This window comes from Kribbella caucasensis, assembly GCF_004361855.1.
In the GTDB taxonomy this organism is placed as follows: Bacteria; Actinomycetota; Actinomycetes; order Propionibacteriales; family Kribbellaceae; genus Kribbella; species Kribbella caucasensis.
Genome location: NZ_SNWQ01000010.1, coordinates 57,672 through 173,014 on the forward strand (window position 1 = coordinate 57,672; position 115,343 = coordinate 173,014).

Sequence of the window (115,343 nt, forward strand, 5' to 3'; positions counted from 1 at the left end):
TTGAAGGCCGCATCCTCGGCCTCTGGCACCCAGTCGGGCGCGAGCACCGCGGACGCGCCCTGGCTGAGGGCGGAGTCGATCAGCTTGGCCGCATCCGGCCCGAGGTTGTCGTAGTTCTGCGGCCCCAGGAACGTGACCGACCCTCCCTGGGCCTGGACGACCTTGGCGGCGTCGTCTACGCCGCGCTTCACCTTCGACCAGAACGGGTCGTCCGACTTGCCGCCGATGACGAAGATCGCGGTCTTGCCGTCGGCAGCGGCCGGGGCGGCGCCGGATTTGTCGCCGGAACTGGTGTCCGCTGTGTCGGCGGAGGGACTGCCGCTGTTACAGGCGGTGGTGAAGAGCAGGGCCGCGACGGCGACCGTGCCTAGAGCCCTGCGGGCCCACTTGGTGCGAAAAGCCGGCTCGAGTGACACGAGTCCGCTCCCTTCCTGGAGTGGTGTGGCGGCAGTCACCAGAGAAGCGAGTCATTTCGGCTCTGTCAATAGTTTGTTACGACATTTTAGAGCGCTTTAGATCCGATCCCTAGAGCGCTATAGACGACCTCTTGACGTGATCCTCTAGAGCGCTATAGTGAATCGGCTGGCAGTTGCTTGCGCTACGGTGAGCCGACTCGGGAGCGAGAGAGGTGAGGGGACGTGGCGGACGAGCAGCCGTGGCCGCGCCGGCGGGTCACCCTCGCGGACGTCGCCAAGCACGCGGGAGTCTCGACGGCGCTGGTCTCGATCGTCATGCGGGACGCGCCAGGCGCCAGTCCGGCTAGTCGGCAACGGATTCTCGCCGTCGCGAAGCAGCTCGGCTACCGCCCCGACGTACGGGCGCGCTCGTTGGCGAGCCTCAAGGCGAGTGTCATCGGGGTCCTCTTCGGACGGGCCGGCCGGTTTCACCTGGAGCTCATCGACGGTCTGTACGCGGCCGCCGAGGAGCGAGGCTGGGACCTGGTGCTCAGTGCCCTGACCACCAGCAGGGACGAGAAGCGTGCCCTGGCATCGCTGCACGATTTCCGTTTCGACGCCCTGATCATGCTGGGTCCACCCGTCGCCGAACCGCTGTTGGCGGGCAGCGTGCCCCTCGTGGTCATGGGATGGCACGTCGACCACCCGGACGTCGACATCGTCCGTACGTCCGATGAGCACGGCATCGCACTGGCCGTCCAGCACCTTGTCGACCTGGGTCACCGCCGGATCGCACATCTGCAAGGCGGGACCGGTCTCGTGGCGGTCGCGCGACGCGACGCCTACATTCACGCGATGCGCGACCGTGGCTTGGGGACCGAGATCCGGGTTGTGCCGTGCGACGGCGAGGACCAGCTCGACGGTCAACGCGCGGCCCGGGCCTTACTCGACGAGGGCTCCGAGCTGCCGACGGCCATCGTCGCCTTCAACGACGACATCGCCGCGGCCGCGATGAGCGTGCTCGGTCAGCAAGGCGTCGACGTACCGGGCGACGTCTCGATCATCGGCTTCGACGACAGCGTGGTGGCCCACAGTCCGGGCATCGACCTCACCAGCATCCAGCAGATCCCCCACGAGATGGCCCGCCTGGCGGTCGACCGCATCATCGCCCGCACCTCGGGCGACGCCGTACCCGACCGCGACCTCGTCCTCGAGCCCGAACTCCAAATCCGCTCAACCACAGGCCCCGCGCCGGCCTGAGCGGCTGCGATCAGCCGAGAGGGCGGGAGATGCCGAGGCCGCTACGGGCGGCGCGGCCGTATTTGGCGACCTCGCCGGCCAGGTCCAGGCGGGCGACGCCGCTCTTCTGGCGGTCCTCGTCGGTGAGCAGATCAGCCGGGATGATCCAGACGATCTCGAACTCCAGCCCGCTGGGGTCCTTGCCGTACAGCGACTTGGTGGTGCCGTGGTCCGAGGCCCCGACCAGCGCACCCGCATCGCTCAGCGTCTTCGCCAGATCCTCGAGATCGCCGAGGGTGTCCACTTCCCAGGCGAGGTGGTAGAGCCCGACGGTCGTGCGGCCGGCACCAGACGACCCGGCCTGAGCCCCGAGCTCGAACAACCCCAGGTCGTGATCGTTGGTCGACCCAGGCGCCCGCAGAAACGCCGCCCCCCGGAACGAGTCCCCGCCCTCGATGTAACCGAACCCGAGCACATCCCGGTAGAAGGCGACGCTCTCGGCCAGGTCGCGCACGTACAACACCGCATGATTCAACCGAAAGATCGCCATGACCCAACTCCCGCTCGTAGTCTTCGCCTCCCATGATAGTTGAAGACTCAACTGAATGAAAGTGGAGGGCTGTGAGGTTCGCGGTCAGAGGCGTTTGAGCAGGAGGTTGCGCCAGCGGCAGGCGGCGTCGGGGGCCCAGCGTTGGGCGCCGAGGAGGGGGTCGTTGTCGTGGACCTCGAGGGCGATGTGGCCCGACGGGCCCAGGAAGTCGGCGACTGTGTCGGCGTCGTAGTTCGGTGCCTGCAAGGTGGCCAGGTCGATCTCCGCGATCCGTACGCCGTTGATCCAGGTGGTGACCCGTGGGCGTTCACCGACACAGCGGATGCGCAGCGAGTTCCAGTCCGCCCAGCGCCAGGCGGCGAGAAACTCCTCCACCGGTGCGGCGTATTCCAGCAGCTCGGCCTTCGCCGGGGAGAACGGTTCGGCCGACGTCGCCGGGTCGTCCTCGCGGAGGCCGACCGGATTGCCGGCGGAGTCGAGCCGCGCCGTGAGAGCGAACGGAACAGCATGGAAGGAGCCGATGCCGTTGCCGAAGAAGCCACCGATCGAGCCCGAGTGGCGGTGGTCGACGAGCACCTGGAGACCGTGCCACGAGTCGGGCCGGCGCCGGAGCATGATGCCGGTGTCGCCCGGCCAGTCCGGTTTCAGCTCGAGTTGAAGTTCGAAATCGCCGAACTTCTCATCGCTGATCAGGTAGCCGCCGTAGCCGCTGCCCAGGGGCTGCTGCCTACCCACAAGGGCGCCGTCCTCGACTGTCCATGCGGCAGGATGCAGCTCGGCTTGTTCGGCGTAGTCGTCGGGGAAGTCCGGCGCCACATCGAGGACCTCGGGGCCACCAGGCCACATCGAGCCGTAGCTGCGGGGAATGACCGACCAACCGGTCAGATCCCTGCCGTTGAAGAGCGGCTCGAACCCGGCTTCCCTGAGCGTGTCTGTCACTTGGCTGTCCTTTCAGAAGACCGTGGTGCCGAGGTGGTCGGTGATCCAGCGGGCGGAGAGTTCGGTTGACGCGAGGTTGCTGTCGGCCTCGGGTACGTCGACCTCGACGATGAGCCAGCCGTGGAAGGTGTCCGGCAGGGCGCGGATGGCCGCGAGGAGATCGACGTCGCCGCGACCGGGTTCGGTCCAGACGGTGAACTTGGTGACGGTGGCGTCGAAGTAGTTCGCGTCGGCATCCCGGGCTGTCTGGGCCTGATGGAGGTGGACGTCCTTCAGGTGCGCGGCCGCGATGCGATCGGCGTACTGGGTCATCAACGTCGACGGGGTGATGCCGGCCCACGCGAGGTGTCCGGTGTCCGGCCCGAAGGACAGTACGGAGGCCGGTACGGCGTCGAGCACCGCACGGATCTCGGACTCGGTCTCGATGGTGCTGCCGACGTGGGAATGCAGGGCGGGCGTGACTCCTTCGGCGGTGATCGCCTCGGCGGCCGTACCGACGCCTTCGATCACCTGTGGCAGAAGGGCGTCCCCGCCGTACCCGATGGAAGGGTGGGCGATCCGCTCGCTGGTCAGGCCGGCGGCGAGGAAGACCTCGGTGTTGCCGAGTTCGGCCTGGATCGCGGCATGCCGTTGGGCCGCTTCGACGAGGTCCCGCCGATCGACGGACTGGAAGTCGGCGGAGAAGTAGCCCGGTGCCGGCTCGAGACCGAACTCGGCGAGCAACGAGCGATAGCCCGCGACGTCGAGCTCGGCCGGCGGATCGGCATGGATGCCCTTGAACGGTGTGGTCTCGATCTGGCTGAAGGCGGTACGCAGGACTGGCAAACTCAGGTCGAAGCTGTCGGGAGTCAGGACCCAGGGCAACGGGTTCAGACCAACGCGGAAATCTGGCATCAGGGCAGCTCCTCGGGAGATTGACGATCAGCGTCCGGCGAGCGATCCGCCGATACCACCGACGCTGAAGTACTTGTTCAGAAAGGCGAAGATCACGACCGGCGGCAGCAGCATCACGACCGCGACGGCCATCACCGAGCTCCAGTCGGTCTGGTTCTGCTGGAAGAACCCCTGCACACCGACCGGGAGGGTGAACACATTGCTGGACTTGAGGAAGACCAGCGCGACCAGATAGTCGTTCCAGGCCAGCAGGAACGCGAAGATCGCGGTGGAGAGCACACCGGGCAGCGAGTTGCGCAGGACGACCCTGACGAACGAGCCGAAGACCGAGCACCCGTCCACCCAGGCGGCCTCCTCAAGGGTCTGCGGGATGGTGTCGAAGTAGGCCGCCATCATCCAGGTCGCCACCGACAACGTGCTGCCGACGTACACGACGACGAGGCCGATCAGGTTGTCGGCGAGCCCGACCTTCGCGAACAGGATGAACAACGGGATGATGGCGGTGATCGCCGGCAGCGACTGGATCAGGAACAACAGCAGTGAGTACGCCGATACTGCCTTGCTGCGGCCACGAGACAGGACATAGCCGGCGGGTGCCGCGACGATGACAGACACAACGACCGTGGCCAACGTGACGCCGAGACTGTTGACGAGCCAGACGGCCACGTCGCTGGAGGCGAACACGTGCTTGAAGTTCGCCAGCGTGATCGGCGCCGCGTCGGCCGTCAGGGTCCCCGGCCGAATCGACAAGAGCAGCGTGGAGAGGACCGGCACCAGTACGACGGTCGTGACGATCAGCAGCACGGCGAACCGCCACCATCTACCGCGCAGAGCGACCTTCGAAAGAGGAACTGTGGCGGCGCTCATGCGATCTCCACCTTTCTGATCTGCCGGTACAGCACGGTCGAAACGGCCACCAGTGCGATGGTCATGATGAACGCGATCGCGACTCCGGGACCCGTTTGGAAGTCCTGGAACACCGTGCGGTAGGCGAGCACGATCAACGACGTGGTCGAGTCGACCGGGCCACCACCGGTGAGCAGGTAGATGGTCGGGAAGTCGTTGACACAGAAGATCGTCATCAGGATCCAGCTGATGTACGTCGATCGCGAGATCAACGGCAGCGTGATGTGGGTGAACTTCTGCCGGCTGCCCGCACCGTCGATACTCGCGGCCTCGTAAACGCCCTCGTCCACACTCGCCAGGGCCGCGGACGTCATCAGCATCATGAACGGGAAGCTGACCCACACCTTGAAGACGCAGACGGTGATCGCCGCGAGGGTGGGATCGGCCAGGAACAGTGCGTCCCCGAATCCGAGCCACCGGGTCAGCGTCGGAAGCGGGCTGTCGGGTGCCGCGACGAGCCAGTTCCAGGCAGTCGAGGAGACGACGATCGGCACCACCCATGGCGTCATCAGGAGAACCTTGAAGACCGGACCGCCAGGCACCTTGGTCCGCAGCAGCAGCGCCAGGGTCAGACCGATGACCCAGCTGCCGAACACGCCGACCAAGGTGAAGACGAGCGTGAAGACGGTCGCCTTCCAGAACCGCGGATCAGCCAGTACGTCGGTGTAGTTCTCCAGTCCGACGAGCGGACCGGTGGTGATCAGTGTCCCTCGATGGATCGACTGGATCGCGCCATACACCAAGGGGTAGGCGTTGATCAGGACCAGCAGCAGGACGGACGGCGCGATCAGCACCAACAAGGTGAACGCGCCACGGTTCGGGGATCGTCGTACGCCGGTCCGGCCGGCGCCGGCGACACCGACTCCGGCCCGGGCGAGTCGGAGGCGATTGAGACCAGTGGTTGCCATCTGTGCTCCCTTCGAGTCGTCGTCACTGGACGACGGCCTCGATGCCCTTCTGGAGCGTGGTCAGCGCCGATCTCGCGTCGGTGCCGCCACGGAGGATGGTCTGGGTGAACTGGCTGAGAGCCTGGCCGCCGTCGACCGCGGCGAGCCCGGCGAACAAGGTGCTGCCGGTCGCCGCGTAGTTCTTCGAGATCGGCTGCCATTCCTTGACGATCTTGGTGTTGTTCGGGTCGGCGCTGAACGCGGGCGAGTCGGCGATCGACTTCAGCACCGGGATCGAGGACGCGACCTTGTTGTCCCAGTACGTGTGCAGGTTGCGCAGGTAGTACTGGAGGAACTCCTCCGAGCCCTGCTGGGACGGGGTGTCCTTGTACATCATCAGGTTGTTGACGAAGTTCACCGCGCCCTTGCCACCGCGCGGTCCGGTCAGCGGGTCGGCGACCACCAGGTTCGCCGCGGTCTTCGGTGCGGCTCCCGTCAGGCCCGGGCTGTAGAACCCGATCGCCGCCTTGCCCGTGTTCCACAGCCCACTGACGTTGTCGATCGTGAAGGACACCGAACCCTTGTCGATGATGCCTTCGTTGACCAGCTCCAGGAGGAACTCGATCGCCTCGACGTTGACGTCGGTCACGCAGTCCGGCTTGCCGTCGGGGTCGAACAGCCCGCCGCCGTTGTTGATCATCATCGCGACCATGACGTGCGAGCCCATCGGGTTGCCGGCCCCGGAACCGATCGCGAAGCCGGAGATGCCGAGCTTGCGCAGCGCCACGCCGGTGGTGTGCAACTCGTCCCAGGTCGTCGGCAGCTTCAGCCCGGCCTGGTCGAGGATCGCCTTGTTGTACCAGAGAATGCGCATGTCGAGCTGCCACGGGACGGCGACGTACCCGGCGCTGGTCTTCATGCTGTCCAGGACGTTCGGCAGGAAGTCGTCGTACGTGCCGTCCTTCTTCAGGGCCTCGATCACGTTGTCCGCGTACGCGATCGCGCCCTGTTCGGCGAACTGGAACGCCTGGAAGCCCGCGCCCGAACTGACCGCCGGGCCGCTGCCGGAGGCGATCGCGGAGCTGAAGGTCTGGTAGAAGTTGTTCCACTGGATGACCTGGTAGCTTGCCTTGGGCAACTCACCGGACGGTGCGTAGGCCTCGACCAGCTTCTTTCCCGCGTCGTTGTAGGCGGGCTGACCCCACGGCATGTCCCAGAACTTGAGGGTGCCGCCACCGCCGGCCGCATTGCTCGTGCCGCTGTTGCCGGAGACGTTGCACGCGGCCAACGCAGGCGCGGCAAGCGCCGCTCCGGCCAGCCCCAGGAACCCACGGCGGGTCACCCCGCCAGACTTTGCTGTACTCATGTTCGCTGTGCTCCTCTCGTGACTAGGACGTCCGCATGCAGCTGGCGCAGGTCGGCCAGTCCATCTGCCGGTCCGCTCGCCATCAGTTCGCGCAGGCGGCGAAGGCTGGCGCGATGACCGGTCTCGTACTGCGTGGGTGCCTGTACTGCGCCGTCGGGGCCGGCCGTGGTCAGCCGGGCCGGTTCAGCCGTGTCGCCGGTTGGAATCAGCAGCTCGACGCTTCCGTCGGACGTCAGCAGCCGGACAGTCGCCGCCGCCGGGACGGCCGTAGTACAGACGACGCTGAGGTCAACCGTCATCGAGGTGTCGGTCATGCCTTCGGCGTGAAAGCCGTGGTCGGAGCGGTACTGGACACGGACCTTCGACACCGGGCTCAGCAACGCGCGGACCAGGATCAGCTGGTCCAGCAGGGCGGTCGGGAAGTCGGAGCCGGGGGCAAGGATCACTCGGCATTCAAGCCTGCTGCCGTCTGCCGCGGCGGCTTGAAAGGCTTGCGCCGCAGCACCGATCACGGGGTTCGACGCCCAGGTCGAGTCGACGATGACGGCCGTTGACGGATCAAGCTCGAGCAGCTCGGCGAAGTCGGCCGGCTTCGGTTGAACGACGAGGACCCCGGCGGCGCCGGATCGCAGTGCTCGCGTCACCTCGGCGGGCCAGTCGCAACCACCATCGACGATGACGACTCCGGTGGGATCCGGGAACGACAGCGGCAGCGTGGCGAGCGCGGCACGGGCGTGTGGGGTGGGGTTCATGCGGCCGCCTCGGTGTTGTGCGTGGATCGGACGGCTTCCGCGGCGGCATCGGCCAATGCGAGGGTGAACCGGAGGTCGTCGACCAACTCACCCGGGTCGGGCGGGGCGATCTGGCCGCGCACGATGCCCGCGAGCTCGAGCCACTCGCTCTCGTAACCGTTGAACGATTCCGGGCCGAACACGCGTGCCGACTCGGCGGTGGTCAGCGTGCTGACCGCGGATCCGGCGTGCACGTAGGACGGGGTGAACTCGGTGCGCAGCGCAACATCATTGGCGTACGCCTCGAGTACCCAGTTCGGCTGCCAGGTCGCGGACATCACCGCGTGCAGCTCGATACTCTTGCCGCCGGCAACGGCCAGGATCCGGTACCCGAACGGCGCCAGTACCGCGGCGCTGACCACCCGCAGATCGTCGTACCGGGGGAGGAGGCTCCGCACCAGCGGCAGATCGTGAACCGCCAGACCCATCACGCCTGCGTGGATCATCGCGGCCAGCACTTCCACGTCGGACCGGTCCGGCGTGGGGAATGGTTGCCTGCCGAGTACCTCGGTGGCAACGTCCTCGAAACGCGGATTCGGCGGCAACACGATCGACGACCGGATCGAGTGACTGGTCGCGGGGAGCTCGCCCCACTGCGCGACCGCGGCCCGCCACCCCGGATCGAAGACATGCATCGCGCCCACCACGATCGGTACGCCGGTCTCCGCCGAGACGGCCGCGATCGCGTCGGCTTCGGTCGACGACATCGCCAGCGGCTTCTCGCACAGCACCGCCGACTTGCCGGCGCGACAGGCCGCGATCACCTGCTCCGCATGGAAGGTGTGCGGGCTGCAGATCGCCACCACCTCGACCGCCGGATCGTCGAGGAGCGCGTCCAGCGACGACGAGTGTGTCGCGCCGACCCGTGTCGCCACCGATTCGGCGACGGCGGGATCGACATCGCTGACGTGGCGGATGGTGAACTCATGGCCGAGCCGGGCGAGCGTCGGCAGGTGGATCGCCTGCGTCACTGGTCCCGCTCCCAGGAACCCGACTCCGATAGTGGACTGCATACGTGACTCCTCACCAGGATGAAACACGACCAGTCGTTAAGATTTCGGCAAACATAAACGGGTGCTAAGGTTTCGTCAATACCGTGGCCCAGCATCGGGAGGCCAGAGATGGAGGACCGTGTGGCCGGCGAGGCGACCCCCTTGACCCGTGGCCCTTATCGCAAAGGCATCGAGCGCCGCGAGCAGATCATCCGCAGTGCCGCCGAAGTGTTCGGCGAACTCGGGTACATCGGCGGCTCACTGCGGACCATCGGCGACCGGGTCGGCGCATCACCCGCCACGCTCATCCAGTACTTCGGCAGCAAGGAAGGCCTGCTGATGGCTGTGCTGGACGAGTGGACGATCCAGACCGCGCAGTGGGCGATGCCCGGGGATCCGCCGGGACTGGAGTACTTCCGGGCGATGCCCGCCATCATGGAGTTCCACGTCGACCACCGCGGCACACTCGAGCTGTTCCTCACGATGGCCGCCGAAGCGACCAATCCGGACCACCCGGCCCGCGAATTCATCCAGCGCCGGTATGCCGAGACCGTGCGGCACTGGACGGCGAAGCTGCGCCAAGCCGTTGTCAACGGCGAGGTCGCGGCACTCACCGAGGAGCAGATCGAGGCAGAGATCCGGATCCTGATCGCCGTGCTGGACGGCATCGAACTCCAATGGTTACTGGGCGCGGAGCTCGACCTGCGTCGCCTGATCGCCACCCACATCGACCAAACGATCACCCGCTGGCAATCCACCCAATCGAACAGCCTTGAGACGGGTCAGCTGAGGATGCCGTAGTCGCGGATTTTGCGGTAGATGGTGGCTCGGGACATGCCGAGGGTGCCGGCTGCGGTGGTCTTGTCGCCGTTGTGGGTCGCGAGGGCTTCGACGATCGCGTCTCGTTCGAGGGCTTCCATCCTGGTGAGGTGCCGGCGGGTGGTCGCGTGGCATTCGGCGGGCAGGTCGTCCAGGTCCACGGTTCCGGATCGGCGGCGGCGGGCGACGTCGGTCAGGACCATCCGCAGTTGGGTGACGTTGCCGGCCCAGGGGAGTCGCATCAGCTGGTTGATCGCGGCCGTCGACAGGGTCACGTCGGTGATACCGGCTCGGCCCAGGAGGTACCGCACGAGGGCCGGGATGTCTTCGAGGTGATGGCGGAGCGGGGGGATCGCGACCGTTCGGGGGAAGAAGCGGAGGAGTTGGGTTCCGACCTCGTCCTGTTCGTCGGACTGTCCGGTGAGCACGGTCAGCGCGATCCACGGGTCCCTGGCGACTGAGCCGTCGCGCACTGTCTGCAAGAGGTCCACCAGGCCTTCGATGACCTCGCCGGAGAGGCGGTGGGCGTGGTGGATGAACAGGTCTGCTCCGGACTCAACCTCGGCGCTGGCGGTGGCGAGCAGGATCGGATCGTCGGCATCCAGGATCGCCAGCCGCCGGTTGGGCGAGCTGTAAGCGTGGACGGCGCGGAGCAGGGTCATCTTGCCGACGCCCGGCTCACCCTCGGCGACCAGCCACTCCGCTCGACCGCTCGCGGCCAGCACTTCCTGCATGGTGTGCCGCCACAATGCGCTCGCTCCAACGATGCCCGGCAAGGCCGGCACCCGTGCACCGCCGACGGTGCGCGTTCCTGGTCGATGTTCCCTGATCTGGACGATGCCGCCGGCCAGGGTGTCGCCGAGGAACGTCGGGTGGTACGCGAGCCGTGCGCTGAACCCGCTGGGTAGGTCGGCGATGAGCGTGAGCGGTTTGGTCCCGCCGCGGGCGTCCCGGGTCCGGTCGATGAGCGCGGCCTGGTCGGTGGAGTCGAAGTGCTGCTGGGCGTGCGCGTTGATCATGAACACCTCGTCGCCGAGCGCGATCACCGAACCGCCGGTGTGCCGGCAGACCGCGTAGTAGTCGCTCAGCAGCGCCTGGTCCAGGGCGTTCGCCTCCTCGATGATGCGCTCCTGGATGCGCCTGGCCGCAAGCTTGGCGAAGGAGAGCAGGACGGCGTTCGAGTTCTTCGCCTGGGTGGTGATGTCGAGTACGCCGAGCAGGCCGCCCGTGACCGGATGGGTGATCGGCGCTCCGGCGCAGGCGAAGGTGCGCAGTACGCCGGTGTAGTGCTCCTCACCGAGTACCAGGATGGGTCCACCGACCTCCAGCGCCGTGCCGATGCCGTTGGTCCCGACCTCGGACTCGGCGTACCGGAACCCGGGCGCGAGGTCGACCGAGTCGAGGCGCCGGATCAGCGACGGGTCGCCGCCACGGCGGTCCAGGACGATCCCCTTGGCGTCGGTCAGGATGATGCACACCGGCTCGTTGGTGAGCTCCGACGACAGCGAGTCGATGACCGGCCGGGCCGCCCGGCTCAGGGTGGTGTCGAAGTCGATCCCGTCGAAGTACGCCGGTGCCGGGCGGTCGGCGTCGACCAGGGACGCCTGAGAGCGCTGCCACGACACCCGGATCGAGTTCCGGACAGGCAGGTTCAGGGCCACGGTCATCTCCCATCCGCTTCGGCAGCTCTGGGACAGCGGAACACGACCAACGGTAATCCACAAGGTTGTGACGCCCGTCTCACATTGAGACAGAAGCCTCCCGGCGATCCGGCTTTCATCGCTCCAACGCAGGCATCACTGCAACGAAAGGCCCGCCGTACCGCTGGAGCTGGGCAGACGACCGGCTCCCGACCCTGGAGGCAGACATTGAGCAGGCAGAGTCTCACCAAGGCGCATGCCAAGATCACGGAGCTCTCGTGGGAGCCCACCTTCGCCACCCCGGCGACCCGGTTCGGCACCGACTACACCTTTGAGAAGGCGCCGAAGAAGGACCCGCTGAAGCAGATCATGCGGTCCTACTTCCCGATGGAGGAGGAGAAGGACAACCGCGTGTACGGCGCCATGGACGGCGCCATCCGGGGCAACATGTTCCGCCAGGTCCAGCAGCGCTGGCTGGAGTGGCAGAAGTTGTTCCTCAGCATCATCCCGTTCCCGGAGATCTCGGCGGCCCGGGCGATGCCGATGGCGATCGACGCGGTGCCGAACCCGGAGATCCACAACGGGCTCGCGGTGCAGATGATCGACGAGGTCCGGCACTCGACGATCCAGATGAACCTCAAGAAGCTGTACATGAACAACTACATCGACCCGGCCGGGTTCGACATGACCGAGAAGGCGTTCGCGAACAACTACGCGGGCACCATCGGCCGGCAGTTCGGTGAGGGGTTCATCACCGGTGACGCGATCACCGCGGCGAACATCTACCTGACCGTGGTCGCCGAGACCGCCTTCACCAACACGCTCTTCGTGGCGATGCCCGACGAGGCCGCGGCCAACGGCGACTACCTGCTGCCGACTGTCTTCCACTCGGTGCAGTCGGACGAGTCGCGGCACATCAGCAACGGGTACTCGATCCTGCTGATGGCGCTGGCCGACGAGCGCAACCGGCCGCTGCTCGAACGCGATCTGCGGTACGCGTGGTGGAACAACCACTGTGTCGTGGACGCCGCGATCGGCACGTTCATCGAGTACGGCACCAAGGACCGTCGCAAGGACCGTGAGAGCTATGCGGAGATGTGGCGCCGCTGGATCTACGACGACTACTACCGCAGCTACCTGCTGCCGCTGGAGAAGTACGGACTCACCATTCCGCACGATCTGGTCGAGGAAGCGTGGAAGCGGATCGTGGACAAGGGCTACGTGCACGAGGTGGCGCGGTTCTTCGCGACCGGGTGGCCGGTGAACTACTGGCGGATCGACGCGATGACCGACAAGGACTTCGAGTGGTTCGAGGCCAAGTACCCCGGCTGGTACTCGAAGTACGGCAAGTGGTGGGAGAACTACAACCGCCTGGCCTACCCGGGCCGGAACAAGCCGATCGCGTTCGAGGACGTCGGCTACCAGTACCCGCACCGGTGCTGGACCTGCATGGTGCCGGCCCTCATCCGCGAGGACATGGTCACCGAGAAGGTGGACGACCAGTGGCGGACGTACTGCTCGGAGACCTGCTATTGGACCGACGCCGTCGCGTTCCGCAGCGAGTACGACGGACGCCCGACCCCGAACATGGGCCGGCTGACCGGGTTCCGCGAGTGGGAGACCCTGCACCACGGCAAGGACCTGGCCGACATCGTCCAGGACCTCGGGTACGTGCGGGACGACGGCAAGACCCTGATCGGTCAGCCGCACCTGGACCTCGACGACCCGAAGAAGATGTGGACCCTCGACGACGTCCGCGGCAACACGTTCAACAGCCCGAACGTGCTGCTGAACGAGATGTCCGACGCCGATCGCGAGGCGCACGTCGCGGCGTACAAGGCGAATGGCACAAAAGTCGCCTGACCCCACCGAGCCGGCTGGTGGCGTCGCGGGGATGAGCGGCGCCACCAGCCGCCGGGATACCGATCGCAGCCTGAGGAGGGCCGTCGTGGCCGACACACACCGCATCACTTTCGAGCCGGTCGACATCGAGATGGAGGTCGGCGAGGACGAGAAGATCCTCGACGCGGCGTTCCGTCAGGGCATCCACCTGATGCACGGATGCCGCGAGGGGCAGTGCTCGGCCTGTAAGTCGTACGTGCTCGAGGGCGAGATCCAGATGGAGCGCTACTCGACCTTCGCCTGCAACGACGCGGAGGTCGCGGACGGATACGTCCTGCTCTGCAAGGCGCACGCATTCAGCGACTGCACCATCGAGTTGCTGAACTTCGACGAGGACGAGCTGCTCGGCGGCGTGCCGATCCGGACCGTGACGACCCGGATCGCGGCCATCGAGGCGGTCACCCGGGACATCGTGTCGCTGCGGCTGAAGCCCGCCGAACCGTTCGAGTTCAAGCCCGGCCAATACGCCGATCTCACCATCCCGGGGACCGACGAGCACCGGTCGTTCTCGATGGCGACGACCCAGTCGACGCCGGACGAGCTCGAGTTCCTGATCAAGAAGTATCCCGGTGGCCGGTTCTCCGGCCTGCTCGACGACGGTCTGAGTGTCGGCGACGAGCTGGCGCTGACCGGACCGTACGGGTCGTTCACGCTCAAGGACGGGCACGTGCTGCCGGTGGTCTGCATCGGCGGGGGAGCGGGGATGGCGCCCATCCTCTCGCTGCTGCGACACCTGAACGAGATCGGCAGCACCCGGCCGGTCCGTTTCTACTACGGCGCGCGAACCGCGGCGGATCTCTTCTACCTCGACGCGATCAGGCAGCTCGGCGCGAACCTCAACGGGTTCGAGTTCGTCGCGTGCCTGTCGGAGTCGATGGCCGGTGCCGACGGTATCGAGGTCGAGGCGGGCAACGTCACCGAGGTGGTGGAGCGGCGCGAGCCCGAGCTGCACCGGAGCGAGGTCTACCTGTGCGGTCCGCCGCCGATGGTGGACGCCGCGCTGACGTTGCTGGAGGCAAGCAACGTGCCGAAGGACCAGGTCTTCTACGACAAGTTCACCAGCCCCGCGGCCGGGTGACACCCACAACGAACTGGAGTTGACCGACATGGCGGAGACGAAGCACCGCAGTTTCCCGAGGATCGAGTTCACCGACTCGGAGGCGGGAGCGCTGGAGTTCCCCAGCTCGAAGAGCCGGACCTACAACTACTACCAGCCGGCCAAGCTGCGGGCGACGATGTACGAGGACGTCACCGTCGACGTCCAGCCGGACCCGGACCGGCACCTGACCCAGGGCTGGATCTACGGCTTCGGCGACGGCCCCGGCGGGTACCCGAAGGAGTGGACGGCGGCGAAGTCGTCCAACTGGCACGCGTTCCTCGACCCGAACGAGGAGTGGGACCAGACCATCTACCGGAACAACTCGGCGGTCGTCCGCCAGGTCGACCTCTGCCTGCAGAACGCCAAGCGGGCCAGGGCGTACGACGGCTGGAACTCGGCGTGGCTCAAGTTCATCGAGCGCAACCTCGGCGCCTGGATGCATGCCGAGAACGGTCTTGGCCTGCACGTCTTCACCGCCGTGCAGCGGTCCGGCCCGACCAACATGATCAACACCGCCGTGGCGGTCAACGCGGCGCACAAGATGCGGTTCGCCCAGGACCTCGCACTGTTCAACCTCGATCTGTCCGAGGCCGACGTACAGTTCGACGGCTCGGCGCACAAGGAGGTCTGGAAGGACGCTCCCGAGTGGCAGCCGACGCGCGAGGTGGTCGAGCGGTTGACCGCCGTCGGCGACTGGTGCGAGTTGCTGTTCGCAACGAACGTCGTCTTCGAGCAGCTCGTCGGATCCCTGTTCCGCAGCGAACTGGTGATGCAGATCGCGGCCCGCAACGGCGACTACATCACCCCGACCATTGTCGGTACTGGCGAGCACGACTACGACCGCGACCTCTCGTACACCCGCAACCTGTTCAGGCTGCTGACCCGGGACGAGGAGTACGGCGAGACCAACAAGGTGCTGTTCGGCGAGTGGATGGCGACCTGGGTACCGCGCTGCCTCGCCGCCGCGCAGGCACTGCAGCCGATCTGGTCGCAGCCGGCCGACAAGGCCGTCACGTTCGCGGCCAGCTTCGACGCGGCCAAGCAGAAGTTCCGTTCGCTGCTCGAGGAACTCGGGCTCGACATCCCGAAGGAGCTGGACCAGTGACGATGCAGTTCGGATCCGAGACCGCGTTCTCGAACAAGTGCGGCGTGACCCTGATGAACACGCCGATCGGCCGGGTGGTCGCGACCGTGATGGGCGCCAAGGACGGCGTCGAGCTGACCGAGTACCCGTCCATGATCCGGGTCGACGGTGTCGGCCTGCTCGACTTCGACTACGCCGAGCTGACCGACGCGCTGGGGTCGGAGTTCGACGGCTCGGTGTTCGAGGAGATCAGCTCCACCCACTACGGCCGGATGGTCCATCTGGATGAGAAGACGATCCTGTTCGCCAGCCCCGAGGACGCCGCCGAGTACATCGGCTTCGACCTGACCGTGCACTAAGCCGTACGCCGCTCCGTCCGGGGCTGGCGCCACCGGTCCCGGCACGGGGCTCATCCCGAGAACAGCTGAGCAGAAGCGAGGAAGTCATGTACGAGAAGGACGGCGAGAAGTACTTCATCGTCGACGCGCACATCGCCCTCTGGGACGGCCGCGAGTCGAACCAGAAGAACGTGCACGGCAAGCAGTTCATCGACTGCTTCTACGACTACCACAAGAACCTCAGCCCCGAAGAGGTCGTCTGGGACTACGACACCTACACGTACTACGGCGGCCGGCGGTTGATGAAGGACCTCTTCGAGGACGGGTACGTCGACCACGCGATCTTCCAGCCGGCGCTGCTCGGTGACTTCTACCGGAACGGGTTCGGCCAGACCGAGGAGGCGTTCGGACTGGCGTCCGAGCACCCGGACAAGCTGACCTACAACCACGCGTACGACCCTCGCAACGGCGAGGCCGGGCTCGAGCAGCTCCGCCGGGATGCCGAGCGGATGAACCTCAAGGGCGTGAAGCTCTACACCGCCGAGTGGCACGGCGACTCGCGCGGCTGGAAGCTCGACGACCCGTGGTCGCGGCGCTACCTGGAGGAGTGCCTGGAGCTCGGCATCACCAACATCCACGTGCACAAGGGCCCCACGATCCGCCCGCTCGACCGGGACGCCTTCGACGTCGCGGACATCGACAAGGTCGCGACCGACTACCTCGGTCTCAACTTCATCGTCGAGCACGTCGGCCTGCCCCGGCTCGAGGACTTCTGCTGGATCGCCACCCAGGAGTCCAACGTGTACGGCGGTCTCGCGGTGGCGATGCCGTTCATCCACACCCGGCCGAAGTACTTCGCCCAGATCATCGGCGAGCTGCTGTACTGGATCGGCGAGGACAAGATCTTCTTCTCCAGCGACTACGCGCTCTGGACGCCGAAGTGGCTGGTCGAGAAGTTCGTCGACTTCCAGATCCCGGCCGACCTGACGGAGTACGCCCCGATCACGACGGATCAGAAGAAGAAGATCCTCGGCCTGAACGCGGCGGCTCTCTACCACCTCGACGTACCGGCCGAACTGCGGCTGCCGACCGAAGCCGGCGACGCCGGCGTCGAGGTCGCGGCCGGCGCACGCTCATGACCACGGTCGCGACCTCTCTGGTGGACGTCGTACTGGCGGCGCTGGGCACGGTCGCGGATCCCGAGCTGGACGAGCCGATCACTTCGCTGGGTTTCGTCCGGTCGGTTCGGATCGACGACATCGGGGTGACGGTGCACCTCCGGTTGCCGACGTCGTTCTGCTCGCCGAATTTCGCTTACCTGATGGCTTCCGACGCCCAGGACGCACTGCGGCGGGTTGGCGGGCTCGGGCGGATCGTGGTCCAGCTCGACGACCATCACGACTCGGAGAAGATCAATGCCGGCCTTGCCGCGGACGCCGGCTACGTCGGCACCTTCGGCTCGGAGGCCGAGGACAGCCTGGACGAGTTGCGCCGTACCTTCCAGCGCAAGGCCCACACGGCAGCGATGGAGCGATGTGCCGCAGTACTCCTGCGAGACACCGACCTGACCGTCGACGACCTGCACCTGGTCACCCTCGCCGACCTTCCGGAGGGGCCGCACAAGGAGGCGTTGCTGCGTCGTCGAGTCGCGGTCGGACTCGGTGTTCACCCTGGTGAGCCGGTGGTGGTCGACGAGGACGGCGGACCGCTCGCCCCAGAGGCGGTCCCGTTGAGGCTGCGGTTCGCCAAAGCGGTGCGCATCTCGATCGAGGGCAACTCTCACTTCTGCCGCGGCCTGCTCGCGACCCGGTACGCCGATGCCGACGACGGCATGTCCATCCACGTCACGAACCTGAGGAGCACGTCATGAGGGCGGTCCAGGTGGTCGGGTACCACACCAAGCTGCAGCTGACCGAGATAGCTGAACCCGAGATCCACGGCCCGCTCGACGTCATCGTCAGAATCGGCGGTGCCGGAGTGTGCCGGACGGATCTCCACATCCTCGAAGGACAGTGGGCGGCCAAGACCGGTGTCGCGCTGCCGTACACGATCGGGCACGAGAACGCGGGCTGGGTACATGCGATCGGCGACGCGGTCACCAACGTCAAGGTTGGCGACAAGGTCATCCTGCATCCGCTCATCACCTGCGGCCTGTGCCGCGCCTGCCGCTTCGGCGACGACGTGCACTGCGAGAACAGCCGGTTCCCCGGGATCGACACCGACGGCGGGTACGCCGAATACCTCCGGACGACGGCCCGCAGCGTCGTACGGATCGACGACAACCTCGAACCCGCGGATGTCGCGGCGCTCGCCGACGCCGGCCTCACGGCGTACCATGCGGCTGCGAAGGCGGCCCGGGCCACCCGGCCGGGGGACGTCTGCGTGATGATCGGGGCCGGCGGTCTCGGCCACATCGGCATCCAGGTGCTGAAGGCGATCTCGGCCGCGACCCTGGTGGTGATCGATCGCAACCCGGCCGCGGTCCAGCTCGCCGTAGAGATCGGCGCGGACCACGGCATCGTTGCTGACGGCACCCAGATCGCGAAGGTGCTGGAACTGACCGGTGGCAAGGGCGCGGAGGCGGTCGTCGACTTCGTCGGCGAGGGCGGCGCCACGGCCGAGGGCGTGGCGATGCTGCGCCGGGCCGGCAACTACTACGTGGTCGGGTACGGCGAGAACATCGACGTCCCGACGATCGACATCATCTCGACCGAGATCAACTTCATCGGCAATCTCGTCGGCTCCTTCAACGACCTGCAGGAGCTGATGGTGCTCGCCGCGCAGGGCAAGGTCGCCCTGCACACCACGAAGTACCCGCTCGCTGACTTCCAGCAGGCGATCGACGACCTCGACGCGGGCAGAGTCCGCGGCCGGGCGATTCTCATCCCGTGACCCGAAAGGCAGTCTGATCATGGCCAAGGAACTGAGGTTCAACGAGGAAGCACGACGGTTGCTCGAGTCCGGGGTGAACGCCCTGGCCGACGCGATCAAGGTGACACTGGGTCCGAAGGGGCGCAACGCCGTACTGGAGAAGCTGACCGGTCCGCCGACCATCACCAACGACGGGGTCACCATCGCGCGGGAGATCCAGCTCCGCGAGCCGTTCGCCAACATGGGCGCCCAGCTGGTCAAGGAAGTCGCGATGAAGACCAACGGCGTGGTCGGCGACGGGACCACGACGGCCACGGTGCTCGCCCAGGCCATGGTTCGGGAAGGAATGCGGGCCGTCGACGCCGGTGCCAACCCGATGCGGGTCCGGCGGGGCATCGAGCAGACCGTGCCGGTCGTGGTCGAGACGCTGCGTTCGTGGTCGGCCGAGGTCGGTGGCCGGCAGGACCTGCGGCACATCGCGACCCTCGCGGCCAGCGACGACGAATCGATCGGCGAGGTGATCGCCGAGGCGGTCGAGCGGGTCGGCCGCAACGGGATCGTCACGACCGAGGAGTCCGACTCGATCGGCCTGTCGGTCGAGGTCGTGGACGGGATCGAGTTCGACCACGGCTACATCTCGATGTACATGGTCACCGACCAGGAGCGGATGGAGGCCGTCTTCGACAACCCGGTCATCCTGCTCACCAACAAGAAGATCACGCAGGTGCAGGACATCATGCCGACCGTCGAGGTGGCGAAGCGCGCGGACCGGCCGCTGGTGGTACTGGCCGAGGACGTCGACGGTCCCGCGCTGCAACTGCTTGTCGGCGGCAACATGCACAACACCATGCAGTCGGTCGTCGTCCGTGCTCCTGGTTTCGGTCATCGCCGGGTGGCCGAGCTGGAGGATCTCGCCGTGGCCCTCGGCGGTCGGGTGATCGCGAAGGACACCGGCCTGGAGCTGGCCGAGGTCGCTCTGGATCACCTCGGGTCCTGTGACCGGATCACGATCACGGAGAACGGCACGACGATCGTCGGCGGTCATGGGGATCCTCGGTTGGTCGAGGCCCGGCTGACCCAGCTGGAGACGCAGTTCGAACGAGCCAGGATCGACGCCGACCAGGACAACCTGCAGCTCCGGATGGCACGGCTGTCCGGACGGGTGGCCGTCATCCGCGTCGGCGGCGCGACGAGTGTCGAGCTCAAGGAACGGATGCTGCGGGTCGACGACTCGCTGGCCGCCACCCGCGCCGCTCTCGAGGAGGGCGTCGTGGCAGGCGGAGGCACGGCGCTCGTCCAGGCGCAGGAGGCGGTGTCTCGGGTCGAACTGACCGGTGACGACGCGGTCGGGCGTGAGGTAGTACGGCGCGCCCTGCCCGAGCCGCTGCGCTGGATCGCGATCAACGCCGGGTACGACGGCGACGAGGTGATCGACAAGGTGGCGAGCCTGCCGCTCGGACACGGCTTCAACGCCCTGACCGGCGCCTACGCGGACATGTTCGACGAAGGGGTGATGGATCCGCTCAAGGTCACTCGTGCGGCGCTGGAGAGTGCGGCGTCCATCGCGGCCCTGCTGATCACCACGGAGACCGCTGTCGTGGAGGAGATCTTCGGTCACCCCGGCGCGATCATGGCCCCCGGCTTCGGCGATCTGGCCGAGGGCATGGTCCGGCCCTCCAACATCTACTGAATCATGACACTCGACCAGCTCCCACGGGCTGCCGGCGCGCTGGTGACGTCGCTGGACAGCAGCGGCGCCGAACGTCTTCGGCTGATGGACCTCGGGCTGCTGCCCGGCACCGAGATCCGGGCCGACCTGACCAGTCCACTGGGCGATCCCACGGCGTACCTGATCTGCGGCAGCCTGATCGTGCTGCGCCGTTCTCAGGCCCGGTCCATTCACGTCGAACTGGTGAAGACGTGAGTCACGACTGTGGGAGTTGTGCGCTGAACCCCCAGCGGTTGGAGGTGGTTGCCGGCGGCTACGACTACGTGGTCGCGGTCGCCGGCAACCCGAACACCGGGAAGAGCACGGTGTTCAACGCCCTCACGGGACTGCGCCAACGGTCCGGCAACTGGCCCGGTACGACGGTGACGCGGGCCGAAGGGGGATATCGGTTTAACGGGCACGGGTACAAGGTCGTGGATCTTCCCGGCGTGTACTCGTTGCGGTCGGCCACTGGTGAGGAGGACGTCGCCCGCGACTTCCTGCAGCACGGCACGCCCGACGTGACGGTCGTGGTGGTGGACGCGACGCGGCTGGAGCGCAACCTGAACCTGGTGCTGCAGATCCTGCAGGTCACCGACAAGGTCGTCGTCGCGCTGAACCTGGTCGACGAGGCCGAGCGGCACGGGATCACCGTCGACACGCGCCACCTCGCCCGTGAGCTCGGCGTACCGGTGACGGCGACCGCGGCGCGACGGGGACGCGGGATCACGGAGCTGCAGGAGTCGATCGACCTGGTGGCTCGCGGGAAGGTCGCTTCGCGGGGACGTCGGCTGCGGCTTGACGACCTGTCTGAGGATGAGGTCGTCGTAGCGTTCTTCGCCGAGGCCGGCCGCATCGCGCGGTCCAGCATCACCGTCGATGGCCGTGCGCGGCTGACCGTCGACCGGATGCTCGATCGGGCGCTGACCCATCGGGTCTGGGGCTTCGTGGTGATGGGGCTGCTGTTCTTCGGGGTCTTCTGGTTCACCATCACGGGCGCCGCCGTACCGTCTGATTTCCTTTACCGGCTGCTGGTGCAGGATGGTCACGTTCTGGTCCGGGAGCTGCTGAGTGGCGCCCCGTGGTGGATCACCGGACTCGTTGCGGACGGCATCTATCTGGGGACGGCCTGGGTGATCGCGGTGATGCTGCCGCCGATGGCGATCTTCTTCCCGCTGTTCACCCTGCTGGAGGACTTCGGCTACCTGCCACGGGTCGCGTTCAACCTGGACCGGCTGTTCGCCTCAGCCGGTGCGCACGGCAAGCAGTCGCTGTCGATGATGATGGGCTACGGCTGCAACGCGGCCGGAGTCACCGCCACCCGGATCATCGACAGCCCGCGCGAACGCATGATCGCCATCGTCACGAACAACTTCAGCATCTGCAACGGACGCTGGCCGACGCTGATCCTGATGGGCACGGTGTTCATCGGCACGCTGGTGCCACCGGCTCTTGCGGGACTGGTCGCGGCCGGCAGCGTCGTACTGGTCGCTGTCCTGGGCATCGTCACCACACTGGTCGTTTCGTGGGGTCTGTCGAAGACGGTTTTGCGTGGTGCGACTTCGGTGTACTCGTTGGAGCTTCCGCCGTACCGGCCGCCCCAGGTCCTGCGCACCATCTACACCAGCGTCATCGACCGGACGCTCAAGGTTCTCTGGCGAGCGATCGTGATGGCAGCACCGGCGGGCGCGGTGATCTGGCTGATCGGCAATGTCAGCGTCGACGGCTCGAGTATCGCCGCGCACGTCTCCCACGGTCTGGATCCGTTGGGACTCGCTCTCGGCTTGAACGGCATCATCCTGCTGGCCTACCTCGTCGCGATCCCCGCCAACGAGATCATCATCCCCACCATCCTGATGCTGACGATGACGCTGGGCCCGATCCAGTACGGCGTATCCAGCGGCGTGATGCTGGAACTCGCCGACACCGAGACCGGATCGGTCCTCGTTCAAGCCGGGGGATGGACAGTTCTGACCGCCATCAACCTGATGCTCTTCAGCATGCTGCACAACCCTTGCAGCACGACGATCCTGACGATCTGGAAGGAGACCAGGAGCCTCAAGTGGACCACCACGGCGACCTTGCTACCGCTGGCCCTGGCCTTCGGAGTCACCTTCGCAACCGCAGGTCTGGCTCGCCTCGCGGGTTGGGCTTAGCGATGTCCGCCGTCACGCCGCGGTGGACGTGAGGGCGACGGCTACCCGGGCGGCGATGGTGGCGTTGTTTCGGGCCAGGGCGAGGTTTGCGGGGATGCTTTGGCCGTCCGTCTCCCTTTCGATTCTCCCGAGGACGTACGGGGTGACGGCGGGACCGGTGATTCCTGCGCGAGAGGTCGAGTCGAGTGCGGCGGTTAGTACGGCGTTGATTCGGGACTCTGGGATCTCGTGCTCGACGGGAATCGGGACAGTTAGCAAGACACCGGTATCCGGTCGCGCCCGGAAGCGGAGTACGTCGCAGACCACTCGCTCGTCGTCGACCCGGTGCGGAACCGGCAAACCGCTCGAGCGCGTGTAGAAGGCCGGGAACCAGTCGTGCTGCCAGCCCAGGACCGGGACGCCGGCGGTCTCGAGGTACTCGAGTGTTCGGGGCAGGTCGAGGAATGCCTTGGCGCCGGCGCAGACCGTGATGACGGGATGGTTGGCGATGGCGTCGAGGTCGGCCGAGATGTCCCCGGTGAGTTCGGATCCGCGGTGTACACCACCGATGCCGCCGGTGGCGAAGACCGAGATGCCGGCCGCATGGGCCAGCGAGACCGTCGCCGAGACCGTGGTGACGCCGACGTCCCATCCCTGTGCCTGCGCCACTGACAGATCGCGCTCGGCGACCTTCCGCGTGCCTTGCAGCACTCTTTTCTCTTCGTCCGGGGTGAGACCGACATGCGGGCGGCCGTCGAGGATCGCGGTCACGGCCGGTGTGGCGCCGTGGTCGAGAACTGCTTGCTTGCAGAGCTCGAGTGCCTCGGCGTTGGCAGGGGCAGGCAGGCCGAGGTTCGAGAAGATCGTCGACTCCAGCGCGACGACCGCACGGCCTTCGGCCAGGGCCTGCGCCACGTCGTCGGACAAGACGGCATTGTGAGTCACGAACAGCACCCTAATCGTCGGCGGTCATGGTCAGTGTCGCGCCTGGTTCGGTGAGGACTCTCCTGGCGAGGTTGTGGCCCGCCTCGACCGCCTCGATGACCTCGGCGTTGTCGAGTACGGCGGACAGGAAGCCGGCCGCGAACGCATCACCGGCGCCGGTCGTGTCACGCACGTCGTCCACCGGGGGTACGTGGACGGTTGCTGATCTGTTGGCTGCGAAGTGAACCTCGGTGGGTTCCATGCCGTTCTTGACCACAACCGTCGTACCAGCAGTCGCAAGCTCTCGCAGGGAACCAAGATCGGCTTCGGTTCCGTTCGCGAAGACGTAGGTGGGCTGCAGTGCTCTGATCAGATCACGGAAGGTCGCGGGTCCAAGAGAATCGATGAGAGCGACCGAGGACGCATCGATGGTGAGAATGGCGCCCTCGGCACGAGCGATGTCCGAAGCCTGACGGAGGACGGGCCGTGATGGACCGTCGAGGGAGTACGCCGAGAGGTGGACCGCTGCCGCGCCGGAGATCCAGGAGTCCGGTACGTCGGCCAGCTCGGCCGCGGCCCCTCGGTCTGGGTACATCGTTCGTTCCCCAGCCGCATCCACAATGAGCACGATGGTGCCAGTCCGTCCCCGTCTCTGGACCCTGGTGTCAACGCCCGCCATGGCCAGTTCCCGCACAAGCGCCTCGCCGACGGCGTCGTCTCCCACCCGCCCGATGAACCGGGTCCGCGTCCCCAGACTGCTCGCGAAAGCAGCAACGTTGGAGGCCGCGCCACCGCGTGCCCGATGGATCCGCGCCGGATTGTCCGTCCCGGCCCGCGGCGCCCCATCAGCCCAGACAACAACGTCTTCAACAAGATCGCCAATACACACAAGCATGCCCCGATCCTCTCCGATGCCGCAGTCACAGGGTCACACCTCCGGTCTGGCTGGGCGGCCAGCGGGTGGCTCGATCAGGTCAATCGAAGTGGCTCGCCGAGGTCGAACCATCAGATGGTGATTGCGAGTTTGCCGACTGTACCGGTGGTGAAGTCGGTGAGAGCTGATGCTGCTTCGGTGAGCGGGTAGGCCTTGGCGAGAGGTACCCGGAGCCGTCCTTCGATGACCTCGGCCGCCAGTCGGGACAACGTCTCGGGGGTGGGGTCCGCCATGATGTCCGTCGCCACCAGGGTCGACCGGGTGGGTTCGTAGTGCCTGGTCGACGCGAGCCGGCCCCCGGCCGGGAGCAACTCCGCGATGCTGTCGCCGTCACCCGCGAGGTGCAGTGCGGAGTCGACGCCTGACGGGGCGATCGCCTTGACCTGCGCGACGAGATGATCCGGGTCGACTGTCCAAGTGGCGCCCAGGCCGGTCACGAAGGCAGCTTCCGCGCCGGGCCGTGCGGTCGCGATCACCGTTGCACCCCGTGCTGCAGCGAGTTGGATCGCGTACGAGCCCACGCCGCCGGTCGCACCCGAGATCAGGATCGTCTCGCCGCGCTGAGGGGAAACGGCGTCCACGGCGTTGAGTGCGGCCGTGCCGGCGAGTCCGAGCGCGCCGGCCCTGGTGTGGTCGAGTTGGGTGGGCCTTCGGGCGATGCCGTGCTGTTCGCTGACCACGGCGTACTCGGAGAAGGCACCCTGACCGAGCGTTGGCCGTATGACGACACCGAACACCTGGTCGCCCTCGTTCACCCTGGTCACGCCTTCACCGACACCCGCGACCACACCGGCGAAGTCCTTGCCGAGGACAACGGGAAACTCGTACTCGTACACGCCCTGGAGAAAGCCGCCGAGCACGCCGAGATCGAACCCGTTGATCGACGAGGCCTGGACTCTGACGAGTACCTCACCCGATCCGGGCTGCGGTACCGGCAGTTCGGTGATGGCCGGCGCCGAACCGAACTCCGCGAACGACACCGCGCGCATCGTGGGCGAATCGAGCACCCGATCTGCAAGCTCCGCGACGTTCTCGACCGCATCGGTGACAAGTGGAGCGTGCTCCTGATGCACCTACTCAGCAGCGGACCCAAGCGGTACTCCGAGTTGCAGCGCTCGATCGACGGCATCTCCCAGCGGATGCTGACGCTGACGTTGCGCAGCCTCGAGCGAGATGGACTGGTCAGCCGCGCCGTCACACCGACCTCGCCGCCCCGCGTCGACTACTCGCTGACCCCGGTCGGCGAGACGTTGTCGGGCCACGTGGCACAGCTCATCCACTGGGCCGAGGATCACCGCGAGTACGTCGCGATCTCGCGCCTCACCTACGACGACCGAGCGGAATCCACTACGAGCTGATTCATCGCTTTTGGCCCGGCCAGGACGACGAGGCCGAACATGGACGCGGCGGCGCCGGCGATCATCAGGGTGGCCATGGGGACTGCGGTGTGTTCGCCGCCGAGGCCGGCGATGGGGGCGATGGTGCCGGCGGCGACCCATTGGACGAAGCCCTGGATGGCCGATCCGGTGCCTGCGTGATCCGGTACGGCGGCCGACGCGAGCGCACCGCCGTTGGGAATCATCAGGCCCTGGGCGGACATCAGGACGAAGAAGCAGACCATCGCCAGGATCAGCGGCGTGTCGAACCACAGGGCGCCGGCCAGCATCGCGACGCCGGCGGTGAGGGCGGCGAGTTGACCGGCCAGGATGAGTTTGCGGGTGGCGACTCGTCCGGCGAGCCGGGCTGCGACGAGTGCGGCGACGGTCATGCCGACGGCGTTCGCGGCGAAGTCGATCGAGTACGCGACCGGAGACAGGCCGTTCATCGATTGCAGTACGAACGCGGACGTGGCGACGTACGCAAAGAGTGCGCCCATGGCGGACCCGGCGACGACGACGTAGCCGATGTACTCGCGGTGGCCGAGGACGACCCGGCCGGCGGTGAGGAAGTTGCGCAGGCCGCCGCCGTGACGGCGTTCGGGTGGTAGTGATTCGGGTACGGCGACCAGGACGGCGACGGTCATCGCCAGTCCCAGCGCGGCGACGGCCCAGAACGAGACCCGCCAGTGAGTCAGTTGGAGGATGACGGCTCCGAGCAGCGGGCCGACGATGGGGGCGATGCCGCCGACGCCGGCGATGACGTTCAGCACCCGGACGAGTTGGGCGCCGCGGGCCAGGTCGACGATGACGGCGCGGCCGATCACCATCGCCCAGCCGCCGGCGAAGCCCTGGACGAACCTGGCCACGGTCATGACCGCGATCGTGGGGGTGAGGGCACACACGATGGAGGCGATGGTCATCGCCAGGATCGCCGTCAGTAGTGGCCGGCGCCGGCCGCGTTGGTCCGAGACCGGGCCGCCGGCCAGTTGCCCGAGAGCCATGCCGACGAAGAACGTCGTAAGGGTGAGCTGGACCTGGGTGGCGGTCGCGGTCAGCTCGGCGGCGACCTGCGGGAAGGCCGGCACGTACATGTCGGTCGCCAGAGGCGCGATCGCGGTCAGGAAGATCACGGTCGCGACCAGCCCGGCGGTGAGCCGGGCCTGGTGGCGCGAGCGGTTTGCAGGCGGCGCGACGTGCGCCGTCTCCGGGGTGTCGAGGTTGGTCACGGCCGGAGCAGCACCTTGATGGCTTGGCGGGTGTCCATGGCCTGGTAGCCGGCTGCTGCGTCGTCGAGGGGGAGTTCGAGGTCGAACACGCGGCCGGGGCGGATCTTGCGGTTCCAGATTCGGTCGATCAGGTCCGGCAGGTACTGGCGTACGGGTGCGGGGCCGCCGTGGAGGTGGACGTGGGAGAAGAACAGTTCGTCGCCGTTCAGGTTCACGTCGTGGGTGACGCCGACGTAGCCGATGTGGCCGCCGGGGCGGGTGGAGCCGACGGCCTGCATCATCGATTCCTGGGTGCCGACGGCCTCGATCACCGAGTGCGCACCCAGTCCGTTGGTGAGGCCCTTGATCTGCTCGATGCCGGCGTCGCCGCGTTCGGTGACGATGTCGGTCGCGCCGAACTCCCGCGCCAACTGCTGGCGCGATTCGTGCCGGCTCATCGCGATGATCCGCTCCGCCCCGAGCTGCTGCGCAGCCATCACTCCGAGTAGCCCGACCGCTCCGTCGCCGACGACCGCGACGGTCTTGCCCGGGCCGACCTGCGCGGCGACGGCGGCGAACCACCCGGTGCCGAGGACGTCGGAGGCGGCCAGGAAGTCCGGCACCAGGTCGTCGTCGGGGACCTCGGGTGTGGCGACCAGGGTGCCGTCGGCCAGCGGCACCCGCATCCGCTGCGACTGCGCGGCCCCCGACAAACCGAGGATCTCCCGGTTGACGCAGGAGGTCTGGTAGCCGGCCCGGCAGATCTCGCAGGTGTTGTCGGAGGCGAAGAACGACCCGACCACGAACTGGCCCGGCTTGACCGTGGTGACCGCCGTACCGACCTCTTCCACGATGCCGGCGTACTCGTGCCCCATCGCCATCGGCTCGTCGACCTTGTCCGCACCCCGGTAGGGCCACAGATCGGACCCACAGATGCAGGTCGCCGACAGCCGAATGATCGCGTCGGTCGGCTTCAGGATGGCCGGCTCCGGCCGGTCCTCGACCCGGACGTCGCCGGGGGCGTGCATGACTACACCACGCATCGGTGGATTCTCCTCGTATCGAGCTGAGTCTTCGATCGGGCCGGCGGGGAGAGTGATCCGCGCGGGCCTGGCTGACTCCAGTCAACGCCGCGGGGGAGGGCTGAGGGAGTCTCTGTCGTGACGTGTACCGATAGTGCATCCCACCCGGCCGGAACACGTCGTACCGTCGTTGCTATGGACAACCGCGCCGAGGTCCGCGAGTTCCTGATCTCGCGGCGAGCGAAGGTCACCCCGCAGCAGGCGGGGTTGCCCGACGTCGGCGATCGCCGGGTGCCGGGACTGCGTCGGGGTGAGGTTGCCGCGCTCGCGGGGGTGAGTGTCGAGTACTACGCCAAGCTCGAGCGCGGGGCGCTGGGCGGCGTGTCCGCCTCGGTGCTCGATGCGATCGCCCGGGCGCTGCAGCTCGACGATGCCGAGCGGACGCATCTGTTCCACCTGGCCCACGCCGCCGACGGCACCAGCGCCGGTATGCGCCCGCGCCGCCGGGCCGGTAAGCGCTGGACTCCGCGGCCGAGTCTGCAGTGGGTGCTGGACAAGTTCACCGCCCCGGCCATCGTCCGCAACGGCCGGATGGATCTGCTGGCCTGCAACCACCTCGGCCGGGCCATGCATGATCCCCTGTACGACGCGGCAGCCGGCGGACAGCCCAGCTTCGCCCGGTTCACCTTCCTCGACCTCGACGCCGCCCACGACTTCTACCCCGACTGGGACGGCGCCGCCGACATCTGCGTCGCGATCCTGCGCACCGAAGCCGGCCGCGACCCGCACGACAAAGAACTGCACGACCTGGTCGGCGAACTGTCCACCCGCAGCCCCGACTTCCGCCACCGCTGGAGCAGCCACAACGTTCGCACCCACGGCGCCGGCACCAAACTCTTCCACCACCGCGACGTCGGCGACCTCGAACTCGCCTACGAAAGCATGGACATGATCTCCGACCCCGGCCTGACACTCACCCTGTACGCCGCCGAGCCGGGTTCACCCACCGCCCACGCCCTCGACCTGCTGGCCTCGTGGACCGCCCAGACCACATCCGGCCAGACCCCATCCGCCCAGCCTGAGACCTAGGCCGGCACCCGCTGTCCGGTCGTCGCGAACGACGGCGGCCGTGCTCTGTCGTGGCCTGCTCCGTTGTGGAAGGCAACCATGATCTCGTTCTTCGCTCGCTTGGCTGCGGTCGCCGCGCTGATGATGGTGACCGCGCCCAGGTCGTCGATGCCACCCTGAAGGACAGCGGCACGGCGCGAGCTGCTTGCAGGCGCTGAGACGGCCGCAATTACGTGGAGCTGTTGGTGTCCGAGCTCGTGACAAACCCGTTACTGCGATCAAGACTGGCGTTACCGATCGAGGTCTGCTCGGCACTTTTCGTGACTGGCGGGTCTCCAAATTGGTAGTGCACTGCCAGGGGGCAGGGGCGAGGATTCTTTACGACCACGCGGTTTGCTGGTCTGTGTCATCAGTGCGGCAGGGGGAGATGCGGTAGGGGGAGATGAATCATGTCAGGTTTAGACACGCCTGAACGCGGGTTCCAGATCAGTCGGCGCCAGGCTCTCGCGGCGCTTGGGTTGGTGGGAGTTGCCGGTGCGGATGCGGTCACGCGCACGCCGAGCGCCTACGCCGCGGATCGCGGCGGCGTACCGACGATCAGCGGCCGTGTCGTGGCGGTCGGCATTCCCGGAGCGTCGGCAATCGCTCCGGTCGGCACATTCCTGCCAGGTAGCCCGATCCACAGCAATCCCGTGCTTGCGGCATTCACGCAGCCTGGCCGGGTGTGTGACCCGACCCGCATTGTGGTCGGGAGCAGGTCGAACTTCGGTGCCCCGAAGGCGAATCCGGACCAGGCGGCGGGTTCGTTCCTTTCCATCGATCCGGGCGGCGCCGATCTCGCCGTACCGGACCGGTTCGCGGCCTCGGGCGGGCAGGCGTCCGCGCTGGGCGGGGCCGTCCAGATGTACAGCGCGCAGAGCCCGAACTGGCGCAACGGTTTCTATACACCCGGTGCTGTGACCGCGGACCAGACGGCGGTCGCGAATCCGCTCGGCATGTCGATCAACAATGCCTTCGGCCGGTTCTGGCCGGCCAATGCTCCGTACGGGCTGAACGGCCCCGGCTCCTCGTCGATCGCCGATCCGGACGGACGTCCACTGGCAGGCGCGCCCAACCCGACTACGGGTGGTGTCTACTTCGGCGATATCACCGGCCGCACCCCGACGCAGGTCATCCCCGGCGCGATTTCCAAGGCGGCTGTCGGCACTGCTCTCATCGGCCGATCACCGGACGGCAGCGGGCGCGCGGTGTTCGCTGTGGTGGTAGCCGATGGGAGCGTCGTACAGGAGCACACGGTGAAGGCGCTCGACGGCATCGCGCCGCCCCGTACGGTCCAGCCGCTCGTCCATCGCTCCTGGGGCCATGACAGCGGACACCGCGGGCGGGTCCCGCTACCGCGGCTCGGAGTCCTGATTAGCTACGCGCCCGAGCTCATCCTGTACGTGAGTCAACCCTTCGACGATTCGATCAAGGTCATCGAGCTGACGATCGGTGGCCCGCAAGGCAACGAGGTGTTCGTGCCCAGCGGACTGCGCACCATCAGGTCATCGGCCTTGGATCAACCGCTCGACCTGGCTCCGGTGCGGATCGACACCACGCATCCGGACCATGCCAGCAACACCACGCTGCAGCCGGGCAGCGACATCTACATCTGCAACCGTGGCAACGACACGATTGTCCGGATGCGACAGGACGGCACGACCGTGGGCGTCCGCAGAGTTCGCCTGGGGCGTCACTCGCTCGGTGGCGCGCGGCTGAACGGCATCGCGACCTCGACCGACGGCTCGAGGATCTGGGTGACCTACGTGGGCGCGCTGCCCGGCGGTGACGACGCCGAGGGAGGTGTCCTCGAGCTCCCCGCCTTCTAAGCAGTCCTCAGAGATCGGGGATGGGGTCGTCGCCGGGTGGTCGTTGCCGGAGGTAGTCCTCGACGCCGAAGAGATGGGCGGCCATCCGGGTCCGCGCGCGGTCCGGGTCGTGGGCGGCGAGGGCGGCGAGGATGGACCGATGTTCGGCGTGGGTGGCCTGGTCGGCACCGTGCTGGCTGATCGAGCGCCACAGCCGGTCCCGGCTGGTCCGGCCGCCGAGGGCCTCGATCAGCGCCGCGAGGACGGGGTTGCCGGAGGCTTTGGCGACGATCTGGTGGAAGGCGATGTCGTCGTCGATGATCGCCTCGTGGTCAGGCTCGTCCTTTACGAGTTCGGCCTCGATCCGGCCCAGCATCTGGTCGGCCGCGGTCAGGTCGTCCGGGCTGATCGACCGGGCCGCGAGCGCGGCTGCCTCGGTCTCGAGCATCCGTCGTACGGCGTGCAGATGGTGCGCACCACTGCGGTCGTGCAGGTCGACGACGAACCCCATCGGTGCCAGCAGCAACGAGGAGTCGAGCGAGGTGACGTAGGTTCCGTCGCCTTGCCGGGTCTCCAGGACGCCCATCACCGACAGGGCGCGAACCCCTTCCCGCAAAGGGTTCCTGGACACCCCGAGCGCTTCGGCGAGATCCTTCTCCACCGGCAGCCGGTCGCCCGGCCGCAGCTTGCCCTCGACGATCAGGTTCCGGATGCCCTGGACGACGACGTCGGTCTGCGAGGTCATGGGATCGTTTCCGGTACGACGGGCGTCGCCCAGTACGTCCCGGTCGGGAACGTGTAGGCGTCCAGCGAATCGGTGTGCATCTTCGCACTGTAACCGGCTGCCGACGGCAGGACGTAGGCGCCGTTCCGGACTACGCAGGGGTCGACGAAGTGCTCGTGCAGATGATCGACGTACTCCGTCACCCGCCGGTCGAGCGACGCCGACACGGCGACGTAGTCGAAGATCGCCAGGTGCTGCACGAGTTCGCACAACCCGACGCCGCCGGCGTGCGGGCACACGGGTACGTCGTACCAGGCCGCCATCAGGTAGACCGCGAGAATCTCGTTGACACTGCCCAGCCGGGCCGCGTCCAGTTGGCAGTAGTCGATCGCCTTGGCCTGGAACAGCTGCTTGAACAGCACCCGGTTCATCCCGTGCTCGCCGGTCGCGACGCCGATCGGTGCGACGGCCGTCCGGATCGCCGCGTGCCCGAGGATGTCGTCCGGGCTGGTCGGCTCCTCGATCCAGAGCGGGTCGAACTCCGCCAGCGCCCGCACCCACGCGATCGCCTGCGGCACGTCCCAGACCTGGTTCGCGTCGATCATCAGCTTCCCGTCCGGGCCGAGCACCTCACGGGCGATACCGCAGCGGCGGATGTCGTCGTCCAGCGATGCGCCGACCTTGAGCTTGACATGTTGGTAGCCGGCGGCAACCGCCTCCTCGCACAGCCTGCGCAGCTTGGCGTCCGAGTACCCCAGCCAGCCGGCCGACGTCGTGTAGCACGGGTAGCCGGTGGCCGCGATCTCCTCGATTCGTTGCTTCCGGCCCTCTTCTCGTCCGGCCAGCAGCGCGACTGCCTGCTCAGGGGTGAACACGTCGGACAGGTAGCGCAGATCCGCGGCCGCGACCAGCTCTTCGGGCGACATCTCGGACAACAGCCGCCACAACGGCAGGTCGGCACGCCGGGCGGCGAGATCCCAGACGGCGTTCATGACGGCGGCGAGGGCGAGGTGGACGACGCCCTTGTCCGGTCCGAGCCAACGCAACTGGGTGTCGGACTGCAACTCCCGATAGACAGCGCCCAGGTCGGCGCAGATCTCGTCGACGTCCTGTCCGACCAGGGGGAGTCCACGCTGTTGCGCGGCGGCGACGCAGAGGTCATTGCCACGGCCGATGGTGAACGTGAAGCCGTATCCGCACAGGTCCGGGTCGTCGGTCTGTACGACGACGTATGCGGCCGAGTAGTCGCCGTCCTTGTTCATCGCATCTGAGCCGTCCAGGGTCAGCGAGGTCGGGAAGCGGACGTCGGTGACCTGCACGTTCGTGATGACTGGCATGGGACCCCCTCGAAGAGCAGGCACGATAGATGGGATGTTTCGGAACTTTCGACGAGCCACAGTATGGACCCTGCGCGTCAGCGGCGCTACGATCTCGGCAATTCATAGGATTAATCTCCTCGATGGAGGACTCCTGGTATGAGCAACCTGGTGAGCTCGGACCGGGCGGGGACGCACCGCCTGTACTACGAGCACCCCGCGCGCAGCTGGCTGGAAGCGGTGCCGCTCGGCAACGGGCGGATCGGAGCGATGTGCTTCGGTGGCGTCGGCACCGACCGGATCGGACTGAACGACGAGACCTGCTGGTCAGGCGGTCCGGAGACGGCGCGCCTGCTGTCGGAGCCGCTCGGCGCGATCGGAGCCGAGGCCGTGCAGGCAGTACGCGCGGCGCTGGCCGGCGGCGACATCCGGCGGGCCCATGAACTGGCCCGTGGATTCCATTCCGGCTACTCGCAGGCGTATCTGCCGCTCGGCGATCTGCTGCTCGACATCGCGGTCGACGGCTCCACGCCGGCTGCTGGGGACGTAGCGCGGTACCGCAGGCAGCTCGATCTCGACACCGCGATGGCACTGGCGGAGTACGAGGTCGGGGGAGTGACTGTCCGGCAGGAAGTGTTCGTGAGTGCGCCGGCCGGGGTGCTCGTCCTGCGGATGACCTCGTCGAAGCCAGGTGCACTCGACGTCACCGCGCGGCTCGCCTCGCAGTTGCGCTCCCGGCCGCACGTGGCCGACAACGGCGTAGGGCTGCTGTTGCAGGCGCCGGCCGATGTCGCGCCACCGCATCGCGATGTGCCGGAGCCGATCCGGTACTCCGAAGGCGCGGATCGCGGGATGGCGGCGGCGATCGCACTGCGCGCGCGGACCGACGGCGAGGTGCACGCCGACGAGACCGGTCTCATCGTCCGGGGAGCCGGCGAACTGACCCTGATCCTCTCGACAGCGACCGGGTACGACGGCCCGTCAACCGTGCCGACGCGGACGGCGCAGGAATGCTGGACAGCCGCTGACGAGAGGGTGTCCGCCGCACTGGGCCGTGAGTACGGCGAACTCGTCGCAGAGCATTCCGAGGATCACCAGGAACTGTTCCGTCGCGCATCGCTCGAGCTGGCCGGTCCTCCGGACATCGATGAGCTGCCGACCGACGTGCGGTTGACCCAGCACGGCGACGACCCCGCGCTGGCGGCGCTGGTGTTCAACTACGGGCGCTACCTGATGATCGCGAGCTCGCGTCCCGGCGGGCTGCCGACCAACCTGCAGGGGATCTGGAACGACATCCTGCGGCCGCCGTGGAGCTCGAACTTCACGGTCAACATCAACACCGAGATGAACTACTGGCCGGCCGAGACGACCGGGCTGCCGGAGTGCCACCAGCCGTTGCTCGACTATCTGGTTCACCTCGCCGAGGCGGGCCGGAGTACGGCGCGTGAGCGGTACGGCTGCGGTGGCTGGACGGCTCATCACAACGCCGACGCGTGGTGCTGGACGCTTCCTGTCGAGGGCGATCCGCGGTGGTCGAACTGGCCGATGGCAGGTGCCTGGCTGGTTCGCCATCTGTGGGATCACTACGCGTTCACGGGCGATCTGGAGTTCCTCGGCCGGGTGTGGCCGGTGCTGCGCGGCGCCGCGGAGTTCTGCCTCGACTGGCTGGTCGAGCTGCCGGACGGGAGTCTGGGTACGTCGCCCTCCACCTCACCGGAGAACGACTACCTGGCCGATGACGGCGAGCCCGCGTCGGTCACGGTCTCGTCGACGATGGACCTCGCGCTGATCGCGGACCTGTTCGACCGGTGTGCGCAGACCGCTGGGCTCCTCGAGTTGATCGATCCACTCGTGGAGCGGCTGGTGCTGGCCCGCAAGCGGATCCCCGAGCCGTCGATCGGTGGCCTTGGGCAACTTCAGGAGTGGGCCGCGGACCTGCCGGAGGAGGACCCGCACCACCGGCACATGTCGCATCTGGTCGGCCTTCATCCCGGCGACGCGATCACTCCGGACGGGACCCCGGCCCTGGCGGCAGCCGCGGCGCGCACGCTGGATCTGCGGGGTGATCAGGCGACGGGCTGGTCATTGGCCTGGAAGATCAACCTCCGGGCCCGGCTGCGCGACGCGGCCGCGGCGCATCGGCTGGTGCGCGCCTTTCTGAGCCCGGCAGACGACACTTCGACCGACTACGTGGGTAGTGGCGCGGGCGTCTACCCGAACCTGTTCTGCGCCCATCCGCCGTTCCAGATCGACGGCAACTTCGGTGCGACCGCGGGGATCGCGGAGATGCTGCTGCAGAGCCACACCGGCGAGATCGAACTGCTGCCCGCCAAGCCGGCGGAGTGGCCGGCCGGACGCGTGACGGGTCTCCGCGCCCGGGGCGGCGTCACGGTCGACATCGCCTGGCGCACGGATGGCACCGACGTGGTGCTCACCGCCGATCGGGACCAGGAGCGCGTCGTCCGCTACGGCGATGAGCGGATCGCGGTCCAGCTGAAAGCCGGCACAGCCCACCGTCTCAGCCTGAGCTGACCGGCCTAGGGAGGAGGAGACTCTGATGGCAGTCCTGACAACCATTCCGCCGCCGGTCGGCGAAGCACCGGCCCAACAGCGACGACGTCGGCGGCGTGAACGCACCACCATCACCCGTCTGCGCCGAAGTCTGCGCCGGCACTGGACGCTCTATCTGCTGATGGTCGTGCCGCTCATCTGGTTCGTGGTGTTCAAGTACATCCCCATGTCCAACGCCGTGCTCGCGTTCAAGAACTACAACGTGGTCAAGGGCATCTGGGGCAGTCCGTGGGTCGGCTGGCAGAACTTCGAGCTGTTCTTCCAGAACCCGGTGTTCTGGAACCTGGTGAAGAACACCTTCCTGCTGTCGGTCTATACCGTCGCGGCGAGCTTCCCGATCGCGATCATCCTGGCGCTGGCCCTGAACGAGATCCGCATGGGTCTGTTCAAGAAGACGGTCCAGCTGGTGACCTACGCGCCGTACTTCATCTCGACGGTGGTCGTGGTGTCGATGACGATCCTGATGCTGTCGCCGCGCCTGGGCATCGTCAACGAGGGGCTCGGGTTCTTCGGCGTGCCGGCGATCGACTTCCTCGGCAACCCGGACTACTTCCGGCACATCTACGTCTGGTCCGACGTCTGGCAGACCACCGGGTACTCGGCCGTCATCTACCTCGCGGCGCTGGCCGGGGTCGACCCGGCGCTGCACGAGTCGGCCAAGATCGACGGCGCCACCAGGCTGCAGCGGATCCGGCACGTCGATCTGCCCGGGATCATGCCGACCGCGGTGATCATCCTGGTACTTGCCGTCGGCAACATCATGGCGATCGGCTTCGAGAAGGCGTTCCTGCTGCAGAACCCGCTGAATCTCAGCGAGTCCGAGATCATCGCCACCTATGTGTACAAGACCGGTCTGCTGAACGCCGACTTCAGCCTGGCCACCGCCGTCGGTCTGTTCAACTCCGTCATCAACCTGGTCCTGCTGCTGGGTGTCAACATGGTCGCCAAGCGCATCACCGGAAACGGACTGTGGTCATGAGCGCCGGGAGCCAAACCGGGGCGCGGCTGAGCCAGCGGACCGAGCGGCGGGCGGCGCGGGCGCGCCGGATTCGGGAGTCGCGCACGGACCGGATGTTCATGTTCTGCGTCTACCTGCTGCTGGCAGTGTTTCTGGCGGTCGTTCTGCTGCCGCTGATCTACATCGTGGCGAGTTCGTTCAGCAGCCCGGAGGCGGTGTCGTCCGGCCGGGTGCTGTTCTGGCCGGTGGAGTTCTCGCTGCGCGGGTACGACGCGGTGTTCGAGAACCCGCAGGTCCTCAGGGGCTACGCGAACTCCTTGTTCTACACGGTCGTCGGCACGCTCGTCAGTGTCGTGATGACGATCGCGATCGCGTATCCGATGTCGCGCCGCACGCTGGTCGGGCGAAACCTGGTGATGAGCGTGATCCTGTTCACCATGCTGTTCACCGGCGGGCTGATCCCGACGTACCTGGTGGTTCAGCAGGTCGGATTGCTGGACACCCGGTGGGCACTGATCGTCCCGCAGGCCATCGGGGTCTGGCAGGTGATCATCGCCCGGACGTACTTCCGCACCGTGATCCCGGACGAGCTGGCCGAGGCCGCGCAGCTGGACGGTTGCGGCGACCTGCGGTTCCTCTGGTCGGTGGTGATTCCGCTGGCCAAGCCGATGATCGCCGTGGTCGCGCTGATGTACGCGATCATGCAATGGAACTCGTACTTCGACGCGCTGATCTACCTGAAGAACCCGGACCTGTTCCCGCTCCAGCTCGTGCTGCGCAACATCCTGATTCTCAACACCTACAGCGGCGGCGCGATCGACGCTTCCGTCGTCCTGCAGCGGCAGCAACTGGCCGATCTGCTCAAGTACTCGCTGATCGTCGTGGCCAGTGTGCCGGTCCTGCTCATCTACCCGTTCGTCGCGCGCTATTTCACCAAGGGAATCATGATCGGCGCCGTCAAGGGCTGATCCTTCGCACCATCTCTACCCCTGTGAGGGACAACATGACAACTCAGCTCAGGAGAACCAAGTCCGCGGCGGTCGCCGGGCTCTGCGTGCTGGCGCTCGGTCTGGCCGCCTGCAGCGGATCCGGTACGACCGCGGAGGAGGGCAAGCCGCTGCCCACCGTGACCGGCAACCCGGCGGTGACACTGGACGTCTTCGCGCCACAGGGCGCCGAGACCAACCTGGCCACGAACGAGTTCACCAAGAAGATGAACCAGAAGTTCAACATCACCTTCAAGTGGCAGGTCACCACGTTCGATGCCGGCCCGGCCAAGGAGAAGCGGCAGATCTCGCTGGCCAGCGGCGACTACCCGGACCTGTACATGCTGATCCCGTGGGTCGAACAGTTCACCCCGACCGAGCTGCTGAAGCTGGGCAGCCAGGGCGTCGTCGTACCGCTGAACCAGCTGATCGACCAGTACGCGCCGAACATCAAGAAGGCCCTCGACGCGGAGCCGGAGTGGAAGGCGATGGCGACCGCGCCGGACGGCAAGATCTACGGCATGCCGCAGTTTGTCGACTGCTACCACTGCACGTACCAGGGCAAGCTGTGGATGAACACCGCCTGGCTGAAGAAGCTCGGGCTCGAGCAGCCGAAGACCACCGAGGACATGGTCAAGGTGCTGCGGGCGTTCAAGACGCAGGACCCGAACGGAAACGGAAAGGCGGACGAGATCCCGCTCACCGGGAGTGTGCGGAGCCTGCTGATCCCGTACTTCATGAACGCCTTCATCTACGACCCGCAGGGCGCCAGCGGTTACAACAACTCGACCCTGGTCCTGAACGACGGCAAGGTCGACGTGCAGGCCAACAAGGACGGTTGGCGCGAAGGGCTCAAGTACCTGAACTCGCTCTACAAGGAAGGCCTGATCGACAAGGGCGCGTTCACCCAGAACCCGGACGCGCTGACTCAGCAGGGTGATGGCGGCAAGGTGCCCATGCTCGGTGCGGCCACCGTCCTCCACCTGGGCGAGGCGCTTAGCATCGGCGCGGCCGACGGTCGCGACAAGCAGTACGACGCCGTACCGCCGCTCACCGGTCCTCAGGGAGTGAACCACACCGGGTACAACTTCCCGAGCGCGCCGGGCGCGACGTTCGTGCTGACGAACAAGGCCACCCAGGAGGAGCAGATCCAGGCGATCAAGCTGCTCGACTACATCTTCACCGACGAGGGCCAGATCAACGGGCAGTTCGGCAGCGAGGGCAAGGCCTGGACGAAACCGCAGCCCGGGGACGTCGCGCTCGACAAGTCGCTGAAGCCGACGTTCAAGCAGATCCCGCAGAAGCCCGGTGCGACACCGCTGAACTCCGGGTGGGGAGCGATGGCGCAGTACAACAACACCGAAAAGTTCCGGAACTCCGAGGCGATCGCGACCGACATCTACAGCCAGGCCGGGTTCGAGCGGCGCTTGTTCGAGGCGACCAAGCTGTACGAGGGCAAGGAGGACAAGGCGCTGATCTACCCATTCTGGAAGGTCTGGATCGACCCGTCGCTCGCCACTGAGGTCGCCACCCTGCAGACGAACCTCGATAACTACGTCCAGCAGAACTCCCTGCAGTTCATCACCGGGTCCAAGAACCTCGACACCGAATGGGACGCCTACGTCAAGGGCCTGGAGGGACTCGGCCTCAAGCGCTTCCTCGAGATCCAGCAGACCGCCTACGACAAGATTCCCAAGTAAGTCCCACGGGACCGGCCGGAGCAGGCCCGGCCGGTCCATACCCCTATGACGAGGAGCATGGTGTCCGGATCTGTTGCCAAAGGCCCGTTCGATGCGACGTTCGAGTCCTTGATGGGTTTCGAATGTCCGGAGTGGTTCCGCGACGCGAAGCTCGGGATCTGGTCGCACTGGGGACCTCAGTCGGTGCCGCGATACGGCGATTGGTACGCGCGCAACATGTATCGGGAAGGCTCTGATCAGTACCGGTACCACCTGCGGACGTACGGACATCCTTCGGAGTTCGGGTACAAGGACGTCGTACGGCAATGGAAGGCGGAGCGGTTCGATCCGGACGCCTTGATGGACCGGTTCGTTGCGGCCGGTGCTCGGTACTTCGTGGCGCAGGCCGTCCATCACGACAACTTCTTCAACTACGAGTCGTCGGTGAATCGCTGGAACTCGGTGAAGATCGGGCCGGGCAAGGACATCGTGGGCCTGTGGAAGGCCGCCGCGGACGAGCGCGGACTGCCGTTCGGGATCACCGAGCATCTCGGTGCCGCGTTAGGTTGGATGGCGGTCAACAAGGGCAGCGACAAGCGCGGGCCGTTCGCCGGTGTGCCGTACGACGGAACCGATCCGGCCAATTGGGACTTGTACCTCGACAACAGCCGGTTCCTGCCGGCGGAAGACATCGAGGTTCAGGACCCGTGGTACTGCAACGAGCCTGGGTGGCACAGTTACTGGCTCGAGGCAGTGACCGAGATGATCGATCGGTACCAGCCCGACCTCCTCTACTCCGACGGGCCGCTGCCCTTCGGCGACGCCGGATACACGCCCGGTCTCCGTGCGGTGGCCCACCTGTACAACACCAGTGGGTTGATCCATGGGACGAACCGTGCTGTTTACCAGCAGAAGGATCGTCGACCCGAGGTGAGTGTGGTCGGTGTGCTGGATATCGAACGCAGTCAGACTCCTGGCATCCATCCGACGCCATGGCAGACCGACACCTCGGTCGGCGACTGGTTCTACAACGTCCGCGATGTCTACAAGACCGCGGGACACGTGATCGAGCTGCTCGTCGACATCGTGTCGAAGAACGGCAACTTGTTGCTCAACGTGCCGCAGTTGCCCGACGGCACGCTCGATCTCGAATGCTCGCAGCTGCTCGACGACCTCGGTGCCTGGATGCGAGTTTGCGGTGAAGGCATCTACGGCACGAGACCGTTCCGGGTGTTCGGCGAGGGGCCTTCGAGCGTTGTCATCCACGGGTTCACCGAAGATCGGGTGAACTGGACGAGTTCCGATTTCCGCTTCACTTGCCGGGAGAACACCGTCTACGCGTTCCAGCTGGGTTGGCCGGACGACGGACGCGCCGTGATCCGAAGCCTGGCGGGCCATGAGGTTGTGACCGGCGTTCGGCTCCTTGGTCACGGCCCTGTTCCCTTCGAGCAGGCGCACGGAATTCTGGTGGTCCGGCTGCCCGAGGCCTCTCCGGTTGACGTCGCGAACTGCCTCGCTGTCGACCTCCGCGCACGGCGGGCCCTACGACTAACTGAGGACATATGACCAACCTGCTGCGCTGGACCACGCCTGACCTCGCCCTGACCTTCGTCCTCGACGACGGTCCCGTCCGGCTGATCGCTGTCCGCGAGGCCTCCCAGCCGAGGGGTGGCGAGCCTGATCCGAGCCAGCCTTTGGTGGAGGTCGCCGCCGTGGGGCACGGTCATTCCAGCAATCGTCACGCCGGCACCGTCCTCGGGCGGCAGTTGCGGTACGCCCGGCACGACGAGACCGAGACCACGCTGCGCATCGTCCAGGAGGAGCTGACCACTGGTCTCCGCGTCACCAGCGTTTTCGAAGCGCGAGCCGGCGTACGCGCCTGGACCGAAGCCTCGATCATCGGGCCGGGCTCTCTGGAACTCACCAACCTGTCGTCCCTCGTGATCGGCCTCGCGTCGATCGACGCCGAGCTGTACTCCGCCGCCAACAGCTGGATGGCGGAGAACCGTTGGTCGAAGCGCGTACTCCGGGACGTGTTGGCCGACATCGTCCGCGACCCGCACCACCACGTCGCCAACAGCCGGCACGCGGTGACCGGTACGAACTCGTGGTCCACGGGAGAAACGCTGCCCGTCGGCGTTCTGGTCGACCGGAGTACGCCGTACGCCCTGGGCTGGCAGATCGAGCACAACGGCCCTTGGCACTACGAGTTCGGCGAGAACCGGCGCGGTGGCTACCTGCTGCTGAGCGGGCCGACCGACCACGAGCACCAGTGGAGCGTCGAGATCACCGCCGGCAAGCCGTTCACGACGGTGCCGGTGTCGCTCGTCGTCGGGACCGACGTCGACAGCGTGTTCGCGGCGCTCACGCGTCAGCGCCGCGCGATCCGGACGCGGCGCCCGATCGACGACCGGATGCCGGTCGTCTTCAACGACTTCATGAACACGTTGAGGGGTGACCCGACGACCGAGAAGCTGCTGCCGTTGATCGACGCCGCAGCCGAGGTCGGTGCGGACTACTTCTGCGTCGATGCCGGCTGGTACGCCGAAGGCGACTGGTGGAACACCGTCGGCGCCTGGGAACCGTCGACGACGCGCTTCCCGAACGGACTCGCCGAGGTGATCAACCGGATCCACCAGCACCGAATGGTGCCCGGGATCTGGCTCGAACCCGAGGTCATCGGCGTCCGCTCACCGATCGCCGACGAACTACCCGACGACGCGTTCCTCACCCGCCACGGCAAGCGAGTCGCCGAGAACGGTCGCTACCTGCTCGACCTGCGCAGCCCGGCCGCCCGCAAGCACCTCGACACCACCGTCGACCGGCTGGTCGACGAGTTCGGCATCGGCTTCTTCAAGTTCGACAACAACACCATGACCGGGCCCGGAACCGACAAGGGCGGGACGTCGCTCGGCCACGGCCTGCTCGAACACAACCGCGCACTGCTGAGCTGGCTGGACGCCATCCAGGAGCGCCATCCGGACCTGCTGATCGAGAACTGTGCCTCCGGCGCGATGCGGATGGACTACGCCATGCTGTCCCGCCTCCACCTGCAGTCGACCTCGGACCAGGAACATCCGTTGCTCTATGCACCGATCTCCGCGGCTGCGCCGGCCGCCGTACTTCCGGAGCAGGCCGGTAACTGGGCGTACCCGATCACCGGCACCACCCGCGAGGAGTTCACCTTCGCCCTCGTCAACGGCATCCCCGGCCGCCTCTACCTCTCGGGTCACCTCAACCGCATGACGCCGGCCGAGCTGGACCTCGTCCGGTCCGCCCTGACCGCCCATCGCGCCGTACTCGATGATCTGCACACGCTCGTCCCCGCCTGGCCGCTGGGTCTGCCGATGTGGACCGACGATTGGATTGCCCTCGCACTCAACGGTGTGGACGTCTCCTACCTGACCCTCTGGCACCGCGCTCCCGGCCCGTCCACCATCACCCTCCCGATCCCGCGCTCGAAGATCGCGCCACATTTCCCCACCGACCTCGGCGACTGGACCTACGCCTGGAACGACGACGCTCTGGTCATCAACGCCAACACCCCCGAACCCGCAGCCCGCGTCCTCCGCCTGGAATGACCCCATCGTCCAGAGACCACAGAAGGATGACTCAGCCCAATGAAATCCACCGGAGTGCCACCGCATCTGCCCGACTACGTGGGCTACCTGTACGCGCATTTCAAGCGTGAATCGGCCGACGGTGAGCAGATCTACTTCGCCTTGAGCGACGGCAACGACCCGCTGCACTTCGACGACCTCAACGGCGGCAAGCCGGTCCTGTACTCCACCCTGGGCGAATGCGGCGTCCGCGATCCACACATCGTCCGTTCCCCCAAGGGCGACCGGTTCTACCTGGTCGCCACCGACCTGCGCCTCTACACCAGCCTCGATTGGGACCGGCACCAGCGCCGAGGCAGCCGCTCGATCATGGTCTGGGAGTCAACGGATCTCGTGAACTGGGGACAGGGCCGACTCATCGAGGTCGCACCGCCCGAGGCCGGCAACACCTGGGCCCCGGAGGCGGTCTGGGACCCCGAACAGGAGGCCTACGTCGTCCACTGGTCCTCCACGCTCTACGACAACGCCGACCACGAGGGTGACAGCTACAACCGGATCATGTATGCGACCACCCGCGACTTCCGCGAGTTCTCCGAACCGCGCGTGTGGATCGACCGCGGATGGCAGACGATTGATGCCACGGTGATCGATCATGAGGGCGTCTATTACCGCTTCCTGAAGGATGAACGCGGCCGCAGCGGCGGCGCGCCGTTCGGCAAGTCGGTGTTCTGCGAAACCTCGACGTCACTGACGGCCGCCGCATGGGAGCCGCTGGCCGAGGGCATCGGCCTGGGCACGATCGTCCAGGGCGAGGGCCCGCTGGTGTACAAGTCGAATACTGAGGAGAAGTGGTATCTCTGGATCGACGAGTTCACGTCGGAACGCCGGTACGTCCCCTTCGAGACGACCGACCTCGCCGGCGGCGAATGGATCCCCTCGAAAGACCACCGGCTGCCGGAAGACCCCTGCCACGGCGTCGTACTGCCGGTGACCGCCGAAGAGTACGAGCGGCTCAGTGCCACTTGGACGTGAGGTCCTGGTAAGTGTGGTTTCGGCAGCAACGAACTACGCACCGAGTCGGCGCGCCGTGACCTCGGCGTCCGTGTCGGTGGCTCGTTCAGGGCGACCGTTATCAGCCGAGGACGAGGAAGCCGTGGCGGAGTGGGTCGTGGGGGTCGATGGTCCATTCCGCGGTGCCGGTGACGTAGGCGGTGCCGGTGACGCGACTGCGAACACCGGGGAGTCCGCCGACGTCGACGTGTTCGAGCGGTACGGCGGTGAAGGTCTCGCCGGTGATGCTTTCGTGGACGAGTGCATCGCCGAGTTGGAGCTGTCCGCGGGCGACGAGGGTGGCTGCCCGGGCGGAGGTGCCGGTGCCACAGGGGGAGCGGTCGGCGCCTCCGGGGCGAATGACGACCGAGCAGAGGTTCGTGGCATCCGTACGGCGCGGTGGCCCGATGAACTGCACATGGGTCACGCCCTCGACGCCCGGTAGGACGGGGTGTTTCACGGCGATCGTTTCGTTGACGACGTCGCGCAGAGTTTCGGCGAGCATGATGCGCCGGCCGACTCGTGGCTCAGCCAGATCGAGGTCGACAGATTCCGCGTCGACGACGACGTAGAAGTTCCCGCCCCAGGCGATGTCGATCTGGATCGTCCCGACGCCGGGCAGTTCGATGTCGACGTCCTGGGCGTAGAGGAACGACGGCGTCGAGGTGAAGGTGACGCTGATGACTCGCTTGTCCTGAACGGTGGCGGTGGTCTCGACCAGTCCCGCGGGTGTGTCCAGTACGACGTTCGTGGTCGGCTCGGTGACCGGTACCAGGCCGTGCTGGATCAGGACCGTGACGAGTCCGATGGTGTCGTGGCCGCACATCGGCAGGTGTCCGCTCGCCTCGATGTAGAGCACACCCACGTCGGCGCGCTCGTCGCAGGGCGGCAGGACGATGCAGCCGGACATCACCGAGTGGCCGCGTGGTTCGAACATGAGTGCCGTCCGGACCCAGTCGTGCCGGGTCTCGAGGTCGTGCATCCGGGCGAGCATCGTGTCGCCGTACAACTCGGGAACTCCCGAGAGGACGGTTCGGGTCGGGTTGCCGCCCGTGTGCGATTCGATGGTGCGGAAAGTGGTGGTCATGTGAACGAGGTCTCTCCCCAGAGGTCGGCGATCGCGTAGCCGCGCGGGAATGGGTCGTCGGGGTGCAGCACGTGCTGGTTGAAGCCGGTGATCCAGGCGCGACCCCGGATCGAGGGCACCACCGCCTCGTGGTCGCCGACGCGCACGCGCTCGTGCAGTAATCCTTCGAAGCTGGTGCCCAGGACGCCTTGGTGGATGAAGGGGGTGTGGAGATCAAGCTCGCCGCGGGCATGCAGACAAGCCATCCGGGCTGACGTACCTGTGCCGCAGGGCGAACGATCCAGTACGCCGCGCCAGGTCTCGGGCCGATCGGGATCGAGTTCCCCGGTGGGCAGGATCACGCTGTTGCGACCGGACACCCCGGGTTCGGTCGAAGGCCCGTGCAGCATGACGAGCGAGATCTGGCTCAGGTTGGCGCTCGATACCTTCCCCGCCCCACCGCCCCGGTCGTGGGGATGCTTGACCGTCACCTGTCGTCTCGCCGACGCCAGCAGCGCGGCACCCGCACGGACCAGCGCCGGTGCGTTCGCCGGCCCGAGCTCGACACCCAGCGACGACGCCGGAGCCTGGACGTAGAACTGTCCACCGAAGGCGATGTCAGCCTTCACAATCCCGTACTCGGGCACCTCGATCGGTGTGTCCAGCGACTCCACCCACGACGGCACGTTCCGCACCTGGACATCGCGGACCTTGGTGCCGTCGACGCGAGCCGTGGCCTCGACCAGACCGGCCGCGGTGTCGATCCGTACGACGGTCTCCGGCGCGCGCATCGGTAGCGCCCCGGTCTCCAGGATGGCCGTGACCGCGCACATCGTGTTGCTGCCGGACATCGGGCGGAAGCCACCCTGCTCGAAGATCACGATCGAGACGTCGGCCTCAGCCGTCACAGGCGGCATCACAACTACACCGCAGAGGGCTGGGTGCCCCCGCGGCTCGCGCAGGAGCAGGAGCCGCAGGTGGTCCAGGTGGTCGACGCACCAGGCCAACCGTTCGGACATGGTCGCTCCGCGCACCTGGAGATTCCCGCCGAGCAGGATCCGCCCCGGTTCTCCTTCCGCGTGCACGTCGACCGACGAGACCACTACCGCGCCGTCCATCAGCAGCTCCTGACCATGAATCCGACGGGATCTTTCGCCACCCCTTGACACCGGAGTACGCCACTCCTACCTTCAACGCTACTGCAGATTGTATGACGATCTGCACTTCAGTGGAAGACCCGTCACGGGGCAGCCTCAAGGAGTTACCGACCATGACCAAGACCACGAAGCTCTCCCTGGCGGTCATCGCGGCCGTCGTGCTCGCCCTCGGCGGCGGCTACGTCGGCGCGGGCTGGCGGGGCGGGAGCGCCGCCGCGTCGTCCGCCGAGGCCGGATCGTGGATGAAGGACGTCCAGTCCCGCGGCGAACTGCGGGTCGGAGTCGCGATCGCGCCGCCGATGACGGTGGAGAAGAGCGGGCAGCTGGGCGGCCCCAACCTGATCCCGCTGCAGCACCTCGCGGACTCTCTCGGCGTCAAACTGACCCCGGTGTCGGCGACCTGGAACAACATCGTCGCCGGACTGCAAGCGGGCCGGTACGACGTGGCGGCCAACCTCGACGCGACCATCGACCGGGCGAAGGCCATCCAGTTCTCCGACCCGGTGTACGAGTACCAGGGCGTGTTCGTCGTGAAGGGCTCCTCGGCGTACCGGACCTCCGCTGACGTGATCAAGTCCGGCAAGCCGGTCGCTGTCGCGCAGGGGAGTGCACCGGCCGCCGCGGTCAAGGACGCCGACGCCGAGATCCTCGAGCTGGCCGACTACACGAACGCCCTGCAGGCAGTGAAGGCCGACCGTGCGGTCGCCGTGTTCGCGGACCTGCCGACCGCCGAGTCACAGGCGCAGGCCGATCCTTCCGTGAAGCTCGTCGTCCCCGAGCCCGGCATCTACGCCGCGGGCGCTGGTTACGGCGTACCCAACGACATGGACGCCCGCTCACTGCAGTTGCTGAACGTCGCCATCAACCACACGCGGCTCAGTGGTGAGCTGGAGCGCGCGTACGCCGAGGAGAACTACCTGCCGATCGACCGGCTCGGCGCCCTCGCCAAGCAGTAGTCCGCCACTCAACGGAAGCGTGGACCTCTCATGTCCGAGCAAGACTTCGACTGGGGCGCCGTAGCCAACGCCTGGCCCCATCTGCTCAGCGGGCTTGGCGTCACCCTCCAGATCGCCGCCATCACGATCGTCCTCAGCATGATCCTCGCCGTACCGGTCGCGGTCGCGCGGATGTCCGCGATCGAGATCGTCCGGTGGGTCGCCCAGCTCTACATCGAGATCTTCCGCTGTACGCCGATGCTCGTGCAGCTGTTCTGGATCTACTACGCGCTGCCGGCCCTGACCGGGATCACCATTCCCGGGTTCGCCTCCGCCGTCATCGCCTTGACCGCGAACCTGACGGCATTCATGGCCGAGGCCTACCGCAGCGGTTTCCAGGCGGTGCCGGTCGAGCAGATCGAGGCCGGCAAGATGCTTCGGCTGAGCCGGTTCCAGCAGTTGCGCCACATCATCGTGCCGCAGGCCCTGCGCCAGCAGATCCCGGTGATCCTGTCCTTGAACATCTCCATGTTCAAGGACACCGCGCTGGTCTCGACGATCGCCGTACACGACCTGATGTTCCAGGCCAACACCGCCGCCACGGAGACGTACCGGTCGCTGGAGTTCTTCACCACCGCGGCCGCCGTCTACTTCTGCATCGCGTTCCCGGTCTCGCTGCTCACCAGCTACTTCGAGCGCCGGGGCCAGCTCGCCCGGACCGGACGGGCGCCGATCATCAAGCCGCGCAAGCCCGAGCTCACCGGAGTCAAACCATGAACCTCGCACCCAACCTCGGCACCGCCGAACCCGGTACGCCGGCTACGACGTCGCTGGTCTCGGCCGTCAACCTGGCCAAGCAGTTCCACGGTCGCAAGGTGCTCGACGGGGTGGACTTCGACGTCGCGGCCGGTGAGGTCAGCGTCATCATAGGCAAGAGCGGATCGGGCAAGTCGACCCTGCTCCGCGTCATCGCCGGCCTCGAGGACCCGGAGGAAGGCGACGTCACGATCGACGGCGTACTCGTCCGGTCCGGCGGAGCCCGTACGGCGGACTGGAATCACGGCGCGGCCAAGGTCGGCATGGTGTTCCAGAGCTACAACCTGTGGCCGCACATGAACGTGCTCGACAATCTCATCCTCGCGCCACGCAAGATCCTTGGACTGTCGGCCGGCGAAGCGGAGGCACGTGCGGAGAAGGCGCTGGCCGAGGTGGGGATGGCCGAACACATCCGGAGCCGCTCGACCCAGCTGTCGGGTGGTGAACGGCAGCGGGTCGCCATCGCCCGCGCGTTGATGATGCGTCCGCAGGTGCTGCTGTGCGACGAGATCACGTCCGCACTCGACCCGCCGGTCGCGGCCGAGGTGCTGGGGGTGCTGGCCCGGCTCAAGCAGGAGGAAGGGCTGGCCGTCGTACTGGTCACCCATGACATGGCGTTCGCGTCCAAGGCCGCCGACCGGGTCATCTTCTTCTCGAACGGCCGGATCGCCGTGGACGCCACGCCGGACGAGGCGTTCCACCACTGCGAGAACGCCGAGCTCAAGGCGTTCGTCGACGCCGTCCGGATCGACTGACTTTCCAACCACACCAACAACTCTGGAGAAATCCATGACTGACCGCGTCACGCTGCAGGGCGTCCTGGTAGCACTCGTGACTCCCTTCACACCCGACGGATCCGCGATCGACGTCGAGGCGCTCCATGCCCATGTGAATCGGCTGATCGAAGCCGGCGTCCACGGCTTGGTGCCGGGCGGTAGCACGGGCGAGTTCACTGCGCTCACCCTCGCCGAGCGCAAGCTGCTGACCGAGGCCTGCGTGAAGGCGGCCGACGGTCGCGTCCCGGTCATCGCGGGCACCGGCGCGTTGTCGAGCGCCGAGACCGTCGAGCTGAGCCGGCACGCGGCGGAGGTCGGGGCGTCCGCGTTGATGGTGGTTCCGCCGTTCTACGACGCGCCCACCCTCGACGAGGTCCGGTCCCACCTGGCCGCCGTACGCGATGCCTCGAAGCTCCCGATCGTCTACTACAACATCCCTTCGGCCAGTGGAGTGAAGCTGACGCCGGCCGAGATCGCCGGGCTGGCGGAGATCGACGGAGTGGACTACCTCAAGGACACCTCCGGCGACGCGGTGTCCTTGAGCGAACTTCTGCTGGCGCATGCGGATCAGATCACCGCCTTCAACGGCTGGGACACGCTCACCTTCTTCGGCCTGGTCAGCGGTTCCAAGGGAACGGTATGGGGTGCGACCAACGTGATTCCCGAGTTGTCCATGCAGCTCTGGGACGCGGTCGCGGTCCGCGGCGATCTCGCCGAGGGCCGGCGGCTGTGGGACAAGATCTGGCCGGTGTGCAACTTCCTCGAGTCGTACAACTACGCCGCCGCGGTCAAGACCGGCCTCGAGCTGATCGGCCAACCCGCCGGACCGGTGCGTGCGCCGTTCGCTCTGCTCGACGACAGCGCCCGTGCGGAGTTCACCAGGATCCTGGACGCCGCCGGCGTTCTCTGACGTACTGATCGGGAGGAGGGTGCAGTGAGGATCGTCGTCGTCGGTGCCGGTGTGGTCGGCCTGGCCTGTGGCTACGAGCTGCTCCAGGACGGGCACGACGTGGTGGTTCTGGACAGCGCGCGCGCCGGTCAGGCGGCGTCTCACGGGAACGCGGCCAAGGTTGCCGTTGCCGAGGCCGGCCCGGTGCCGGCCCCCGGCATGGTGATCCAAGGCCTGAAGTGGATGCTGCGCCCGGACAGTCCGCTGTACGTGAAGCCCTCGCTGTCGCTGCCTTTCCTGCGGTTCCTGCTCTCGGTGGCCCGGAACTGCACCGAGGAGCAGTTCCGGGCCGGGTTGGCGCTGAACCTTCGGCTCGCATCGCAGGCCAATGAGCTGTTCGACGAGTGGCGGGACGCTGGGCTGCACCTCGAGATGCACCAACGCGGTGTCCTGCTGGCCTACGAGCACAAGGCCCACTTCGAGAATCGGCTGCGATACCAGGACGTGTTCTCGTCATACGGCGCGGAGCCCGACGTACTGGATGTCGTCGGAGTGCACGACGTCGAGCCGGCGTTGTCCGACCGGATCCAGTACGGCCTGTTCTATCCGCAGGACCGGCAGATCGAGCCGGACTCGCTCACGTCGGCACTCGTCGAGCACATCACCAAGCTCGGCGGCTCGGTCCGCGAGGACACGGCTGTGGCCGGTTTCGATCGCGGGCCGGGCGGCGTGATCGGCGTACGCACGAACGCCGGCGAGCGGTTGGGTTGCGACGGAGTGGTCCTGGCCGCCGGGGTGTGGACGGGACCGCTGTGCTCGAAGCTCGGCGTACCGGTGCCGATCCAGCCGGGTAAGGGCTACAGCGTCGATTACCGTCCCGAGCCCTTCACACTGCGGACGTCGCTGACGTTCGAGGACGCGCATGTCGCGGTCACGCCGCTCGACGGTGTGATCCGGGTGGCCGGCACGATGGAGTTCTCCGGCTTCGACACGTCGATCAACAAGACCCGGGTGGCGGCGATCAAGCGCGCGGCGGCGGTCGGGTTCCGTGACTGGGACTCCGGCGCGCCACACAACCCTTCGTGGGCAGGGATGCGGCCGATGACGCCGGATGGTCTGCCCGTGGTCGGGCCGCTCACCGATAACTCGAACGTCTGGCTGGCGTCGGGTCACGGCATGCTCGGTCTCACCCAGGCGCCGACGACCGCCCGTGCGATCCGGCAACTCCTCCGGGGCGAGGCAGCCGACCCCGCGATCAGCCCCGCACGGTTCCGTGGCCGGGCGGGGCGGTATCGGACAAGTGCAGACAATCTGCAATCATGGCCTGGGTAGACGAAAGGCGGTCAGTTGACGTCCTCCCACCGCCTGAAGGCAGGGGATTCCAACCCTTGCGGGTTGAGGTTCGCGGTTCACAGCCGTGCCTTACTGCGCAAGAAGGCTCCCCGCGCTGCCACGGCCCGCCCGGCCGCGGTTGTTGCTGATCCTGCTACTGCCAGTTGCTTGGCTATCGCAACCGGTGACCACATTACCCGAATCAACCGACAAAACCTGAAGGGAGGGGGATGGCGTTTCCTCCCCGCCGTGAATGACGGGGTGTCCACGCCATCAAACCGATGAGCGCTCCACGAACGGATTCGGCACTCGCTCCGGTCAGCAACGTGACCCGGCGCGAGGTCGTGGTGGACGCGATCCGGCGCGCGCTGCTCTCGGGCGAACTGGTGCCCGGGCAGCGGGTCAAGGAGGCGCCGCTGGCGGAGCTGCTCGGGGTGAGCCGGCCGACCGTGCGGGAGGCGATCTACCAGCTCGTGCACGAAGGGTCGCTGGTCCAGACGCCGTACAAGGGGATCACCGTCGCCGAGCCGAGTCCACAGGATCTGCTCGACGTGGCTCAGGTGCGGGTGTCGCTGGAAACCCTGGCCGCGCTGCATCTCGCCGAACACCCGGACGGCGACGGGATGACAAAGCTCCGGGCCGCGCTCAAGACCCACTTGGACGCCATCGAGGCCGGCGATCTGGTGCAGGTCGACCTGACCCACCTCGACCTCCACCGCACGCTGTGGGAGGCGTCGGAGAACCAGATGCTGATGCGGATCTGGCCGTTGGTGGAATCCCAGATCCGGATGGCGATGAGCCTCGACCAGGTCACCCGGTCCGACCTGGCCCGGGATGCGGAGCTGCACCGTCGCCTGGTCGACGTGATCGCCGGCGGTGACAAGGCGGCGATCACGGCCGAGGTCCGTGAGCACATCGCCAACAGCGCCGACGAGATCGTCCGGCTGATCGAAGAGGGCAAGTCCGCCTGAGTTCGCGACACCCCAGTCCCGGTACGGCGTACGTCGTACCGGCTGATCGCGCACGTCCTGTGACCCGTCTACGGGAGAGACTTTCATGAACACCAGCAACTACATCGGCGGCAAGCCCGGTGTTGGCCAAGGCCCTGAACTGTCGGTCGTCGATCCGTCGACCGGGACGGTGATCTGGACCTACCGCAGCGACGGTCAGCACAGCGTCGAGGCCGCCCTCGATGCCGCGCACGACGCATTTCCGGAGTGGTCACGAGCCACGCCGGCCGAGCGCTCGGGGATCCTGCACCGGCTCGCTGCCGAGCTCGACACGATGGCCGAGGAGCTCGCGCAGGCGGAGACCGCGCAAACCGGCAAGCCGATCCGCCTCAGCCGTGAGTTCGACGTCCCCGGCTCCGTCGACAATGTCGCGTTCTTCGCCGGTGCGGCCCGTCACCTCGACGGCCACGCGGCCGCGGAGTACTCGGCCGACCACACCTCGATGATCCGGCGCCATCCGGTCGGGGTGGTCGGGTCGATAGCGCCGTGGAACTATCCGTTGCAAATGGCGGTCTGGAAGGTGTTGCCAGCCATCGCGGCCGGCAACACGATCGTCCTCAAGCCGGCCGAGAACACACCGCTGACGACGCTCATGCTCGCCGAAGCCTGCGAACGTGCCGGCGTGCCTGCCGGTGTCGTCAACATCGTCAACGGCACGGGTCCCGACACGGGGGAGTCGTTGGTCACCAGCCGCCGGATCGCGATGACCTCGTTCACCGGGTCGACCGCGGTCGGACGGCATATCGCGGGTCTCGCCGCGGCCAACGGGACCCGGCTGCATCTGGAGCTCGGCGGCAAGGCTCCGTTCGTGGTCTTCGACGACGCCGATCTGGATGCGGCGGTCCGGGGCGCCGTGGCGGCTTCACTCATCAACACCGGGCAGGACTGCACCGCCGCGACCCGGGCTTACGTGCATCGGTCCTTGTTCTCCGAATTCGTCGATGGTGTCGCCGAGCTGATGCGGCGAGTCAGGCTCGGGGCACCCTTGGACCCGGATACCGACCAAGGGCCGTTGGTCTCGTTCCGGCAGCGTGATCGCGTCGTGGCGATGGTGGGACGGGCCGTTCGTGACGGCGCTCGTGCTGTGACCGGTGGCCGTTCGCCGGGTGGTGCATTGTCCTCGGGTGCGTACTACGAGCCGACGCTGCTGGTCGGGGCCGAGCAGCGGAGTGAGATCGTGCAGGAGGAGACGTTCGGGCCGGTGCTGGCTGCGCTGCCGTTCGATTCCGACAGCGAAGCGCTGCGATTGGCCAACGACGTGCCGTTCGGCCTTGCCGCCTCTGCCTGGACGCGCGACGTGTTCCGCGCCCAGGAGGCCGCGCGATCGATCGAGGCCGGCACGGTATGGATCAACGACCACATCCCGATCATCTCGGAGATGCCGCACGGCGGGATGAAGGCGTCGGGCTACGGCAAGGACATGTCGGCGTACTCGTTCGAGGAGTACACGCAGGTCAAGCACGTGATGTCCGACCTGACCGGACGCGCGGCCAAGCCCTGGCACACGACCATCTACGGCGACCTCTGAGGAGCACCACATGAAGATCCTGTTAGTCGGTGCCGGGACCGTCGGCCGGGCGGCGCACGATGCACTCGTTGCCCGCGGCCACGAAGTTGTCGCGGCCCACCGAACCTCGGCCGAGTACCCGATCGACCTCACCGATCCCAGCTCGATCCAACGGGTGCTCGACAAGGTCGGGCCGCTCGACGCGGCAGTCTGTACTGCGGGTACGACGCCGTACGGACCATGGGACGACCTGGATCGCGATGCCTGGCTGGCCGGCATCAACAGCAAGCTGCTCGGCCAGGTCGAACTCGTCCGCCGGGCGACCGGCGTCGTACGGGCCGGCGGCTCGTTCACCCTCATCACCGGCATCCTCGCCCGTGAGCCCATCCGGACCGGGAGTGTGGCGGCCGCGGTCAACGGAGCGCTGGAAGCCTGGGTTGTCGCGAGTGCCGGTGAGCTGTGGGGGCGTTACCGGATCAACGCGGTCAGTCCGACCGTGTTGACGGAGTCCCGCGACAAGTACGCCGACGCCTTCCCCGGCTACCCGACGGTCGACGCTTCCGTGGTGGGGCAGGCGTTCGTACGGTCCGTGGAGTCGATGGAGACCGGTCAGGTCTACCGGATCTGAGCTTGCAGTTCGTCGGCCAGCAGCGCGACGTGCAGGGACACCCGGATATCGGGGTCGTCGAGGTTGACGCCGAGGAGCCGCTGGGCCTTGGCGAGGCGGTCGTAGAAGACGGGCCGGGATACGTGCAGACTCGCGGCGGCGTCGGACTTGCTCGCTGGATGGCGGACGAGGGCACGGACCGCGTCGAGGAGTCCACCCCCGTGTTCCTTGAGCGGGTCGAGTTCGCGCGCGACGAAGAGGCGCAGCCGGTCGTCGTCGCCGAGCAGGGTGAGCAAACCGCGCAAATGGACGTCCTCCAGGCGGTGCACCACTCGATCGGAGGCGTCTGCGCGGACGGACTCGGCCACCTGCTGGGCCTCCTTGAGGGTGCGGTCCACGTCGCCCGTCTTGGTGGCGGGACGGCCGGCGCCGATCGCGACTGGATGCCGCCGGGCGATCCGCGCCGCCAGGTTGTCGACCACGCGATCAGGGTTGGCGGAGGGCGCACAGGAGAGCAGCACGCGGACATCGCGATCGATCTCACAAACGAGGGCCGGCACTTTGAGGTCGTATGCCGTATGCACGACCGAGGCGAGAACGTCTTGTGGATCGGCGACCTGATTCCGCGGGCGCACCGTGATCCCGATCAGCTGACGTTTGGCCAGCGGAACACCGGAGAGTTCACATCTGCGCAGTACGTCCGGATCGGTGGGATCCGCGAGCAGGCCGAGCAGCAGTTCATGGTGGACGCGGCGTACGAGACTGTCGCGGTGCCTGTCGTGCAACCGGTGCATGGCCAATGCGGCGGCGGCGCGTTCGGTCAGGGCGACCAGACGCTGCGAAGGTCGCGTGGGTGCTTGGACCACGAGTCGTCCCCAGCCTCGGTCGCGTTTGCCGAGCCGGGTCACCAGCCAGCCGGCTCGTTCGTCCCATCCGGTCCGGCCGTCGACCTGCACGCCGCGCGAACGAGTGGTCCAATCGGCGAGGAACTCAGCGATGTCCGCCGGACCTGACCGGTAGTCGAGGACCTGGTGTTGCTCGCTCTCCAGTACGACGGCTGTCCCGGCCAGACGCTGGACGGCCTCGAGGATCTCGCGCGGGCCGGCCTCGGCGATGCTCAGCTCGGTGAAGGTCTCGTGCACCCGGTGGGTCTCGCGCAGTTCCTGCAGTTGCTCGTCCACGATGCGTTCGCCCACCGCCTGGGTGATCGCGGCGAACCGCACCTCGCGGTGCAGCGCGACCAGTGGCAGCGCCACGGCTTCACACGCCTCGACCAATGCCGAGGGCAACTGCTTCCAGCGACGGCCCAGCTCGATCACCAGACCGGCTGCCTCGCTCTCGCCGAGACTGGCGGCGAAGTCACGAAGCTCGTCGGCGGTCTCGGGTAGCGCGATACCGGTGCTCAACAGGAGGTCGCCGCCTCGTAGCAGCGGGGCGATGTCGGCGAGCTCGGCCGCGTGAACCCAGCGGACCTCACGGTCCAGTCCCGTCGCGCCGGCAAGAACCTCGGCGCCCGCTCCGCGAAGGACGGGCATCTCGAGGACCTGCGCAACCGTCAGGTACGCCATTCCGTCTACTCCAGTCGGCCGGGAGCCGACACATTGTCGGGGTTCGAGTCTAAGTCCTACATTCTGCCGGGCCTCGAGCTGGTCGGCGGTGGCCACGATGGAGGCTCACCCCCGAAGGAGTTGCTGCATGTCCACACCGATCACGCACTGGGTCGACGGCGCCGGGTACGACGGCACGTCGGAACTCTGGTCCGATGTCACCAACCCCGCCACCGGTCGCGTCTCCGGTCGGGTCGCGCTGGCGAGTGAGCGCGACGCCCGGTATGTCATCGACGCGGCCAAGAAGGCTTCCACGACCTGGGCCACCACCTCGCTGGCCCGGCGTACCCAGATCCTCTTCGCCTTCCGTGAGCTGCTCAACGCCCGCAAGGATGAACTCGCGCAACTCATCACCGCGGAGCACGGCAAGGTCCACTCCGATGCGGTCGGCGAGATCTCCCGCGGTCAAGAGGTCGTCGAGTTCGCGTGCGGTATCGCCCACCTGCTCAAGGGTGGACAGTCGGGTAACGCATCGACCGGGGTCGACGTGCACTCCAGGCGGGATCCGCTCGGTGTGGTGGGCATCATCAGCCCGTTCAACTTCCCCGCGATGGTGCCGATGTGGTTCTTCCCGATCGCGATCGCGGCCGGCAACGCCGTCGTACTCAAGCCGAGCGAGAAGGACCCGTCGGCCGCGTTGTGGATCGCTCAGCTGTGGAAGGAGGCCGGTCTCCCGGACGGCGTGTTCAACGTGCTGCAGGGCGACAAGGTCGCGGTCGACGCGTTGCTGCAGAGCCCGGACGTCGCGGCGATCAGCTTCGTCGGCTCGACGCCGATCGCGCAGTACGTCTATGAGGAGGCGAGCCGACACGGCAAGCGGGTGCAGGCGCTCGGCGGTGCCAAGAACCACATGGTCGTCCTGCCGGATGCCGACCTCGAGCTGGCGGCGGATGCCGCGGTCAGCGCCGGGTACGGGAGCGCGGGGGAGCGGTGCATGGCGATCAGCGTGCTGGTCGCGGTCGAGCCGATCGCGGATGATCTGGTCGCCCGGATCGCCGAGCGCACCCGGACGCTGCGTACTGGCGACGGTCGTCGAGGCGAGGCCGCCGCGGAGGTGGACATGGGGCCGCTGGTCACCAAGGCCCACCGCGATCGGGTTGCGGGATTCATCGCTTCCGGTGACGAGGCCGGCGCCAAGCTCATCATCGACGGGCGCGAGGTCGACGCTGATGGCGACCGGGACGGCTTCTGGCTCGGTCCGACGCTGTTCGATCACGTGACGCCGGAGATGGAGATCTACCGCGAGGAGATCTTCGGGCCGGTGCTGTCGGTTGTCCGGGTCTCGTCGTACGACGAAGCCGTTGCCCTCATCAACGACAACGGCTACGGCAACGGGACGGCGATCTTCACCAACGACGGCGGAGCCGCCCGCCGGTTCGAGAACGACGTCCAGGTGGGGATGATCGGCGTCAACGTCCCGATCCCGGTGCCGGTCGCGTACTACTCCTTCGGTGGCTGGAAGCGGTCGCTGTTCGGCGACACCCACGCGCACGGCACCGAAGGCGTCCACTTCTTCACCCGCGCGAAGGTCGTCACGTCGCGCTGGATCAACCCGGCCGCCCGCCCCGAGGGTGGTCTCGAACTGGGGTTCCCGCAGAATGTCTGACCTCACCGCCGATCGCGCCTACGAGCTCGACCGCAAGCACGTCTTCCACTCCTGGTCCGCTCAGGCGAGCCTCGACCCGATGGTGATCACCAAGGCCGAGGGCTCCTACATCTGGGACCGGTACGGGAATCGCCTGCTGGACTTCACGTCTCAGCTCGTCTTCACCAACCTCGGGCATCAGCATCCGCGCATCGTCAAGGCGATCCAGGAGCAGGCAGCCACCTTGTGCACGGTGGCGCCGGCGTACGCGAACAGCGCCCGATCCGAGGCCGCACGCCTCATCGCGTCGCACACACCGGGGGATCTGAACCGGATCTTCTTCACGAACGGCGGGGCTGATGCCAACGAGCACGCCGTACGGATGGCCCGCCTGCACACCGGTCGGCACAAGGTGCTGTCGACGTATCGCTCCTATCACGGCGGCACACAACTGGCCGTCAACCTCACCGGTGATCCCAGGCGCTGGGCGAACGACACCGGATCCACCGGCACGGTTCACTTCTTCGGGCCCTTCCTGTACCGCAGCGCGTTCTCGGCCACCACGGACGAGGAGGAACGCGAACGCGCGCTCGCGCATCTCGAGCAGGTCATCGCACTCGAAGGACCAGGGACGATCGCCGCGATCGTACTCGAGTCGATCCCCGGTACGGCGGGCATCATGATCCCGCCGCCCGGCTATCTGCAAGGCGTCCGGGAACTGTGCGACCGGCACGGCATCATGCTCATCGCCGACGAGGTGATGGCCGGCTTCGGCCGGGCCGGCAAGTGGTTCGCCATCGAGCACGCCGAGGTCGTCCCGGACCTGCTGACCTTCGCGAAGGGCGTGAACTCCGGCTACGTCCCGCTCGGCGGCGTCGCCATCTCGGAGGCGATCTACCAGACCTTTGCCGACCGCCCCTATCCCGGCGGGCTCACCTACTCAGGACATCCACTGGCCTGCGCCGCGGCCGTCGCCACCATCGAGACCATGCAAGACGACCGCATCGTCGAGCACGCAGCGGCACTGGGCACCGACGTGTTCGGACCAGCGCTACGGGAGCTCGCCGCCAAGCACGAATGGATCGGCGAGGTCCGTGGAACTGGCGTGTTCTGGGCCATCGAACTGGTCAGCAACCGCGAAACCCGCGAGCCCCTTGCGCCATACGGCGGAACCAGCCCGCAGCTCGCAGCGATCCTCGCCGCAAGCTCCCGACGCGGACTCCTGCCCTTCGCGAACTTCAACCGCATCCACCTCGTACCACCGTTGACCATCACCGCCGCCGAAGCCCACGAAGGTCTCGACATCCTCGACCAAGCCCTGACCGAGGCCGCAAGTGCGTCTCACCGGCCAAGTGCAGCGTCTCGCCTCGACGCGGCTCAGGCGGGGGTCCACACTGTGGGTGAGGTTCGGCGCGCTGGTCCAGCTGGGTCTGCCTGACCTCGCCTCGACGGGGAGGACACATGGTTTCCGGGTTCCACAGCGGTAGCCGGTCGCTGCAAGATCGCTTCGACACGCGAGCCCTGGCCGACCGTATCGACGGACTGCTCGTCAAAGACACCATCAGCGAGGGTGATCGCGCCTTCATCGAAGATCGCGACATGTTCTTCCTCGCGACGGCCGACGCCGAGGGACGGCCGACGTGCTCCTACAAGGGCGGCGAGCCGGGCTTCGTCCACGTGCTGGATCCGCACACCTTGGTCTTTCCGAACTACGACGGAAACGGCATGTACCTCTCGACCGGCAACGTCCTGGTCAACGGCGACGTGGGGATGCTGTTCATCGACTTCGAGCGCGGCCACCGGATGCGGCTGGAGGGCACCGCGAGCATCGACCTCGATGACCCATTGCGGGGTGACTACCCGGAGGCGCAGTTCGTCGTCCGGGTCCGCGCGCGAGCGGTCTACCCCAACTGTCCGCGCTACATCCACCGGTACGAGCTCGTACGGCGGTCGCGGTTCGTGCCGCGCAACGACTGCCTGACTCCGGTCCCGGAGTGGAAGCGCTCCGACTGGGCGTTCGACGCGCTGCCCGACCACGACCCAGCCCGCGATCCAGGCGAACGCGACATACTCGGCCGCTGAGCCCGGCAAACCGCCGCGTGACCGCCACGGAGCGTTGGAATTGCCGGAGGGCTCAGCGCTTGTCGGTCAGGGTGCCTCGGGCGAAGGCGACGGCCTCGGCGAGCAGGGTTTGCCAGAGCCGGCGATCGATCGTTGCGATTGCGACCCACTCCCGGAAGACCTTGCCGGCGGGGGCGAAGTGGTCGCCGGTGCCGGTCTTCACGAGTTCGGCGACTCGTTCGCTGGGCAGTTTCACGACCAGGCAGCCGGACTTGTCGTCATACGAAGCGAGGAACTGCCCGGCCAGCCGCACGCAGGGGTAGCCCATCATCGTCGACCGGCCGACCGCGGGGTCGTAGAGCAGGTCGTCGGTGAGCTCGTCGTACAGGTCGCGGGCGTCGTCCCCGCCGGAGTGGTCCGGCGGGGAGGTGCGCTTCGGGTCTTGTGCCATCAGGCCGCCGGCGGGGTGAAGACGCCGAACTGGTTGCCTGACGGGTCGCGCAGGTACGCGAACGCCGGGGCGCCCGGGCCGGGGTCGAGGTGTTTGCTGACTACCGAGCCGCCGAGCTGTTCGGCGTCGGCGCAGGTGGCCTCGAGGTCGGCGACGAGGATGTAGAACACCGCGTGGTCGGGCACCTGCCCACCGGTGCCGAAGATGCCGCCCATCGGCTCGTCGGTACCGGAAGCCTTGATGTTGCGGTAGTCCATGCCGCCGCTCGCGGCTGGGCCGTCTGCCTCGAAGGTCCAGTCGAAGAGGCTGCCGTAGAACTTCTGGGCGCCGTCCGGGTCGCTGGTGGCGACCTCGAACCAGGCCAGGGCGCCAGGAGTACGAGTGGTCATGGGTGTCTCCTTCATTGTGCGGATCACCCACCGGAGCGGCGGGCTGCACTCACCGTCCCAGGGGTTCGCGACACCCCTATGTCGGTGTTCGGGAGAAGATCTTCGGGACGCAGCGCGGACTCCGGCAGCTTCGTGTCATGGCCGTCGACCTTCAATTCGCGCGTAGCGCGGGGCGGGCGCGGCAGTGACGGCACGCGCTCGGCCCGGCTGATGCGATCCATCCGGAACACCCGGTCGTCCTGTCTCAGGTGGCACCAGGCGGTGAGGTACGAGCCGTTCGGACCGACGACGATGTGCTGTGGCTCGATCTCTCGCTCGGTCTGGATGCCGCCGACGTCGAGGTAGCCGATGCGCAGGACGTGGTTGTCGTGCACGGCTCGCCAGATCGTCTCGGCGATCTCCGTGTCGGGATCAGGGACCGGCTGGACGAGCAGCCTGACCTTGGCGGCGGCCGTGCGCGCCTCCTCGAGTGCGCGCTCCGGCATGGCGGACATGATCTTCTGCAACGCGCTGCGGGCGTCGCGGGTGAAGAGCACGTGGTTGCTCCGGCTCAGTGCGACGGCGACAGCCGCCGCTTCGCGGGGGGTGAAGTTGAGCGGCGGCAGGCTCATCGACCGGTCGAGCATGTAGCCACCGGTGCGACCTTGCTTGGTCGTGAGTGGCACACCGGCCTGCCCGAGCGCGCTCAGGTCGCGCTCGACGGTCCGGACACTGACCTCGAAGTGCCCGGCCAACTGCCGGGCCGTACGACCCCTCGGCCCAGCCGCCCGCAACTCCTCGACCAGCGCATACAGCCGGTCAATCCGGTTCATACCCGCAGGCTAAACGTGCCCGGGGACAAAACGTCGATGCGATCGCCACACTCCGCGGCTACCTACCGGGCCCGCCCGGCAGTACTGTTGCCGCACCGCTTGGCGGCCCCGGGGGGCTGGCGGGGCCATCACGCGTGGAGGCGACGATGCGGCGGTTGTGGGTTTCTGCTCTGCTCGTCGCCACGGTCGCGCCGACGGCCGGCGGCAGCGCGATGGTCCAGCAGGTGGAGTAGCCGGTGGGCGCCTGGTGGCAGTGGCTGATGGTGGCGGCAAGCCTCGCCGCGGTGGTCAGCCGGACGCGAGAGGTCGCCGGCCGGCGATCCGGTTGTGGCCCAGTACTCGGCTCCCTGGTCGTCGGGCTGCTCGTCTGGGGCCTGGCCGCGTGGCTGCTGCGCACGCCGCTGCATTGGATGGTCGAGAACGGCTTGGCCACCGCGATCCTCCTCGCCCTGATCGGGCTCGCGGTAGGCACCTATGAACCGCTGGTCGGGTACGGCGCGGCTGTCGTGTACACCTTCTGGCGGCCCGAGCCGGACCTACTGCTCTGGTGGGTGCTGCCGATCGTCGTCGGGTACACGGCACGCCGCTCGACCACCGCGTTCCGAGGCTCCGAATGGTGGAACCAGAAGGGCCTCCGCCGCGAGCTAGTCGCAATCTGGCGCGGCCCTCAGCCGCCCGGACTGGCGGACCGGGCAATGCAGTACGGCGCGCTGGTGGCGGGCGCGATCCCAGCAGTCGCGGCGGTAGCCGTGGTCAGCTGGGGCCCGTCAGCTGTCGGTGACCTGCCGCTGCTGCTCGGCGGCTTGCTGATCACTGGGCAATGCTGGCTCTGGCACTACGGTGAGCGGCGGCTGACGCGGCCATATCGGAAGGGCTCGCGGTTCAGCCAGATGCTGTTCATCCTCGGCGGGATCGGTCTGGCCGCGACGCCGCTGGGAGAGCTGGTGGTCCGGGCCTGGCGGGCGGTGGATGCACCGGTGGTGGCGGGGATCGCGGTCGCGCTGGCCGGGGTGGCGGCGGCGATGCTGCTCACCTTGGTGCTGCGTCGCTCGATGACCAGCCGGCGTAGGACGGGCTTGACCCTGCTGGTCGGGGGGAACCTCAACGCGCTGTTCATCAGCCGCGGGCTGTTCGTGTTCAGTGTCGCGGGGCTATTCCAGCCCGAGCCCGCGCTGCTGTGGGCTGCCCTGGGTCTGGTCTCGCTTGAGGCGCTGCGATCGGTCTGGGACATCTGGTTCACCGGCTGGACGAACCAGCGGCGCGGAGACATCTCCCGGCTCGTCGGGTACGACGATCACCTGGTCGACCAGGTCCTGAACTACTGGGGGTACGACGCCCTGCTGGCGCACCCGGCGCGGCCGGACCTGTCGATGGTGGATCTGCTCAGCGAAGAGGCGCTGCGGGCGGCACACGGCTCGGCGGCGCCGCTGCAGGGCATGTTCGACTCCGCTCCGGGTGGGGCCGAGCCGCTGACCGGGCAGCATGCGCTGCGTTGGATCGAGATCGCCGAGCGGGCGATCCAGCTGGCCGAATCGGAGGTGCTGCCTCGCATCCCCGAGCAGCACCGGCCGCTGCTCACCAAGCACCTCGCGTCGGTGCGGGTCCAGTGCGCACTGATCAAGGGAAACGTCTACCAGTACCTCAACTGGCCCGAGGAGGCGGTACAGGCGTGGCACGAGGCGGTACAGGGCTCCGAGGCGCTTGGCTGGCGCCAGATGGCCGCGGTGTGCGCGAGCAGCGAAGCGATCGGCTGGGCGGCCCGACTGGCCCGGCCGGACGAGGCGCTCGCGGCGCTGGCGCCGTACCTGGAGCAGGATCTTGCGCCGCCGGTGCGGCGACATGTGCTGCTGCAGGCGGGGTTCGTGACCGCCACCGTCGACCCGGACCGCGCGAAGCTGCTCCTGGACGAGGCCCAGCAGATCCGGTGGCGGCCCCGTGACCTGAAGCCGCTGTTGCGCGAGGCCGGTGATCCGGGCGTCAGTCTGCAGGTGTTCATCGCCCGCCGCCGGCTCGCCGGTGTGGTCCGGAGCATGGAGGACATGACGTTGGCGCTGTGGCCCGTGCCAGAACATGTGCCGGCCAACCGCCGGCTCCCGGCCTTCCCGAGGGAGTTGGAGTTCCCAGGTCGCCGGCGCACCATCAGCGGGCTCAACCGGCTCAGCGAGGGCAACCCCGCCGCGGCCATCCCGTTGCTACTCGACGGTGCGGAGCATGCTGCCCGGGACGGCCACCTCAGCTGGGTGGTCCAAGCGCACGCCGGGCTGGCCGACGCCTACCTGGAGGAGTCCGACCCAATCGCGGCGTACCGGCATCTACGGCTTGCGCTGACGGCCAGGGAGCAGATCCACGAGCGGGTGCTCGACTCCGACGACCGGATCGATGTGGCAGGCCGTACGTCGGACCTGTACACGCTCGGAGTGCACCTGCTGGTGATCTCTGCCGAGTACGAGCCCTCCGGTGAGGGCTGGCCGGAGCAGCCGTACGCCGAGGCGCTGATGCTGGTGGAGCGAGCCCGATCCCGGGTGTTCCTCCAGTTGCTCGGCGAGGCTCTGCCGGAGCCCCTCGACTCCTCGGAAGAAGAGCTCTTCGCGGCCGAGCGCGCGGCGTACAAGGCGTACCGGAACGCGTCGCCGGACCGGGTGCGGCAGGCCCGCGACGCATTGGAGGAGACGTGGGCCGGCCTCGCGTCCACCGACGACGGCGCCGAGTATGCGGCGTTGCGCCGCGGCGACCCGATCTCGTACCCAGAGATCCAGGAGTTGCTCCGAGCAGACCCCCCGGCCACCCTGGTCGAGTACTACGTCGGCGAGGAGGAGACGTATGTCTTCGTGGCCACCGCCGCCCACCCGCAGCCGCAGGTGTTCACTGTGGAGCTGGGGCGGGAGCAGATCAGGAACGTAGCTACGGACGCGTTCGGCGCCGGGCACGGAGCGCCGCGGTTGCTCGCCGTCGATCTTGCGGAGTGGCAGGACGTACTGCGGCCGCTGGTCGAACCTGTGTTCGGCGCGTGCGGGGACGGCGACCTGCTCTGTCTCGCGCCGCACGATGTCCTGCACTACCTGCCACTGCACGCGATCCCGGTGGACGGAGTAACCCTCGCCGACCGGCATCCGGTCTGCTACAGCCCGAGCGCGTCGGTGATGAAGTACGCCCAGGCCAAGCGGGTCGACCACCGGGAGACCCCACTGATCCTGGCCGACGCCCAGGCCGAGGCGCCGCTGCCGCACGCGCGGCACCAGGCCCGCGCCATCAGCGCCCTGTTCGACTCCGGTGACCCGCCGCTGATCGGCCCGGTGGCGGACCTCGCCACGATCCACGATCGGCTCGCTGCGTCAGACCGTCCGGACATCCTACACCTGGCCTGCCACGGCACCTTCGACCCGGAGCACCCGGAGCGGTCCGGGATCGTGCTTGCGGACGGGCCGCTGACCGTACAGGACATCCTGGGACTGCGGCTCGACCTGGACCTGGTCACACTCAGCGCGTGCGACTCCGGGGTCAGCCAGAACCGGCCCGGGGACGAGTTGATCGGACTGACCCGGGCGTTCATCTACGCCGGCACGCCGTCGGTGCTGGTCAGCCTGTGGTCCGTGGACGAGGTGTCGACCGGGCTGCTGATGACCGCTTTCTACCGCGGACTGCGCGCCGGGCTGACCAAAGCGGATGCGCTGCGCGCCGCCCAGCGGGAGGTGCGAACCGCTACGATCTCCGACGTGCTCCAGGTGTGTGCCGAGGCGCGGCTCGCCGCCGCCGGTGCGGGTGACGAGGCGACCGTCCGGCTGCTCGACCGCGACATCGCCGACCTCCACTACCAGGCCAGAGACTTCGCCACCGCGTTGAGTGGTTATCAGGCCCTGGCCGACACTGCGTCCGGCGCGGAGCAGCACGATGGCGCCGAAGAACGTGAGCTGGTTGCGGCAGTGGCCCGGGCTCGGCGGGCGATGCGGGCTGCCGGTCCGGTCGACTACGCGGCGACCCCGTTCTCCCATCCGTACCACTGGGCACCGTTCGTCCTGATGGGCGACTGGCGATGACCGCGAACCCCAACGACACAATGGCGGCGCTGGCCGACGCGTCCGTCACGGTGTTGCCGTGGCCACCTCCCGAGCCGCCGTCCGGACGGTCCGCTGGTAGCCGGTACGTCGTACTCGCCCTTGCCGGGCACGGACCGGTCGCGGTCGCCGAGGGCGCCGGGGACTTCCGGCCGGCGGTAGTGATCGGCGCGGAGGTGCGGTTGGCCGATCTGGTCGCCGCCGACGGCATGTCGCTGCTGGACCTCGACCCGTACGGGCTGGTCGTCGTCGACGCCGACACCGTGGTCGGCGTAGTGCCCGGGGAGGTGCTGGACGAGTACCTGGGGGCCGGGCAGGCGCCCGTGCCACGGCCGATGGGTCCATTGGAGAGCGCGGCCGGCGGACAGTTGCACGGCAGCCACACCACGCCGGCCGCGGTGGTGATGTGCGCTGCGCCCGGCTGCAACCATCCGAACCCGCTGGCCTTCTTCGATCGACGGCATCCACCTGCCTGCGCCAATCCGGACCAGCCCCCGCACCTGCTCGCCGTACCGGGACTCGGATGATCGCGGGGGTGGTGAAGGAGGCGGCCGGGGTGCTGGACCGGCGGTTCCTGCTCAACGCGTTCCTGCCGGCACTGACTGTCCTGGGCGGACTGGCACTGGTGATCGCCGGCCTCGAACTGGGTGTCGGCCCGGCGATCAGGCGGCTCGGGAGTCAGGATTCGCTGCTCACCTCGTTCGAGGTGGCCGGTTTCGTGGTCGTGGTTGCGGTGCTCGCGGGCCTGCTCAGCAGCCTGGAGTCGGCTCTGTTCCGGCTCGCCGAAGGGTACTGGTGGGGTCCGCTGCGGCGCACTCTCGGTGCGCTGGGCAAACGCTGGCACCGCCGCCGGCTCGCTGCTCTGGGAGAGCAGATCGCGGACGATGCCGCGTACGAGACGGTCTACCTCCGCTACCCACTGCCGACCCAGCCGGGTGAGGTGATGCCGACCCGGTTGGGCAACATCCTGAAGAACGCCGAGCTCTACCCCCGCGACCGGTACGAGATCGACGCCGTGCTGGTCTGGCCGCGGCTGTACCCGCTGCTTCCGGAGCGAATGGCGACTACGCTCAACGCCGCCCAGTCCGACGTCGCGCTGCTGCTCACCGCGGCGACCTGCGCCGCTGGGTTCGCTGTGGTTGCCGGAGGCTACGTGCTCGCCGCGGGTGGCTCGTCGGTGCTGTTCCTCGCCTGCTTCTGGGGCGGGATCGCCCTCGCCTGGCTGGCTTACCGGGCGGCGTGCTCGGCTGCGATCGGGTACGCCCAGCTGGTCAAGGCTGCGTTTGACATCGGCCGGACCGAGCTGCGGGCCAAGCTTCCCGACGGCGATCCCGGTGAGGACGAGATGGCGTACTGGCGACGAGTCTGTGCCCAGTGGTACCGCAACGTCGCCACCGCGCACGCGCCGGCGCCGGAGCCGCCTGCGCCGGAGGACCCGCCGAAGGGCCTGGCGCTTCCGCTCTCAGTGTGGCTGCTCGGGAGCGCGGCCGTGGTCGGTGCCGCAGGCGCGATCCTGCTCGCTTGAGCGGGGCCTGGTCATCGGCCCAGCGGGGTCAGTGCGACGACCTCGTACGGCGGTGTCCCAGCCGTCGAGCCATGAAATCTTGACAGAGTTAAGTAAAGGGCCCAATATCCTATCGGATCCGTGTTCCTGGAACGTGTGCCGAAGACCGCAGGCGCCAGGGGTCTCGGCTGTCAGATGATCAGAGAGGTCGCCGCTCATGACCAGATCCCTTCGAAACAAGGCGATGCGAGGCATGTTCGCGGTGCTCGCCGCCGTCGCCGTCGGCTCGGTTGGCCTGTCAGCCCCGTCGTCCGCCGTACCTGGCGGGAATGGGGCGCGTGAGCCGCATGGAGCTACGACGGCGCGCGCACCCAGCGCGGCGAGCATCAGCACTCCGGCGGGCGTCACCACGGCGGCGGGGCCGTCGCTCGGGCCGGCGGGGGAGGCGGCGCGGAAGCCGTACATGGGCTGGAGCAGTTACAGCATGCAGGTGTACTCGCCCAACGGCGGCAGCTGGATCACGGCCGACCAGATCATCGCCCAGTCGGATGCGATGCATCAGAAACTCCAGCCGTTCGGGTACGAGTACATCAACATCGACGCCGCGTGGAACGGCGGCACCGACGGGTACGGCCGGCCGGTGCCGAGCAAGACGTTGTACCCGAACGGTCTGCAGGCGGTGATCGACCACATCCACGCGAACGGCCAGAAGGTCGGGCTCTACAGCATCCCGGGAATCTCGAAGGCGATGCTGGACGCCAACCTTCCCGTGTACGGCCATCCGGGGTGCACGACAGGGGATCTGGCTGTGCAACCGTTGCAGCAGGGGGACTACTGGGGTTTCGGGTACCGCATCGACATGACGAAGCCGTGCGCCCAGGCATACATCGACTCGATCGCCGATCTCTTCGCCGAGTGGGGTGTCGACTTCCTGAAGTTCGACAGTGTGACGCCGGGCTCGGGGAAGAACGATCTCTCCCTGGACGCGCGCGACGAGGTGAAGGGATGGTCGCAAGCTCTCGCCCGGCACGGCATCTGGCTGGAACTCTCCTGGGCGCTCGACATCAACTACGCGGACTACTGGAAGCAGTGGGCGAACGGCTGGCGGGTCGACTGGGACGTCGAGTGCTACTGCCCGGGGGAGGCGCTCACGGCCTGGCCGAACATCGCGCGGCTCTTCCCCAGGGTGGCTGACTGGTGGCGCCACGGTGGACCGGGTGGGTGGAACGATCTCGACTCCCTGAACGTCGGCAACGGCACGATGGACGGGCTGACCAAGGACGAGCGGCGTACGGCGGCGACGCTGTGGGCGGTCTCCGCCGCTCCGTTCTACATCGGCAACGACATGACCAGGCTCGACGCGTACGGCGTGGAACTGCTCACGAACCGCGAGGTGATCGCGGTCAACCAGGCGGGCCGTCCCGCGCAACCGGTGTCGACCAAGACCAACCGGCAGGTCTGGTACTCGCTCAACGCGGACAGCTCGTACACCGTCGCCCTGTTCAACCTCGGGACCACCGAGGCCAACATGACGGTGAACTGGGCCGATCTCGGACTGGACGGTTCCGCGACGGTGCGCGACCTGTGGGCGAAGAAGAATCTGGGCCAGTTCACCTCCGGCTACACCGCGGCGACCGTGCCGCCGCACGGGGTCCGCCTGTTCAAGGTCACGCCGCAGAAGGGCGCTGCGATCCGGGTCAACGACGACGATTTGCGGGTCTCGTACGACGGTGTCTGGCAGCGCAACGGGAACCGCGAGGTCCCGGCGGTCTCGGAACCGCTGTCGGTCACGGTGACGGACACAAGCATCCCTGCTGAAGGGCATGCGGCGGCCACCGGCGTACGGACGGTTGAGCTGAACAACGATGACCCGGGAATCGTCTACACGGGTTCCTGGAGCCGGAGTACGGGCCGCGGGCTCGGTGACTATCAGGACGACGTGCAGTACACGGAGACCAACGGCGACGCCTTCACGCACAGCTTCGTCGGCAACGGCGTCGACTACATCACGGAGAAGGACCCCTCGCAAGGTGAGGTCGACATCTACATCGACGGTGCCTTCAAGGCGACCGTCGACACTCACGCCGACGCGCGGGCCGCGCAGCAGTTGGTGTACAGCATCTCGGACCTGCCGAACGGAACCCACACGATCCGCGGTGTGAAGAAGTCTGGACAGTTCATGCTGGTCGACAAGCTGGTCGTGCGGCAGGAGAGCCTGCTGAACCCGGGTACTGCGGCCTTCGACAAGTCTGCTCAGGCCGATGTCAGCACCGAGATCGGGCGCGATCCCGGCGAACTGGTCGATATCGCGAACGGCGGCCAGAACCTCGTCAACGGCACCGACTACACCGTCTCCGGCCGGGTGGTGACGATCAAGAAGGAGTACCTCGCGGCTCGACCGACCGGCACCACGAAGCTGGACTTCCGCTTCCGCGGTGACTACCGGGACGACGTGCACTTCGCGACAGCGGACGGCGCGGCAGTCGAGTTCGCCTTCAAGGGCACCGGCGTTGGGTGGGTCACCGCGCTGGGTCCGGACCAGGGGGAAGCCGACGTCTACATCGACGGCAAGCTCGTGGACCGCGTGAACCTCTTCAACGAGGCGCGCACCACGACGCAGCAGGTGTTCACCCGTACCGGTCTGAAGGACGGACAGCACACCCTGCGCATCGTGAAGGCCTCAGGCGAGGTACTACGAACCGACCTGATCCGCTACACGCTCGCCTGACCCGAGGGTGATCTGGAACCCGGCGAGGGTTCCAGATCACCCATAGCGGCCGCCGGCCGCGCATACGCCACTGCCATAGCCTCTCCCAGAGAGGTTCCCGGCGATGTTGTGCCATCGGAGACAGGAGGCATGGTGAAGGAACTCGTGGGCCGCGTCGCACTCGGGGTCGCAGGTTTCTCGCTCGCACCCCGTGACCGATCCGCTGATCTCGCAACGATCCGGGCCGGCATCGCCGCGGGTACGGCGATCCTCGACACCGCCGAGCCATGGGACGAAGACCTCGAAGCCGCGTACGCCGCAGACCTCGCACACAGTCTCTCCGGAGCGGGTGGCTGATGGGGACATCAGCCACCCGCGTTGTCGGGTTAGGTGTCAGTAGGTCGCGGGGCGGTAGCCGGTCCAGCCGTGGCCGATGTCTTCGGCGGTGTTGAAGGTGCCGTCGCCCTTGCCGGTCCAGCGGAGTAGGTGGTGGTCGCTGGTGCGGACTGCCACCAGGTCGGCTTTGCCGTCTCCGTTGACGTCCATGGCGTTGAAGGGGCCGAAGCCGTTCCAGCCCGAGCCGACCGTGACTCTGACGGCAAAGGTGCCGTTTCCGGCCCCTTCCCAGAAGGACAGGTTGCCGTTGGCATCGGTTCCCCACAGATCGCCGTCGCCGTCTCCGTCGGCGTCGCCGCCGGCGAATTCGGGGTAGGTGCTCCAGCCTTCGCCGATCTTGATGCGTTGGCTGAAGGCGCCGGCGCCTTCGCCGGGGTACCAATAGAGCATGCCGCCGTCGCGGGCGACGATGTCGGCTTTGTCGTCGCCGTTGATGTCGACGAGTGCGAACCATTCGATCGAGGTCCAGCCGACGCCGGCGTTCGCGAGTTTTGAGAATGTTCCGGTGCCGGAGTTGTGCCAGTAGTGCAGTTTGCCGTCGGTGGAGGTGGCGAGAATGTCGGCAGCGCCGTCGGCGTTGGTGTCGCCGACCGCGATGCGGTTGTACGTCGAGGACCAGCCGGGACCGAGGGGGTACGAGGTACCGAAATTCCCGTTCACCGTGCCCGGGAACACCCGCATCACGTTGTCGGGATCAACGGCGAGGAGGTCGTCGTACTGGTCACCGTTCACGCTTTCCGCCGGACGGTCGAGGCCGCCGCTGGTCCACCAGCTCGTCTGCTTGAGGGCGCCCGGCCAGCCGAAGCTGAAGTGGATGTGGTCGGTGTGCGGGCTCGTCCCGTTGTACGCCTGCCACCCGGCGGACGGCTCGTAGGCCTTCCAGATCTTGCGGTTCCAGATCATGTACACGATCCCCAGCCGACGCGCCAAGGCATGCTGGTTGCCGTACTGGTCGGTGGCCAACAGCCAGTTGAGCAACGCGTTGGCCTCGGCGAGCTGGGTGGAATTGAAAGCGTTGAACGGGTAGTCGAGGGCGCGCCCCTGGTGGTGATCGCTCGGCTCTCCCTGGCCGCAAGGCCGGACGATGCCGAGGTCGGCGCGCCCGTACTCCGCCTTCAGGATCCCCCGGAAGGCGACGACACCGGGCTTCGCGGTCGGATCGCAGCCCGGCGCGACATAGGACGCGTACGGGTCGATCGCCGCCGGAAAGGACGGGGTGGGTGGCACGGCCCAGGCCGTTTGCCCCGTGCTGAGCATGACTACCACCAGAGCGGCAGCAGCCAGGGCGGAAAGAATTCTTTTCACCGTTCACTCCTTTTCGCATTGTCAAGGAAATAGACGCGAGGGACCCATCGGCGGGCATGAAGAAATAGCCGCCGTACGGGTGAGTACTGTGGGAGGGTGAGAGAAATGCCGCGTTACAGGTCGCGGCTCACCAAATAGCCAACAGCCGGCGCATCAGTGCCTCACAATCGACGATCGGACGGGATCGGACAAGGTGAGAACCTCCCCGATACTGTCGCCCGCGCCGCGCCCCTACCGCCAGCGTTCTGCAGCAACGTGCAAATACAGTCGCCTCGGACAAATACACGCCGCAGGCAGGCCGGGTACGACTGATCGAACTGCTGACCACCGCATCCAGGGCCTTCAGTCAGTACGTGGTGCCCATCGGAATGCCGTCGTACCGACGATCGTCGCGACCAGACCCCAGCCGGCGACGATCCCGAGGTCGGTGAGTTCGATCCCTGCGCCGGTGGTGGCCGGGTCGAAGACGGTCAGGAACGCGTCGTAGAGGCGCTTCACCGGGAAGACCTGCGCGACCTCGCGTACGCCGTCCGGGATGAGTTCTTGGGGGATGAAGATGCCGGAGATGAAGTACAGCGGGAGGGTGATGGCGTTCATGATCGGCAGCGCCGCATCTTGGGAGGGGATGGCCGTGGATACGGCGAATGCGAGTGCCGAGAAGGTGAAGGTGCCGACGATGAGTGCGAGCAGACCTGCCGCGATGGTGGTGGTTGGCACAGCGACGCCGTAGATGACACGCCCTATCGCCACGAGTACGACAACGAGCAGGATCGCCGCGGCCGCCGACGTGATGATGCGGCCGGCCATGAAGATCCAGGTCGGCAGCGGCGTGGTGCGGAGCCGTTTCAGCAGGCCGCGTTCGCGGGAGGCGGTGAGCGATACGGCCAGGTTGGTGAAGGTCGTCTGAATCAGCCCCAGGGCCACGATTCCCGGCAGGTAGTAGGTGGCGCCGCTGACCAGTTGGCCGTCGGCGAGTTCCATCCGCTGGTTGCCGAACACGGTGACGAAGATGATCAGGAACATGATCGGCAGCACGAAGGCGAAGAAGATCGTGCTCGGGCTGCGCCAGTAGGTCTTCCCGTCGTAGCGGACCTGGTGGCGCACGAGGCTCGCCGTACTCATGACTGTGCCCGGGGCGTTGAGGTGAGGTCGAGGTAGACGTCCTCGAGGCTGGGTCGCCGTACCTGGAGGTCGGCGAGGTCGTGTCCGTTCTCCATGGCCCAGGCGGTCAACGCGTGGACCAGTGGCACGGGGGCGTGGGAGCGAAGCTCGACCCGGCCATCGGCCGCCTCGGCATCGAGCCGCCCGGGTAGGGGGAGAGGGGGGAGTGCGACGCCGTGGGGGAGCTGGAAGGTGATCCTCGTCGGGTGCCCGGCGACCAGAGAGTCCGGCGGGCCGTGGGTCATGATCCGGCCGTCCACAAGGATCGCGACGCGGTCGGCGAGCGCCTGAGCCTCGTCCAGGTAGTGAGTGGTCAGCATGACGGTCTTGCCCGCATCCCGCAGCGAGGCGATGATCTGCCACGCCCCGCGCCGTGCGGCCGGGTCGAAGCCGGTCGTGGGCTCGTCGAGGAACAGTAGTTCGGGGTCGCCGACAAGAGCGATACCCATGTCGAGCCGGCGCTGCTGACCGCCGGACAGCCGGCCGGCGCGAGTGTCGCGCTGCTCTTCGAGGCCGACGAGCCGGACCACCTCCTCGACCGGAAGGGGCCGCGGGTAGTAGCCGGCGAACTGCTCGAGTGACTCGCGCACGGTCAGCGCAGGCTCGACTTGCCAGCTCTGCAGCATCACCCCGATCCGGGAGCGCCAGTCGCGATCGGCGCGGGCGGGATCGGCTCCGAGTACCCAGACCTGGCCGGCGGTCGGGTCTCGGTAGCCTTCGAGGATCTCGACCGTCGTCGTCTTGCCTGCTCCGTTCGGGCCGAGGAAGGCGAAGATCTCGCCTGCGTGGACCTCCAGGTCGATGCCTCGCACCGCTTCACGCTGTCCGTAGGACTTCCGGAGCCCATCGATGGTGATCACCGCGTTCATGGACTCGCCTTCCGGAGACTGTGTCGCGACGCGACCTAGGGGTGGGGTCGCTGTCCAGTGTGACTCGGCCGGCTTGGAGGCAGCAGCTGGTGAGCTCTGGACAGCGACTGACGGGACACGGTCTACTCAGCCTGGTCGAGTGGGAGGTGATGTGACAGGAATCAGGCTGGACTCCGTGTCCAAGGTGTACAACGGCGGCTACCTGGCCGTCGATCAACTGTCCTTGGAGGTTGCGGACGGCGAGTTCATGGTGCTCCTCGGGCCGTCAGGCTGCGGCAAGACGACCGTCCTACGGATGATCGCAGGCCTGGAGGAAGTCACCACCGGCGACGTGTGGTTCGGTCGCACGAAGGGCACGGGGCTGACTCCGAAGGACCGTTGCGTCGCGATGGTCTTCCAGAACGGCGCGCTGTACCCGAACCGCACGGCCCGCGAGAACATCATCTTCCCGCTGCGGATGGCGGGAGAGGATCCGGTCGAGGCCGGCGCCAAGGCCGCCGGGTTGGCCCAGATCCTGGGTATCGACGCCGCGCTCGACCGGCTGCCGTGGACGCTGTCGGGCGGCCAGCGACAGCGGGTCGCCATCGGCCGGGCGATCATCAGGCAGCCCCGGGTGTTCCTGATGGACGAACCGTTGTCGAACCTCGACGCCACGATGCGGACCGAGCTGCGCCAGGAGATCGGTTCGATGACCCGGGACATGAACGTGACGACGGTCTACGTCACCCACGACCAGGTCGAGGCACTCACGCTGGCTGACCGGATCGCCATCATGCGCGATGGCAGGATCGAGGATGTCGGCACACCGGCGCAGGTCTACGACGACCCCGCCACCGCCTTCACAGCAGGCTTCCTCGGTACGCCGAGAATCAACCTGATGGCCGCGACCGTCCGGGTCACCGCCCGCCACAGAGTCACCCTGGACTTCGGCATGCAGGCGATCGCGCTGCCGGCCACCGACCGCCGGTCCATGATCCTCAGCGACCACGATGGTGAGCAGGTCGTCGTCGGTGCCCGCTCGGATGCCTTCGCGCTGGCCGCGGACACCGGGGCCGGCAACCAGCTGACCGGGAGAATGCGGGCACTTGAGTTCCACGGTCACCAGTGGGTCGCCTTCGTCGATGCCGGCATCGAGCTGCTGAATCCCGATCTCGTCGGCCTTCCCCGGCATCGCCGGACCAGAGCCAACACCGCCGCCCGGCCGACTTCACACAGCGCCGGCTCACGGGTCCATCGCACAGCCGGACACCTCTCGGCCTTGGCAGTCAGGACGCGATCTCTGATCGGCAGGCCCACCCCGGCCCCGCCGGAGCAACTCAGCTCGCCGACTCACCGGCGATCCGACCTGGTCTTCGAGATCGACAACGCCGGCGAGTTGAGAGCCGGCGATCCGGTCCGCCTCGGGGTGGACGTCTCCCGTATCCACCTCTTCGACCAGCACGGTCGCCGGGTAGACCGCGTCAAACGCTGACCCCCGATCAGCAATTCGACCGGGAACTACAGATGGGCGTCGATGGGCGTGACCGAGATGAGGGTGACGCCGAGGTCGCGGACCTTGGCGAGCAGGCCGTGCAGCTCCGACTGGTCCGTCACGACGCCGCGAAGGGTGGTGGTGCCGTCGCCCTCGAGGGTGAGGGCGAGGCCGCCGAACCAGGTCGACCAGTGCTGGTCGAGGTGTCCCTCGATACGGAGTTCGTAACCCATGGGGGCATCGGTCGACATGGTCAGGAACCTGCCGTCGCGACTCGGGCTCGCCGTGTCCGGCGGGCTCTGGGGCGGTGGATGGCCCATTCGGCGACGGCGGCGTTGATCACCCAACCGGAGCTGACCGACAGGCCGGTGCTGAGGTCCGTGGTCCCGAAGAGGCCCTCGCCGATGCCTTGAGTGAACACCTGGGTGCCGGCGGCGACTGTGAGGGCGTAGGCGCGGATCATCCAGGCGCGGTGTGCGTCGATGTCGCGGCGTCGGATGGCGGTGAATCCGAGGACGATGCTGGTTGCGATCGCAGAGCCGGCCACCAGCCGCGCGGTCCACAGCAGGTCACCGCCGGGCGCACCGGGGTAGAACAGGGTCATCCAGAGCCCCGAGCCGGCGACGACCAGGCCGGCTCCGATGAGCACACGGCCGGCTCGGCGGTGCCAGGCGCGATGCGCGCGGCGGATCCGAGCGGGGAACTGGAACGCGCCGACGACGGCGTACACCGCGGCCGCGACGACGTGCAGGACGAGCGGGACAGGTGACGCATCGATGCGCGGGTTGGTAGGCAGCAGCTGCGGTCCGCCGGCGATCTCGAGGAGCCGGAGCGACCCGGCGACGAGCGGGATGATCGTGAGCGCCAACAGCGCGGTGGGAACCCGCCAGCTCGATCCGTCCCGGGAGCGCGGCCGGCGCTGCGACGCCGGCCGGGTACGAGGGGCGGCGTACTGGGTCATTCCGCACCCGCTGTCGTGACGTGCCGGCTGCGAACCGCGGTCTGGGACGAGGTGCGGGTCATCCGCCAGAGCGAGTAACCGAGGCCGATCATGGCGATGCCGTTCGGGTAGGCCAGCAGCCGGTAGAAGGCGTCCGGCATGAGGGCGAGCACGGCGGTGACGACGCCACCGACGGCGAGGAGCGCGGCCGCCCAGCGAGCCAAAACGCGTGCCCGGTACAGGGCAATTCCGAAGAGGAGGCCGCCGGCCAGGTAGGCGAAGCCCTGGATCTGGGAGACGGTCTGCAACGCCCCGATGTCACCGGTGACGGTCTCGCGGGTGGAAACGGCGATGACGTCGTTCACGTAGCCGGTGCTGGTATCAACGATGGCGGGCAGGACGTACGCCGCGACGAATGTGGTGCAGACGATACTGAGGTAGCCGACGCCGAGCACCAGATAACCGATCAGTCCGAGCACTCCGTTCCGGCGGACCTGGCTCAGGTACATGCCGGTGATGCCGACCAGCGCCAGTACGGCCATCAGCACCTTCAGGGAGTTTCGCAGTACCACCTCGGTCGTGGTGATGGAGGTGGTGTCAACGTGCGGGTGGCCGATCTGGACGCCGATGAAGATCAGTCCCGCGGCGACTGCGGCGGCGCCGGCGGCCCGGGTGAGGATGGTGGGTGTGATGGTCATGTCCGGCTCCTGTTCCGTGGTCCGTGGCGGGTGCCGCGGGATGTCCGGAACGTACGGCGCGAGGTGGGGATTGGGCGTCACCAGATGTGGTGACTGACGATGTGATCGCGCCTGACGGGCGAGACGCTTGGCCGTGTTTTGGCCGACTTGGACCGCTACAGCAGGCCGAGCTCATGGCCGCGGCGGATCGCGGCGGCGCGGGTGTTGACGTCGAGCTTGGTGAAGATGCGTTTGGTGTGGGTGCGCAGCGTGTTCAGGGAGACGAAGAGGTGCCGGGCGATCTCGGGACCGGTGAGCTCGCTGTCGAGCAGTCGCAGTACTTCGAGCTCCCGGTCGCTGAGCGGGCCGGCCGGGGATCCACGGTCTGCTGGGGTTGCTGCCGTGCTGGGGGTGGTGTCGAGGAGTCGACGAGCGTGCCGGCGCAGTACGTCGTACTCGCCGTCCTGCCCGGAAGCCGCGTCGTGCAGCAGGGCAACCATCGGGACGCCTTCGTCGAGGAACAAGCGCACGTAGCCGTCCGGTTCCGGTGCCCGGGCCAGTGCTCGGTTCAGCTCGGCGAGAGCCTCCCGTGGGTGCCCACGTGCGCGATGGGTGAGGGCTCGCAGCATGCCGATCTCCAGCAGACTGCCGGCGCGCGATCGATCAGCGTCGGCGTGCAGCCGGTCCAGCAGCGCCAGCACCTCACCCAGTGGCGCCGGATCGTCGGCGGCGTCTTCCCCGGAGTCGTGGCGGGCGAGCAGGAGCCGCACGAGGGTGAGGTGGTCGTACTCGCGCAGGAACGACGCGCCATCAGCCGCAGTGACGTCGTGTTCGTCCGCCCACTCCTCGGCGGCGGCGAGATCTCCCTCGGCGATGTGCACGCGGGCTCGCATCGCGGCGAGAGGGCGGAGGTCGGGGTAGGAGCCGGGCCGGTACAGCGCCTCCGCCCGGTCGAGCAGCTGCTTGGCGGAGGCGTGGTCGCCCGTCGCAGCACGCACCTGCGCCATGGCGACGTACCAGCGGTGCCGGTTCTCGGTGATCGAGCCGCGTTCGCCGAGCACCCTTGCGGTCTCGAGATGTTCCTCCGCACTGACGAGGTCATCCAGCTCTCGGTCCAGCTCGGCCAGGCCCACGTGCAGGTCGGCGGTGGCCCGCGGGTACGGCTCGCCTGCCCCGGTCGCCGTCTCGAGGACCCGTTCGTACAGTCGGCGTGCCCGGTGGGGACGCCCCGCACTGATCCACATGTCGCCGAGCACCACCGTGCTGTCCAGCTCGTCGACCAGGTTTCCCGCTGCGTGCAGGCTGCGAACGGCCTCCGAGAACGTGGACAAGGCCTCCTGGACGTCACCGGCCGCCCATGCGGCCAGACCGAGGAACCCGGCTGCGGCCCCCTGCACGAAGTGGTCGTCGGCGCCGGCGAGGTCCAGCGCGCGCCGGGCGTGGCGGACGGTGGCCGGGACGTCGCCGCGCGCTTGCGCCAGCGCCGCACGGTAGACCCACAAGGTCGCCGGTGCGGTGCGCAGGTCCTCGGTGTCGGCCCACGTCGCAGCGAGCGACTGATCGTGAGCGCCGGCATCCAGGGCCGACTCGACATCATCGAGCCGGCGTTCCATCCCGTCCAGGTCGCCAGCCATCATCAGCGACCATCCGGACATGATGTTGAGGACTGGGCTCCGCTTCACCACGGACTCCGGCAGCGACCGTATCCAGCCCAGCATCACGCTGTCTTGCCGGGTACGGCGCATCTCCGGCAACGCCTCTTCCATCAGATAGGCGGCGCGGTCGTAGTCACCTGCGGCGAGTGAGTGTCGTACGGCGTCCGCGACGAGCTGGTGCGATGCGTACCAAGCGCTTGCCGCCTGATGCAACGTCGGGACCTGCTCTGGGTGCTCGGCCATCAGACGAGCGCGAAGGACATCGCCGAAGAGGTGGTGGTACCGGTACCAGGATCGCTCAGCGTCGAGCGGGACCAAGAACACGTTGCCGCGGTCCAGGTCCGCCAGCACCTGACCGCCGTACGCTCCACCGGTGACCGCGTCGCACAAGGAACCGGTCAACCGGTCGAGGATCGCGGTCCGCAGCAGGAAGTCCCGCACTTCCGCACCCTGGCGGGCAAGGACCTCGTCCACCAAGTAGTCGATGACGAAGCGGTTGCTGCCCGCGAAGGCCCCGATGAATTCGGCGACGTCACCGTGGTCAGAAACATCGCGCAGCGAGAGCGCGGCCAATTGGAGACCGGCGATCCAGCCCTCGGTTCGTTCCTCGAGCGCCTGCACGTCGCCCTCGGTGAGGTGCAGGCCCATCATCTCGTTGAGGAATTCCCGCGCCTCCGCCGGCGCGAAGCGCAGATCCTCGGCCCGTACCTCCGTCAATTGCGCGCGACTACGCAGCCGTGACAGCGGGAGCGGTGGATCCGAGCGCGTCGCCACCAATAGGTGCAGCTGCTCCGGCCCGTGGTCGAGAAGGAAGGTCGTGGCCTCGTGCACTTCAGGCGCTTCGATCACGTGGTAGTCATCGAGCACGAGCAGCCATTGGCTGTCGGGCCGTTGCTGCCCGGCGCGCACGAGTTCGTTGACGACCGTGGTCAAGGCGACGGACGTGGGTGCGGCAGCCAGGGCGGCGTCCAACACCGCCGGATCCAGGTCGAGACCGGTGCCGGACAACGCTGCCCACAGGTGTGCCAAGAAACGCGGCAGCGCGTTGTCGCCTTCGTCCAGAGACAGCCATCCAACCCGCTCTTGGCTCGTAGCCCAGTCGCTGAGGAGGGTGGTCTTGCCGAAGCCGGCCGGTGCGGAAACAAGGGTGAGTCGATGACCGCGGTTCAGGGTGCTGTCCAACCGGTCGGCAAGCCGTGGGCGGGCGACCAGTTGGGACCGCCTGGTCGGCGGGAACAACTTGGTGGCAAGCACCGGAGTCGACACCTACCGATCATAGAAGCCGCGCGCCGGCCAGTGGCGAGACCGATGCTCGCGAACTCCCGGGCTCAGGGTCGACCCCGGTTCCAGGCTGAGGATTCAGCCCCCGGAGGTCGGCTCGCTGGCTTGTGGTGCGGATGAGCCAGAGGCGGCGCGAAAGCCGAGGTTGCCTGCGGACGATTCCGGGGTGTTGTGCGAGCGGGCCGCGACCCGGTAGCGGTGGCAGTACGAGGCGTGGCAGAGGTAGGAACCACCGCGCATCACCCGGCCGTCGCCGTATCGGGGGCCCGTCGGGTCTTCGGTCGGTGAGCGGCGGTAGTACTGCGGCGAGAACCAATCGGCGCACCACTCCCAGACGTTGCCGGCGAGGTTCCACAGGCCGAAGTCATTGGGATCGAAGCTGCGCGCCGGCGCCGTGGTGAGGTAGCCGTCGTCGAGGGTGTTATCGGTTGGGAAGGTGCCCTGCCAGATGTTGCACTTGTGCACGCCGCCCGGACTGAGCTCATCGCCCCAGACGAACCGGCGGCCGTCATGGCCGCCGCGGGCGGCGTACTCCCACTCGGCCTCGGTCAGCAGCCGCTTGCCGGCCCACCGGCAGTAGGCCAGAGCGTCGTTGTGTGAGACATGGACGACGGGGTGGTCGACCCGGTCATCGATCCCGGACGAGGGCCCGTCGGGATGGCACCAGTCGGCGCCGCGCACGGTCAGCCACCAGGGTGAGCCGGACGCCCGGCCGATGATGTCGTCCGGCTTGGCGGCGACGGCGAGGTGGAAGACCGCGGACGAGCCGTACTGCTCGGCCTCGGTGCGATAGCCGGTAGCTGCCACGAAGGCTGCGAACTCCGCGTTCGTCACTGCGGTCGGGTCTACCGCGAACGCACTCAGACGCACCACATGCACGGGGATCTCGCCGTCGGCGCGGTAGCCCTCGCCGAACGGGTCGCCCATCCGGAACTCGCCGGCTGGCACTGGCAGCGGCTGCTGCAGCCCGGCAGCGGCCTCGCCGGCGGCAGCGGCCGTCGATGCGATCGGTCCCTGCGCGGTCGGTAGCGGATGGGACGGCTCGGCGCGCTCGGGCGCACAGCAGTGCGGTGTGTCCCGGGTGGTCATCAGGTCAACGTTATACACAAGCAGCAGCTGACCCCAACCAGACTGGTTTGGCAGCGGTACGCGACCGTTAGTTGTCGTGGGCAACCATCAGCCAGCTGATCTGAATGGCCGGCGACCGGGTCTTGTTCAGCTTGGAGATGTACATCGTCCGGTTCTCCTCGGAGGAGTAGATGATGTACGCCGTACCGTCTGCAACTCAGGGCGCCGGTCGTACGGCGTTGGAGGTGAGGGTTCGGACGGATCGCTCGGCTGCCGAGACGACGGTTTCGAGGGGGCCACGTCGATGGTAGGTCCGCCAGATCAGCGCGAACGTCAGCGCGACGATCACGTGGAGGAGCAGTAGCGCGGCATCGTTGGCGTCAGGTCCGGATGCGCCGACTGCGACAACGTGCACGGTGTAGAGCGTGAGCGTCATTCCGCCCGCGGCGACCAGTGGGGTCAGCAGGTGGGCTGCGACACGGACAACCAGCAGGCAGGCGCCGAGCACGCCGAGTGCTGTGCCGATCGTGTGCAGGAGGTCGAGCGGCGTTCCAGAGTGCGGACCGGAGACGGCGAGCCACCACCAGGATGTCGTGGGGGTCGTACCGCCCAGCGAGGTCGACAGCCTGCGCTGGACCACCGGACTACCCGCGATCCAGTCAAAGCCACCGAGCGGGTGCAGCAGTGTCCAGGACACCGCCTTGGCCAGGACGGCAAGCCCCGCGCCGCCTACGAGCAGTCCCGCAGCCACTCGTACCGATTCAAGAGCGAGCCGGCCAACCGCCAACCCGGCAAGCACGTAGGCCACCCACGGCAACACCGGGTAGTACCCGGTCAGGACCAGCTCCGTGACCAGTGCGCCGGGATCGGTGAGCGAGCCGAATGTCGGATTGCCGCCGCCGGATTCGGACAGCGATGAGCGCACCACGTGGCTCAACGCCGGCGCGAGTAGCGCCCAACCCGCCGCGAGTGCCGCAAGAGCTCTTGGGCCGAGCGACAGGAAGGGCACTGCACACACGAACAGCAGCGCGTAGTAGACGAGGATGATCGCGACAGGGGTGTCCACCGCTCCGAGAATCAGCCCGATGAGTGCGAGCAGACCCGCACGCGCAATCAGCCCGCTCCGGGTCGCCAGGAGGTGCCCGTCCCGATACGGGTGCGGGCCGCCGGTTGTCAGGGCGAGACCGACACCGGCGAGTACGGCGAACAACGCGGACGCCCGTCCACTGGCCACCAGGAAGGCGGCACTCGTTCGTCCCGTATCGTCCACGGCCGGGATGATGTGCACCGACATCATCCCGAGCAGGGCGACTCCGCGAGCGGCATCCACGCCGGACGACCGGCCCCGGCGACCTGTGTGTGAGCTGTCTTCCGACGTGTCATTCAGCACCGGTTGCATGGCCATCTCGTCTCCTCTGCCCGTGGCTTGCGCACCTGGCGTGGGAAGAGCAAACACGGTGGGGGCGAAAACCAGTGCAAAGCGGACTGGCCTCACAGTCCGGTCGGCTGTTTCGTCGGACTGAGCATGACCACACAACAAGCGGTAGACGAAGTAGACCTCCGGGCGCGCATCGACACACTGATCGAGTCGGTGCGGACCATGGACCTGGACGGAATCAAGACGATGTTCGCGCCGAATCTCGTCTCGTTCGACATCGAGCCGCCGCTGCGGCACCTGGGCGCGGAGGCCAAGTGGAACAACTGGATCAAGGTCTTCGGCGTCTTCAAGGCTCCGCTCGACTACGAGGTCCGGGACCTCACGATCCACCTGAGCGGTGACCTGGCCGTTGCCTACAGCATCAATCATCTCAGCGGCACGATGCGGAGCGGCGACCGGGTCGACTACTGGCTCAGATGGACGGCCTGTTTCCGGAAGATCGACGGCACCTGGCTGATCGCCCACGACCAGGTCTCGGTGCCGACGTACTTCGAGACCGGCCGCGCGGCCCTGGACCTCCTGCCCTGAAGACATCCGACTGTGGAGACGCACGTCACATTCGTCTGCTGTCCCATCTTGCCGGGCTGTTCGGTCAGAGATGTGTAACCACCAGCAAGGGCAAGGAGCGCATCATGGATGCTCGTTTGAATCTTTTCGGTAACCCGGTCTCAGCCAAGTTCCTGAAGTACCTCAGCTCGGCGAACAAGGTGGTCTCGGACTCGATGTTGCCGGCCGCGACACAGGAACTGGTGAGGCTTCGGGCCAGCCAGATCAACGGTTGCGGCTTCTGTACCGATATGCACACCAAGGATGCCGCGGCCGCGGGTGAGACCTCGCTACGGCTCAACCTGGTGGCGGCATGGCGGGAAGCGACGGTGTTCACCGAGGCCGAGCGTGCCGCTCTGGAGCTGACCGAGCAGGGCACCCGGATCGCCGACGCGGCCGGTGGTGTCACGGATGAGGCTTGGGCGACTGCCGCCAAGCACTACGACGACGACCAGCTCGCCGCCCTGGTGTCTCTGATCGCCGACATCAACGCGTTCAACCGCGTGAACGTCATCGTCCAGCAGCCTGCCGGCGACTACCAGCCCGGCCAGTTCGGATAACGAGTTCAGGGAGCCAGGGGATGCTCGAGGAGCAGCTGGCGTGGCGGCCGGCGCATCCGAGCCGGCGTGAGGGGTTCGCGGCGGCATGACCGATCACGAGCGACTGCTTGACGAGCTGCGGCCGGGTGCGTTCGCGATCGCCTACCGGATGCTCGGCAGCGTGTCGGAGGCCGAGGACGTGGTACAGGAGGCGCTGCTGCGCGTGCATCAGGCACTTGATGCGGAGGAGCGGATCGTATCTCCGCGCGCGTTCGTCGCCACCGTGACCACTCGGCTGGCGATCAACGAGCTCCGCTCCGCGCGAGCCCGCCGCGAGCAGTATGTCGGCGAGTGGCTGCCGGAGCCGATCATCACCGACGGCGATGGTGATCCGGCCCGGCATGCTGAGACGGCGGATTCGCTGTCGCTGGCGATGCTGGTGCTGCTGGAGAGCCTCTCGCCCGAACAGCGAGCAGTGCTGCTGCTGCACGATGTGTTCGGCTACGCATATCCGGAGATCACGGCGATCGTCGGTAAGAGCGAGGACAACGTACGCAAGCTCGGCATCCGCGCCAGACGCCACGTCCAGCAGCGCCGACCTCGTTTCCAAACGACGCGTGAGCAGCGCGACGAGTTGGCGCAACGGTTCTTCGCGGCCGCCGAGCACGGCGATCTCGCTGGGCTCGAGGCGTTGCTCGCTCACGACGTGGAGCTGACCGCGGATGGCGGCGGCAAGGTTCAGGCGCTCGGGCGGTCGCTGCGCGGACGCAACCGGGTCGCGCAAACGGTGCTCAACTGGGTCCGCCGGGTCGCGCACCATCCGGGTACGTCGTTGCGCCTCGTCGAGATCAACGGCGGCCCGGGAGCGCTCCTACTCGACGAACAGCAGCGGCTGCTCGCCGTCTGCGCGCTCGATATCTCCGACGGTCAGATCACCACGATCAGAGGCATGGTCAACCCCGACAAGCTGACCCACCTCGGCCAACTCGCCGACCACACACATCGCGACTGAGAACCCGGAACCGGGGATGCGCTCATGAGCGCATCCCCGGTTCCGGGTCTTGTTTGCGTACTTCGCGAAGCCGGCTGGCACCGCGTCTGCTTCAGCAGCAGCAGCAGGGCGCGGCCGCGGCCGGCGATCCTCCGGCGGCCAGCGGGGTGTTCTCGACGATCCGGACTACCAGTGACTTCGAGGGGATGTTGCGCCAGTCCCGCAGGGACAACATGTACATCCCTGGCGGGAGAATCCCCCTGTTGGCCTCAATAGAGAGGTTCTTCGTTCCCCAGGTGGCCGTAGCCGTCACCGGTACGTCGACTGCGCGCTGGTTCGGATCCGACGAATGGGTGACGGACGTGAGCCGCTGCAGCATGGCACCTGTCACCGACGCGGGACCGCTGAAGTTCACCGGATAGGTACCGCCGAGCTTCAGCGTGGGAGCGAGGTTCGTGATCGTCGGACGAGAGACGCCTGCCTGCAGGTACCAGGGTTTGTAGACCTCGAAGCGTGTCTCGACCGAGCCCGCGACCGCGGTCGTGCCCATGGTGAGGACGGAGCCGTCGAGCAGCAGCATGCACGAGCTGTGGTACATGCGAGGCACGGTCGGACTGGCGGCTTGTTCCCAGGCCGTGGCGCCGTAGGGAAGGCGCGCTGCCTGCAAGCGCGGCTTGGTGTTGTGATCGGCGCCGCCGGCAACGAAGGCCGACCGGTCGGGGAGCACGGTCGCGCAGCTGTGCATGGCCGCGAACCCCAGGTATGGGCCGTTGGTGAACTTGTGTGTCGCCGCATTCAGGTCGACAGTCGCCGTGGTGCCGGTGGTGCCAGCTGCGCATCCGCCACCGATCACCATGACCTTCTGGGTCTGGGCGGGGTAGAGCAGCAGCGTGCTGGCCTGATCTCTGCAGTCTGGGTAGAGCAGACCGGGAATCGGATACCAGGCGTTGTTCGTCCAGTTCCAGCATCCAGGTGATGCGCCCGCGCGTCCGCCCATGTTGGCGCCGAAGTAGCAGAGTGTGCCGTTCTTCCTGAGTACCATCCCGGCGTACAGCGGGAAGATCCGGGTGCCGGGAAGCTTGGTCCACGCGCCTGTTGCGGCGTTGTAGGTCTCGTTGGTGGAGGTCACCTTGCCGGCTGCGTCGAGGCCGCTGACGACGACGGGATTGCCGACGGCGTTGACCGGCCCGTTCGGGTACCAGCGCGCGACGTTCATCAGCCCCGTGGGTGTGAATGTCCCGGTGACGTCATCGAACGCGTAGGACTCGCGAATCCCCGTGTAGTACAGATCGCTCGTCGCATAGTGACCGGTGCCGCCGAAGAACAGCACCCGGCCATCAGGAAGGTGTGAGTGACCCGAGCAGAACAGATCGACGTTTGCCGGCATGGGGATCTCCCTGGGACAGGTCCCGGGTGTCGTGGGGTCCCACAGCCAGGTCTTGAAGACCTTCTGATCGAAGAAGGTTCTGTTGTACCCCGATCCGGCCGTCATCAGCACCTTGCCGGACTTCGTCATGCTGGCGTGGATCGGATTGACCTTGTAGTTGCCGACGGTGCAGTCTGCGACGACCGACCAGGATCCAGCGTCCGCAGCAGCCGCGGCTCCCGCAAGCTGCCGTGCCGCGCGTACCGGCTGTTTCTCGGCGTCGGTGTAGACGTGATCAGGCGAATAGGCACCGTTCGGGTCCGTCAACATCCGACTGATGCACGCACCGAGCTCATCGGCCGGAGCCGTGTTGCAGGTAACGCCCTTCTTCGTCACCGAAGGCGCCGGCGGTGAAGGTGCGACGGCCTTCTCCACGGAGCTGGCTGTCGAGGCGTTGATCATCGAGCCGAAGACGGCGAAGACAGCAACGAGCGCGATCGCCCATCCATGGTTGCGCGCCCGCAGGCAGGCAGTCACTGCGTTGTTCATTTGGATCCCCCACTTGCACCTTGGCCGAGAACACGGCTGCCAAGCTCGATGCAGGCGACGCACGGAAAGTTGCGGCGATCACGTGAACCGCGCAGGTGGGGGTCTCTTGTCTTGCAAGTCGAGGATTCGGAGGGAACTGCCCCGGGTTCAGTTGACCGGCGGAGCGTGGTGGTTCAGGCCGCGAGTACGACCGGTTGATCCGCCGTCCGGTTCCTGGCGGCAACGTTCACCAGGACGAGATGTTCAGGCGCCGGGCGCGGTCGGCCAGCCGGCGTGCTCCACGGCCCAGGCCAGGACGTCGTCGGCGACCTCCTCCCACCCCTTCTGCGCGGGCAGCAGGTGCGGCATGCCTTCGTACTCCTTGATCTCGGTGATGATCTTCGGCGACTTGTAGTGCTTGGCGTTGGACGAACGCGGCCACCGGAGTCCCGAACGTCAAGGCGCTCGTCTACGTCAACGCGTTCGCGCTCGACGAGGGCGAGACGCCTCTCCAGGCCGTGGGGCCGGACTCCGCGCTCTCGGTCCCGGATCCGACGACGGTGTTCGACTTGGTTCCGGCCGGTCCACCGACGGCAACCACTGATCTCTACCTCAAGACGTCGACCGTCTTCACGTCGTTCGCGACCGGCTTGGACGCCGACGACAAGGCAATGGTGTATGCGACCCAGCGACCGGGGGCGTTCGGAGGGCTGGCCGAGATGTCCGGTATCCCGGCCTGGCGGACGATCCCGTCCTGGTACGTGATCGGCACCGGGGACCAGATCATCCCGCCGGACGTCCAGCGAGCCATGGCCAAGAGGGCCGGCTCCAAGGTCACGGAGTTCGACGAAGGACACCTCGGGCTGATGACCGACCCCACGACGACCACGCGGGTCATCGAGCAGGCCGCGAAGGCGAGTGTTCGCTAGCAGGGCCGGCTGAGGACGCCGGGATCCGGCCAGGGCATCGATCCGTAACGGCTCGGTACTGCAGCTTCGGGCCGTGTCGTCACAAAGGGAGTGCCCGTCCGGTCTTTGTCGGTAGAGAACCCGCCTCGTTCCCAGTGCTCCCAGCGACATCGTCGTGGGCGTGCGACGACCAGGCCTTTACGGAAGGAAGCAACCAGTGACCAAGCACATTCTCGAGGCCGCGGCGCAGGAGATCGCCGACGCGACCGCGAAGCCCCCGTTCCTCTACCAGCTCGGGCCGGACGGAGCCCGGAAGGTCCTCGACGACATCCAGGCCGCCCCGATCGACATGCCCACAGTCGACGAGCGCTGGATCACGGTGCCGGCCGAGGTCGGCGACGTACAAGTCCGGATCGTCAGGCCCGTCGGCGCCGACGGCCTGCTGCCCACCATCTTGTACGTCCACGGCGGCGGCTGGATTCTTGGCAACGCGGGAACCCACGACAGGCTCGTGCGCGAACTGGCCGTCGGCGTCAACGCGGCGGTCGTGTTCGTCGAGTACGACCGCTCACCGGAGGCCCGGTATCCGGTCGCGATCGAGCAGGCCTATGCGACCGCCCGATGGATCACCGACCATGGTCCGACCGAAGGCCTCGACGCGGGCCGGCTCGCGATCGCGGGCGACTCGGTCGGCGGCAACATGGCCGCGGCGCTGACGATCCTGGCCAAACGACGCGGGGACGTCACCTTCGTCCACCAGTCGCTGTACTACCCGGTCACCGACGCCGGCCAGGACACCGACAGCTACCGCGAGTTCGCCGACGGCCCGTTCCTGACCGCCAAGGGGATGGGCTGGTTCTGGGACGCCTACCTGCCCGACCACGCCAAGCGCGAGGAAGCCACTGCCTCGCCCCTGCGGGCGGACCTCGACGAGCTCGCCGGATTGCCGGAGGCGTTCATCATCGTCGACGAGAACGACGTACTGCGCGACGAGGGCGAGGCCTACGCCCGCAAGCTCACCGAAGCGGGGGTCCGAACCACCAGCGTCCGGTACAACGGCATCATCCACGACTTCATGATGCTCAACCCGCTCCGCGAAACCGCCGCGACAACCGGCGCGATGGAACAGGCGATCCACGTCCTCCGCAAGGCACTCGGTACCAAGTAGGCACTCGGCCACCGGCACGCGCCGCTCCCGCGGGAATGCTGTCGCATGAGTTTCGTGGCGATGAATGGGCGCGGATTGCGTAGTCAGGTGTCGCAGATTGCACGACGACGCGGGCCGGTCGTGGCTGGGACGGTGATGTCTCCCGACAAATTCTCAGATGGAGACGTCCTGTGGCAACGATCCTGGCTCGGCTCGGCCGATTCGCCTTCAAACGCCGTGGTCCGGTGGTACTCGCCTGGCTGGCGATCCTGGCCGGAGCGCTCTTCGCGGGGCTGACGGCGCCCTCAGTTCCCGATGATGACTTCTCGGTGCCTGGCGTCGAGTCGCAACGGGCGTTCGAACTGATGCAGGAACGGTTTCCCGGCCTCACGGCCGATGCCGGCGGCGCGACGGTGGTGTTCGTGGCGCCGGAGGGCAAGGAGGTGACCTCGGCGCCGTTCAAGTCGGCGATCGAGTCGGCGGTTCAGCGGCTGGCCGGCGGTGACCAGGTGGAGATGGTGGCCGACCCGTTTCAGGCCTATGGGGTCAGCAGGGACGGCTCGGCGGCGTACGCGAGTGTGATGTACAACGTGCCTGCCAGCGGAGTCACCGCTGACAGTCGCGCGCAGCTCAACGCCGCTGCCGATATCGCCAGGGACGCTGGACTGACGGTCGAGGCCGGCGGTTCCGCGATGGAGTCCGCTGGTGGGGGCGGTACCGCCGAGATCATCGCCATCTCGTTGGCTGCGGTGATCTTGATGATCACCTTCGGGTCGCTGGTGGCCGCGGGGCTGCCGCTGTTGACCGCTCTGCTCGGGGTTGCGGTGAGCATGCTGTCGACTCTCGCGGTCAGTGATGCGTTCGGCCTGTCGGCGACCACCGGCACGATGGCGATGATGTTGGGTCTTGCGGTGGGGATCGACTACGCGCTGTTCGTGGTTTCGCGCTACCGCGAGGAACGGCGGCGCGGCCTGCCCGCGGTCGAGGCCATCTCGCTGGCGGTGGGTACCGCGGGCTCCGCCGTGGCCTTCGCGGGCCTGACCGTGGTGATCGCGCTGGCCGGCCTCGCAGTGGTCGGCATCCCGATGCTGACCAAGATGGGGCTGGCTGCCGTCGCGGCGGTGGTGGTGGCCGTCCTGGTCGCACTCACCCTCGTGCCGGCGGTCCTCGGGTTCGTTCCCGAGAAGGTGCTGTCTCGCTCTGCGCGCCGGAGCCAGGCAGCCGGCGCTGGCGAGAAGTCCCTGGGTCGCGGCGGGACCCGGTGGGCACGGTTCGTACTTCGCCGCCCGGTCGCGGTCTTGACCCTTGGCGTGGTGGTGCTCGGAGCGCTGGCGATTCCCGTGACCGCACTGCGGCTAGGGATGCCGGGGGATGAGTCCAAGCCGACCTCGGCCACCGAGCGCCGTGCCTACGACGAGCTGGCCAAGGCCTTCGGACCAGGCTTCAACGGTCCGCTCATGATTGTGGTCGACGCCGGTGACGCGGCCGACCCGAAGCAGGCAGTCGCCTCGATCGCAGCTGACGTGGCTGGGGTGAATGGTGTGGTTTCGGTCTCGCCTCCGCAGTTCAACGACGCAGGAGACACCGCGTTCTTCGACGCCGTCCCCTCCACCAGCCCCACCGATGAGGCGACCAAGGATCTGGTACGCGACCTGCGTGATGCGCGATCGCAGTTCACCGAGGGCACGGGTACGACGTTCCAGGTGACTGGGACCACGGCGATCAACATCGACTTGTCCGCCAAGCTTCAGGGTGCTCTGGTGCCCTACCTGGCCACGGTGGTCGGTCTCGCCGTACTGCTGTTGCTGGTGGTCTTCCGCTCGATCCTGATTCCGCTCAAGGCAGCCCTGGGGTTCCTGCTCTCGGTGCTGGCCGCCTTGGGTGCGATGGTCCTGGTCTTCCAGGAGGGATTGGCCGCGAACCTGCTGGGGGTCGAGCAGACCGGTCCGATCATGAGTGCGGTGCCGATCTTCATGATCGGGATCGTGTTCGGGCTGGCGATGGACTACGAGGTGTTCCTGGTCTCGCGGATGCGGGAGGCGTACGTCCACGGCGAGGAACCGCGGCAGGCGCTCGAAACCGGGTTCCGGCACAGCGCTCGCGTCGTGGTCGCGGCCGCCCTGATCATGATGGCCGTCTTCGCCGGGTTCATCTTCGAGCACGACGCCTTCATCAAGATGATCGGCTTCAGCCTCGCTGCCGCGGTGCTCCTCGACGCGTTCGTGGTCCGGATGGCCATCGTCCCGGCAGTGCTCGCGCTCCTCGGCCACCGGGCCTGGTGGCTTCCGGGCTGGCTCGACAGAATCGTCCCGCGGGTCGACATCGAGGGCGAGAGCCTGAACCGGGCCCCGCTGGGAGATCAGCCCGCGCGTCCCGAAGAGCCCGTGCCCGCGAGCGCGCCGTGACGCGTTTCGTCCGGGAGACAATGGACGTCAGCACGGCGTACCCGCAGAGGAAGAGCAGACATGGTCAGCCTGGACGAGTACACCGAGAGACATCCGCGGCTGACCGACGTGTTCGTCGTGATTGCGCTGCTCGGTGGCGCGGTACTCGGCGCGAACCTGATCGCCCCCGGCGAAAGTCGTCCGCAAGACGTCTGGGTCGCCGAGGCGGTGACAGGGCTCGCGTGCCTGGCACTGCTGAAGGCACGCGACAACCCGCGGATGACGGTCATCGTGACCACGGCCTGCGCCGTCGCCACGGGAAGCCTCGGATTCCTCCTCACCCCGCTCCTGTTGGCACCGGTGATGGTTGCGCTGTACTGGCTGGCCGCCAGCACTGCTTCGCGGACGACCTGGGGGTACGGCGGCATCGCGACCGTGCTGGTTGTCGGCACCGCAGTCGGGGTCAACATCGACGGGACGGTGGTGCTGCGCGCGGTAGGGCCCGCCCTGTGGCTGCTGTTGCCCTTGGCAATGGGTAGTAGGTCCCGGCTGCGTTACGCCTATCTCGACGCAGTCCATGCCCGCGCCGAGCATGCCGAGCGGACCCGCGAGGAAGAGGCCCGGCTGCGGGTCACCGAGGAGCGGATGCGAATCGCTCGCGATCTCCATGACGTCGTGGCCCACCACATGGCCGTGGTCAATGCTCAGGCCGGCACCGCGGCCCATCTGTTCGAGACCGACCCAGAACTCTCCAAGAAGATCCTCACCGAACTCCAGGCCACCACGTCGACGGTCATGCTCGAGCTGCACGACACGGTCGGCGTCCTGCGCCAGACCGGCACCGACGCGGAGAACCTCGAACCGGCGCCGGGGCTGGTCCAGCTCCCGGATCTACTGGAGGTCTGCAGATCGGCAGGCCTCACCGTCGACGTAGAGATCGAGGGAGAACCCCGAGACCTGCCGCCCGGGGTCGATCTGACGGCCTACCGCATCATCCAAGAGGCCCTCACCAATGCCACCAAGTACTCTGCCTCGGCGACTGCGTCCCTGCGCCTCCGGTACAGCAGCACCAGGCTCACCATCACGGTGACCAACGACGTGCGTCCCGACAACGCATCGGGACCCGGCGATCACGGCTACGGCATCATCGGCATGCGGGAGCGTGCCGCTGCGATCGGAGGAGATCTGCGCGTGAGTGACAGCAGTGATGTCGGATTCGAGGTCGTGACCACTCTTCCTCTGCATCCCGGCGGGTCCGCGCCACGCGCGCCGGCGTCGCAGGTGGCGTCGTGACGATCCGCGTCCTCCTCGCCGACGACCAAGCGCTCCTGCGCGGCACCTTCCGGATCCTGATCGATTCCTGCGCGGACCTCGAGGTCGTCGCCGAGGCCGCCGACGGCGCGGAGGCCGTCGACCTCGCCCGGGTGCATCATCCCGACGTCGTCGTGATGGACGTGCGGATGCCCGGCACCGACGGACTGACCGCCACCGAGACCATCTGCGCCGACCCCGACCTGGCCGGCACCCGGGTGCTCATCCTCACCACCTTCGAGAACGACGAGCACGTGGCGCGCGCCCTCCGCGCCGGTGCCAGTGGCTTCCTCGGCAAGTACGTCACCACCGACGCCCTGCTCGAAGCCATCCGTATCGTCGCCGCCGGCGACAGCCTGCTGTCCCCGGGTGCGACCAAGGCCCTCATCGCCCAGTTCCTCGCCACCCCGCCGCCCGGCCCGCTGCCCATCACCCCCGGGATCGGCGACCTGACCAACCGCGAGCGCGAGGCCATGATGCTGGCGGCCGATGGCATGTCCAACGGCGAGATCGCCCGCGAACTCCACCTCAGCGTGCACACAGTCCGCACCCACATCCAGCGGGCCATGAACAGGCTCGGCGCTCGTGACCGGGCCCAACTCGTAGTCCTGGCCTACAAGAACGGCCTGGTATCGCCGGACCCCGGCACCAGCTGATCCCGAGCCCCGCACCAACGCAGGACATCCGCCCGGCGGAGTCCAAGTCGGTCTTCACTCTGGCTTGGAGTGAAGTGCGTCGACCAGTTCGGCAGGGTGACAAGAGTCCAAGAAGTGGTCGTCTTCGTCCATTCCACTGCTTCCTCGCGGGGCGCTGGAATGGTCGGTGTGCGCTGTTCATGTACATGAACTCAGCGAAGGGATCCGCCCATGTCCGGTCCGGTTCGATCTGAACGTCGAAGATTCGCCGCGGTGCTCGCCGTGCTGGTGGCGCTCGCCGCCGGCCAGCTACCGGCCATCGCCGGTCCCGCCGGCCCGGAGGCCGCGGTAGCGGCCGATCCAGGGATCGTCTTCAGCAATCCGGTCGCCGCGGACGGGATCGCGGCCTGGCCCGGCGATCCGGACAAGAACCCGGACCACGCGGCCTCCAGTCGGCTCGGCGTCCCGTGCTGGCAGACCAGCCCGGAGCTGAGGAACCAGTACATCTACCTGAACATCGACTCGGCCCGAATCCCGGCGGGTGCGACCGATGCCGTCCTCACGGTCAACTACTTCGACGCACCCGGTCAGCAGCTGACGGCGCAGTACGACAGCGTCAGCGCGGCCTTCACCCCGCTGCCGTGGTTCGTCTTCCCGGGCACCGGCAGCTGGGCGACCACGCAGCTCAGGATGTCGAACATCAACTTCCAGAACCGCGCGAACGGTGCCGACATCCGGCTGATGGCGAACGCACCTGGTGGTGTCATCAGCTCGATCTGCGTCTCGTCGGTCAGCGTCTCGTTCGCCGACACCACCGGCATCACGGTCACCAACCAGAGCCTGGTCTTCACCCAGGGCTCCGGCAGCGTCTCGCTCACCTCGACCGCGTCGTCGGTCGGCTGGAGCGTCACCGACGACCAGTACCTTCCAGTTGCCTCGGGCAACGCTCCGGTCTCGGGCGGAGCCGGCTCGATCAGCGTGTCCGGCCTCGGCCCCGGCTTCTACAACCTCCGTCTGACCGCGGGCGAGACCGTCGTCGGTACGACGTTCGCGGTCATCCCGCCGCTGCCACCGGGGATCCAGTCACCACAGGGCAAGTGGGGCGTGAACACCCACGGGAACCACTACTACCCACTGAGCGGCGCCCTGATCCGCACCCTTGCCCTGGCCGGCTTCTCGCACATCCGCGACAGCCTCGAGTGGGGACACCTGGAATCCGGCTCACCCGGCAACTACGCGGTCCCGCCGCAGTACGACGCCATGATCGCGGACGCGAAGGCGAACGGGATCATCCCGCTGCTGGTGACCGGCTACCGCAACTCGCTCTACGACGGCGGCAAGACGCCGAGTACGCCGGCCGGACTGGCCGCGTACGGCCGGTACCAGAGCTTCTGGCTGAAGCACTTCGCCGGCACCACCAACGACATCGAGACCTACAACGAGTACTACATGCCCGGCTTCAACGACAGCGCCTGTGGTGTCACCGGTGCGTGCTTCCTGCAGCTGATCAAGGCGGCGTACGAGCAGACCCACGCGGACAACCCGAACGCGAACGTGATCGTCGACGTCGGTCCGAACATGGGTGACACGTCGTTCCGGGACCAGCTGCTCTCACTCGGCGGGCTGGCCTACATGGACTCGATCAACGCGCACGTCTACACGTTCGCGGGGCCCGAGGGCGACCTGGACACCCAGATCCAGAACCTGCGCACCGCAGCCGACGCGAACGGCGGCGCCGGAAAACCGATCTGGATCAGCGAGCAGGGCTACCCGACCGCACCGAGCTTCGGTGGGTCGATGCTGGACCAGGCCCGCAAGTCGATCCGCAACGACGCGATCATGCTCGCCAGCGGCGTCAGCCAGTTCTACTGGTACGACGCGCTGAACGACGGCACCAACCTGGACGACAAGGAGAGCACGTTCGGCCTGCTCGCCGCACCCGCCGGGCCGATCGCCGGGATGGCGCCGAAGCCGGGGCTGGTGGCCAAGGCCACCACGATCCGCGCGCTGACCGGACTCGCGTATACCGGTCGGGACACCTTGGCTTCGCCGCTGTACTCGTACCGGTTCGGCTCGGGTACGTCGACCACCCGAGTGCTTTGGTCGACGGGCACGGGTACGTCGACCGTCCAGCTGACGACCAGCCAGCCGCTGCAGGTGACGGACCTGTATGGGCACAAGACGACGCTCACCCCGGCACAGGGAGTCGTCACTCTGACCGTGGACCAGGACCCGGTCTTCGTGAAGGGGAACGCCACCGCTGTAAGCGTGACCGCGGCGCCGCAGGTGAAGATCGCGGCCGCGAACCCGTCCAACCCGCAGGAACCCACCGCGGTCACCGTCACCATCAAGGGCACGGGCAAGCCCAGCCAGTTGTGCTGCCTCGGCCGGCTCACCGTCACGGTGGCGGGCCGGACGGTGCCGGTCACGGTCACCCCGGGCAAGGACTCCGCCGTCACCGTGCCGATTCCGCCGACCAGCACGCTCGGGCCGCGACACGTCGTGGCGACGGTCGCCCGAGATGATGCGCCGATCGCAAGGCTGGTGGCCTGGACCACGGTCGAGCCCGCGACCAAGATCCGGGTGCTGCCGCAGATCGCCCAGGCGTCGCCGTTGCAGGCCGGCCTCGGGATCGAGATCACCAACACCAAGGCCGGTTCTGCCGCATCGGTTCAGGAACTGACCTGGAGCCTGGGCGGTCAGAGCGGGACGGCCGGCACCGGCCAGTCGATCCCGCCGGGCGGCAAGGTCACGGTCAGCGTCCCGTTGACCGGCGTGGACAGCTGGAAACCGTACGCGTACTCGATCGAGGTGACCACCAGCGACGGGAACCAGGTCGCCGCGAAGGGAACCACCGCCTTCGATCCGATCGTGCCGTCGACCACTGTCCCGGCCAGCTCCATCGACCTGGCCACCGACGCCGGCTGGCTCGCGTTCACCCGGCCCTGGGGCGGGGCCGCCGACCTGTCGGGCACAGTCAACTACCAGTACAGCTCCAGCGGGCTGACCATCAACGCCGCCGTCACCGACGACGTCTTCTCGCAGACCGAGACGGCACCAACGCTCTGGCGAGGCGACAGCCTGCAGTTCGCGATCAGTGCCGGGCTGCCCGGCGAGACGGCTACATCCACCGAGATCGGCACGGCGCTGCTGCCGTCCGGTCCGGCCGTCTACTCGTTCGGCACCGCCGACGGGACCCCGGCCGGGCCGACGCCGGGCGCCACCGCTGAGATCACCCGGGACGCCGGGGTGACCAGATACTCGGTCACGCTGCCGTGGCCGGCACTCGGGTTCCAGGCCGTACCCACCGGCCCGGTATCGATGTCCCTTGCGTTGAACGAGAACGACGGCGCGGGCCGCGCCGGTGCCCTTCAGTGGGCCAGCGGGATCGTCACCGGCAAGACCACCACCTTGTACCTCCCCGCGACGTTCACCAGCTGAGCCGCTGGCCCGCATGCCTGACAAAGGAGTGACTGTGTTGAACAGACGACGGACGACGAGAGCCTTCGCAGCCCTGGCGATCACCACGTGCCTCACGGCCACCGCGTGCTCGTCCGGCAGCGGATCGCAGGCCGGCGGGGATAGCGCCGGTGGCGTGACCACGATCGTGGTCGGGCAGAAACCGACCCCGGACCAGGCCGCGGCCCTGAAGACCTGGACCGATCGGGTCGCCGAGTTCGAGAAGGCGAATCCGAAGATCAAGATCCAGGGATCGGAGTACGGCTACGACGTGCAGACGTTCCAGGCGGATCTCGCGGCCGGGACGCTGCCCACCGTCGTGGCGATTCCCTACACCGATGTCCAGGGCCTGATCGCCCGCGGCCAGCTGGCCGACATCACCGACGAGGTGAAGGGGTCACCGGTGGGCAGCAAGATCAACCCCGAGGTGCTCAAGATCGTCCAGGACCCGAGTGGGAAGGTCTTCGGGCTGCCGGTCCAGGCGTACACGATGAGCCTGGACTACAACCGGGCGCTGTTCAAACAGGCCGGCCTGGACCCCGACAAGCCGCCGACAACCTGGGCCGAGGTCCGGACGGCCGCCAAGGCCATCGCGGACAAGACCGGCAAAGCCGGCTACGCGATGATGACGACCAACAACACCGGCGGCTGGATCCTGACCGCGATGACCTACACGTACGGCGGCACCATCGAGAAGGTCGACGGATCCAAGACCGTTGCCTCGTTCAACGACGCACCGATGAAGAACGCGCTCACCCAGCTGCACCAGATGCGCTGGGAGGACAACTCGATGGGCAACAACTTCCTCTACAACCAGAAGCAGCTCCAGCAGGAGTTCGCCGCCGGCAACATCGGGATGTACATCGGCACCCCCGGCGACTACCGCGACGAGGTCACGACGATGGGGGCCAAAGGACAGGACATCGGGGTCGCGCCCCTGCCACTGGACTCGCCCGACGGCGGCACGCTGACCGGCGGCGCCGTCCAGATGTTCAACCCCAAGGCCAGTCCCGAGCAGATCGCCGCCGCGGTCAAGTGGGCCGAGTTCTTCTGGCTGAAGAAGTTCACCGACTCCGACCACGCCATCTCGGACGCGAAGACCGCGAACGCGGACAAGGTGTACTCGGTCGGACTGCCGACCCTGTGGCTGTTCGACGCCGCGTCGCAGGCGCAGTACAACGCATGGATCAAGCCGTACGTCAACACCCCGCAGGCGAACTTCGCGCCGTACACGAAGGCGGCGCCCAGCCTCAAGCTCACGGTCGAGCCACCAGTCGCCGCGCAGAAGGTCTACGCGAACCTCGACTCCGTGGTGCAGACCGTGTTGACGAAGAAGGACGCCGACCTCGACCAGTTGCTGTCCACCTCGTCCAAGACGGTCGACGGTCTGCTGGCGAACTGAGGTGACGACGAAAGTGCTGGCCGGCCGCACCGCCGCGCAGGCGGTGTCGCCGGAGAGCCGCCGGATCCGGCGCCTGCCCGGGCGGCTCGCGGCGCGCCTGGTCCGGTGGGTCCGGCGCGGCGGGCTGAGTGCGCTGATCTTCATGATCCCGCTCCTGGTGGTGTTCGGGGTCTTCTCCTGGTGGCCGATCGCGCGCGGTCTGGTGATGGCGTTCCAGCAGACGAATCTGGTCGAGCCCGCCCAGTGGGTCGGGCTCGACAACTTCCGGAAGGTGCTCGCCGACCCGCTGCTGATGGTTGCCGTCCGCAACACGGCGTGGTTCGCGTTGCTGGCGTTGATCTTCGGCTATCCGGCCCCGTTGGCGCTCGCGATCTTCGTCCGCGAGCTTCGGCGGGGTCGCGGCCTGTTCAGTGTGCTCGCGTACCTGCCGGTGGTGTTGCCGCCGGTGGTGGCGATCCTGCTCTGGCGGGTGTTCTACGACGCGAGTGAATCGGGATTGTTCAACACCCTCGCCCGTGCCGTCGGACTCGGGCCGTTCCAGTGGTTGCAGGATCCGCGCTCGGCCATGCCCAGCATCGTGCTGGAGGCCACCTGGGCCGGTGCGGGCGCGACGATGATCATCTACCTGGCCGCGCTGTCCGGGGTCCGCAGCGATCTGTACGAGGCGGCCGAGATCGACGGCGCGTCGATCTGGCAGCGGATCGTCCATGTGACGCTGCCCCAGCTGAGAACGATTCTGCTGATCACCTTGTTGCTGCAGATCATCGGGACCTTCCAGGTCTTCACCGAGCCGTTCCTGTTCACCGGTGGCGGCCCGGCCAACGCGACGACCACGATCCTGATGCTGCTGTACAACTACGCCTTCATCAACGGCGACTACGGCGGGGCGACGGCGCTGTCGGTGCTGCTGGCGATCTTCCTCGGCCTGCTGTCGCTGGCCTACTTCCGCCTGACTCGTGGCTGGAGCACGACATGACCGAGGAGCGCGGACTGATCTCGGCCGCCGACCGGCGACGGCCGCTGGTGCGCTGGACGATGGCAGGCGGTGCGGTCGCCGTACTCGCCCTGCTGGTGTTCGCCGGGCTCGGCCCTATCCTCTGGCTGGCCAAGGCGGCGATCTCGCAACCCAACGACATCGTCGCCCGGCCGCTGGAACTGTGGCCCGGCAGCCCGCAGTGGCACAACATCGCCGACGCCTGGTCGCGGCTTCGGGTCGGCTCGGCGCTGATCAACACGGTGTGGGTGGCACTCGGGAACTGGGCGGTGTCCGTCCTGGTGGCCACGACCGGGGGCTACGCATTGTCGATCTTGCGTCCCCGCTATGCCAAGGTGGTCAACGGAGCGCTGCTGGCCACGCTGTTCATCCCCGGAGTCATCTCGCTGGTGCCGCTGTACCTCACGATTCTGGACGTGCCGATCGTCGGTGGTTCGTTGATCAACACCTACTGGGCGATCTGGCTGCCGGCCGGTGCCAGCGCGTTCAACGTACTCATCACCGGCCGGTTCTTCGCGCAGCTTCCGGCCGAGCTTTTCGAGGCGGCCAAGATCGACGGCGTCGGCACTTTCCGGATGTTCACCAGACTCGTCCTGCCGTTGTCGGGGCCGATCATCGGCGTGGTCTCGCTGCTGTCGATCATCGCGGCCTGGCGGGAGTACCTGTGGCCGAAGCTGGTGCTCCCCGACCGGACCAAGCAGCCGCTGTCAGTGATGCTGCCGTCCATTCGCGACAACGTGCAGATCAACCTGTTCATGGCCGGACTGCTGATCTCGGTCGTGCTGCCGATCGTGATCTTCCTGCTGTTCCAGCGGTACTTCATCCGCGGCGCCGGTCTGACGGGCGGGATCAAGGGCTAGTACGACCGCTGGCACCTACTCGGGCGGCATCGAACCAAACCGCCGGAACGCGCGCGGTGACTGTCCGACCCGGGTGGTGAACAGCCTGCTGAAGTACGCCGGGTCGTCGTAGCCGACCTGCCGTGCGATCGCTGTCACCGGCAGGTCCTCCTCCGCGAGCAGTGCCTTGGCGGTGTTGAGCCTGGTGGTCAGGACCAGTTCCTGCGGGGTGGAGCCGGTTGTGTGCTTGATGGCGTCGCGCAACTCCCTGAGGGTCAGTCCGAGCTCTGTTGCGTAGTCCCGGATGGACAGCGGCTTGCAGGCGAGTCGGGCGAGCTGGGCCGCTATGCCGTCGTCTGGTGGCGCTGCTGCCTGCGCGATGACGTCGTACAGGGCTGCGATGGTCTGTACGCCGTTCCGTACGCCGTTCTGTGCGCGGGTGACGCGTAGGAGACGGGTAAAGGCTTTGTCGATGGGCCGGGGATCGGCGTACCGGCGTACTTGCTGGCTGGGGTCGAGGTGGCCCAGCGCGGTGAGTACATCCGTGGCAGGGCCGCTGAAGAGTGTCCACGCCTGTCGCCAGCGGGTGGTGGGGCGGTAGCCGTGCAGGACGCCGGGGTACAGCCACAGCATCGCTGGAGCTTCGACTTGGTGGAGCTCGCGGTCGGGGCCGTGCAGAAGGTGCCCGCGGCCTTCCTTGATCCAGACCAGGGCGTGACAGCCGAGGGCGCGTTCCGGGCCTGGTCCCTTGGGGTTGTCCTGCTCGCCGGCACCGAGGCAGAAGAGTCCAAGTTGGCGTTCACTCTGGCTTGGAGTGAAGTACGTCGACCAGGTAGGCATGTTGACAAGAGTCCAAGAAGTGGTCGTCTTTGTCCATTCCAAGACTTCCTCCCGGGCGGCTGGAATGGTTGGTGTGCTGACCTCCAACGGGTATGTCCTGGACGAATCCGCTCACCGGCTCGGGTCGTTGAGCGCCGTACCGGATCGTGAGCGTGGTGATCGGGTGCTGTTGCGGGAGCGGCTGCGGCAGGATGGGTATCTCTTCCTGCGTGGGTTGCTCGATCCGGAGGTGGTGCTGGGGTTCCGGCGGTACTACTTCTCGCTGACCGAGGCTGCCACCGACCGGGCGTCGTACCGGCAGGCGCTGTTCGGGGAGATCGTGCCGGGAGCGGAGTACGCCGCCTTCTGCGCGCAGCCGGCGTTGCGGGGGTGGTTCGAGTGGTTCCTGGGTGGGAAGCCGTTCCTGCACAAGCGGAAGATCATCCGGCAGACCGCGCCTGGTGAAGGCGGGATCGGTACGGCGACGCAGGCGCACTACGACCTCCTCTACCTGCGGGAGGGGACCGACCAGGTGCTGTCCGCGTGGATCCCGATCGGCGACTGCCCGGTCGCCCGCGGCGGACTCACCTACCTGGAGGGCAGCCACCACCGCGTACTCGAGGACGAAGCCCGAGGCCTCCTGAAACGTCCCGCAGCCTCCATCACTGCCGACCTCCCTGCTTTGGCCGACCAGTACGACGCCCGCTGGCTGGTCACCGACTACGCCGCCGGGGACGTGGTGATCCACACCGCCCACACCGTCCACGCCGCCCTGGACAACGTCTCCCGAAGCATCCGCCTCTCCACCGACATCCGCTACCAACTCTCCACCACTCCCACCGACCCCCGCTGGCAATCCCACTGGCACGACCACGACGGCCTCTGACCACCACGTGGTGGGCGCTGACCTGGCTGCCCGGCTGCCTCGGACGGGCCTTCCGCGACGCGATGGAGATCGATCAGGACACCTGGATCCTCGCCGACTTCGCCGCGGAGCAGTGACCAGAGCCTCAGAAGTCGATCTCGATGCGGGTCCCGGTGGGAACGCCGGGATGCCGCAGCCACAGCACACGGACCTCGGCGTCGTACCGCAGGTCGGTGACGTGGGCGCCGTCGGCCCGAACGGCCGCCGGCTCGGCCGGAACGCGCAGCGCGGTCATGACCTGCACCCCGCGCGGCGCCTCGCAGCCGAAGCGGATCCCGGCCTGGTCGCGTTCCCAGTCCACGACCCGGCCGGCGGAGGCCAGCAGCGATTCCTCGTCGTAGGTCAGGTCGCGGAGCCAGGTCAGCTGGCCCGGCCCCAGCTCCTGTTGCCGGACGATGCCCAGCTGCGGGTCGAGCAGATCGAGGTACCTGCCCTCGACGACGTGCGAGCCGCCGGCCTCCTCCAGCACGGCTCCGACGAGGTACGGACCGCGCTGAACCGACAGCCAGTTGGTGGACTCCCAGGTATGGCCGCCCACCTCGGCCAGTTCGCGGATCGCCGCGACCAGGTCGGCGGCGCGTTCCGGTGATTCGGTGAAGCCGGCCGGCCGGGACGGAAGGAACCGGACCCGGCCCTGACCGATCGGCTGGACGCCGGCGTGGTTGCGGTCCGCGCCGAGCGCCTCGGCCAGGTGGTCGGCGCAGGTGCCGTAGCGGCCCGTCCACCAGGAGCGGATCTCGTGGTACGGATCGGCGCCGTCGCCGACGTACAGCAGGCTGCCGCCGCGGCTGACCCACCCGGCCAGCGCGTAGTGGATGCCGGGCGCCAGCGGCTTCTGGAATTCGTAGCTCAGGACGAGTACGTCGACATCGTCCAGTGCATCAGGAGTGTCGATCACGTTCTCCAGCTGGACCGGACAAACCCGCTGCCCGTTGCACAACGGTGGCAGCGCCAGACCGTAGAAGTCGGAGAAGTGCAACTGATCGCGGCCATCCAGTGCCAGGGCGTCCTGCAGGCCGTCGTAGTGAGCCCCCTCATAGTGTGCACGGTCACCACCGGGGGACCAACGCTGGAACATGGCGGTGTCCGAGAGCGCGATCCCGATCCGCGGTCCTGGGTTGGCCCAGCGCACCTCAGGCTGGTCCAGGTGGCGCAGGCTGTTCATGGCGATCAGGTAGCTGGTGGCGGTGTCCGGCGGAATGGGCTGTCGCTCGGTGGATCCCTCGCGCAGGTAGGGGCGGTTGAAGATCCGGTTGGGCCACGGCGCCACCTCGTACCGCGAGACGCCCGGGTGCAACAGCGAGGCGACGAGGGTGCGCTGGTAGTTGGCCAGGTAGTCCTCCCAGGTGCGGTCCGGGTGGTCCTCGATCGGATCGTGCAGGAACCACATATGGCGGTCGGTGCCGCGGGTTAGGTCCTGGGCGATGCCATATTCCAGGTAGGCCGTCTCGAAGGTGCGCTCGGCGACTTTTCCGGCGTAAACATTGGGCGTGCGTGAGGTTCCGGTCCACACCTGCGCGATGGCGCCGTCGATCGAGGGCAGCGTCCGCAGGCGTGATTCGGGGCTGATGATCTGCCACTGGGTGTAGTTCAGGAGGCTGTGCGTCGGGACGTAGAAACGCACCTGGCGGCCCTGCTGGAGGGCAACGTCCCGCAGTACGGAGGTGACCCGGTCGAGGCTGCGGGAGAGCAGGTGCTGCTTGAGCTGCCCGGAGCGGAAATGCGCTTCGGCGGTACTGTGCGGGGGCTGCCACGGCTCACCGAAGAAGGCCTGCCATTCCCGCTTGAACGATTCCGAATAGCCGGCGCGGGCCCAGAATTCCGGCTCTTCGAGGTGGATGCCTTCGACACCGAGTTCGATGATCGGGCGGAGTTTCTGCACCAGGTACTCGGTGAAGCCGAACGTCGGGACCATGTACGGGATGTCGGTGCTGTGACCGTGCAGGATCGGCGATCCGTCGCTCGCGGTCTGCGCGTCGGCCCAGTGGTCGGAACCATCCCACCGTCCATCCAGATAGTCCTGATAGGTGCCCCAGGAGATGCCGGTCATCAGGTGGACGCGATAGCCGGCCTCCCGCCACCGGGCGATGCGCTGCGGCGTCGTGTCGTTCAGGCCGTAGACCATGACGAAATCGGTGCGCAGGTCGATCGATTCGTCGTACGGGGCCTGCTCCTGGAAGCCGGTCGCCTCGCCGTGCTTGCCGGCGTTGCTGTTCGTCATACGCCCTTCCCACTTCCCTCGACTGCCAACAACCCTGGACGGTCCGATACCCGGGCGCCAGGGTGACGTCAGGAACTGGACACGGGGACCGCTGACTGCGGTGTTCGTGGTCACCGGACTGGTTCGGCGATGACGACGGCGTTGCTGAGGTAGACCTTGCCGTTCCAGTTCTCGCAGGTGACGAGTACGAGCCGGCCTGGGGTGGTCTGGTCGAAGACCTTCGCGGCGTGCTTCGCGAGTGATCGTTTGGGGTGGTTCGTCACCGAGGTCGTGACGTAGGTGATCGGGCCGGTGGTGGTCATGACGGTCACGATGGCGCCCACTCGAAGTTTGTCGAGATCGTCGAAGGCGCCACCGCCGGTGTGCACGGTGCGATCGGCCTGGTCGTCGGTGACGTCTGGGGGATTGTCGGCGGGTGTTCGGCCGGCTGGCCGGACACGACCCACCCGCCCAGCAACGCGAGCAGGACGCCGGCCACCACGACCGGCGGGCCTCGAAGTGATGAGGTCGGCCGGTCGCGGCGGGTAGGCCGGTTTCTGCCCATGCGGGGCGTTTGCTGTCAGAGCTGGTGCAGTCCGCGGCGTCGCCGAATCAGGAGCGAGGCTAGGCCGATCATGATGGCGACGGCCGCCAGCAGGCCGGCGGCGACGATCGTCCGGCGGTGGTTGGAGTCATCCTGCGCGGCAGGGCCAGGAAGACCAGCCTCCACCGCGGTTGGTACGCCCACCGGGGTCGACGGCACGGCGGTCGTCGCGGACGACGTGCCGGTCGTCGGCGACGTGGTCGGCGTCTCCGATGGCGATGCGGTTGGCGTACTCGTAGGCGTGCCGGTCGGCGTGCCGGTTGGCGTTGCGGTTGGTGTGCCGGTCGGCGTGCCCGTTGGCGTTGCGGTTGGTGTGCCGGTCGGCGGCGTGGCATCGCACTGCACACGCACGCGGGTCTGGGCGACGAAGTCCCCGTCGGCGTTCTGGACCCGGAGCATGTACGTGCCGTTGGGGAGACAGCCGAACTCGACGAGTTCGGTCCCGTGGGCGGCCACCGTCACAACGTAGTTGTCATCGCCCGCTCCGACCATGTAGTGCTGGACCGTCGTGTTGGGGTTGCGCAGCTTGGCCACGACGCCGGCGCCTACGTCGCCGCAGGTGACCCGTGCCTTGCTGAGCACCGGCGGCCGGACCGTGGTGGCGTGGCGCTTGAGGTCTGTGCTGCCGGTGCTCAGCTGGGCCGGGGCGGGCCCGGTGTTCTGGGCTGACGCAGATGTGCTCCCCACGAGGAGCAGACCTGTCGCCAGCGTTGCGGTCAACAGACCGCCAACGAACGAATCACGTTTCATTGCCAGACCTGAATTCGCGTGCCGAGGTTTCGGACACAACAGGAACAAGCCAGTGGGCGCAGAGCCGGCGCCGACGATCGCCGGGACAGCGACCGCTCCCACCGGTACGGCGGCGAGTTCGAGCACGTGGCGGGGATAGGTAGACGGATTCTGACAGAACGGATGATGTGAAAAGACTTCACGGTGCCCCCTTAGGACACCTACTTGATGCGCCGAGCGGGATCAAAGTTATCGATTCGGCTGAGTGATTCCAGGCGTACTTCCGGCCGGATCAAAGGCGTTTACTGCGACTCCGAGCACGAGGCCAGATGCGGCCCGCGTCGGTTGGGTCACGACCCTGAAAGATCGAGGTGCGACTACCAATGGATGACCAAGCAGCCGTCGGACCCGGTGGTGCCGAGTCGGCGCCGGAACCAGCTCGTGCTGATCGGATAGCGGGAGAGCTCGTCACCGAGACGTTCGAGTACGACGGCGGCCGGCAAGTCACGGTGTACGTGCCGCCGGATCCGCCGGAGGCAGTCGTGTTCGCCGGTGACGGTCAGTTGATCTCGCAGTGGGGCGGGTACCTCGAGGCGGCCGACGTACCGCCCACCATGATCGTTGGTGCCTATCGCACGGACGATGAGGACGAGATGGCGCGCATCCGTGAGTACTCACCGTCGTTCGACGAGGAACGGTTCGCGGCCCACGAGAGCTTCTTCGCCGACGACATCCGCAGCTGGGTCCGGTCGCGCTTCAGCGTCGCGTTGCCGGCCGAACGCACCGCGGTGTGCGGCGTGTCGGCGAGTGCAGAGCTCGCGCTCGCCATGGGGCTTCGGCATCCGGACCTCTACGGTGCGGTCTTCTCTGCCTCGCCCGGCGGCGGCTATCGCCCGCCTGCCGTGATGCCGCGCCCGCTTCCGCGCGCGTACCTCGTCGCCGGAACGCTGGAGCCGTGGTTCCTCGAGAACGCGACCCGGTGGGCGGACGCGCTGCGCGATGCCGATGCGGACGTCGTGATGAACGAGCGGGTCGGAAATCACGGCGACCCGTTCTGGCAAGCCGAGTTCCCGCTGATGGTGGCCTGGGCGTTCGGACACTGAAGCAATCGTGCTCGGAAGGCGCGGGACGCGTTGACACCAACACCGAGGTCTACGGCCGACTCCCAGACGGTGAAGGGTGCCGACACTGTCGGGCGCGAGTCCCGCGGTCAGAATGTGGCGATCGGGTTGACCGGGCTGCCGGACGTACCGGCGAAGCGGACCGGCGCGACCGCGAGGTGGAAGTCCCACTGGCCGAGCTCGGCAGCCGTCGTCGCGCACACCTCCAGGTCGCAGTTGTCGAGCATCCACAGACCCATCGCGACGAGGCTCACGGCGTGAACCGGCATCAACACGTCTTCGTACCCCGACGGCTGAACGTCCTGGGGGGTGTCAGCGCCGATCAGCGCGACCTCCCGTTCATGCAGCCACGGCAGGCAGGACGCGTGCCAGCCGGCCTGCGTGAAACCGCTGGCGTCACCGGCCTCGTGCCGGACGCGGCCATAGCCGGTCCGCAGGAGTACCGCATCGCCGGATCGCACCCGCACACCCTGGCGACGCTCGGCCTCCTCGAGATCGTCGGGAAACACACCCTGCCCCGGTTCCAACCACGGCACATCGCGGACCCTGGCAATGTCCAGCAGGACACCACGCGTGATGATCCCGTTCGCCGCCGCCGTGACGGCTGCCCACGCCGATCCCGTTGCGGCGTCGACCAACGAGTGCGACCGCCCGTTGTACATCGTGCCGTCCCAGTAGATGTGGCACGGCGAGTCGACGTGGGTGATCGTGTTGCCGTGGAACATGATGCCGAGCCGCTCGTTCGAAAAGCCCCAGCGCCGGTCAGCGCGGAATCCGGGCACCGGCATGTCCTCGGCCCCCGGCATGTCGGCGGCGCACGGGCACGTCGTCGTCGACCGCTCCATGTCTTCCGGTACGGCAACCTCCCATCCGCACGACACGCTCCTGCCGTGGCGCACGGCCCGCGCCGCCGCCAGCCGGACGTCGTCGGTGATGTGGTTCAGAGTGCCGAGCTCGTCGTCGTCGCCCCACCGTCCCCAATTCGACAGCGTGTCGAAGTACCCGAGCACGTCGTCCTGTGTGGGCATCGGTCGCCCTGCCGTCATCCCAGCATCAACTCCTCCGGTCACGCGGTTCGAGGCACCAAGGCCCGCTGACGTGGCATGACAGCAGATCAGCGGGCCAGCAGTCGGCCGGTCAGGAGGCACGGTACGGCACACCTGTGGTGCTGTGGCACCGGTAGCCGTTGACATTGCGTGCGAGGTACCGCTGGTGCAGTTACAGAGTGACAAAGCTCTGTAAGTGCGCGTTTGAGGAGATCAATGTGCCCTGGGTGGACTGGTGGGCTCAGTGGCTGAGTAGGTCGGCGGCTTGGAGTTGGTGCCAGATCTCGGATTGGTCGATGACGGTGACGCCGAGCTTTTCGGCCTTGGTCAGTTTGGCGGCGCCGACGTCGGCGCCGGTGATGAGTAGGTCGGTGCTGGCCGAGACCGAGGACGCGATGGTTGCGCCTGCCTTCTCGCAGAGTCGCTGGAAGGCTGGGCGTGCGACTTTCTCGCCGGTGCGTGGGTCGCTGATCGAGCCGGTCACCACCACTGTCTTGCCGGCCAGTGGCGCGCCGGCGGCGACGACCGGTGGGAGGTCTTCTTCGCGTACGTCCAGCGATACGCCGGCCGCACGGAGCCGTTCGAGTTCGGGCCGTAGCCGGGTGAGATGCTCGATCAGCGAGGCGGCGACCTTCGGCCCGATGTCCTCGACGGCGACGAGCCCGTCGACGCCTGCATCGGCGACCTCTTCCAATGAGCGGAATCCTGCTCGGCACACTCTGGTCGCGGTGCCTTCGGAGGCCATGGGGATCGCGAGGCCGATCAGTGCTCTGCGGAGGCCGACCTGACGGCTCGTGTCGATCGAGTCGATCATGCGGGCGGCCGAGATCTCGCCGATGCGGTCGAACTCCAGCAGTCCGTCCTTGGTCAGCCGGTAGAAGTCCGACGGGTGCTCGAGGATCCCCGCCTCGGCCAGCCGTTCGATCCAGACTCCGCCGATAGCGTCGATGTCGGCTGCGGCTCGGGATGCCCAGTGGATCAGTCGCCGTACGGTCTGGGCGGGGCAGGCGACGTTGGTGCAGAACAGTTCGCGGCTGTTGCCCTGCTCGGTCAGTGGCTGTTCGCACGACGGGCACACGGTCGGCGGCACGATGTCTCGCTCCGCCCCCGTGCGCTTGGAGGCGTCGAGTACGCCGGCGACGAACGGGATCACGTCGCCGGCGCGGCGTACCAGGACCGTGTCGCCGATCTTGATGTCGCGGGCGCGGATCACTTCCTGGTTGGCCAGCGTCGCGCGGGTGACCGTCGTACCGCCGACGAAGACGGGTTCCAGCCAGGCGACCGGCGCGATCTTGCCGGTTTTGCCGACGTCCCAGACCACGTCGGCCAGCACGGTGGTCTTCTCCTCGGCGGCGAACTTGAACGCCAGTGCGCCGCGGGGCGAGCTGGAACGGGTGCCGGCGGCGGCGAAGGCGTCGCGATCGGCCAGACGCAGTACGGCGCCGTCCAGGTCGTAGTCCAGGTCGTTGCGCTGTTGCTCGATCGTGGTGATGACCTGCTGCGCCGCGGGCGCGTCGTCGCAGTGCCGCATGCCGGCGACGGTGAACCCCATCGTCCGCAGCGCGCGCTCGAGATCGGCGTCGGTGTTGCCGGGGTCGCTGAGCAGGTCGAAGGCGAGGAACTGCAGACGTCGTTCGGCGACGGTGGCCGGGTCCTTGGCGCGGAGGGTGCCGGCGGCGGCGTTCCTCGGGTTGATCAGGGGCTTGTCCGGGTGGGCGGCGTTGTAGGCGGCGAAGGTGGAGCGCAACATGACCGCCTCACCGCGGACCTCGATGCGGCCCGGTACGTCGAGCCGGTCCGGGACGCCGTCGGCGAGTGCTCGCACGAGCGGGGTCACGTCGTCGCCGGTCGTCCCGTCGCCGCGGGTGATCGCTCGTGCCAACTTCCCGTTCTCGTAGACGAGGGCCAGCGACAGGCCGTCCAGCTTCGGCATGACCACCACCGACTGGCCGGGAAAACGGGCGAAGAAGGCCACCACCTGTTCGGGACGGGTCGCCTTCTCCAGCGACAGCATCGGCCGCGAGTGCCGGACCGGCGCGTGCAGCACCGCGGGTGCACCCACCTGCTCCAGCGGATTCGGATTGGGCGCCAGCTCCGGGTTGGCGTCGATCAGCGTCCGCAGTTCGTCCTCGATCGCGTCGTACTCCGCGTCCGCCACCACCGGCGAACCCCGGTAGTAGGCATCGCGCATTACCACGATCTGATCAGCAAGTTCCTGAATGCGCTCCCCAACGTCCACAGCCCAAGACACTACCCGCGTGCCCCGACAAACAGCCGAACCCCCAGCTCGCCAGGTAAGATCAGCAGCTCCCCGCAGCTGTTGCCGTCAGCAACATGCTGGCCGCGCCGCACCAGTAGGCGACACCTGGCCAGGACATGAACACAGACATCTCGCTATTCGCGCCAGCCGGTGAGTTCGACGGACCTGCCGGCGTCGACCCGGAAGCCGAGCCTGATCCCGATCTCGGCGCCGGCGGCCAGGTCGAGCTTCCAGGTGACGACGCCGAGGTCGGTGGTTTCGGCCGGCTCCGGTTCGGCGGTGATCGGCTTGACGGCGATCTCGTGGTCGCGTGGTACCGGCAACTGATCGAGTACCGTGACCCGGGCCGTGCGTGGGGTGTGGTTCTCGATCCGGGTTTCGTACTCGACCTCACGCCGGCGAGTCGAGCCGAGCGTCGCCTTGCTCGCGGTCCGGCGTACCAACTTCCGCTCGACGCGGATCCGGTCGTCCAGGCCGAGAGCGAGCTCAACGTCTTCGCCGGGAGCCCACATCGGCAGCGCAGTCGAGCCGACGAAGTCCGCCTCGTGGAAGACAGCGGCCCTTCCGGCGGGCAACGTGTGCGCTGAAGAGTTCACGACCGTGGCCCGCAGGTGGACGTCGGCTGACTGGACCGGCGCAGTGACGTAGTCCAGCACCGTGTCGAGGTCGACGGACGCGATCGTCGCACGGTGTGAGGCGCCGTCCGCGGGCACGGCAACCGGTCTCGGTGGGGTGTAGGTCGCTGCTGTGACACCTTGTTCGACGGTCGCGGCGAGGTCGGCGAAGGCGGGCGCCGCTGCTGCCTGAAGGCTCTCGGCGCCGTACGCCGCCCGCCGGCCAACGTCAGCACTCACTGGGACGGCGGCCGGAGCAACCGGTACCGGCGGGTGGTGGCGGTCGAGGTACCAGGGGTCGAGCTCGGGTATCTTCGCGGCCAGCATGGGGCGGGCTGTCGACAGGGTGAGGTCGCACTCGGGCCAGTCCTCGCCGGTGTGCTGGGTGATCAGGCCGTACCAGCTCAGTGTCAACTGGTCTCCGGTGAGGCGGATGTCGTACGAGCTGGTCCAGCCGGCGCCGGGCACGACGTACGAAAGCTCGACCTCCACCTCCGCCTCGGAGACGACCGGGGTGGTGGGGTGGGGAAGGTCTTCAACTACAGCCAAGCCAATGGCGGCGGAGCGGCGGTCGGGAGTGCGTTGCTCCGCGACCGCGGCAAGCCGACGGTCGGCGGCCGCGAGGCGTTCCTCGGCCTCGTGCCGCTGCTTGGCGAGCTGCCGTCGCTCCGACCGTACGGCGGACAGCCGGCCGGCCAGCGACTCGGTGAACTCTCCCAACTCGACGCTCGCCTCGCCGGCGGCAAGGGCGCGGGCGAAGGTGCCCCCGGCTCGCCGGCCCAACTGGGCGAGGAACATCTGGAGCTGGTCCTGGACCTCGTCGGCGTCGGTCAGCTCCTCGACAACAGCCTGGGCCTCGCGGCGCTGGCGCTCGAGCTCGGCCACGGTTTCGTCCGGCGCCTGCGGATGATGCCGCATCGCCACGTCCACACCGAGCACGGTGGCCGGTCCGCGGCCGGAGACCCGGACAGAGTCTTCCTGCAAGGCAAGCGGGAGCGACTCGACGTACACCGTCTGGTCACCGGCCGGCGTCTTGATCCTGCCCCGTCGGGTGATCCGGGCCCGGTCGGGATAAACGACCACGGCCACGATCGGGGCGTCTATCACGAGTTCGGTCATCTCCCGACACTAGCCGCACACCTCTGTGTCCACCGACGAAAACCGCGAGCCAGGCGTAGCCGGGGCAACTAAGCTCGAAGCTGGTCCACGACGAGGAGGTCCCGTGTTCCAGCCACAACTGGCGTCCGCGACTAGAGCCGTTGAAAAACTCCGTGACATCGGTGAACCCCTACCCGACGACCTGACCAGCCAGCTGGCAAAGCTGGCGGACGATGCCCAGACCGACGCCGTCAGGTCCGCCAAAGTCGAAGAACTCCTGCGCCCCTACGTCCTCGCCGACGTCCAGATCGACGCGCAGGGCCTGACTGCGACTACGCCGGGTGCTGCGCCACCACGACTTGTTCAGCACGGGTGGCGAAGCTTCCTGGTCCGTGTCGCGAACCCGCATCGGCTGCTGGGTGATCTGTCCGCGCCGTCGAATCATGTGCTCGGGCTGGTCGACCACCACAGCCACGCAGCGCGGATCACGCTGCACGACACGTTGACCGTCGTACCGCGGATCGAGGGCAGCTGGCTGCAGGTGAAGCTCGCCGGTCCGACCGACGTGTCCGGCCTGGACGTCGAGTACAAGGTCATCAGCCTGTACAGCCGCGATGGCGGCGGCCGCAGCGGTGAGTTGACGTTCGTCCTGGCGGTGGAGGAGACGACGGAGAGCCTGACCCGGCCGCCGGTCGCGAAGGCCGGCCAGCGGATGGGATTCGAGAGCCGTCAGTACGCCGCGATGTTCGATTTCGACTGCCTGCCCGCCCGCGACATCCGGTTCGACGTCCGGGAGCCTGACGGGAACAGTACCGTGGCGGCGCTGACCGTCCGGGATTCCCAGCGGCGGGCGTACCCGTCGAAGGCGATGCGGCTGGCGCCGGACATGTTCTTCCACGAACACGTCTACCGGGCGACCGGCGAGGTGATCACGCTGCCGGCCGGTCAGTACGAGATCTCCGCCCGCCGCGGACCGGAGTATCGCGAGGTCCGCGTCGAGGTCGACCTGTCGGCCGACATCGAGGCGGTCACGATCGAGCTCGATCGCTGGGCCGATCCGGCCGCACGTGGCTACTACTCGGGTGACCCGCACATCCACGCCGGCGGCTGCTCGCACTACAGCGTGCCTTCGGAGGGCGTCACTCCGGAGACGATGATCCGGCACGTTCGCGGCGAAGGGCTCTGGATGGGCAGCGTGCTCACCTGGGGACCGTGCTATTACCACCAGAAGCAGTTCTTCAGCGGCTTGTCCATCAGTCCGCGCGCCGAGCTGGAGTACCCCGCCATGCAGCAAGCCCAAGGCATGACATGGGATCCACAGGACACCGACCGCGACAGCCAGAGCCTGCTCCGGTACGACCTCGAGGTGTCGGGTTTCCCGTCCAGCCATTCCGGTCACGTCATCCTGCTGGGGCTCACCGATCAGGACTACCCCGGCACCCAGCTGATCGAGGACTGGCCGTCGTGGAACTTGCCGGTCATGCGCTGGGGCCACGCGCAGAGCGCGCTGGTCGGGTATGCGCACTGCGGTCTCGGCCTCTCGGTCGGAACCGACGAGTTGCCGAACTACGTCATCCCGGGGTTCCAGTCGATCGGTTCCAACGAGATCATCGTCGATGTGCCGCTCGGCGCCGCCGACTTCCAGTGCGGTGCCGAGTTCGCTCCCGCCGCCGAACTCAACATCTGGTACCACCTGCTGAACGTCGGCTACCGCACTCTGATGCTCGGCGAGACCGACTATCCCTGCATCTACGACGACGGCCCGGGAGTCGGGCGCACCTATGTCCGGCTGCCTGAGGCGCCGCAAGGTGAGCAGGCCTTGGAGGCGTGGCTCGATGGGCTGAAGGAGGGCCCGTCGTACTTCGGCGACGGCCGCAGCCACGTATATGACTTCGCTGTCGACGGCGACACCGGCCGGGAGCACGCAGGCGACGCTCCGGGACCGGTCCGGGTCACCGCGACGGTCGCGGCCTGGTTACCCGAAGAACCACCCGCGCCACCAGCGGCGGGCCGGCCGGTGTACTCCGCACCTGTCGGCTGGCATCTCGAGCGGTCGCGGATCGGCCGATCCCGCAATGTGCTCGTCGAGGTCCTGGTGAACGGCGTGCCGGCCGGGGCGCAGGAATTACTTGCGGACGGCAACGAGCAGGCAATCGAGTTCGACGTGGACCTGAAGCGTTCGTCCTGGATCGCGCTGCGGATCCTGCGCAGTGTCCACACCCAGCCGATCTTCGTCGAGATCGCTGGGCTCCCGATCCGGGCGTCGCGTGGCAGCGCGCAATGGTTGCACGACTCGGTTGACGCACTGTGGAAGGCGAAGTCCGGGTTCATTCGCGAGACCGAACGATCGGCGGCGCGGGAAGCGTACGACGCCGCGCAAGCCACCTATCTGGTCCGGCGCGACGAATGTGAGGTGGACTGATGGTTCACGGCGAACCGGCGGGCTGTTGCGGGCCGGTCGACACCACGGCACCGATCTCGGTCACGATCAATCCGGAGGCGCGGGTGAATGTCGCCCGGACCGAGAGCCGGGTGGAGAGCTTGACCATCGGTGACTGGCACACGATCGAGTTCCCGATCGTCAACACCGGTTATGTGACAGGTCTGCTGGTGATCGAGGGCGACCCGGTGCCGGACGTCGAGCTGGACCTTCCGGTGCACGAGTTGACCGGCGAACCGCGCCAGGAGGGTGGCTTCCGGGTCCGCTTCGACGTACCGACGATCGTGGACGTCACACTGACGTTCCGTGCCTTAGGAGCACTCGGAGGGCTGGCCATCCACAGCTCCCTGCACCTGATCCTCCGGTCGCACGTCGCTCCCCTCCCGATTGCGTGAGGCGGGTTGCCGGGTGCGTAGGCTCGCTAGGCTGCCGGTTGTGACCGGTGATTTCGAGGGGTGGCCGAGGGCAGCCTTCGATGTGCTGCTCCAGCTTGACGGTGATCCTCCCGCCGAGGTCAGGCGGCGATGCAGGCGAGACCGGGAGGAGCTGGTTCGCCGTCCGATGATCGAGCTGCTCAACACACTGGCTGACGCGGATTCCGCGTACGAGGACTTCTCCGTCTGGGGCTACGGCGACGTTCTGCTGGAGGCATGGCAGCGGCAGCACGCGATCGTTCGGCTGGCCCGGAACGTCGAACTGGGCGTCCGGTTCGATCTCGACGGCCTGGAGGTTGGCGTGGCGTGGTGGTACGCGCCGGCGGTGCAGATCGGGCGGTACCGGGCCGCGGTGGCCGAGTCCGGTTCCGGGCGGCGGCTGACCGGCATCGTCCGGAAGCTCGAGCGCGAGGGATTCGTGATCTCGGGCGACTTGCTGAAGCGTCCGCTCCGAGGGTATCCGGCCGACCACCCGCGGGCGCGGCTGCTGAGGCACCGATCGGTCATCGCGACCCGGCCGCTCGGCTGTGACGACTGGATTCACACACCCGCCGCGGCCGACCGAGTGGTCTCCGCCTTCTCCCAGTTGCGCCCGCTGGCACGGTGGCTGGTTGAGAACGTGTCACGGCCCCGACCCTGACGCCGCTCGGGTGGGCGAAGCGCGATCAGGTCGCTGGACGACTGCCTGCGGGAGGTCAGTACTGGCGGGGGAGTAGCTGTGCCTTGAGCGAGACGCGGCCGGTTCGTCCGTCAGGCCGGGAGGTCTGTCAGACGAGGCTTGGTGGGCCTTGTTCGATGCGGTGGAGGATCGGGTCGAGGCGGTAGAACTCCGTACCGCCGAGGAGTTGGCGTTCGTCCCACCAGGTGGCGCCCGCTTCGGCCAGCGGCTCGATCAGTGCGCGCGAGTTCGCGGGGTCGGCCGGGCTGATGCCGCCGACGATGACGTCGTACGGCGTCGTCCGGTCATCGCGCTGGTCGTTGAGATACGTCATGAGCTCCCGCACGTCCTCGGCGCCTGGAGCCTCGCCGTGGTTGGCGTTCAGGAACAGCGGCACGGCGCCGTCCCAGCGGGCGGCGCGGCGCATCGGAGCCCGACGAGGCCAGTAGCCGGCGATCCAGACGGGCGGCCGTGGGCGCTGAACGGTTGCCGGGAGCAACGTCACGTCGTCGACCCGGTAGTGCTCACCCTGGTGGTTCACGGTCTCGCCGGACCAGTAGCGGGCGAGCAGGTCGAGTCCTTCGTCGAGCCGCCCGGCCAGCACCAACGGATCGGTCGTGTCGCCGAAGCTGCCGAACTCGTCGTCGATCCAGATCGGCGGTGCCCTCAGCACGGGCCGGGCCACCAGTCGGGCAGGTCGGCGATGCTTTCCAGCGTGGCGTGCGGGACCACCCCGCTTTGGAGATCGGCGTCGGTGTATTTGCCGGTCCGAACCAGCACGCCGGCGAGCCCGGCTTGCTGTGCGCCGTCGACATCGGCGCGGATATCGTCGCCCAGCATCACGACCTCGGACTTCGGTACGCCGACCCGCCGTACGGCGAGATCGTAGAACCCCGGGTCCGGCTTGCCCATCACCACCGCGGTTGCGCCGGACGCGTATTCCAATGCGTGTACGAAAGCGCCGGCGTCGAGGCGCAGACCATCCGCTGCCCGCCAGTAGCGGGTCATCCCCAGCGCGACGAGGGCCGGCCGAGGCTCGGTCATGAGCAGCCGGAAGGCCCGGTTGAGGGTCTCGAAGTCCCATCCGCGGCCTAGGTCACCGACCACGACACAGCCCGCGCCGTCCTCGGCATCGGCCGGCATCGGGTCCAGGTCGGCGAACTCGGCCGCGGTTTCCTCCGGGACGAAGAGGGCCGGCCGGCCGGTGGGTGAGTCCCGCAACCAGGCTGCGGCCGCCGTCGCGGGAGTCAGGATCTGGTCTACCGTCGCCTCGATGCCGAATCCGGCGAGCTTGGCTGCGATGGCGGCACGCGGACGCGAAGACGTGTTGGTCACGAACACGTGCGGGACCTCGTGCCGCCGCAACCACGCGATCGCATCCGCCGCTCCGGGCACCGCCTCGTCACCGACGTACAAGACGCCGTCGAGGTCCAGCAGGATCGCGCGCATGTGCAAGCCTGCCTTCCTTGCGCACCGGTCACAACAACTGGCTGACGAGGCCGTAATCCTTCGCCTCGTCCGCGCCGAGCACGCGGCCTGCGTCGAGATCTGCGGCCACTTCCTGCGTGGTACGTCCGGTCGCACGGACAATGAGATCTCGCAGTCGCGCCACCTGGCGTTCGTGCTGGTCGGCCAGCGTGGCCAGTTCCGCGGCGGTGCCCTCACCGGAGAATTGTGGGGACAGCAAGACGAACATCGTGTGTTGATGTGCGGCCCGTTGCTGTGCGGCGCACAGTACGGCGACCGCCGGCCCGCGGAGCGTTCCACGGACGACGGCGTGGACCGGTGCCTGGACAAGATCGATGGCGCCGGCGAGGGCGAGCGACGGCTCCAGGTCTGCATCGGTGCAAGCCAGGTGCAGCGTGATCGGGGTGGCTTCCTGGGTATCGAGAAGGAGCAGCTGTGCCGCCACCCGGCTCGCCACCGAGTCGTCGAGGCGGCCACCGACGACGATCACCCGCTGTTGCAGCAGTCGGTCGGCCACGTCGCGGTCCAGCCCGACCGGCTCAGGTTCGAGCCAGGACGGCAGAACGGGCTGTGGCGC

Annotated in this window: 98 protein-coding genes and 1 pseudogene (2 of these 99 cut by a window edge); 56 read left to right on the forward strand and 43 right to left on the reverse strand. The window is 67.5% G+C overall.

Annotated elements, in window-relative coordinates; genetic code table 11:
- Positions 1-416: the start of a sugar ABC transporter substrate-binding protein gene (locus EV643_RS21125; protein WP_166665521.1), read on the reverse strand. The gene continues 655 nt to the left of window position 1, outside the view; only the first 416 of its 1,071 coding nucleotides appear in the window; the start codon lies at positions 414-416; its stop codon lies beyond the left edge, outside the window.
- A 222-nt stretch (positions 417-638) separates the two neighbouring features.
- Here EV643_RS21125 and EV643_RS21130 point away from each other — a divergent pair, with 222 nt between their 5' ends.
- Complete coding sequence (locus tag EV643_RS21130; protein WP_238165701.1) at positions 639-1,655, forward strand: LacI family DNA-binding transcriptional regulator; 1,017 nt, start codon at positions 639-641, stop codon at positions 1,653-1,655.
- A 10-nt stretch (positions 1,656-1,665) separates the two neighbouring features.
- Here EV643_RS21130 and EV643_RS21135 read toward each other — a convergent pair whose 3' ends face one another.
- From EV643_RS21135 to EV643_RS21170, 8 genes are all read right to left on the reverse strand, one after another.
- Positions 1,666-2,184 carry a VOC family protein gene (locus EV643_RS21135; protein ID WP_133801835.1) on the reverse strand — a complete coding sequence of 173 codons (519 nt, stop codon included), beginning with the start codon at positions 2,182-2,184 and terminating at the stop codon, positions 1,666-1,668.
- A gap of 84 nt (positions 2,185-2,268) precedes the next feature.
- Entirely contained in the window at positions 2,269-3,123 is an 855-nt protein-coding gene (locus tag EV643_RS21140; RefSeq protein WP_133801836.1) for a 3-keto-disaccharide hydrolase, read from the reverse strand.
- Between the two features lie 12 nt (positions 3,124-3,135).
- Positions 3,136-4,017 carry a sugar phosphate isomerase/epimerase family protein gene (locus tag EV643_RS21145; protein ID WP_133801837.1) on the reverse strand — a complete coding sequence of 294 codons (882 nt, stop codon included), beginning with the start codon at positions 4,015-4,017 and terminating at the stop codon, positions 3,136-3,138.
- A gap of 27 nt (positions 4,018-4,044) precedes the next feature.
- Positions 4,045-4,884 carry a carbohydrate ABC transporter permease gene (locus EV643_RS21150; RefSeq protein WP_133801838.1) on the reverse strand — a complete coding sequence of 280 codons (840 nt, stop codon included), beginning with the start codon at positions 4,882-4,884 and terminating at the stop codon, positions 4,045-4,047.
- Positions 4,881-5,831, reverse strand: coding sequence for a carbohydrate ABC transporter permease (locus EV643_RS21155; RefSeq protein ID WP_133801839.1), 951 nt, complete (start codon positions 5,829-5,831; stop codon positions 4,881-4,883). Before EV643_RS21155 ends, EV643_RS21150 begins: the two co-directional genes overlap by 4 nt.
- A 22-nt stretch (positions 5,832-5,853) precedes the next feature.
- On the reverse strand, positions 5,854-7,176 hold the full coding sequence (locus EV643_RS21160; protein ID WP_133801840.1) for an ABC transporter substrate-binding protein: 1,323 nt from the start codon (positions 7,174-7,176) through the stop codon (positions 5,854-5,856).
- On the reverse strand, positions 7,173-7,928 hold the full coding sequence (locus tag EV643_RS21165; RefSeq protein ID WP_133801841.1) for a hypothetical protein: 756 nt from the start codon (positions 7,926-7,928) through the stop codon (positions 7,173-7,175). Before EV643_RS21165 ends, EV643_RS21160 begins: the two co-directional genes overlap by 4 nt.
- Positions 7,925-8,980: a Gfo/Idh/MocA family protein gene (locus EV643_RS21170; RefSeq protein ID WP_133801842.1), complete on the reverse strand. Its 1,056-nt coding sequence runs from the start codon at positions 8,978-8,980 to the stop codon at positions 7,925-7,927. Before EV643_RS21170 ends, EV643_RS21165 begins: the two co-directional genes overlap by 4 nt.
- A 108-nt stretch (positions 8,981-9,088) precedes the next feature.
- Between EV643_RS21170 and EV643_RS21175 the strand changes: the two genes are divergently transcribed.
- A complete protein-coding gene (locus tag EV643_RS21175; protein WP_133801843.1) occupies positions 9,089-9,760 on the forward strand; it encodes a TetR/AcrR family transcriptional regulator in 672 nt (223 codons plus the stop codon).
- Here the strand turns inward: EV643_RS21175 and EV643_RS21180 are convergent.
- The gene (locus EV643_RS21180) at positions 9,742-11,445 is read right to left on the reverse strand and encodes a sigma-54-dependent Fis family transcriptional regulator (RefSeq protein WP_133801844.1); all 1,704 of its coding nucleotides are present in this window, start codon (positions 11,443-11,445) and stop codon (positions 9,742-9,744) included. The genes EV643_RS21175 and EV643_RS21180 overlap by 19 nt on opposite strands.
- 201 nt (positions 11,446-11,646) lie before the next feature.
- On the opposite strand from EV643_RS21180, the gene EV643_RS21185 reads away from it, so the two are divergent.
- The 10 genes from EV643_RS21185 (at position 11,647) to feoB (ending at position 22,576) form a co-directional block, all read left to right on the forward strand.
- Positions 11,647-13,281: a ferritin family protein gene (locus EV643_RS21185; protein ID WP_133801845.1), complete on the forward strand. Its 1,635-nt coding sequence runs from the start codon at positions 11,647-11,649 to the stop codon at positions 13,279-13,281.
- An 85-nt stretch (positions 13,282-13,366) separates the two neighbouring features.
- The gene (locus EV643_RS21190) at positions 13,367-14,398 is read left to right on the forward strand and encodes a 2Fe-2S iron-sulfur cluster-binding protein (RefSeq protein ID WP_133801846.1); all 1,032 of its coding nucleotides are present in this window, start codon (positions 13,367-13,369) and stop codon (positions 14,396-14,398) included.
- Positions 14,399-14,426: 28 nt separating this feature from the next.
- Positions 14,427-15,524 (forward strand): aromatic/alkene monooxygenase hydroxylase subunit beta, encoded by a 1,098-nt coding sequence (locus tag EV643_RS21195; RefSeq protein WP_133801847.1) that lies wholly within the window; start codon positions 14,427-14,429, stop codon positions 15,522-15,524.
- Positions 15,525-15,526: 2 nt separating this feature from the next.
- Positions 15,527-15,862, forward strand: a complete 336-nt coding sequence (gene mimD / locus EV643_RS21200; protein ID WP_133802029.1) for a propane 2-monooxygenase effector subunit MimD — start codon at positions 15,527-15,529, stop codon at positions 15,860-15,862.
- 86 nt (positions 15,863-15,948) lie between these two features.
- Complete coding sequence (locus tag EV643_RS21205) at positions 15,949-16,980, forward strand: amidohydrolase family protein (protein ID WP_133801848.1); 1,032 nt, start codon at positions 15,949-15,951, stop codon at positions 16,978-16,980.
- Positions 16,977-17,711 (forward strand): iron-sulfur cluster assembly protein, encoded by a 735-nt coding sequence (locus tag EV643_RS21210; protein WP_133801849.1) that lies wholly within the window; start codon positions 16,977-16,979, stop codon positions 17,709-17,711. The genes EV643_RS21205 and EV643_RS21210 overlap by 4 nt, the downstream gene beginning before the upstream one ends.
- Positions 17,708-18,733, forward strand: a complete 1,026-nt coding sequence (locus EV643_RS21215) for an NAD(P)-dependent alcohol dehydrogenase (RefSeq protein WP_133801850.1) — start codon at positions 17,708-17,710, stop codon at positions 18,731-18,733. Before EV643_RS21210 ends, EV643_RS21215 begins: the two co-directional genes overlap by 4 nt.
- 19 nt (positions 18,734-18,752) lie before the next feature.
- Complete coding sequence (gene groL / locus EV643_RS21220; RefSeq protein WP_133801851.1) at positions 18,753-20,402, forward strand: chaperonin GroEL; 1,650 nt, start codon at positions 18,753-18,755, stop codon at positions 20,400-20,402.
- Between the two features lie 3 nt (positions 20,403-20,405).
- Positions 20,406-20,636 (forward strand): FeoA family protein, encoded by a 231-nt coding sequence (locus tag EV643_RS21225; protein ID WP_133801852.1) that lies wholly within the window; start codon positions 20,406-20,408, stop codon positions 20,634-20,636.
- Complete coding sequence (feoB, locus tag EV643_RS21230; protein ID WP_133801853.1) at positions 20,633-22,576, forward strand: ferrous iron transporter B; 1,944 nt, start codon at positions 20,633-20,635, stop codon at positions 22,574-22,576. Before EV643_RS21225 ends, feoB begins: the two co-directional genes overlap by 4 nt.
- A gap of 12 nt (positions 22,577-22,588) precedes the next feature.
- Here the strand turns inward: feoB and EV643_RS21235 are convergent, their stop codons facing one another.
- From EV643_RS21235 to EV643_RS21245, 3 genes are all read right to left on the reverse strand, one after another.
- On the reverse strand, positions 22,589-23,500 hold the full coding sequence (locus EV643_RS21235; protein WP_238165702.1) for a pseudouridine-5'-phosphate glycosidase: 912 nt from the start codon (positions 23,498-23,500) through the stop codon (positions 22,589-22,591).
- Between the two features lie 10 nt (positions 23,501-23,510).
- Positions 23,511-24,374 carry a carbohydrate kinase family protein gene (locus EV643_RS21240; RefSeq protein WP_133801855.1) on the reverse strand — a complete coding sequence of 288 codons (864 nt, stop codon included), beginning with the start codon at positions 24,372-24,374 and terminating at the stop codon, positions 23,511-23,513.
- 110 nt (positions 24,375-24,484) lie between these two features.
- Positions 24,485-25,486, reverse strand: coding sequence for an NADP-dependent oxidoreductase (locus tag EV643_RS21245; RefSeq protein WP_202869674.1), 1,002 nt, complete (start codon positions 25,484-25,486; stop codon positions 24,485-24,487).
- Here EV643_RS21245 and EV643_RS21250 point away from each other — a divergent pair.
- Entirely contained in the window at positions 25,481-25,771 is a 291-nt protein-coding gene (locus tag EV643_RS21250) for a winged helix-turn-helix transcriptional regulator (RefSeq protein ID WP_133801856.1), read from the forward strand. The two genes, EV643_RS21245 and EV643_RS21250, sit on opposite strands and share 6 nt — an antisense overlap.
- Here the strand turns inward: EV643_RS21250 and EV643_RS21255 are convergent.
- On the reverse strand, positions 25,738-27,018 hold the full coding sequence (locus EV643_RS21255; RefSeq protein ID WP_133801857.1) for a multidrug effflux MFS transporter: 1,281 nt from the start codon (positions 27,016-27,018) through the stop codon (positions 25,738-25,740). The two genes, EV643_RS21250 and EV643_RS21255, sit on opposite strands and share 34 nt — an antisense overlap.
- On the reverse strand, positions 27,015-28,040 hold the full coding sequence (locus tag EV643_RS21260; RefSeq protein ID WP_133801858.1) for a zinc-dependent alcohol dehydrogenase family protein: 1,026 nt from the start codon (positions 28,038-28,040) through the stop codon (positions 27,015-27,017). Before EV643_RS21260 ends, EV643_RS21255 begins: the two co-directional genes overlap by 4 nt.
- A 174-nt stretch (positions 28,041-28,214) precedes the next feature.
- Here EV643_RS21260 and EV643_RS21265 point away from each other — a divergent pair, with 174 nt between their 5' ends.
- Both EV643_RS21265 and EV643_RS21270 read left to right on the forward strand, forming a co-directional pair.
- Complete coding sequence (locus EV643_RS21265) at positions 28,215-29,108, forward strand: helix-turn-helix transcriptional regulator (protein ID WP_133801859.1); 894 nt, start codon at positions 28,215-28,217, stop codon at positions 29,106-29,108.
- A gap of 428 nt (positions 29,109-29,536) precedes the next feature.
- Positions 29,537-30,955, forward strand: a complete 1,419-nt coding sequence (locus EV643_RS21270; RefSeq protein ID WP_133801860.1) for a hypothetical protein — start codon at positions 29,537-29,539, stop codon at positions 30,953-30,955.
- A gap of 7 nt (positions 30,956-30,962) precedes the next feature.
- On the opposite strand, the gene EV643_RS21275 is transcribed toward EV643_RS21270, so the two are convergent.
- Positions 30,963-31,679 carry a FadR/GntR family transcriptional regulator gene (locus tag EV643_RS21275; protein WP_133801861.1) on the reverse strand — a complete coding sequence of 239 codons (717 nt, stop codon included), beginning with the start codon at positions 31,677-31,679 and terminating at the stop codon, positions 30,963-30,965.
- Positions 31,676-32,995 carry an L-fuconate dehydratase gene (locus EV643_RS21280; protein ID WP_133801862.1) on the reverse strand — a complete coding sequence of 440 codons (1,320 nt, stop codon included), beginning with the start codon at positions 32,993-32,995 and terminating at the stop codon, positions 31,676-31,678. The genes EV643_RS21275 and EV643_RS21280 overlap by 4 nt, the downstream gene beginning before the upstream one ends.
- 138 nt (positions 32,996-33,133) lie before the next feature.
- Between EV643_RS21280 and EV643_RS21285 the strand changes: the two genes are divergently transcribed.
- From EV643_RS21285 to EV643_RS21315, 7 genes are read left to right on the forward strand one after another with little or no spacing between them, the layout of a single operon-like run.
- Complete coding sequence (locus tag EV643_RS21285; RefSeq protein ID WP_133801863.1) at positions 33,134-35,506, forward strand: glycoside hydrolase family 95 protein; 2,373 nt, start codon at positions 33,134-33,136, stop codon at positions 35,504-35,506.
- A gap of 25 nt (positions 35,507-35,531) precedes the next feature.
- Positions 35,532-36,524, forward strand: coding sequence for an ABC transporter permease (locus EV643_RS21290; protein ID WP_133801864.1), 993 nt, complete (start codon positions 35,532-35,534; stop codon positions 36,522-36,524).
- Positions 36,521-37,471, forward strand: a complete 951-nt coding sequence (locus EV643_RS21295) for a carbohydrate ABC transporter permease (protein WP_133801865.1) — start codon at positions 36,521-36,523, stop codon at positions 37,469-37,471. The genes EV643_RS21290 and EV643_RS21295 overlap by 4 nt, the downstream gene beginning before the upstream one ends.
- Positions 37,472-37,506: 35 nt before the next feature.
- Positions 37,507-39,189 carry a type 2 periplasmic-binding domain-containing protein gene (locus EV643_RS21300; RefSeq protein ID WP_133801866.1) on the forward strand — a complete coding sequence of 561 codons (1,683 nt, stop codon included), beginning with the start codon at positions 37,507-37,509 and terminating at the stop codon, positions 39,187-39,189.
- 45 nt (positions 39,190-39,234) lie between these two features.
- On the forward strand, positions 39,235-40,734 hold the full coding sequence (locus EV643_RS21305) for an alpha-L-fucosidase (protein WP_133801867.1): 1,500 nt from the start codon (positions 39,235-39,237) through the stop codon (positions 40,732-40,734).
- Positions 40,731-42,749: a glycoside hydrolase family 36 protein gene (locus EV643_RS21310; protein ID WP_133801868.1), complete on the forward strand. Its 2,019-nt coding sequence runs from the start codon at positions 40,731-40,733 to the stop codon at positions 42,747-42,749. The genes EV643_RS21305 and EV643_RS21310 overlap by 4 nt, the downstream gene beginning before the upstream one ends.
- Positions 42,750-42,788: 39 nt before the next feature.
- The gene (locus tag EV643_RS21315; RefSeq protein WP_133801869.1) at positions 42,789-43,760 is read left to right on the forward strand and encodes a glycoside hydrolase family 43 protein; all 972 of its coding nucleotides are present in this window, start codon (positions 42,789-42,791) and stop codon (positions 43,758-43,760) included.
- A 100-nt stretch (positions 43,761-43,860) separates the two neighbouring features.
- Here the strand turns inward: EV643_RS21315 and EV643_RS21320 are convergent, their stop codons facing one another.
- Together EV643_RS21320 and EV643_RS21325 are read right to left on the reverse strand one after the other, a co-directional pair.
- Positions 43,861-44,865 (reverse strand): proline racemase family protein, encoded by a 1,005-nt coding sequence (locus EV643_RS21320; protein ID WP_133801870.1) that lies wholly within the window; start codon positions 44,863-44,865, stop codon positions 43,861-43,863.
- Entirely contained in the window at positions 44,862-45,962 is a 1,101-nt protein-coding gene (locus tag EV643_RS21325; RefSeq protein WP_133801871.1) for a proline racemase family protein, read from the reverse strand. The genes EV643_RS21320 and EV643_RS21325 overlap by 4 nt, the downstream gene beginning before the upstream one ends.
- Positions 45,963-46,114: 152 nt before the next feature.
- On the opposite strand from EV643_RS21325, the gene EV643_RS21330 reads away from it, so the two are divergent.
- The 8 genes from EV643_RS21330 to EV643_RS21365 all read left to right on the forward strand — a co-directional run bounded on the left by EV643_RS21330 (position 46,115) and on the right by EV643_RS21365 (position 53,894).
- Entirely contained in the window at positions 46,115-46,957 is an 843-nt protein-coding gene (locus tag EV643_RS21330) for a substrate-binding periplasmic protein (RefSeq protein WP_166665524.1), read from the forward strand.
- Between the two features lie 30 nt (positions 46,958-46,987).
- Complete coding sequence (locus EV643_RS21335) at positions 46,988-47,713, forward strand: amino acid ABC transporter permease (protein WP_133801873.1); 726 nt, start codon at positions 46,988-46,990, stop codon at positions 47,711-47,713.
- Positions 47,710-48,507: an amino acid ABC transporter ATP-binding protein gene (locus EV643_RS21340; protein ID WP_133801874.1), complete on the forward strand. Its 798-nt coding sequence runs from the start codon at positions 47,710-47,712 to the stop codon at positions 48,505-48,507. Before EV643_RS21335 ends, EV643_RS21340 begins: the two co-directional genes overlap by 4 nt.
- A 34-nt stretch (positions 48,508-48,541) precedes the next feature.
- A complete protein-coding gene (locus tag EV643_RS21345; RefSeq protein WP_133801875.1) occupies positions 48,542-49,438 on the forward strand; it encodes a dihydrodipicolinate synthase family protein in 897 nt (298 codons plus the stop codon).
- A gap of 24 nt (positions 49,439-49,462) precedes the next feature.
- The gene (locus EV643_RS21350) at positions 49,463-50,749 is read left to right on the forward strand and encodes an NAD(P)/FAD-dependent oxidoreductase (protein ID WP_133801876.1); all 1,287 of its coding nucleotides are present in this window, start codon (positions 49,463-49,465) and stop codon (positions 50,747-50,749) included.
- 281 nt (positions 50,750-51,030) lie between these two features.
- Positions 51,031-51,720, forward strand: a complete 690-nt coding sequence (locus EV643_RS21355) for a GntR family transcriptional regulator (RefSeq protein WP_133801877.1) — start codon at positions 51,031-51,033, stop codon at positions 51,718-51,720.
- A gap of 85 nt (positions 51,721-51,805) precedes the next feature.
- The gene (locus EV643_RS21360) at positions 51,806-53,287 is read left to right on the forward strand and encodes a gamma-aminobutyraldehyde dehydrogenase (RefSeq protein ID WP_133801878.1); all 1,482 of its coding nucleotides are present in this window, start codon (positions 51,806-51,808) and stop codon (positions 53,285-53,287) included.
- Between the two features lie 10 nt (positions 53,288-53,297).
- On the forward strand, positions 53,298-53,894 hold the full coding sequence (locus EV643_RS21365; RefSeq protein WP_133801879.1) for a short chain dehydrogenase: 597 nt from the start codon (positions 53,298-53,300) through the stop codon (positions 53,892-53,894).
- Here the strand turns inward: EV643_RS21365 and EV643_RS21370 are convergent.
- Positions 53,882-55,441 (reverse strand): PucR family transcriptional regulator, encoded by a 1,560-nt coding sequence (locus tag EV643_RS21370; protein ID WP_133801880.1) that lies wholly within the window; start codon positions 55,439-55,441, stop codon positions 53,882-53,884. The genes EV643_RS21365 and EV643_RS21370 overlap by 13 nt on opposite strands.
- A 127-nt stretch (positions 55,442-55,568) precedes the next feature.
- On the opposite strand from EV643_RS21370, the gene EV643_RS21375 reads away from it, so the two are divergent.
- Genes EV643_RS21375 through EV643_RS21385 form a run of 3 tightly spaced genes read left to right on the forward strand, consistent with a single transcriptional unit; the run spans position 55,569 to position 59,147 of the window.
- Positions 55,569-57,086 carry a CoA-acylating methylmalonate-semialdehyde dehydrogenase gene (locus EV643_RS21375; RefSeq protein ID WP_133801881.1) on the forward strand — a complete coding sequence of 506 codons (1,518 nt, stop codon included), beginning with the start codon at positions 55,569-55,571 and terminating at the stop codon, positions 57,084-57,086.
- The gene (locus EV643_RS21380; protein ID WP_133801882.1) at positions 57,079-58,503 is read left to right on the forward strand and encodes an aspartate aminotransferase family protein; all 1,425 of its coding nucleotides are present in this window, start codon (positions 57,079-57,081) and stop codon (positions 58,501-58,503) included. Before EV643_RS21375 ends, EV643_RS21380 begins: the two co-directional genes overlap by 8 nt.
- A 23-nt stretch (positions 58,504-58,526) precedes the next feature.
- A complete protein-coding gene (locus EV643_RS21385; protein WP_133801883.1) occupies positions 58,527-59,147 on the forward strand; it encodes a pyridoxamine 5'-phosphate oxidase family protein in 621 nt (206 codons plus the stop codon).
- Positions 59,148-59,199: 52 nt separating this feature from the next.
- Here the strand turns inward: EV643_RS21385 and EV643_RS21390 are convergent, their stop codons facing one another.
- The 3 genes from EV643_RS21390 to EV643_RS21400 are packed head-to-tail and all read right to left on the reverse strand — an operon-like array spanning position 59,200 to position 60,778.
- Positions 59,200-59,577, reverse strand: coding sequence for a hypothetical protein (locus EV643_RS21390; RefSeq protein WP_133801884.1), 378 nt, complete (start codon positions 59,575-59,577; stop codon positions 59,200-59,202).
- Positions 59,577-59,966: a VOC family protein gene (locus EV643_RS21395; RefSeq protein WP_133801885.1), complete on the reverse strand. Its 390-nt coding sequence runs from the start codon at positions 59,964-59,966 to the stop codon at positions 59,577-59,579. The genes EV643_RS21390 and EV643_RS21395 overlap by 1 nt, the downstream gene beginning before the upstream one ends.
- A 23-nt stretch (positions 59,967-59,989) precedes the next feature.
- A complete protein-coding gene (locus EV643_RS21400) occupies positions 59,990-60,778 on the reverse strand; it encodes a helix-turn-helix transcriptional regulator (protein WP_133801886.1) in 789 nt (262 codons plus the stop codon).
- A 236-nt stretch (positions 60,779-61,014) separates the two neighbouring features.
- On the opposite strand from EV643_RS21400, the gene EV643_RS21405 reads away from it, so the two are divergent.
- From EV643_RS21405 to EV643_RS21425, 5 genes are all read left to right on the forward strand, one after another.
- Positions 61,015-64,812, forward strand: a complete 3,798-nt coding sequence (locus EV643_RS21405; RefSeq protein WP_133801887.1) for a CHAT domain-containing protein — start codon at positions 61,015-61,017, stop codon at positions 64,810-64,812.
- Positions 64,809-65,357 (forward strand): hypothetical protein, encoded by a 549-nt coding sequence (locus EV643_RS21410; RefSeq protein ID WP_133801888.1) that lies wholly within the window; start codon positions 64,809-64,811, stop codon positions 65,355-65,357. Before EV643_RS21405 ends, EV643_RS21410 begins: the two co-directional genes overlap by 4 nt.
- Entirely contained in the window at positions 65,354-66,355 is a 1,002-nt protein-coding gene (locus tag EV643_RS21415; protein WP_133801889.1) for a hypothetical protein, read from the forward strand. The genes EV643_RS21410 and EV643_RS21415 overlap by 4 nt, the downstream gene beginning before the upstream one ends.
- Positions 66,356-66,551: 196 nt before the next feature.
- The gene (locus tag EV643_RS21420) at positions 66,552-69,062 is read left to right on the forward strand and encodes a X2-like carbohydrate binding domain-containing protein (RefSeq protein ID WP_238165703.1); all 2,511 of its coding nucleotides are present in this window, start codon (positions 66,552-66,554) and stop codon (positions 69,060-69,062) included.
- 132 nt (positions 69,063-69,194) lie between these two features.
- Entirely contained in the window at positions 69,195-69,398 is a 204-nt protein-coding gene (locus tag EV643_RS21425) for a hypothetical protein (RefSeq protein WP_133801890.1), read from the forward strand.
- Positions 69,399-69,434: 36 nt separating this feature from the next.
- Here EV643_RS21425 and EV643_RS21430 read toward each other — a convergent pair whose 3' ends face one another.
- From EV643_RS21430 to EV643_RS21440, 3 genes are all read right to left on the reverse strand, one after another.
- The gene (locus EV643_RS21430; protein WP_133801891.1) at positions 69,435-70,742 is read right to left on the reverse strand and encodes an FG-GAP repeat domain-containing protein; all 1,308 of its coding nucleotides are present in this window, start codon (positions 70,740-70,742) and stop codon (positions 69,435-69,437) included.
- A gap of 342 nt (positions 70,743-71,084) precedes the next feature.
- Entirely contained in the window at positions 71,085-71,864 is a 780-nt protein-coding gene (locus tag EV643_RS21435; RefSeq protein WP_133801892.1) for an ABC transporter permease, read from the reverse strand.
- Entirely contained in the window at positions 71,861-72,772 is a 912-nt protein-coding gene (locus EV643_RS21440) for an ABC transporter ATP-binding protein (RefSeq protein WP_133801893.1), read from the reverse strand. Before EV643_RS21440 ends, EV643_RS21435 begins: the two co-directional genes overlap by 4 nt.
- Before the next feature lie 151 nt (positions 72,773-72,923).
- Here EV643_RS21440 and EV643_RS21445 point away from each other — a divergent pair, with 151 nt between their 5' ends.
- The gene (locus EV643_RS21445; protein WP_238165704.1) at positions 72,924-74,243 is read left to right on the forward strand and encodes an ABC transporter ATP-binding protein; all 1,320 of its coding nucleotides are present in this window, start codon (positions 72,924-72,926) and stop codon (positions 74,241-74,243) included.
- A 26-nt stretch (positions 74,244-74,269) separates the two neighbouring features.
- Here the strand turns inward: EV643_RS21445 and EV643_RS21450 are convergent, their stop codons facing one another.
- The 6 genes from EV643_RS21450 to EV643_RS21475 form a co-directional block, all read right to left on the reverse strand.
- Positions 74,270-74,494: a DUF8691 family protein gene (locus tag EV643_RS21450; RefSeq protein WP_202869675.1), complete on the reverse strand. Its 225-nt coding sequence runs from the start codon at positions 74,492-74,494 to the stop codon at positions 74,270-74,272.
- 2 nt (positions 74,495-74,496) lie between these two features.
- On the reverse strand, positions 74,497-75,204 hold the full coding sequence (locus EV643_RS21455) for a DUF2306 domain-containing protein (RefSeq protein ID WP_133801894.1): 708 nt from the start codon (positions 75,202-75,204) through the stop codon (positions 74,497-74,499).
- Positions 75,201-75,881: a hypothetical protein gene (locus tag EV643_RS21460; RefSeq protein WP_133801895.1), complete on the reverse strand. Its 681-nt coding sequence runs from the start codon at positions 75,879-75,881 to the stop codon at positions 75,201-75,203. The genes EV643_RS21455 and EV643_RS21460 overlap by 4 nt, the downstream gene beginning before the upstream one ends.
- A gap of 155 nt (positions 75,882-76,036) precedes the next feature.
- Positions 76,037-78,781 (reverse strand): winged helix-turn-helix domain-containing protein, encoded by a 2,745-nt coding sequence (locus EV643_RS21465; RefSeq protein ID WP_133801896.1) that lies wholly within the window; start codon positions 78,779-78,781, stop codon positions 76,037-76,039.
- Positions 78,782-78,874: 93 nt separating this feature from the next.
- On the reverse strand, positions 78,875-79,885 hold the full coding sequence (locus tag EV643_RS21470; RefSeq protein ID WP_133801897.1) for a formylglycine-generating enzyme family protein: 1,011 nt from the start codon (positions 79,883-79,885) through the stop codon (positions 78,875-78,877).
- 196 nt (positions 79,886-80,081) lie between these two features.
- Positions 80,082-81,269: a heparan-alpha-glucosaminide N-acetyltransferase domain-containing protein gene (locus EV643_RS21475; protein WP_133801898.1), complete on the reverse strand. Its 1,188-nt coding sequence runs from the start codon at positions 81,267-81,269 to the stop codon at positions 80,082-80,084.
- A 120-nt stretch (positions 81,270-81,389) separates the two neighbouring features.
- Here EV643_RS21475 and EV643_RS21480 point away from each other — a divergent pair, with 120 nt between their 5' ends.
- The 3 genes from EV643_RS21480 (at position 81,390) to EV643_RS21490 (ending at position 83,399) form a co-directional block, all read left to right on the forward strand.
- Positions 81,390-81,830 (forward strand): YybH family protein, encoded by a 441-nt coding sequence (locus tag EV643_RS21480; protein WP_133801899.1) that lies wholly within the window; start codon positions 81,390-81,392, stop codon positions 81,828-81,830.
- A 104-nt stretch (positions 81,831-81,934) separates the two neighbouring features.
- A complete protein-coding gene (locus EV643_RS21485) occupies positions 81,935-82,408 on the forward strand; it encodes a carboxymuconolactone decarboxylase family protein (protein WP_133801900.1) in 474 nt (157 codons plus the stop codon).
- An 85-nt stretch (positions 82,409-82,493) separates the two neighbouring features.
- The gene (locus EV643_RS21490) at positions 82,494-83,399 is read left to right on the forward strand and encodes an RNA polymerase sigma-70 factor (RefSeq protein WP_133801901.1); all 906 of its coding nucleotides are present in this window, start codon (positions 82,494-82,496) and stop codon (positions 83,397-83,399) included.
- Between the two features lie 91 nt (positions 83,400-83,490).
- Here EV643_RS21490 and EV643_RS21495 read toward each other — a convergent pair whose 3' ends face one another.
- Positions 83,491-85,293, reverse strand: a complete 1,803-nt coding sequence (locus EV643_RS21495) for a galactose oxidase early set domain-containing protein (protein ID WP_133801902.1) — start codon at positions 85,291-85,293, stop codon at positions 83,491-83,493.
- A 443-nt stretch (positions 85,294-85,736) separates the two neighbouring features.
- Here EV643_RS21495 and EV643_RS21505 point away from each other — a divergent pair.
- The 9 genes and pseudogenes from EV643_RS21505 to EV643_RS21545 all read left to right on the forward strand — a co-directional run.
- Positions 85,737-86,201: pseudogene (locus EV643_RS21505) on the forward strand (alpha/beta fold hydrolase); the annotation flags it as partial.
- A gap of 196 nt (positions 86,202-86,397) precedes the next feature.
- Positions 86,398-87,348, forward strand: coding sequence for an alpha/beta hydrolase (locus tag EV643_RS21510; protein WP_133801903.1), 951 nt, complete (start codon positions 86,398-86,400; stop codon positions 87,346-87,348).
- A gap of 170 nt (positions 87,349-87,518) precedes the next feature.
- Complete coding sequence (locus tag EV643_RS21515) at positions 87,519-89,732, forward strand: MMPL family transporter (protein WP_133801904.1); 2,214 nt, start codon at positions 87,519-87,521, stop codon at positions 89,730-89,732.
- 60 nt (positions 89,733-89,792) lie between these two features.
- Positions 89,793-91,004: a sensor histidine kinase gene (locus tag EV643_RS21520; RefSeq protein ID WP_133801905.1), complete on the forward strand. Its 1,212-nt coding sequence runs from the start codon at positions 89,793-89,795 to the stop codon at positions 91,002-91,004.
- On the forward strand, positions 91,001-91,678 hold the full coding sequence (locus EV643_RS21525; protein WP_133801906.1) for a response regulator transcription factor: 678 nt from the start codon (positions 91,001-91,003) through the stop codon (positions 91,676-91,678). Before EV643_RS21520 ends, EV643_RS21525 begins: the two co-directional genes overlap by 4 nt.
- A 210-nt stretch (positions 91,679-91,888) precedes the next feature.
- Positions 91,889-95,098 carry a DOMON domain-containing protein gene (locus EV643_RS21530; protein ID WP_133801907.1) on the forward strand — a complete coding sequence of 1,070 codons (3,210 nt, stop codon included), beginning with the start codon at positions 91,889-91,891 and terminating at the stop codon, positions 95,096-95,098.
- A 34-nt stretch (positions 95,099-95,132) separates the two neighbouring features.
- Positions 95,133-96,518, forward strand: a complete 1,386-nt coding sequence (locus EV643_RS21535) for an extracellular solute-binding protein (RefSeq protein ID WP_166665526.1) — start codon at positions 95,133-95,135, stop codon at positions 96,516-96,518.
- 1 nt (position 96,519) lies between these two features.
- Positions 96,520-97,494 (forward strand): carbohydrate ABC transporter permease, encoded by a 975-nt coding sequence (locus EV643_RS21540; protein WP_238165705.1) that lies wholly within the window; start codon positions 96,520-96,522, stop codon positions 97,492-97,494.
- Positions 97,491-98,372: a carbohydrate ABC transporter permease gene (locus EV643_RS21545; protein ID WP_133801909.1), complete on the forward strand. Its 882-nt coding sequence runs from the start codon at positions 97,491-97,493 to the stop codon at positions 98,370-98,372. The genes EV643_RS21540 and EV643_RS21545 overlap by 4 nt, the downstream gene beginning before the upstream one ends.
- Positions 98,373-98,387: 15 nt before the next feature.
- Here EV643_RS21545 and EV643_RS21550 read toward each other — a convergent pair whose 3' ends face one another.
- Complete coding sequence (locus tag EV643_RS21550) at positions 98,388-99,191, reverse strand: helix-turn-helix domain-containing protein (RefSeq protein ID WP_133801910.1); 804 nt, start codon at positions 99,189-99,191, stop codon at positions 98,388-98,390.
- 73 nt (positions 99,192-99,264) lie between these two features.
- Here EV643_RS21550 and EV643_RS21555 point away from each other — a divergent pair, with 73 nt between their 5' ends.
- Complete coding sequence (locus tag EV643_RS21555) at positions 99,265-100,056, forward strand: phytanoyl-CoA dioxygenase family protein (RefSeq protein WP_238165706.1); 792 nt, start codon at positions 99,265-99,267, stop codon at positions 100,054-100,056.
- Between the two features lie 124 nt (positions 100,057-100,180).
- On the opposite strand, the gene EV643_RS21560 is transcribed toward EV643_RS21555, so the two are convergent.
- The 3 genes from EV643_RS21560 to EV643_RS21570 all read right to left on the reverse strand — a co-directional run bounded on the left by EV643_RS21560 (position 100,181) and on the right by EV643_RS21570 (position 103,649).
- On the reverse strand, positions 100,181-102,316 hold the full coding sequence (locus EV643_RS21560; RefSeq protein WP_133801912.1) for a hypothetical protein: 2,136 nt from the start codon (positions 102,314-102,316) through the stop codon (positions 100,181-100,183).
- A 110-nt stretch (positions 102,317-102,426) separates the two neighbouring features.
- The gene (locus tag EV643_RS21565) at positions 102,427-102,762 is read right to left on the reverse strand and encodes a class F sortase (protein ID WP_133801913.1); all 336 of its coding nucleotides are present in this window, start codon (positions 102,760-102,762) and stop codon (positions 102,427-102,429) included.
- 113 nt (positions 102,763-102,875) lie between these two features.
- Positions 102,876-103,649: a hypothetical protein gene (locus EV643_RS21570; RefSeq protein ID WP_133801914.1), complete on the reverse strand. Its 774-nt coding sequence runs from the start codon at positions 103,647-103,649 to the stop codon at positions 102,876-102,878.
- 362 nt (positions 103,650-104,011) lie between these two features.
- Between EV643_RS21570 and EV643_RS21575 the strand changes: the two genes are divergently transcribed.
- Positions 104,012-104,731: an alpha/beta hydrolase gene (locus EV643_RS21575; RefSeq protein WP_133801915.1), complete on the forward strand. Its 720-nt coding sequence runs from the start codon at positions 104,012-104,014 to the stop codon at positions 104,729-104,731.
- A gap of 107 nt (positions 104,732-104,838) precedes the next feature.
- Here the strand turns inward: EV643_RS21575 and EV643_RS21580 are convergent, their stop codons facing one another.
- The 3 genes from EV643_RS21580 to EV643_RS21595 form a co-directional block, all read right to left on the reverse strand.
- Positions 104,839-105,795, reverse strand: coding sequence for a cyclase family protein (locus EV643_RS21580; protein ID WP_202869676.1), 957 nt, complete (start codon positions 105,793-105,795; stop codon positions 104,839-104,841).
- A gap of 241 nt (positions 105,796-106,036) precedes the next feature.
- Positions 106,037-108,046 carry an NAD-dependent DNA ligase LigA gene (gene ligA / locus EV643_RS21590; protein ID WP_370452332.1) on the reverse strand — a complete coding sequence of 670 codons (2,010 nt, stop codon included), beginning with the start codon at positions 108,044-108,046 and terminating at the stop codon, positions 106,037-106,039.
- A gap of 143 nt (positions 108,047-108,189) precedes the next feature.
- Positions 108,190-109,788, reverse strand: a complete 1,599-nt coding sequence (locus EV643_RS21595) for a DUF4139 domain-containing protein (RefSeq protein WP_133801917.1) — start codon at positions 109,786-109,788, stop codon at positions 108,190-108,192.
- Positions 109,789-109,891: 103 nt separating this feature from the next.
- Between EV643_RS21595 and EV643_RS44220 the strand changes: the two genes are divergently transcribed.
- From EV643_RS44220 to EV643_RS21610, 3 genes are all read left to right on the forward strand, one after another.
- A complete protein-coding gene (locus EV643_RS44220) occupies positions 109,892-112,189 on the forward strand; it encodes a CehA/McbA family metallohydrolase (RefSeq protein WP_166665527.1) in 2,298 nt (765 codons plus the stop codon).
- A complete protein-coding gene (locus tag EV643_RS21605; RefSeq protein ID WP_133801918.1) occupies positions 112,189-112,602 on the forward strand; it encodes a hypothetical protein in 414 nt (137 codons plus the stop codon). Before EV643_RS44220 ends, EV643_RS21605 begins: the two co-directional genes overlap by 1 nt.
- 166 nt (positions 112,603-112,768) lie before the next feature.
- A complete protein-coding gene (locus EV643_RS21610) occupies positions 112,769-113,281 on the forward strand; it encodes a DUF2461 family protein (RefSeq protein ID WP_202869677.1) in 513 nt (170 codons plus the stop codon).
- A gap of 127 nt (positions 113,282-113,408) precedes the next feature.
- On the opposite strand, the gene EV643_RS21615 is transcribed toward EV643_RS21610, so the two are convergent.
- The 3 genes in view from EV643_RS21615 to EV643_RS21625 are tightly spaced (at most 28 nt apart) and all read right to left on the reverse strand, a layout consistent with a single transcriptional unit that may run on beyond the window.
- Positions 113,409-113,972: an LLM class flavin-dependent oxidoreductase gene (locus EV643_RS21615; protein ID WP_202869678.1), complete on the reverse strand. Its 564-nt coding sequence runs from the start codon at positions 113,970-113,972 to the stop codon at positions 113,409-113,411.
- Positions 113,966-114,748 carry a TIGR01458 family HAD-type hydrolase gene (locus EV643_RS21620; protein WP_133801920.1) on the reverse strand — a complete coding sequence of 261 codons (783 nt, stop codon included), beginning with the start codon at positions 114,746-114,748 and terminating at the stop codon, positions 113,966-113,968. Before EV643_RS21620 ends, EV643_RS21615 begins: the two co-directional genes overlap by 7 nt.
- 28 nt (positions 114,749-114,776) lie before the next feature.
- Positions 114,777-115,343, reverse strand: partial view of an ATP-dependent Clp protease proteolytic subunit gene (locus tag EV643_RS21625; RefSeq protein WP_133801921.1) — the 3' portion only. The gene runs 78 nt beyond the window's last position; 567 of the gene's 645 nt are visible here — the last part of the coding sequence; its start codon lies beyond the right edge, outside the window; its stop codon occupies positions 114,777-114,779.

Coding starts and splice junctions, on each gene's coding strand:
- EV643_RS21285 (WP_133801863.1), top strand. CDS start 33,134: ATGAGCAACCTGGTGAGCTCGGACCGGGCGGGGACGCACCGCCTGTAC.
- EV643_RS21310 (WP_133801868.1), top strand. CDS start 40,731: ATGACCAACCTGCTGCGCTGGACCACGCCTGACCTCGCCCTGACCTTC.
- EV643_RS21390 (WP_133801884.1), bottom strand. CDS start 59,577: ATGGCACAAGACCCGAAGCGCACCTCCCCGCCGGACCACTCCGGCGGG.
- EV643_RS21360 (WP_133801878.1), top strand. CDS start 51,806: ATGAACACCAGCAACTACATCGGCGGCAAGCCCGGTGTTGGCCAAGGC.
- EV643_RS21335 (WP_133801873.1), top strand. CDS start 46,988: ATGTCCGAGCAAGACTTCGACTGGGGCGCCGTAGCCAACGCCTGGCCC.
- EV643_RS21375 (WP_133801881.1), top strand. CDS start 55,569: ATGTCCACACCGATCACGCACTGGGTCGACGGCGCCGGGTACGACGGC.
- EV643_RS21145 (WP_133801837.1), bottom strand. CDS start 4,017: ATGCCAGATTTCCGCGTTGGTCTGAACCCGTTGCCCTGGGTCCTGACT.
- EV643_RS21395 (WP_133801885.1), bottom strand. CDS start 59,966: ATGACCACTCGTACTCCTGGCGCCCTGGCCTGGTTCGAGGTCGCCACC.
- EV643_RS21135 (WP_133801835.1), bottom strand. CDS start 2,184: ATGGCGATCTTTCGGTTGAATCATGCGGTGTTGTACGTGCGCGACCTG.
- EV643_RS21490 (WP_133801901.1), top strand. CDS start 82,494: ATGACCGATCACGAGCGACTGCTTGACGAGCTGCGGCCGGGTGCGTTC.
- EV643_RS21385 (WP_133801883.1), top strand. CDS start 58,527: ATGGTTTCCGGGTTCCACAGCGGTAGCCGGTCGCTGCAAGATCGCTTC.
- EV643_RS21265 (WP_133801859.1), top strand. CDS start 28,215: ATGGACAACCGCGCCGAGGTCCGCGAGTTCCTGATCTCGCGGCGAGCG.
- EV643_RS21240 (WP_133801855.1), bottom strand. CDS start 24,374: ATGCTTGTGTGTATTGGCGATCTTGTTGAAGACGTTGTTGTCTGGGCT.
- EV643_RS21550 (WP_133801910.1), bottom strand. CDS start 99,191: ATGCCTACCTGGTCGACGTACTTCACTCCAAGCCAGAGTGAACGCCAA.
- EV643_RS21250 (WP_133801856.1), top strand. CDS start 25,481: ATGCACCTACTCAGCAGCGGACCCAAGCGGTACTCCGAGTTGCAGCGC.
- EV643_RS21170 (WP_133801842.1), bottom strand. CDS start 8,980: ATGCAGTCCACTATCGGAGTCGGGTTCCTGGGAGCGGGACCAGTGACG.
- EV643_RS21275 (WP_133801861.1), bottom strand. CDS start 31,679: ATGACCTCGCAGACCGACGTCGTCGTCCAGGGCATCCGGAACCTGATC.
- EV643_RS21595 (WP_133801917.1), bottom strand. CDS start 109,788: ATGACCGAACTCGTGATAGACGCCCCGATCGTGGCCGTGGTCGTTTAT.
- EV643_RS21475 (WP_133801898.1), bottom strand. CDS start 81,269: ATGGCCATGCAACCGGTGCTGAATGACACGTCGGAAGACAGCTCACAC.
- EV643_RS21580 (WP_202869676.1), bottom strand. CDS start 105,795: ATGACGGCAGGGCGACCGATGCCCACACAGGACGACGTGCTCGGGTAC.
- EV643_RS21215 (WP_133801850.1), top strand. CDS start 17,708: ATGAGGGCGGTCCAGGTGGTCGGGTACCACACCAAGCTGCAGCTGACC.
- EV643_RS21225 (WP_133801852.1), top strand. CDS start 20,406: ATGACACTCGACCAGCTCCCACGGGCTGCCGGCGCGCTGGTGACGTCG.
- EV643_RS21305 (WP_133801867.1), top strand. CDS start 39,235: ATGACGAGGAGCATGGTGTCCGGATCTGTTGCCAAAGGCCCGTTCGAT.
- mimD (WP_133802029.1), top strand. CDS start 15,527: ATGCAGTTCGGATCCGAGACCGCGTTCTCGAACAAGTGCGGCGTGACC.
- EV643_RS21460 (WP_133801895.1), bottom strand. CDS start 75,881: ATGACCATCACACCCACCATCCTCACCCGGGCCGCCGGCGCCGCCGCA.
- EV643_RS21570 (WP_133801914.1), bottom strand. CDS start 103,649: ATGAAACGTGATTCGTTCGTTGGCGGTCTGTTGACCGCAACGCTGGCG.
- EV643_RS21155 (WP_133801839.1), bottom strand. CDS start 5,831: ATGGCAACCACTGGTCTCAATCGCCTCCGACTCGCCCGGGCCGGAGTC.
- EV643_RS21345 (WP_133801875.1), top strand. CDS start 48,542: ATGACTGACCGCGTCACGCTGCAGGGCGTCCTGGTAGCACTCGTGACT.
- EV643_RS21295 (WP_133801865.1), top strand. CDS start 36,521: ATGAGCGCCGGGAGCCAAACCGGGGCGCGGCTGAGCCAGCGGACCGAG.
- EV643_RS21470 (WP_133801897.1), bottom strand. CDS start 79,885: ATGACCACCCGGGACACACCGCACTGCTGTGCGCCCGAGCGCGCCGAG.
- EV643_RS21380 (WP_133801882.1), top strand. CDS start 57,079: ATGTCTGACCTCACCGCCGATCGCGCCTACGAGCTCGACCGCAAGCAC.
- EV643_RS21160 (WP_133801840.1), bottom strand. CDS start 7,176: ATGAGTACAGCAAAGTCTGGCGGGGTGACCCGCCGTGGGTTCCTGGGG.
- EV643_RS21435 (WP_133801892.1), bottom strand. CDS start 71,864: ATGAGTACGGCGAGCCTCGTGCGCCACCAGGTCCGCTACGACGGGAAG.
- groL (WP_133801851.1), top strand. CDS start 18,753: ATGGCCAAGGAACTGAGGTTCAACGAGGAAGCACGACGGTTGCTCGAG.
- EV643_RS21150 (WP_133801838.1), bottom strand. CDS start 4,884: ATGAGCGCCGCCACAGTTCCTCTTTCGAAGGTCGCTCTGCGCGGTAGA.
- EV643_RS21165 (WP_133801841.1), bottom strand. CDS start 7,928: ATGAACCCCACCCCACACGCCCGTGCCGCGCTCGCCACGCTGCCGCTG.
- EV643_RS21320 (WP_133801870.1), bottom strand. CDS start 44,865: ATGACCACCACTTTCCGCACCATCGAATCGCACACGGGCGGCAACCCG.
- EV643_RS21485 (WP_133801900.1), top strand. CDS start 81,935: ATGGATGCTCGTTTGAATCTTTTCGGTAACCCGGTCTCAGCCAAGTTC.
- EV643_RS21210 (WP_133801849.1), top strand. CDS start 16,977: ATGACCACGGTCGCGACCTCTCTGGTGGACGTCGTACTGGCGGCGCTG.
- EV643_RS21325 (WP_133801871.1), bottom strand. CDS start 45,962: ATGGACGGCGCGGTAGTGGTCTCGTCGGTCGACGTGCACGCGGAAGGA.
- EV643_RS21400 (WP_133801886.1), bottom strand. CDS start 60,778: ATGAACCGGATTGACCGGCTGTATGCGCTGGTCGAGGAGTTGCGGGCG.
- EV643_RS21415 (WP_133801889.1), top strand. CDS start 65,354: ATGATCGCGGGGGTGGTGAAGGAGGCGGCCGGGGTGCTGGACCGGCGG.
- EV643_RS21260 (WP_133801858.1), bottom strand. CDS start 28,040: ATGCGTGGTGTAGTCATGCACGCCCCCGGCGACGTCCGGGTCGAGGAC.
- EV643_RS21365 (WP_133801879.1), top strand. CDS start 53,298: ATGAAGATCCTGTTAGTCGGTGCCGGGACCGTCGGCCGGGCGGCGCAC.
- EV643_RS21420 (WP_238165703.1), top strand. CDS start 66,552: ATGACCAGATCCCTTCGAAACAAGGCGATGCGAGGCATGTTCGCGGTG.
- EV643_RS21440 (WP_133801893.1), bottom strand. CDS start 72,772: ATGAACGCGGTGATCACCATCGATGGGCTCCGGAAGTCCTACGGACAG.
- EV643_RS21270 (WP_133801860.1), top strand. CDS start 29,537: ATGTCAGGTTTAGACACGCCTGAACGCGGGTTCCAGATCAGTCGGCGC.
- EV643_RS21495 (WP_133801902.1), bottom strand. CDS start 85,293: ATGAACAACGCAGTGACTGCCTGCCTGCGGGCGCGCAACCATGGATGG.
- EV643_RS21205 (WP_133801848.1), top strand. CDS start 15,949: ATGTACGAGAAGGACGGCGAGAAGTACTTCATCGTCGACGCGCACATC.
- EV643_RS21545 (WP_133801909.1), top strand. CDS start 97,491: ATGACCGAGGAGCGCGGACTGATCTCGGCCGCCGACCGGCGACGGCCG.
- EV643_RS21450 (WP_202869675.1), bottom strand. CDS start 74,494: ATGTCGACCGATGCCCCCATGGGTTACGAACTCCGTATCGAGGGACAC.
- EV643_RS21330 (WP_166665524.1), top strand. CDS start 46,115: ATGACCAAGACCACGAAGCTCTCCCTGGCGGTCATCGCGGCCGTCGTG.
- EV643_RS21290 (WP_133801864.1), top strand. CDS start 35,532: ATGGCAGTCCTGACAACCATTCCGCCGCCGGTCGGCGAAGCACCGGCC.
- EV643_RS21355 (WP_133801877.1), top strand. CDS start 51,031: ATGAGCGCTCCACGAACGGATTCGGCACTCGCTCCGGTCAGCAACGTG.
- EV643_RS21340 (WP_133801874.1), top strand. CDS start 47,710: ATGAACCTCGCACCCAACCTCGGCACCGCCGAACCCGGTACGCCGGCT.
- EV643_RS21180 (WP_133801844.1), bottom strand. CDS start 11,445: ATGACCGTGGCCCTGAACCTGCCTGTCCGGAACTCGATCCGGGTGTCG.
- EV643_RS21195 (WP_133801847.1), top strand. CDS start 14,427: ATGGCGGAGACGAAGCACCGCAGTTTCCCGAGGATCGAGTTCACCGAC.
- EV643_RS21480 (WP_133801899.1), top strand. CDS start 81,390: ATGACCACACAACAAGCGGTAGACGAAGTAGACCTCCGGGCGCGCATC.
- EV643_RS21620 (WP_133801920.1), bottom strand. CDS start 114,748: ATGCGCGCGATCCTGCTGGACCTCGACGGCGTCTTGTACGTCGGTGAC.
- EV643_RS21280 (WP_133801862.1), bottom strand. CDS start 32,995: ATGCCAGTCATCACGAACGTGCAGGTCACCGACGTCCGCTTCCCGACC.
- EV643_RS21520 (WP_133801905.1), top strand. CDS start 89,793: ATGGTCAGCCTGGACGAGTACACCGAGAGACATCCGCGGCTGACCGAC.
- EV643_RS21560 (WP_133801912.1), bottom strand. CDS start 102,316: ATGACGAACAGCAACGCCGGCAAGCACGGCGAGGCGACCGGCTTCCAG.
- EV643_RS21300 (WP_133801866.1), top strand. CDS start 37,507: ATGACAACTCAGCTCAGGAGAACCAAGTCCGCGGCGGTCGCCGGGCTC.
- EV643_RS21370 (WP_133801880.1), bottom strand. CDS start 55,441: ATGGCGTACCTGACGGTTGCGCAGGTCCTCGAGATGCCCGTCCTTCGC.
- EV643_RS21175 (WP_133801843.1), top strand. CDS start 9,089: ATGGAGGACCGTGTGGCCGGCGAGGCGACCCCCTTGACCCGTGGCCCT.
- EV643_RS21605 (WP_133801918.1), top strand. CDS start 112,189: ATGGTTCACGGCGAACCGGCGGGCTGTTGCGGGCCGGTCGACACCACG.
- EV643_RS21610 (WP_202869677.1), top strand. CDS start 112,769: ATGATCGAGCTGCTCAACACACTGGCTGACGCGGATTCCGCGTACGAG.
- EV643_RS21410 (WP_133801888.1), top strand. CDS start 64,809: ATGACCGCGAACCCCAACGACACAATGGCGGCGCTGGCCGACGCGTCC.
- EV643_RS21530 (WP_133801907.1), top strand. CDS start 91,889: ATGTCCGGTCCGGTTCGATCTGAACGTCGAAGATTCGCCGCGGTGCTC.
- EV643_RS21575 (WP_133801915.1), top strand. CDS start 104,012: ATGGATGACCAAGCAGCCGTCGGACCCGGTGGTGCCGAGTCGGCGCCG.
- EV643_RS21455 (WP_133801894.1), bottom strand. CDS start 75,204: ATGACCCAGTACGCCGCCCCTCGTACCCGGCCGGCGTCGCAGCGCCGG.
- EV643_RS21315 (WP_133801869.1), top strand. CDS start 42,789: ATGAAATCCACCGGAGTGCCACCGCATCTGCCCGACTACGTGGGCTAC.